At 66.9% G+C, this 115,343-nt stretch carries 97 protein-coding genes (2 of these 97 cut by a window edge); 46 read left to right on the top strand and 51 right to left on the bottom strand.

Going from position 1 to position 115,343, the window contains the following annotated elements; genetic code table 11:
* The 9 genes from murJ to trxA form a co-directional block, all read left to right on the top strand.
* Nucleotides 1–1,109 carry the 3' portion of a murein biosynthesis integral membrane protein MurJ gene (murJ, locus tag ACFQU1_RS01815; RefSeq protein WP_378128630.1) on the top strand. It extends 439 nt beyond the left edge of the window, so the window shows 1,109 of its 1,548 coding nt (coding positions 440–1,548); its start codon lies beyond the left edge, outside the window; the stop codon is at nucleotides 1,107–1,109.
* Nucleotides 1,110–1,239: 130 nt separating this feature from the next.
* Nucleotides 1,240–2,292, top strand: a complete 1,053-nt coding sequence (gene trpS / locus ACFQU1_RS01820; protein ID WP_378128632.1) for a tryptophan--tRNA ligase — start codon at nucleotides 1,240–1,242, stop codon at nucleotides 2,290–2,292.
* Between the two features lie 167 nt (nucleotides 2,293–2,459).
* The gene (gene ahcY / locus ACFQU1_RS01825; protein ID WP_378128634.1) at nucleotides 2,460–3,863 is read left to right on the top strand and encodes an adenosylhomocysteinase; all 1,404 of its coding nucleotides are present in this window, start codon (nucleotides 2,460–2,462) and stop codon (nucleotides 3,861–3,863) included.
* A 241-nt stretch (nucleotides 3,864–4,104) separates the two neighbouring features.
* Complete coding sequence (locus ACFQU1_RS01830) at nucleotides 4,105–6,627, top strand: PAS-domain containing protein (protein WP_378128636.1); 2,523 nt, start codon at nucleotides 4,105–4,107, stop codon at nucleotides 6,625–6,627.
* Between the two features lie 52 nt (nucleotides 6,628–6,679).
* Nucleotides 6,680–8,263, top strand: coding sequence for a tRNA (adenosine(37)-N6)-threonylcarbamoyltransferase complex ATPase subunit type 1 TsaE (tsaE, locus tag ACFQU1_RS01835; RefSeq protein WP_378129718.1), 1,584 nt, complete (start codon nucleotides 6,680–6,682; stop codon nucleotides 8,261–8,263).
* 65 nt (nucleotides 8,264–8,328) lie between these two features.
* Nucleotides 8,329–9,087, top strand: coding sequence for a nucleotidyltransferase family protein (locus tag ACFQU1_RS01840; RefSeq protein WP_378128638.1), 759 nt, complete (start codon nucleotides 8,329–8,331; stop codon nucleotides 9,085–9,087).
* Entirely contained in the window at nucleotides 9,084–12,230 is a 3,147-nt protein-coding gene (gene addB, locus ACFQU1_RS01845) for a double-strand break repair protein AddB (RefSeq protein WP_378128640.1), read from the top strand. Before ACFQU1_RS01840 ends, addB begins: the two co-directional genes overlap by 4 nt.
* Nucleotides 12,227–15,871, top strand: coding sequence for a double-strand break repair helicase AddA (gene addA / locus ACFQU1_RS01850; protein WP_378128642.1), 3,645 nt, complete (start codon nucleotides 12,227–12,229; stop codon nucleotides 15,869–15,871). The genes addB and addA overlap by 4 nt, the downstream gene beginning before the upstream one ends.
* Nucleotides 15,872–15,968: 97 nt before the next feature.
* Complete coding sequence (gene trxA, locus ACFQU1_RS01855) at nucleotides 15,969–16,289, top strand: thioredoxin (protein ID WP_378128644.1); 321 nt, start codon at nucleotides 15,969–15,971, stop codon at nucleotides 16,287–16,289.
* A gap of 197 nt (nucleotides 16,290–16,486) precedes the next feature.
* Here trxA and ACFQU1_RS01860 read toward each other — a convergent pair whose 3' ends face one another.
* From ACFQU1_RS01860 to ACFQU1_RS02005, 30 genes are all read right to left on the bottom strand, one after another.
* Nucleotides 16,487–17,806 (bottom strand): bifunctional folylpolyglutamate synthase/dihydrofolate synthase, encoded by a 1,320-nt coding sequence (locus ACFQU1_RS01860; RefSeq protein ID WP_378128646.1) that lies wholly within the window; start codon nucleotides 17,804–17,806, stop codon nucleotides 16,487–16,489.
* A gap of 31 nt (nucleotides 17,807–17,837) precedes the next feature.
* On the bottom strand, nucleotides 17,838–18,758 hold the full coding sequence (gene accD / locus ACFQU1_RS01865; RefSeq protein WP_378128648.1) for an acetyl-CoA carboxylase, carboxyltransferase subunit beta: 921 nt from the start codon (nucleotides 18,756–18,758) through the stop codon (nucleotides 17,838–17,840).
* A gap of 51 nt (nucleotides 18,759–18,809) precedes the next feature.
* Nucleotides 18,810–19,643, bottom strand: a complete 834-nt coding sequence (gene trpA / locus ACFQU1_RS01870) for a tryptophan synthase subunit alpha (protein WP_378128650.1) — start codon at nucleotides 19,641–19,643, stop codon at nucleotides 18,810–18,812.
* Nucleotides 19,640–20,887 carry a tryptophan synthase subunit beta gene (gene trpB, locus ACFQU1_RS01875; protein WP_378128652.1) on the bottom strand — a complete coding sequence of 416 codons (1,248 nt, stop codon included), beginning with the start codon at nucleotides 20,885–20,887 and terminating at the stop codon, nucleotides 19,640–19,642. Before trpB ends, trpA begins: the two co-directional genes overlap by 4 nt.
* 79 nt (nucleotides 20,888–20,966) lie before the next feature.
* Complete coding sequence (locus ACFQU1_RS01880; protein ID WP_378128654.1) at nucleotides 20,967–21,662, bottom strand: phosphoribosylanthranilate isomerase; 696 nt, start codon at nucleotides 21,660–21,662, stop codon at nucleotides 20,967–20,969.
* Between the two features lie 150 nt (nucleotides 21,663–21,812).
* Nucleotides 21,813–22,145 (bottom strand): lipopolysaccharide assembly protein LapA domain-containing protein, encoded by a 333-nt coding sequence (locus ACFQU1_RS01885; protein WP_378128656.1) that lies wholly within the window; start codon nucleotides 22,143–22,145, stop codon nucleotides 21,813–21,815.
* Between the two features lie 46 nt (nucleotides 22,146–22,191).
* Entirely contained in the window at nucleotides 22,192–22,515 is a 324-nt protein-coding gene (gene ihfB / locus ACFQU1_RS01890) for an integration host factor subunit beta (RefSeq protein WP_378128658.1), read from the bottom strand.
* A gap of 27 nt (nucleotides 22,516–22,542) precedes the next feature.
* The gene (gene sppA / locus ACFQU1_RS01895; RefSeq protein ID WP_378128660.1) at nucleotides 22,543–23,508 is read right to left on the bottom strand and encodes a signal peptide peptidase SppA; all 966 of its coding nucleotides are present in this window, start codon (nucleotides 23,506–23,508) and stop codon (nucleotides 22,543–22,545) included.
* Nucleotides 23,509–23,606: 98 nt separating this feature from the next.
* Nucleotides 23,607–24,917, bottom strand: a complete 1,311-nt coding sequence (locus tag ACFQU1_RS01900) for an Hsp70 family protein (RefSeq protein ID WP_378128663.1) — start codon at nucleotides 24,915–24,917, stop codon at nucleotides 23,607–23,609.
* A gap of 101 nt (nucleotides 24,918–25,018) precedes the next feature.
* On the bottom strand, nucleotides 25,019–26,722 hold the full coding sequence (gene rpsA, locus ACFQU1_RS01905; protein ID WP_378128665.1) for a 30S ribosomal protein S1: 1,704 nt from the start codon (nucleotides 26,720–26,722) through the stop codon (nucleotides 25,019–25,021).
* A gap of 356 nt (nucleotides 26,723–27,078) precedes the next feature.
* Nucleotides 27,079–27,480, bottom strand: coding sequence for a YkvA family protein (locus ACFQU1_RS01910; protein WP_378128667.1), 402 nt, complete (start codon nucleotides 27,478–27,480; stop codon nucleotides 27,079–27,081).
* Between the two features lie 39 nt (nucleotides 27,481–27,519).
* Complete coding sequence (gene trmB / locus ACFQU1_RS01915) at nucleotides 27,520–28,206, bottom strand: tRNA (guanosine(46)-N7)-methyltransferase TrmB (RefSeq protein ID WP_378128669.1); 687 nt, start codon at nucleotides 28,204–28,206, stop codon at nucleotides 27,520–27,522.
* A gap of 203 nt (nucleotides 28,207–28,409) precedes the next feature.
* Complete coding sequence (gene metK / locus ACFQU1_RS01920; RefSeq protein WP_378128671.1) at nucleotides 28,410–29,582, bottom strand: methionine adenosyltransferase; 1,173 nt, start codon at nucleotides 29,580–29,582, stop codon at nucleotides 28,410–28,412.
* Nucleotides 29,583–29,705: 123 nt separating this feature from the next.
* The gene (locus tag ACFQU1_RS01925) at nucleotides 29,706–30,116 is read right to left on the bottom strand and encodes a helix-turn-helix domain-containing protein (RefSeq protein WP_378128673.1); all 411 of its coding nucleotides are present in this window, start codon (nucleotides 30,114–30,116) and stop codon (nucleotides 29,706–29,708) included.
* 53 nt (nucleotides 30,117–30,169) lie between these two features.
* On the bottom strand, nucleotides 30,170–31,804 hold the full coding sequence (gene lnt, locus ACFQU1_RS01930) for an apolipoprotein N-acyltransferase (protein WP_378128675.1): 1,635 nt from the start codon (nucleotides 31,802–31,804) through the stop codon (nucleotides 30,170–30,172).
* Nucleotide 31,805: 1 nt separating this feature from the next.
* Complete coding sequence (locus ACFQU1_RS01935; RefSeq protein ID WP_378128677.1) at nucleotides 31,806–32,876, bottom strand: hemolysin family protein; 1,071 nt, start codon at nucleotides 32,874–32,876, stop codon at nucleotides 31,806–31,808.
* A 19-nt stretch (nucleotides 32,877–32,895) separates the two neighbouring features.
* Nucleotides 32,896–33,399: an rRNA maturation RNase YbeY gene (gene ybeY / locus ACFQU1_RS01940; protein ID WP_378128679.1), complete on the bottom strand. Its 504-nt coding sequence runs from the start codon at nucleotides 33,397–33,399 to the stop codon at nucleotides 32,896–32,898.
* Nucleotides 33,396–34,499: a PhoH family protein gene (locus ACFQU1_RS01945; protein WP_378128681.1), complete on the bottom strand. Its 1,104-nt coding sequence runs from the start codon at nucleotides 34,497–34,499 to the stop codon at nucleotides 33,396–33,398. The genes ybeY and ACFQU1_RS01945 overlap by 4 nt, the downstream gene beginning before the upstream one ends.
* A gap of 26 nt (nucleotides 34,500–34,525) precedes the next feature.
* Nucleotides 34,526–35,899 (bottom strand): tRNA (N6-isopentenyl adenosine(37)-C2)-methylthiotransferase MiaB, encoded by a 1,374-nt coding sequence (gene miaB / locus ACFQU1_RS01950; RefSeq protein WP_378128683.1) that lies wholly within the window; start codon nucleotides 35,897–35,899, stop codon nucleotides 34,526–34,528.
* 165 nt (nucleotides 35,900–36,064) lie between these two features.
* Nucleotides 36,065–36,883 (bottom strand): lysophospholipid acyltransferase family protein, encoded by an 819-nt coding sequence (locus ACFQU1_RS01955; protein WP_378128685.1) that lies wholly within the window; start codon nucleotides 36,881–36,883, stop codon nucleotides 36,065–36,067.
* A 19-nt stretch (nucleotides 36,884–36,902) separates the two neighbouring features.
* Nucleotides 36,903–37,391 (bottom strand): GNAT family N-acetyltransferase, encoded by a 489-nt coding sequence (locus ACFQU1_RS01960; RefSeq protein ID WP_378128687.1) that lies wholly within the window; start codon nucleotides 37,389–37,391, stop codon nucleotides 36,903–36,905.
* A gap of 13 nt (nucleotides 37,392–37,404) precedes the next feature.
* Nucleotides 37,405–38,088 carry a tRNA (adenosine(37)-N6)-threonylcarbamoyltransferase complex dimerization subunit type 1 TsaB gene (gene tsaB, locus ACFQU1_RS01965; protein WP_378128689.1) on the bottom strand — a complete coding sequence of 228 codons (684 nt, stop codon included), beginning with the start codon at nucleotides 38,086–38,088 and terminating at the stop codon, nucleotides 37,405–37,407.
* A gap of 28 nt (nucleotides 38,089–38,116) precedes the next feature.
* Entirely contained in the window at nucleotides 38,117–38,677 is a 561-nt protein-coding gene (locus ACFQU1_RS01970; protein ID WP_378128691.1) for a NifU family protein, read from the bottom strand.
* Nucleotides 38,678–38,844: 167 nt separating this feature from the next.
* Nucleotides 38,845–39,384: a GNAT family N-acetyltransferase gene (locus ACFQU1_RS01975; RefSeq protein ID WP_378128693.1), complete on the bottom strand. Its 540-nt coding sequence runs from the start codon at nucleotides 39,382–39,384 to the stop codon at nucleotides 38,845–38,847.
* 19 nt (nucleotides 39,385–39,403) lie between these two features.
* The gene (locus ACFQU1_RS01980) at nucleotides 39,404–39,898 is read right to left on the bottom strand and encodes a universal stress protein (protein WP_378128695.1); all 495 of its coding nucleotides are present in this window, start codon (nucleotides 39,896–39,898) and stop codon (nucleotides 39,404–39,406) included.
* A gap of 144 nt (nucleotides 39,899–40,042) precedes the next feature.
* The gene (locus ACFQU1_RS01985; protein ID WP_378128697.1) at nucleotides 40,043–40,375 is read right to left on the bottom strand and encodes an HPr family phosphocarrier protein; all 333 of its coding nucleotides are present in this window, start codon (nucleotides 40,373–40,375) and stop codon (nucleotides 40,043–40,045) included.
* 6 nt (nucleotides 40,376–40,381) lie between these two features.
* Nucleotides 40,382–40,783, bottom strand: a complete 402-nt coding sequence (locus ACFQU1_RS01990) for a PTS sugar transporter subunit IIA (RefSeq protein WP_378128699.1) — start codon at nucleotides 40,781–40,783, stop codon at nucleotides 40,382–40,384.
* A gap of 77 nt (nucleotides 40,784–40,860) precedes the next feature.
* The gene (locus ACFQU1_RS01995) at nucleotides 40,861–41,373 is read right to left on the bottom strand and encodes an HPr kinase/phosphorylase (protein WP_378128701.1); all 513 of its coding nucleotides are present in this window, start codon (nucleotides 41,371–41,373) and stop codon (nucleotides 40,861–40,863) included.
* A 4-nt stretch (nucleotides 41,374–41,377) separates the two neighbouring features.
* Complete coding sequence (locus ACFQU1_RS02000; protein WP_378128703.1) at nucleotides 41,378–43,198, bottom strand: stimulus-sensing domain-containing protein; 1,821 nt, start codon at nucleotides 43,196–43,198, stop codon at nucleotides 41,378–41,380.
* Between the two features lie 63 nt (nucleotides 43,199–43,261).
* On the bottom strand, nucleotides 43,262–43,960 hold the full coding sequence (locus ACFQU1_RS02005; RefSeq protein ID WP_378128705.1) for a response regulator transcription factor: 699 nt from the start codon (nucleotides 43,958–43,960) through the stop codon (nucleotides 43,262–43,264).
* Between the two features lie 284 nt (nucleotides 43,961–44,244).
* Here ACFQU1_RS02005 and ACFQU1_RS02010 point away from each other — a divergent pair, with 284 nt between their 5' ends.
* Both ACFQU1_RS02010 and ACFQU1_RS02015 read left to right on the top strand, forming a co-directional pair.
* Entirely contained in the window at nucleotides 44,245–45,048 is an 804-nt protein-coding gene (locus ACFQU1_RS02010) for a HugZ family protein (protein ID WP_378128707.1), read from the top strand.
* A 107-nt stretch (nucleotides 45,049–45,155) separates the two neighbouring features.
* Complete coding sequence (locus tag ACFQU1_RS02015; RefSeq protein ID WP_378128709.1) at nucleotides 45,156–46,766, top strand: phosphoenolpyruvate carboxykinase; 1,611 nt, start codon at nucleotides 45,156–45,158, stop codon at nucleotides 46,764–46,766.
* Between the two features lie 104 nt (nucleotides 46,767–46,870).
* Here the strand turns inward: ACFQU1_RS02015 and ACFQU1_RS02020 are convergent, their stop codons facing one another.
* Entirely contained in the window at nucleotides 46,871–47,656 is a 786-nt protein-coding gene (locus ACFQU1_RS02020) for an SDR family oxidoreductase (protein ID WP_378128711.1), read from the bottom strand.
* A gap of 86 nt (nucleotides 47,657–47,742) precedes the next feature.
* On the opposite strand from ACFQU1_RS02020, the gene ACFQU1_RS02025 reads away from it, so the two are divergent.
* Complete coding sequence (locus ACFQU1_RS02025; RefSeq protein WP_378128713.1) at nucleotides 47,743–47,994, top strand: hypothetical protein; 252 nt, start codon at nucleotides 47,743–47,745, stop codon at nucleotides 47,992–47,994.
* Nucleotides 47,995–48,220: 226 nt separating this feature from the next.
* Nucleotides 48,221–49,351, top strand: coding sequence for a glycosyltransferase family 4 protein (locus tag ACFQU1_RS02030; protein WP_378128715.1), 1,131 nt, complete (start codon nucleotides 48,221–48,223; stop codon nucleotides 49,349–49,351).
* A 26-nt stretch (nucleotides 49,352–49,377) separates the two neighbouring features.
* Here ACFQU1_RS02030 and ACFQU1_RS02035 read toward each other — a convergent pair whose 3' ends face one another.
* On the bottom strand, nucleotides 49,378–50,559 hold the full coding sequence (locus ACFQU1_RS02035) for an AAA family ATPase (protein ID WP_378128717.1): 1,182 nt from the start codon (nucleotides 50,557–50,559) through the stop codon (nucleotides 49,378–49,380).
* 135 nt (nucleotides 50,560–50,694) lie between these two features.
* Nucleotides 50,695–52,521, bottom strand: coding sequence for a translational GTPase TypA (gene typA, locus ACFQU1_RS02040; RefSeq protein ID WP_378128719.1), 1,827 nt, complete (start codon nucleotides 52,519–52,521; stop codon nucleotides 50,695–50,697).
* 402 nt (nucleotides 52,522–52,923) lie between these two features.
* Here typA and ACFQU1_RS02045 point away from each other — a divergent pair, with 402 nt between their 5' ends.
* Nucleotides 52,924–54,141, top strand: coding sequence for a multidrug effflux MFS transporter (locus ACFQU1_RS02045; protein ID WP_378128721.1), 1,218 nt, complete (start codon nucleotides 52,924–52,926; stop codon nucleotides 54,139–54,141).
* An 87-nt stretch (nucleotides 54,142–54,228) separates the two neighbouring features.
* Here the strand turns inward: ACFQU1_RS02045 and ACFQU1_RS02050 are convergent, their stop codons facing one another.
* Together ACFQU1_RS02050 and ACFQU1_RS02055 are read right to left on the bottom strand one after the other, a co-directional pair.
* Complete coding sequence (locus ACFQU1_RS02050) at nucleotides 54,229–55,332, bottom strand: site-2 protease family protein (protein ID WP_378128723.1); 1,104 nt, start codon at nucleotides 55,330–55,332, stop codon at nucleotides 54,229–54,231.
* Between the two features lie 129 nt (nucleotides 55,333–55,461).
* Nucleotides 55,462–56,709, bottom strand: a complete 1,248-nt coding sequence (locus ACFQU1_RS02055) for an argininosuccinate synthase (protein WP_378128725.1) — start codon at nucleotides 56,707–56,709, stop codon at nucleotides 55,462–55,464.
* A 228-nt stretch (nucleotides 56,710–56,937) separates the two neighbouring features.
* Between ACFQU1_RS02055 and ACFQU1_RS02060 the strand changes: the two genes are divergently transcribed.
* From ACFQU1_RS02060 to pnp, 9 genes are all read left to right on the top strand, one after another.
* Entirely contained in the window at nucleotides 56,938–57,558 is a 621-nt protein-coding gene (locus ACFQU1_RS02060; protein ID WP_378128727.1) for a 2-hydroxychromene-2-carboxylate isomerase, read from the top strand.
* Between the two features lie 345 nt (nucleotides 57,559–57,903).
* Nucleotides 57,904–58,623, top strand: coding sequence for a ribosome maturation factor RimP (gene rimP, locus ACFQU1_RS02065; RefSeq protein WP_378129720.1), 720 nt, complete (start codon nucleotides 57,904–57,906; stop codon nucleotides 58,621–58,623).
* A 4-nt stretch (nucleotides 58,624–58,627) separates the two neighbouring features.
* Nucleotides 58,628–60,277, top strand: coding sequence for a transcription termination factor NusA (nusA, locus tag ACFQU1_RS02070; RefSeq protein WP_378128729.1), 1,650 nt, complete (start codon nucleotides 58,628–58,630; stop codon nucleotides 60,275–60,277).
* Between the two features lie 49 nt (nucleotides 60,278–60,326).
* Nucleotides 60,327–61,052 carry an RNA-binding protein gene (locus ACFQU1_RS02075; protein WP_378129722.1) on the top strand — a complete coding sequence of 242 codons (726 nt, stop codon included), beginning with the start codon at nucleotides 60,327–60,329 and terminating at the stop codon, nucleotides 61,050–61,052.
* A complete protein-coding gene (gene infB, locus ACFQU1_RS02080) occupies nucleotides 61,045–63,750 on the top strand; it encodes a translation initiation factor IF-2 (protein ID WP_378128731.1) in 2,706 nt (901 codons plus the stop codon). Before ACFQU1_RS02075 ends, infB begins: the two co-directional genes overlap by 8 nt.
* 180 nt (nucleotides 63,751–63,930) lie before the next feature.
* Nucleotides 63,931–64,389, top strand: a complete 459-nt coding sequence (gene rbfA / locus ACFQU1_RS02085; protein WP_378128733.1) for a 30S ribosome-binding factor RbfA — start codon at nucleotides 63,931–63,933, stop codon at nucleotides 64,387–64,389.
* Nucleotides 64,370–65,407 carry a tRNA pseudouridine(55) synthase TruB gene (gene truB / locus ACFQU1_RS02090; protein ID WP_378129724.1) on the top strand — a complete coding sequence of 346 codons (1,038 nt, stop codon included), beginning with the start codon at nucleotides 64,370–64,372 and terminating at the stop codon, nucleotides 65,405–65,407. The genes rbfA and truB overlap by 20 nt, the downstream gene beginning before the upstream one ends.
* Nucleotides 65,408–65,436: 29 nt before the next feature.
* A complete protein-coding gene (gene rpsO / locus ACFQU1_RS02095) occupies nucleotides 65,437–65,706 on the top strand; it encodes a 30S ribosomal protein S15 (protein WP_378128735.1) in 270 nt (89 codons plus the stop codon).
* Nucleotides 65,707–66,095: 389 nt separating this feature from the next.
* A complete protein-coding gene (pnp, locus tag ACFQU1_RS02100) occupies nucleotides 66,096–68,234 on the top strand; it encodes a polyribonucleotide nucleotidyltransferase (RefSeq protein ID WP_378128737.1) in 2,139 nt (712 codons plus the stop codon).
* Nucleotides 68,235–68,366: 132 nt separating this feature from the next.
* On the opposite strand, the gene cysK is transcribed toward pnp, so the two are convergent.
* From cysK to ubiE, 6 genes are all read right to left on the bottom strand, one after another.
* Entirely contained in the window at nucleotides 68,367–69,350 is a 984-nt protein-coding gene (gene cysK, locus ACFQU1_RS02105; RefSeq protein ID WP_378128739.1) for a cysteine synthase A, read from the bottom strand.
* Nucleotides 69,351–69,441: 91 nt separating this feature from the next.
* Complete coding sequence (locus ACFQU1_RS02110; protein WP_378128741.1) at nucleotides 69,442–69,894, bottom strand: RrF2 family transcriptional regulator; 453 nt, start codon at nucleotides 69,892–69,894, stop codon at nucleotides 69,442–69,444.
* 30 nt (nucleotides 69,895–69,924) lie between these two features.
* Nucleotides 69,925–70,377: a dUTP diphosphatase gene (dut, locus tag ACFQU1_RS02115; protein ID WP_378128743.1), complete on the bottom strand. Its 453-nt coding sequence runs from the start codon at nucleotides 70,375–70,377 to the stop codon at nucleotides 69,925–69,927.
* A 34-nt stretch (nucleotides 70,378–70,411) separates the two neighbouring features.
* On the bottom strand, nucleotides 70,412–71,623 hold the full coding sequence (coaBC, locus tag ACFQU1_RS02120) for a bifunctional phosphopantothenoylcysteine decarboxylase/phosphopantothenate--cysteine ligase CoaBC (RefSeq protein WP_378128745.1): 1,212 nt from the start codon (nucleotides 71,621–71,623) through the stop codon (nucleotides 70,412–70,414).
* 95 nt (nucleotides 71,624–71,718) lie between these two features.
* The gene (gene ubiB / locus ACFQU1_RS02125; RefSeq protein ID WP_378129726.1) at nucleotides 71,719–73,287 is read right to left on the bottom strand and encodes a 2-polyprenylphenol 6-hydroxylase; all 1,569 of its coding nucleotides are present in this window, start codon (nucleotides 73,285–73,287) and stop codon (nucleotides 71,719–71,721) included.
* Nucleotides 73,288–73,333: 46 nt separating this feature from the next.
* Entirely contained in the window at nucleotides 73,334–74,089 is a 756-nt protein-coding gene (gene ubiE / locus ACFQU1_RS02130) for a bifunctional demethylmenaquinone methyltransferase/2-methoxy-6-polyprenyl-1,4-benzoquinol methylase UbiE (RefSeq protein ID WP_378128747.1), read from the bottom strand.
* 145 nt (nucleotides 74,090–74,234) lie between these two features.
* Here ubiE and mutM point away from each other — a divergent pair, with 145 nt between their 5' ends.
* From mutM to gyrB, 8 genes are all read left to right on the top strand, one after another.
* The gene (gene mutM, locus ACFQU1_RS02135; protein WP_378128749.1) at nucleotides 74,235–75,116 is read left to right on the top strand and encodes a bifunctional DNA-formamidopyrimidine glycosylase/DNA-(apurinic or apyrimidinic site) lyase; all 882 of its coding nucleotides are present in this window, start codon (nucleotides 74,235–74,237) and stop codon (nucleotides 75,114–75,116) included.
* A gap of 224 nt (nucleotides 75,117–75,340) precedes the next feature.
* Nucleotides 75,341–75,607 (top strand): 30S ribosomal protein S20, encoded by a 267-nt coding sequence (gene rpsT, locus ACFQU1_RS02140; protein WP_378128751.1) that lies wholly within the window; start codon nucleotides 75,341–75,343, stop codon nucleotides 75,605–75,607.
* An 852-nt stretch (nucleotides 75,608–76,459) separates the two neighbouring features.
* Complete coding sequence (dnaA, locus tag ACFQU1_RS02145; RefSeq protein ID WP_378128753.1) at nucleotides 76,460–78,022, top strand: chromosomal replication initiator protein DnaA; 1,563 nt, start codon at nucleotides 76,460–76,462, stop codon at nucleotides 78,020–78,022.
* A 254-nt stretch (nucleotides 78,023–78,276) separates the two neighbouring features.
* Nucleotides 78,277–79,398, top strand: a complete 1,122-nt coding sequence (gene dnaN, locus ACFQU1_RS02150; protein WP_378128755.1) for a DNA polymerase III subunit beta — start codon at nucleotides 78,277–78,279, stop codon at nucleotides 79,396–79,398.
* 81 nt (nucleotides 79,399–79,479) lie between these two features.
* Nucleotides 79,480–80,607 carry a DNA replication/repair protein RecF gene (gene recF, locus ACFQU1_RS02155; protein WP_378129728.1) on the top strand — a complete coding sequence of 376 codons (1,128 nt, stop codon included), beginning with the start codon at nucleotides 79,480–79,482 and terminating at the stop codon, nucleotides 80,605–80,607.
* Nucleotides 80,604–81,587 carry a DUF817 domain-containing protein gene (locus ACFQU1_RS02160; RefSeq protein WP_378128757.1) on the top strand — a complete coding sequence of 328 codons (984 nt, stop codon included), beginning with the start codon at nucleotides 80,604–80,606 and terminating at the stop codon, nucleotides 81,585–81,587. The genes recF and ACFQU1_RS02160 overlap by 4 nt, the downstream gene beginning before the upstream one ends.
* Nucleotides 81,588–81,629: 42 nt before the next feature.
* Complete coding sequence (locus ACFQU1_RS02165) at nucleotides 81,630–82,256, top strand: LysE family translocator (protein ID WP_378128759.1); 627 nt, start codon at nucleotides 81,630–81,632, stop codon at nucleotides 82,254–82,256.
* A 130-nt stretch (nucleotides 82,257–82,386) separates the two neighbouring features.
* Entirely contained in the window at nucleotides 82,387–84,813 is a 2,427-nt protein-coding gene (gene gyrB / locus ACFQU1_RS02170) for a DNA topoisomerase (ATP-hydrolyzing) subunit B (protein ID WP_378128761.1), read from the top strand.
* Nucleotides 84,814–84,854: 41 nt separating this feature from the next.
* On the opposite strand, the gene ACFQU1_RS02175 is transcribed toward gyrB, so the two are convergent.
* Nucleotides 84,855–86,294 carry a sodium:proton antiporter gene (locus tag ACFQU1_RS02175; RefSeq protein ID WP_378128763.1) on the bottom strand — a complete coding sequence of 480 codons (1,440 nt, stop codon included), beginning with the start codon at nucleotides 86,292–86,294 and terminating at the stop codon, nucleotides 84,855–84,857.
* Between the two features lie 105 nt (nucleotides 86,295–86,399).
* Between ACFQU1_RS02175 and ACFQU1_RS02180 the strand changes: the two genes are divergently transcribed.
* Complete coding sequence (locus ACFQU1_RS02180; protein ID WP_378128765.1) at nucleotides 86,400–87,200, top strand: class II glutamine amidotransferase; 801 nt, start codon at nucleotides 86,400–86,402, stop codon at nucleotides 87,198–87,200.
* A 4-nt stretch (nucleotides 87,201–87,204) separates the two neighbouring features.
* On the opposite strand, the gene ACFQU1_RS02185 is transcribed toward ACFQU1_RS02180, so the two are convergent.
* Complete coding sequence (locus tag ACFQU1_RS02185; RefSeq protein ID WP_378128767.1) at nucleotides 87,205–89,040, bottom strand: potassium/proton antiporter; 1,836 nt, start codon at nucleotides 89,038–89,040, stop codon at nucleotides 87,205–87,207.
* A 236-nt stretch (nucleotides 89,041–89,276) separates the two neighbouring features.
* On the opposite strand from ACFQU1_RS02185, the gene ACFQU1_RS02190 reads away from it, so the two are divergent.
* On the top strand, nucleotides 89,277–91,637 hold the full coding sequence (locus ACFQU1_RS02190) for a transglycosylase domain-containing protein (RefSeq protein ID WP_378128769.1): 2,361 nt from the start codon (nucleotides 89,277–89,279) through the stop codon (nucleotides 91,635–91,637).
* Nucleotides 91,638–91,686: 49 nt separating this feature from the next.
* On the opposite strand, the gene ACFQU1_RS02195 is transcribed toward ACFQU1_RS02190, so the two are convergent.
* On the bottom strand, nucleotides 91,687–92,418 hold the full coding sequence (locus ACFQU1_RS02195; protein WP_378128771.1) for a GntR family transcriptional regulator: 732 nt from the start codon (nucleotides 92,416–92,418) through the stop codon (nucleotides 91,687–91,689).
* Between the two features lie 349 nt (nucleotides 92,419–92,767).
* Between ACFQU1_RS02195 and ACFQU1_RS02200 the strand changes: the two genes are divergently transcribed.
* The 6 genes from ACFQU1_RS02200 to ACFQU1_RS02225 all read left to right on the top strand — a co-directional run bounded on the left by ACFQU1_RS02200 (nucleotide 92,768) and on the right by ACFQU1_RS02225 (nucleotide 99,418).
* Entirely contained in the window at nucleotides 92,768–93,574 is an 807-nt protein-coding gene (locus ACFQU1_RS02200; protein ID WP_378128773.1) for an ABC transporter permease, read from the top strand.
* Between the two features lie 137 nt (nucleotides 93,575–93,711).
* A complete protein-coding gene (locus tag ACFQU1_RS02205) occupies nucleotides 93,712–94,623 on the top strand; it encodes an ABC transporter substrate-binding protein (RefSeq protein ID WP_378129731.1) in 912 nt (303 codons plus the stop codon).
* Between the two features lie 53 nt (nucleotides 94,624–94,676).
* Complete coding sequence (locus ACFQU1_RS02210; protein WP_378128775.1) at nucleotides 94,677–95,492, top strand: ABC transporter ATP-binding protein; 816 nt, start codon at nucleotides 94,677–94,679, stop codon at nucleotides 95,490–95,492.
* On the top strand, nucleotides 95,492–96,880 hold the full coding sequence (locus ACFQU1_RS02215; protein WP_378128777.1) for an enolase: 1,389 nt from the start codon (nucleotides 95,492–95,494) through the stop codon (nucleotides 96,878–96,880). The genes ACFQU1_RS02210 and ACFQU1_RS02215 overlap by 1 nt, the downstream gene beginning before the upstream one ends.
* Nucleotides 96,870–97,541 carry a TetR/AcrR family transcriptional regulator gene (locus ACFQU1_RS02220; protein WP_378128779.1) on the top strand — a complete coding sequence of 224 codons (672 nt, stop codon included), beginning with the start codon at nucleotides 96,870–96,872 and terminating at the stop codon, nucleotides 97,539–97,541. Before ACFQU1_RS02215 ends, ACFQU1_RS02220 begins: the two co-directional genes overlap by 11 nt.
* Nucleotides 97,542–97,597: 56 nt before the next feature.
* A complete protein-coding gene (locus tag ACFQU1_RS02225; RefSeq protein ID WP_378128781.1) occupies nucleotides 97,598–99,418 on the top strand; it encodes a methylmalonyl-CoA mutase family protein in 1,821 nt (606 codons plus the stop codon).
* A 32-nt stretch (nucleotides 99,419–99,450) separates the two neighbouring features.
* On the opposite strand, the gene ACFQU1_RS02230 is transcribed toward ACFQU1_RS02225, so the two are convergent.
* Entirely contained in the window at nucleotides 99,451–100,137 is a 687-nt protein-coding gene (locus ACFQU1_RS02230; protein ID WP_378128784.1) for a TetR/AcrR family transcriptional regulator, read from the bottom strand.
* 215 nt (nucleotides 100,138–100,352) lie between these two features.
* Here ACFQU1_RS02230 and ACFQU1_RS02235 point away from each other — a divergent pair, with 215 nt between their 5' ends.
* Genes ACFQU1_RS02235 through ACFQU1_RS02245 form a run of 3 tightly spaced genes read left to right on the top strand, consistent with a single transcriptional unit; the run spans nucleotide 100,353 to nucleotide 102,691 of the window.
* Nucleotides 100,353–101,522: an MFS transporter gene (locus ACFQU1_RS02235; protein ID WP_378128786.1), complete on the top strand. Its 1,170-nt coding sequence runs from the start codon at nucleotides 100,353–100,355 to the stop codon at nucleotides 101,520–101,522.
* A gap of 26 nt (nucleotides 101,523–101,548) precedes the next feature.
* Nucleotides 101,549–102,166, top strand: coding sequence for a LysE family translocator (locus tag ACFQU1_RS02240; RefSeq protein ID WP_378129733.1), 618 nt, complete (start codon nucleotides 101,549–101,551; stop codon nucleotides 102,164–102,166).
* Nucleotides 102,167–102,181: 15 nt separating this feature from the next.
* Nucleotides 102,182–102,691: an MmcB family DNA repair protein gene (locus ACFQU1_RS02245; protein ID WP_378128788.1), complete on the top strand. Its 510-nt coding sequence runs from the start codon at nucleotides 102,182–102,184 to the stop codon at nucleotides 102,689–102,691.
* Nucleotides 102,692–102,703: 12 nt separating this feature from the next.
* Here the strand turns inward: ACFQU1_RS02245 and ACFQU1_RS02250 are convergent, their stop codons facing one another.
* A complete protein-coding gene (locus ACFQU1_RS02250) occupies nucleotides 102,704–103,249 on the bottom strand; it encodes an ActR/PrrA/RegA family redox response regulator transcription factor (RefSeq protein WP_378128790.1) in 546 nt (181 codons plus the stop codon).
* A 109-nt stretch (nucleotides 103,250–103,358) separates the two neighbouring features.
* Nucleotides 103,359–104,696, bottom strand: coding sequence for an ActS/PrrB/RegB family redox-sensitive histidine kinase (locus ACFQU1_RS02255; RefSeq protein ID WP_378128792.1), 1,338 nt, complete (start codon nucleotides 104,694–104,696; stop codon nucleotides 103,359–103,361).
* A gap of 286 nt (nucleotides 104,697–104,982) precedes the next feature.
* Between ACFQU1_RS02255 and ACFQU1_RS02260 the strand changes: the two genes are divergently transcribed.
* From ACFQU1_RS02260 to ACFQU1_RS02270, 3 genes are all read left to right on the top strand, one after another.
* Nucleotides 104,983–106,254, top strand: coding sequence for a polyhydroxyalkanoate depolymerase (locus tag ACFQU1_RS02260; RefSeq protein ID WP_378128794.1), 1,272 nt, complete (start codon nucleotides 104,983–104,985; stop codon nucleotides 106,252–106,254).
* Between the two features lie 125 nt (nucleotides 106,255–106,379).
* A complete protein-coding gene (locus ACFQU1_RS02265; RefSeq protein WP_378128796.1) occupies nucleotides 106,380–107,123 on the top strand; it encodes a M48 family metallopeptidase in 744 nt (247 codons plus the stop codon).
* A gap of 42 nt (nucleotides 107,124–107,165) precedes the next feature.
* Nucleotides 107,166–107,957 carry a 2-keto-4-pentenoate hydratase gene (locus ACFQU1_RS02270; RefSeq protein ID WP_378128798.1) on the top strand — a complete coding sequence of 264 codons (792 nt, stop codon included), beginning with the start codon at nucleotides 107,166–107,168 and terminating at the stop codon, nucleotides 107,955–107,957.
* A 42-nt stretch (nucleotides 107,958–107,999) separates the two neighbouring features.
* Here the strand turns inward: ACFQU1_RS02270 and ACFQU1_RS02275 are convergent, their stop codons facing one another.
* The 4 genes from ACFQU1_RS02275 to argH all read right to left on the bottom strand — a co-directional run bounded on the left by ACFQU1_RS02275 (nucleotide 108,000) and on the right by argH (nucleotide 113,902).
* Nucleotides 108,000–109,478, bottom strand: coding sequence for a mannitol dehydrogenase family protein (locus ACFQU1_RS02275; RefSeq protein WP_378128800.1), 1,479 nt, complete (start codon nucleotides 109,476–109,478; stop codon nucleotides 108,000–108,002).
* Nucleotides 109,475–110,884 (bottom strand): glucuronate isomerase, encoded by a 1,410-nt coding sequence (gene uxaC / locus ACFQU1_RS02280; protein ID WP_378128802.1) that lies wholly within the window; start codon nucleotides 110,882–110,884, stop codon nucleotides 109,475–109,477. The genes ACFQU1_RS02275 and uxaC overlap by 4 nt, the downstream gene beginning before the upstream one ends.
* Before the next feature lie 400 nt (nucleotides 110,885–111,284).
* Nucleotides 111,285–112,556 carry a TIGR03862 family flavoprotein gene (locus ACFQU1_RS02285; protein ID WP_378128804.1) on the bottom strand — a complete coding sequence of 424 codons (1,272 nt, stop codon included), beginning with the start codon at nucleotides 112,554–112,556 and terminating at the stop codon, nucleotides 111,285–111,287.
* Nucleotides 112,538–113,902: an argininosuccinate lyase gene (gene argH / locus ACFQU1_RS02290; protein WP_378129735.1), complete on the bottom strand. Its 1,365-nt coding sequence runs from the start codon at nucleotides 113,900–113,902 to the stop codon at nucleotides 112,538–112,540. The genes ACFQU1_RS02285 and argH overlap by 19 nt, the downstream gene beginning before the upstream one ends.
* A 634-nt stretch (nucleotides 113,903–114,536) precedes the next feature.
* On the opposite strand from argH, the gene ACFQU1_RS02295 reads away from it, so the two are divergent.
* On the top strand, nucleotides 114,537–115,343 hold the 5' portion of the coding sequence (locus ACFQU1_RS02295; protein ID WP_378128806.1) for a hypothetical protein. Its footprint extends 285 nt past the window's final position; only the first 807 of its 1,092 coding nucleotides appear in the window; its start codon is at nucleotides 114,537–114,539; its stop codon lies beyond the right edge, outside the window.

Genomic DNA, 115,343 nt, shown 5'->3' on the forward strand with positions numbered 1-115,343 from the left:
TCGGCGTGCTGCTCAACGCCGAGCGGCGGTTTGCGGCGGCCGCCATTGCGCCCGTTCTCGTCAATGTGCTCCTCATCGTCGTGCTCTTGATGCTCGGCACACCGGAGAAGGCCGCCGCGGCGCGTCAGGGCCTATGGCTCGCGCTCGCCGTCACGGCGTCCGGCCTCCTTCACCTCGTCATCGTCGCCCTCGCGCTGCTGCGGTCGCCTCACGGCTTCCGCCTTGCCCAGCCAAGGCTTTCGCCCGAGATCCGCCGCCTCGGCCGTCTCGTCCTGCCCGCTGCGGCGGCGAGCGGTGCCACCCAGCTCGCGGTGCTCGTCGCGACGGCGGTCGCCTCGCAGGAAGCCTCGGCGGTCTCCTGGCTCTATTATGCCGACCGGGTCGCCCAGCTGCCGCTGTCGCTCATCGGCGTCGCGATCGGCACCGTTTTCCTGTCGGAGGTCGCGGCGCGGCTCGCGGCGGGCGATCAGGCCGGCGCCGCGAAGGCGCAGAACCTCGCCCTGGAGGGCGCGCTGACGCTCGCCTTGCCGGCGGCGGTGGCGCTGATCATCCTCGCTGGACCGATCGCGAGCATCCTCTTCGAGCGCGGCGCCTTCGGCGCGGGCGATGCCGCGGGCACCGCCGCGCTCCTTGCCATGCTCGCGCTCGGCCTGCCGGCTGCGGCGGCCGCCAAGGTGTTGGCGCAACCCTTCTTCGCCCGCGAAGCCTTGACCGTGCCGCTCGTCGCCGGCGTCGCCGCCTTGCTGGTCACGGGCCTCGCCGCCATGGGTCTGCAACGGCTCATCGGCGTCGCCGGCATCGGCCTCGGCCTGACACTCGGCCTCGTCGTTCATGCGGCGGTGCTGCAGGTCGCCTCGCGGCGCACCTTCGGCTTCCGCCAGGGCGACGGGACACGGCGCCGGCTCGCGCTCCTCCTCCTCGCGGCACTCGTTATGGGGCTCGCGGTCTGGCTCGCCGCCCGCCTGCTCGCCCCCTGGCTCGCCGCCGAGGCGCTTCTTTCCCGGGCGGGCGCGTTGGCGCTCATCTGCCTCGGTGGTGTCGTCGTCTATGGCGCAGCCGCTTGGCTGCTCGGCGCCGTCGATCCGCGGCTCTGGCGTAAGCCCGCCTGACGCGACAGCACGCGGCCTTGCGCTCGCCGCAGGTCATTGCGATAACGCCGCTCCGACCGGAATGGTCGAATTTTGGTCCGGAGCCTTCCTCCGCACCTCCCTCTTATGCGAAGAGCCATACGGAGCCACCATGGCGGCCTTCAAGGAACGCGTCTTCTCGGGCGTCCAGCCGACGGGAAACCTGCATCTCGGCAATTATCTCGGCGCGATTGCGCGCTTCGTGCCGCTGCAGGAGAAATACGACTGCATTTATTGCGTCGTGGACATGCACGCGATCACGATGCCGCCGTCCGTTTGGGGTGGCCCCCAGGAGCTCAAGCGCCAGATCCGCGAAGTCACCGCCGCTTTTCTCGCCGCCGGCATCGATCCCAAGCGCCACATCGTCTTCAACCAGAGTCAGGTGTCGGAACATGCCGAGCTCGCCTGGATCTGCAACTGCATCGCGCGCATCGGCTGGCTCAACCGCATGACGCAGTTCAAGGAAAAGGCCGGCAAGGATCGCGAGAACGCCTCGGTGGGTTTATATTCCTATCCGACGCTGATGGCGGCCGACATTCTCGTCTATCGGGCAACCCATGTGCCCGTCGGCGAGGACCAGAAGCAGCATCTGGAGCTCACGCGCGACGTCGCCCAGAAGTTCAACAATGACTTCGCGGAATCGATCGCCGCCTGCGGTTTCGGCGAGGCCTTCTTCCCGCTCGCCGAGCCGCTGATTCAAGGGCCGGCCATGCGTATCATGAGCCTGCGCGACGGCACCAAGAAGATGTCGAAGTCGGATCCGTCCGACAATTCGCGCATCAATCTCACCGACGATGCCGACACCATCGCCCAGAAGATCCGTAAGGCGAAGACCGACCCCGAGCCCCTGCCCTCCGAGGAGAAGGGGCTGGAGGGCCGGCCCGAGGCCGACAATCTCGTCGGCATCTTCGCGGCGCTCAAAGGTGTGTCGCGGACCGACGTGCTGCGCGAATTCGGCGGCGGGCAGTTCTCGGTCTTCAAGGCAGCGCTCATCGATCTCGCCGTCGACCGGCTCGGGCCGCTCGGCGCCGAGATGAAGCGCCTGGTCGACGATCCCGCCCATATCGACGCCGTCCTGAGCGATGGCGCCGATCGCGCGCGCGCGATCGCCCGGCCGGTCATGGATGCGGTGAAGGACATCACCGGCTTCGTCAGGCGGGGGTGAAACGGCCGTTCCCTTGGAGACATCCCGGAAGCGGCGAAGCCGCTGTCCGGGATGACCAAAGTCGGACTCGTCAGTCTCACATAAAGACTTCTTTATATCTTTATTGCCCCTTCCGCCGCGCGCTGCTATAGAGGCGGCAATCACGCAGCACATCTGGAAGGCGCGTCATGTCCACACAGGATTTCATCGTCAAGGATCTCTCGCTCGCCGATTGGGGCCGTAAGGAGATTTCGATCGCCGAGAGCGAGATGCCCGGTCTCATGGCCGTGCGCGAGGAATATGCCGCGCAGCAGCCGCTGAAGGGCGCACGCATCGCGGGCTCCCTCCATATGACGATCCAGACGGCGGTGCTCATCGAGACGCTGAAGGCGCTCGGCGCCGATATCCGCTGGGTGTCCTGCAACATCTACTCGACGCAGGATCATGCCGCCGCGGCGATCGCCGCCGCCGGTATTCCCGTCTTCGCCGTGAAGGGCGAGAGCCTCACGGACTATTGGAACTACACCCGCAAGCTCTTCGAGTGGGGCGACGGCGGCGTGCCGAACATGATCCTCGATGACGGCGGCGATGCCACGCTCTTCGTCCATCTCGGGCTTCGCGCCGAGAACGGCGACACCGCTTTTCTCGAAGAGGCGGGCTCCGAAGAGGAGGAAATCCTCTTCGCGCTGCTGAAGAAGACGCTGGCGGAGAAGCCGAAGGGCTGGTTCGCCGAGGTCGCCGGCTCCATCCGCGGCGTATCGGAAGAGACGACCACCGGCGTCCATCGGCTCTACATCATGGAGAAGGAGGGGCGGCTCCTCTTCCCGGCTATCAACGTCAACGACAGCGTCACCAAGTCCAAGTTCGACAACCTCTACGGCTGCCGTGAATCGCTCGTCGACGGCATCCGCCGCGGCACCGACGTCATGATGGCCGGCAAGGTGGCCATGGTGTGCGGCTTCGGCGACGTCGGCAAAGGCTCGGCCGCCTCGCTGCGCAATGCCGGCTGCCGGGTGATGGTGTCGGAGGTCGATCCCATCTGCGCCCTGCAGGCGGCGATGGAGGGCTACGAGGTCACAACGATGGAGGATGCCGCGCCGCGCGCCGACATCTTCGTCACGGCGACCGGCAACAAGGACATCATCACCGTCGATCATATGCGGGCGATGAAGGACCGGGCGATCGTCTGCAACATCGGCCATTTCGACAATGAAATTCAGATCGCCGGCCTCAAGAACTTCAAGTGGCACAACGTCAAGCCGCAGGTCGACGAGATCGAGTTCCCGACCGGCCGGCGCATCATCCTCCTGTCGGAAGGACGGCTGGTGAATCTCGGCAATGCGACAGGCCACCCGTCCTTCGTGATGTCGGCGTCCTTTACCAACCAGACGCTGGCGCAGCTCGAGCTCTTCACCAAGCACGGCCAGTACGAGAAGAAGGTCTATACGCTCCCCAAGCATCTCGACGAGAAGGTGGCGCGGCTGCATCTCGCCAAGATCGGCGTGAAGCTGACCGAGCTGACGTCCGATCAGGCCGCCTATATTGGCGTGTCGCCGCAGGGCCCCTTCAAGCCCGAGCATTATCGGTACTAAGCCTTTCGTCTGAAGCTATCCCCAAAAGAGGCATCCGCGGCATCCCGCGGATGCCTTTTTTGCGTTCGTTAACCACTTCCTGACGGAGTCGCGCAAACGATACAGTGAAACTGATTCGGCTTGAGCGTGCTCTCCCGCGCGTGACGCCGGGCGGCTCTATGTGCCCGTGGCGCACTAGGGCTGCTCCGGCGGATCAGGCAGAATCACGCGGCGGGCGAATCGGACGGGGACTGTGGCGACGATGGCGCGTTTCAGAAGAGGGCAGCGCGGCATTTCATCGAAGCACGTCCTCGCTTCGGCCGCGGCCGCTGGTCTTCTTGCCGTCCCGGCCCTGTCTTCGCTGGCATCGCGCGCCTTCGCCGAAGGCGAGGGCGCATCCGCCCTTCCCTGGACGGCTGGCCCGGGCAGCCTTGGGTCCGATATCGCCGCGGCCGCTCCCTTCGCGGTGGTCGGCGGCCTCGCGCTCTTTGCGGCGGCGACGGCTTTCTTCCATCTGCGCGAGCGCCGCCGCGCGGCGCAGCGGGAAGCTGTGCTCGCCGGCGAACTTTCCGAACTCAGGCTGCGCTGCGATCGGGCGGAGGTCATCTTTGCGGCCGAGCGGCGCGTCATCGTCAGCTTCGGCCATCGCGACGCCGAGCCGGTGATCGAGGGCGACGTATCCATCGTCGGCGAGGGGGCCTCGCCCCGTCGTATTCTTGCTTTCGGCTCCTGGCTCACGGCATCGAGCGCCCAGGCGCTCGAATCGGCCCTCGATCGGCTGAAGCAGAACGGCGAAGCCTTCGCCATCGTCCTGCGCTCGGGCCTCGGCCGCTATTTCGAGGCGGAGGGCAGCGCCATCAGCGGCCATGCGGTGCTGCGCCTGCGCGAGATCACCGCCGAGCGTCTGGAACTCACCCGTATCCGCGAGACGCTGGCCACCACCCAGGGCGATCTCGAAGGCTTGCAGGCCTTGCTCGACGCCATTCCACAGCCGGTCTGGCTGCGCGACGCCGACGGCGAGATCCTCTGGGTCAATGCGGCTTACGCCCGTGCGGTGGAGGCGAGCGAGGCCAGCGAGGCGGTCGCCCGCCGGCTCGAGCTGCTCGACGAGCCGGCGCGGCTCACGTCCGAGGCACAGCGCGCCAAGGGCGAGCGCTATGCGGCGCGCGTGCCCGCCGTCGTCGCCGGCCAGCGCCGCACGCTCGATGTCGTCGAGACGCCGACGGGCGCCGGCAGCGCGGGCATCGCCACCGACGTCTCCGAGCTCGAGGCGATGCGCGCCGACCTGCAGCGCCAGATGCAGGCCCATGTCCGCACCCTCGACCAGCTCTCCACCGCCGTTGCCATCTTCGACGGCTCCGAGCGGCTGGTGTTCTACAATGCCGCCTATCGGCAGCTCTGGGACCTCGATGCGGCCTTCCTCGACAGCCGGCCGAAGGACGGCGAGATCCTGGAGCGGTTGCGGGCCGAGCGGCGCCTGCCCGAACAGGCAGATTTCCGGGTGTGGAAGAAAGAGATGCTCGCCGGCTATCAGGCGCTGGAGCCGCAGGAACATTGGTGGCACCTGCCGGACGGGCGCACGCTGCGCGTGATCGGCAATCCCGATCCCAAAGGCGGCGTCACCTATCTCTTCGACGACGTCACCGAGCGCTTCCATCTCGAATCCCGCTACAACGCGCTGATCCGGGCGCGGGGCGAGACGCTCGATTCGCTGCGCGAAGGCGTGGTCGTCTTCGGCGCGGACGGCAGGCTCACGCTGTTCAACCCGGCTTTCGCGAGCATCTGGAATCTGGAGCCCGATCTCCTCGCCGGTCGCCCGCATATGGACGAGATCGTCGGGCTGTGCGGCCACCTCTCCCAGGAGGGCGACTGGAGCGAGCTGCGCACCGCGGTCACCGGCCTGCACGACAGCCGCACTGGCCATTTCCAGCGCATCAGCCGACCCGACGGCTCGGTGGTCGACTGCGTCACGGCGCCTTTGCCGGATGGCTCGACCCTGATCACCTTCACCGATGTGACAGCGAGCGTGAATGTCGAGCGGGCGCTGACCGACCGCAACGACGCGCTCGAAAAGACGTCGCGCCTGCGCGACGATTTCGTCCACCACGTCTCCTATGAGCTGCGCTCGCCTTTGACCAACATCATCGGCTTCGCGCAGCTCCTCGGCGACGAGACGGTGGGGGCGCTGAACGACAAGCAGCGCGAATATACATCCCACATCACCAAGTCCTCGGCCGCGCTGCTCGCCATCATCAACGACATTCTCGACCTCGCCACCATCGACAACGGCACGATCGAGCTCGATCTCGGCCCGGTCAACGTCCGCGAGACCATCGCCGCCGCCGTCAGGGGCCTGGACGACCGGCTGTCGGAGCGCGATATCAAACTCGTGGTGGATGTGCCGGCGAGCGTCGGCTTCTTCGTGGCGGATGCCAAGCGCGTGCGTCAGGTGCTGTTCAATCTGCTGTCGAATGCGGTCGGCGTCTCCTCCGCCGGCCAGACGGTGACCGTCGCTGCACGCAAGCACGAGGATGCGGTCGTCTTCTCGGTGTCCGACGAAGGCCCGGGCATCCCGGCCGACATCCGCGCGCGCGTCTTCGATCGTTTCGAAAGCCATCCGACCGGGCAGCGTCATCGCGGCGTCGGCCTCGGCTTGTCGATCGTCCGTTCTTTCGTCGAGCTGCACGGAGGCCATGTCGAACTCGACTCGGCACCCGGCCGCGGCACGACGGTGTCGTGCCATTTCCCCGCCAAGGGCGGGCTGACCCGTGTCGCAGCCGAATAAGGGCCGCGAGACCAGCGTGACGGCGGTGACAGTGATCGCGTTCGAGGATTCCATAGAAGGCGCGGCGGTCCCTCCACCGCCCGACAAGCCGGCCGAAGCGCCGCCAGCCGAACCGGCCTGGGAGATCCCCATCGCCGACGAGGCGGGCACCGAGCGCCTCGCCGAAATCCTGGCCAAGGAGCTGAGGCCTGGCGACCTCGTCACGCTCTCGGGCGATCTCGGCGCCGGCAAGACGACCTTCGCCCGCGCCCTCATCCGGGTGCTTGCCCGCGATCCCGAGCTCGAAGTGCCGAGCCCGACCTTCACCCTCATGCAGCTCTATGAGACGCCGCGCGGTGCCGTCGTCCATGCCGACCTCTACCGCGTGTCGGATGCCGCGGAACTGGAGGATCTCGGCTGGGACGAGGCGAGCGAGGAGGCGATCGTGCTGGTCGAATGGCCGGAACGGGCCTCCGGCGTGCTCTCCGCCGATCGCCTCGATATCGCGCTGATGCTCATGCCCGGCGGCGATCCCGGGGCGCGCACGGCGCGGCTCACGGCCACGGGCGCCTTGCTGCCCCGTCTCAACCGCCTCAAGGCGCTCGAGCGGCTTCTGCGCGACACCGGCTGGGCCGGTGCCGAGCGCCAGCACATTCAAGGCGACGCTTCGGTTCGCCTCTACGAGCGACTGCAGCGCGCCGATGGCAAGACCGCCATTCTGATGATCGCGCCGCCACGGCTTGCAGGGCCGGCCGTGCGCGACGGCAGGCCTTATCACGAGCTCGCCAAGCTCGCCGAGCGGGTGGATGCCTTCGTGGCGGTGGCGCGGGGATTGCGCGAACGCGGCTTCAGTGCTCCGGAAATCTACGGCGCCGAGCTCGACCAGGGCCTCGTGCTCGCCGAGGACCTCGGCCCCCAGCCGGTGGTGGACGAAAACGGACCGATCGGCGAGCGCTATGCGGAAGCGGTCGCTGCGCTCGCCGCCCTCCATGGCATGGAGCTGCCCAGCGTTTTGCGGGTCAATGACAAGCGCGAGCATGTCCTGCCCCTCTATGACCTCGAAGCGCTCATGATCGAGGCCGAGCTCCTGCTCGACTGGTATGCGCCACATCGCGCCGGCGGCTCTCTTGGGCCGGCGGCCCGCACCGAATTCGCCGGCATCTGGGCGGGGCTGCTCTCCGATGTGGTCGCCGGTCCGCGAACCTGGACCTTGCGCGACATGCATTCGCCCAATCTGTTCTGGCTGCCGGAGCGTCAGGGGATAGCCCGCGTCGGGCTCATCGATCTGCAGGACACGGTGCTCGGCCATCCCGCCTATGATGTCGCCGCGCTCCTGCAGGACGCCCGCGTCACGGTGCCGCCGGCGCTCGAGCTCGAACTCCTCGCCCATTACGCCAAGCTCCGCCGAGCCCGCGACCCGAGCTTCGACACGGGTGAATTCGCCCGCGCCTATGCCGTCCTCGGCGCGCAACGCACCACCAAGCTCTTCGGCACCTTCACCCGTCTCGACAAGCGCGACGGCAAGCCGCAATATCTGGCGCATCTGCCGCGGCTTCAGGATTATCTCAACCGCAACCTCGCACATCCGGTGTTGTCGGCGCTGAAGCTCTGGTATGAGGCTCGTCTGCCGGGTCTCATCACCCGCCCCGCAGCGTGACCTCTCGCCGACTTCAATCGGACCCATCGACTTCGTCGGATCGCCTCTCGCATGATCGTCTCACCATGACCGACGGCTCGTCGACATCCCTGAGAGCATCGTCCGTTCCCAGAAGTGCCATGGTGCTGGCCGCCGGCCTTGGCAAGCGCATGCGGCCGATCACGGCGACGACGCCGAAGCCGCTTGTGCGCATCGCCGGCCGTTCCCTGCTCGACCATGCGCTCGATCGCCTGGCCGATGCCGGCGTCGAGCGGGCTGTGGTGAATGTCCATTATCTCGCTGATCTGGTGGAGCAGCATCTCAGGCGCCGCACCCGGCCCGAGATCGTCATTTCCGACGAGCGCGAAAAGCTTCTGGAGACCGGCGGCGGCATCAAGAAGGCGCTGCCCAAGCTCGGGCCCGACCCCTTCTTCGTCGTCAATACCGATTCGCTCTGGCTCGAGGGCCCTCGCGGCAATCTCCGCCGCATGGCGGAGATCTGGGACAGCGAGCGCATGGACCTGCTGCTGCTGCTCGCCTCCGGCGCCACCTCGGTCGGTGCCGAGGGCTTCGGCGATTTCACCATGGATCCGGCGGGACGGCTGCGCCGCCGCCAGGAGCGCGAGGTAGCGCCTTTCATCTATGCGGGCGTCGCGATCGTCAGGCCTCAGCTCTTCGCAGACACGCCCGGCGGTTCCTTCTCGCTCAATCTCTTGTTCGACCGGGCGATCGAGGCCGGGCGGCTGTTCGGCATGCGCCTCGACGGCCTGTGGCTGCATGTCGGCACCCCGGCCGCGGTGAAGGTGGCGGAAGAACGCTTCGCCGCCAGCGCGAGGGAGCGGTGAGCCGGACGGATACGCGCGTCTTCACCATCGCGCCCGGGGCGCCCTTTCTGCCGGCGCTCGTGGAAGCGCTCGCGAGCGGCGCCATCCTGCCCGACCTCTCGCTCGACGCTCCGCCGACCGGCGATCCGCTGGCGCTCGCGAGCGCCACGATCTTCCTGCCGACCCGCCGCGCCGCGCGGGCGCTCGCCGCCATGCTCGCCGCGCGTTGCGACGGCCGCCCGGTGCTCCTGCCGCGCATAGTGCCGCTCGGCGATGTCGACGATGCCGAGATCGCGCTCGCGGCCGATCTCGGCGGGCTCAGTGGTGAGCTCATTCCCGGATTGCCGCCGGCGATCGGCGAGACCGAGCGGCGCCTCATTCTCACGCGCCTCGTGCTCGCCTGGGCGAAGGCGGTCGATCGCGCCATGCTCCGTCTCGACGCGCACGAGCCGCTGCTCGTGCCCGCCTCGCCCGCCGATGCGCTCGGCCTTGCCGGCGATCTCGCCCGCCTCATGGACGGCCTCGCCACCGAGAGTATCTCCTGGGAAAGCCTGCACGGCCTCGTCGACGACCGGTATTCGCGCTACTACGGCATCACGCTCGACTTCCTGAAGATCGCCGCCGAGGCGTGGCCGCAGATTCTGGCGGCGCGCGGCGCGAGCGATCCCGTGCGACGCCGCAACGCCATCCTTCTCGCCGAGGCCGAGCGACTTGCGCGCGAGCGCCCTACCGCGCCGATGATCGTCGCGGGCTCCACCGGCTCCGTGCCGGCGACCGCCCATCTCATCGCCGCCATCGCCCGCCTGCCGAATGGCGCGGTGATCCTGCCGGGGCTCGATCAGGCGCTCGACGAGCCGACGTGGAAAGCCCTTGCCGAGACCCGCCACGGCCATCCGCAGGCCGCCCTGCAGAACCTTCTCGCCACCATCGGCATCGACCGCGAAGCGGTCGCGCCGCTCGGCACCCCCGCGGTCGAGACCCGGGCGCGCATGGCCTTTCTGAGCGAGGCGCTGCGGCCTGCCGAGACGACCCATCTCTGGGCGGATCGCCACCGTCCCGACCTCCACTTTGCCGAAACCGTCGAGGAGGCGCTCGCAGGGCTTGCTGTCGTCGAGGCGCCGGATGAACGCGGCGAAGCGCTCGCCGCGGCGCTCGCCATGCGCGAGGCTCTGGAAGAGCCCGGCGCGACGGTCGCCCTCGTCACGCCGGACCGCATGCTCGCCGAGCGCACGATCGCAGAGCTTGCCCGCTGGGACATCGCGGTCGAGGATTCGGCCGGTCTGCCGCTCGCCCGTACCCGCGCCGGGGCGCTCGCCCGGCTCGTTGCCGAAGCGGCGGTTGCCGACTTCGCCGCGCCCGAGCTGGTCGCGCTGCTGAGCCACCCCGATGCCACCTTCGGGCTGCCCTTCGCGACGGCCCGCCAGGCCGCGGCCGATCTCGAAATCGGACTGCTGCGCGGTCCCGCGCCGCCGCCGGGCCTCGCCGGCCTCAAGGCCATTCTGCCGGAGCGCCGGAGCGAGGCGGCGAGCCGCTTCAGCCCGCGGCCGCTCCGCCGGCTCGGCGAGGCCGCCTGGGCACGCATCGCCGCTCTGCTCGACCGGCTGGAAGAAGCCTTCGCCGATTTCAACACGGCGGTCGTGGGCGGCTCTGCCGATCTCGTCACGCTCGCCGGCCGCCATGGCGCGGCGCTGGCGAAGGTGACAGCCCGCGCTGCCGAGGAGGATGTCACGCCGCCGCGCGGCGAGGGCTGGGGCGATCTCGCCAGCCTCTTCGACGATCTCGCCGTCGCCGAGGCTGGCGGGCTCGAAGGCCGATTCGCCGATTATCCCGGTTTCTTCGCCGGCCTCCTCGCCGAGCGCGTGCTGCGCCGGGGCGAGGCCGCGCATCGCCGTGCCAAGGTTTTCGGCCTGCTCGAAGCGCGCCTGCTTTCCGCCGACCGCATCGTGCTCGGCGGCCTCGACGAGGGCATCTGGCCGCCGGCGACCCGCACCGACGCCTTCCTCAACCGCCCGATGCGCACGGCGCTCGGGATGAGCCCGCCGGAGCGGCGCATCGGCCAGACGGCGCATGATTTCGTCGAGGCGCTCGGCACGCGCGATGCGGTGATCACGCGGGCCTTGAAGCGGGAGGGCGCGCCGACCGTCTCCTCGCGCTTCCTGCAGCGCATGAAGGCGCTCGCCGGCGCCGAGGCTTGGGAGGCGGCCGTCAGGCGGGGCGCCCGCTTCCTCGGCTGGTCGGAGGCCCTGGAGCGGCCCGTGCCGGCGCCGGCGTTGCGTCGTCCCGCGCCGAAGCCGCCGCTCCACCTGCTGCCACGCTCGCTCAGCGTCACGGAAGTCGAGACGCTGCTGCGCGATCCCTATGCCGTCTATGCCCGCCATGTGCTGAAGCTCGATGCCTTGGACGCGCTCGCCGTGCCGCCGGGCGCCGCCGACCGCGGCACCCTGGTGCACGAGGCGATCGGCCGCTTCGCCGCCGCGCACCCCGAAGCCTTGCCGCCCGATGCCGCGGCGAAGCTCGAAGCCATCGGCCGCGAGGTCTTCGCGCCGCTCAGCGCCTATCCGGATGTCGCCGCGCTCTGGTGGCCGCGCTTTCTCAGGCTTGCCGCTGCCTATCTCGAATGGGAGGCGGGACGCCGCCCGCATATCGCGCGCCTTCATGTCGAGGTCTCCGGGGCGCTTGACCTCACCCTCGCCGACGGCAGCAGCTTCGCCCTGCGCGGCCGCGCCGATCGCATCGAGGAGCGGCCGGACGGCGCCGTCATCATCGATTTCAAGACGGGTCAGCCGCCGAGCCCGAAGCAGGTTTTCGCCGGCTTTTCGCCGCAGCTCACGCTGGAGGCCGCCATGCTCGGCGCAGGCGCTTTCAAGGGCCAGCCGGAGCTGCCGGCCGACCGGGTCGAGCTGCTTTACATGCATGCGAGCGGCGGCACGCGGCCGCTCGTGCCGCGCGAGGTACGGCCGCCCAAGGACGAGTCCCGCAGCGTCGCCGACCTCATCGCCGAACATCCGGCGCGGCTCGTGACCCTCCTTTCGCGCTATCTTGCCGGCGAGATCGGCTTCGCCTCGCGGCCTTTCGCCGAATATGCCAGGCGCGAGGGCGTCTATGACCATCTGGCGCGCGTGCGTGAATGGTCGGTCGCCGGCGACGAGGGAGAGGGCGAATGAGCGAGCTCGTCCGCGTTCCCCTGAAGACGCTCGACGATCAGCGCCGTGCGGCCAATCCCCGTGCTTCGGCCTGGGTCTCGGCCAATGCCGGGTCGGGCAAGACGACGGTGCTCGCCAATCGCGTGCTGCGCCTCTTGCTCGCCGGCTCCGATCCCGGCCGCATCCTTTGCCTCACCTTCACCAAGGCGGCGGCTGCCAATATGGCGAACCGCGTCTTCGACGAGCTCGGCCGTTGGGTGTCGCTCGACAGCCGCGCGCTGACCGAAGCGCTCGAGCGCCTGAGCGGCGAGAGGCCGTCTGCCGCCGAGCTCGACGCGGCGCGGCGGCTCTTCGCCCGCGCCATCGAGACGCCGGGCGGGCTGAAGATCGAGACTATCCACGCCTTCTGCGAACGGGTGCTGCATCTCTTCCCCTTCGAGGCGAATGTTCCAGCGCGCTTCGAGGTGCTGGACGACAACGACGCAGCCGACCTCCTGGCGCGCGCCCGCGCCGCCGTGATGACGGAGGCCGTCTCCGGCACGGCGCCGGCGCTCGCCGCGGCGCTCGCCCGCCTCACCGAGGAGGCAGCCGACCTCACCATCGACCGGGCGCTCTCGGAGGCCTTGCGCGCGAAAGATTTTCTGCGGGCTACGCGCGCGACCGAGAGCCTCGAGGCGCGGCTTGCCGCGGCGCTCGGGCTGCGCCCCGGTGAAAGTCGTGCCACCATCGAGCGCGAGATGCTCGAAGGCGGCATCCCGTCGGTCGAATGGGCGGGGATGAGGGCGGCGCTCGCCGCCGGTTCGAAGCTCGACCAGGACCTCGCTGCCTGTTTCAACAATGCTCTTTCCGCCGAGAACCCGTCGTCGCGCCTCGCCTGCTATCAGCGGATCTTCTTCACGCAGGACGGTAAGCCGCGTGCCGACCGGGGGCTCGGCACCAAGTCTGTCGACCCGGATCTCGCCGCGCGCCTGCGCGCCGAGCGCGACCGCCTCGTCGGCCTGTTGGAACGGCACAAGACGGCGCTCGCCGTCGAGCGTACGGTGGCGCTGGTGAGGCTCGCCTCCGCCGTCTTCGCGCGCGTCGAGGCGCTGAAGACCGCCCGCGGCGCGCTCGATTTCGACGATCTCATCGCCGCCACCGTCGCGCTTTTTGCCCGCCACGAGGCGGCCTGGGTGCTCTATAAGCTCGACGCCGGCATCGACCATATCCTCGTCGACGAGGCGCAGGACACGAGCCCGGCGCAGTGGCGGATCCTGAAGGCACTCGCCGAGGAATTCACGGCGGGCGAAGGCGCATCGCTCACGCGCCGCACGCTCTTTGCGGTCGGTGACCCCAAGCAGTCCATCTACGGCTTCCAGGGCGCGGCGCCGCGCGAATTCGACGGCAGCGGCCGCTATTTCCGCCAGCGGACCGAAGCGGCCGGCCTCACCTTCGAGGGCGTGGAGCTCACGGTCTCCTTTCGCTCGGCGCCGGAGATTCTGGCCGCCGTCGATGCCGTCTTTGCGGATCCCAAGCATTTCAAGGGCCTCTCCTTCGAGACGGGCGCCACCGGCACGGTTCACGAGAGCGCCCGGCCCGATACCGTCGGCCTTGTGGAGATCTGGGAACCGGAGCGCCCCGCCGATATGCCGGATGCCGAGGCCTGGGTGCTGCCGGTCGACACGCTGGAGGAGGGCTCGCCCGCCGTGCGGCTTGCCCGGCGCATTGCGCGTGCCGTCGCCGCATGGACGCGCGGCGAGGACGGTGGCCCCTATGCTCCCGGCGACATCCTCATTCTCGTGCGCAAGCGCGGCGGCTTCTATGAGGCGCTGATCCGGGCGCTCAAGGAAACCGGCGTGCCGGTCGCCGGTGCCGACCGCCTCAAGGTCACCGAACATATCGCCGTGCGCGATCTCGTCGCCGCCGGCCGCGCAGCGCTCCTGCCGGCCGATGATCTCAATCTGGCGGCGCTCCTCAAATCGCCGCTCGTCGGCCTCGACGACGACGATCTCATCCGCATCGCCGCCGAGCGGCCGGAAGGCCGGTCGCTTTATGGCGCGCTCGCTGCCGCGGCGGAGGCGGGCGACGCGCGCGCCGCCCATGCGGTTGCGCTCATTGCCGACTGGACGCAGCGCGCGCGGCGCGGACCCTTCGCCTTCTACGCCCATCTCGTCGGGCCGGGAGGCGGACGGCGCAGGCTGGTCGCGCGCCTCGGGGCCGAGGCGGGCGACGCAATCGACGAATTCGTGGCGGCGGCCCTGGCGCACGAGCGCCGACAGGCGCCCTCGCTCGCGGGCTTTCTTCTCGCTTTCGGCGAGGCACAGCGCGAAGTGAAACGCGATCTCGACACCGCCCATGACGAGGTCCGCGTCATGACCGTGCACGGCGCCAAGGGCTTGGAGGCGCGGCTCGTGGTGCTCGCCGACGGCTGCGACGTGCCCAACGGCCGCAACGATCCGAAATTATTCGCTATCCCCGCGGCACCGTCGGTAACTGTTGTTGCGTTCCCTCTTCCCGGCGAGGAGAGCGTCGGGATGAGGGCGGCGGATCTTTCCAATATCGGGACAGATCCCCCTCACCCGCCCGTTTCGCGGCCGACTTCTCCCCCAGGGGGAGAGGTCAAGGCAGGCACGCTGCTGCCCGTCTGGTCACCGAAAGGCGATCTCGACCCGCCCGCCGTGGCAAATGTGCGCGCTGCATTTCGCGAGGAGGCGCTGGAGGAGCACAACCGGCTGCTCTATGTGGCGATGACGCGCGCCAAGGAGCGCCTCGTCGTCGCCGCCCAGACCAATATCGGCCGGGACGCCAAGACCGGCGACTTCAAGCCGCTGCCGGAGATGTGCTGGCCCGCCATGGTACGCCGCAGCCTGGAAGCGGGGCGTTTCGGCCTCGTCGAAGAGAAGGTGCCGCACGGCTCGGGCACGGTCTGGCGCTGGCGCGATCCGTCGCGGGCACCGGCCGCGCCGCGCCCCGCGGCCGAGTCACCTTCTACGACCACACCGCTGCCGGCCTGGATCGATCGGCCGCTGCCGGCCGAACCGGAGGTCCGCCCGCCGCTCAGGCCATCGAGCGCGCTCGCCGCCGCCGACCAGCTGCCGGCCGAGGAGGACGCGGACAGGGTTCAGCAGCCGCGCCTCAGCGAAGAAGCCCGGCGGCAGGCGAGGCTCGGCGGTGAATTCCTCCACCGTCTTCTCCAGCATCTGCCGGAGCGGCTGGCGTCAGCCGAGGGCGGCATCGAGGAGATCAGCGCCATTCTCGCTGCACGCGCCGCCGGGCTCGACTCAGGACGCCGCGCGGCCATCGTCGCCGAGGCGCTTGCCGTGCTGCAACGGCCCGATCTCGCGCCGCTCTTTGGGCTAGGCAGCCTCGCCGAAGTGCCGATCGCCGGCCGCCTCATCATCGGTGGGGAAGAACTTCCGGTTTCGGGTCAGATCGACCGGCTCGCCGTCACGGACGAGGCGGTCCATGTCGCCGATTTCAAGACCACGCAGTGGCCCCCTACCGCTGTTGAGACGATCCCCCGGGACCATCTCGCGCAGCTCGCCGTCTATGCGGCATTGCTCCGGGCCCTCTACCCCGATCGTCCCCTTAAGGCGTTTTTGGTCTATACACGCGGGCCCCAGGTCTTCGCTGTGCCGGCGGCGGTGCTCGATGCCGCGCTTGCCGCAATCGGGCGCGTGTGATGTCGCACCCCGTGTCGCTTGACCCCATCGGCCGAGCTTCCTACCTTCCATTCCGACAGGCGGTCAGATTTGTGGCCGCGCAGAAAGGACTTCCATCATGGCGACCGCAAAGGTGACAGACGCGAGTTTCGAGACCGATGTGTTGAAGGCCGGCGAACCCGTGGTCGTGGATTTTTGGGCGGAATGGTGCGGCCCCTGCCGCATGATCGGCCCGGCGCTCGAAGAGATCGCCACCGAGATGGCCGGCAAGGTCAAGGTTGTGAAGGTCAATGTCGACGAGAACCCGGCGACCGCAGCCCAGTTCGGCATTCGCTCCATCCCGACGCTGCTCCTCTTCAAGGATGGCAAGCTCGCCGGCCAGAAGGTAGGCGCCGCGCCGAAGAGCGACCTGTCGCGCTGGATTTCGACCTCGGTCTGATTCGCTCAGCCCGTTCGGGCCATGAGACAAGCCCGGCTTCGAGAGATCGGAGCCGGGTTTTTTGTGTCTTCAGAACTCAGGCGGCCTCGTCCTGCCGGGTGATCGGCTCACTCACCCCACCCAGCTGGCGGATCGCCCGTGGGCTCTCCCCTCAAGAGAGGGTGCAGTGGCTAAAGTCAGCGGCAAGCCCGTTGGCGCTAGGTCGGCGGCGTGCCGTTGGCCGACAGGACCTCGCCGGCGAAATAGAGCGAGCCGGTGATGAGAATGCGCGGCGGCCGCTCCCAGAAGAAGCCCTTCAGCGAGCTCAGCGCCGTCTCGACGCTGGCGTGGGTGGAGGTGACCAGGCCGAGCTCCTGGCCGATCGAGGCGATCTCCTCTGCCGGGCGGGCGGCGAGCTGCTTCGTGATGGACACGGCGAGCAGTTCGCGCGCAAGCCCGGCAAAGGGGGCAAGGAAGCCGGACGTGTCCTTGCTGCCGAGCATGCCGACGATGAGCACGAGCGGCGCCGGGTTCGCCTCCTCCAGGTCCGCCATGGCTGCGGCGAGCGCCCGCCCGCCATCCGGATTGTGACCCCCGTCGAGCCAGATCTCGGAGCCCTCCGGCGCCTGCTCGACGAGATGGCCGCGGGTCAGCCGCTGCATGCGCCCCGGCCACTCCGTCCTGGCGAGGCCCGCATCATAGGCGGCAATCGGCAGGCGGTCGAAGCCGCCGGTGCGGAGCGCGGCGATCGCGGTCCCTGCATTGACATGCTGATGGCGGCCGGGAAGCCGCGGCAAGGGCAGATCGAGCAGCCCCCGCTGGTCCTGGTAGACGAGGCGGCCGTTCTCTTCATGGATCGTGAAATCCTGCCCGCCGATGACCAGTGGCGCGCCGATGCGCTCTGCATGGGCCTCCAGAACGGCGGCAGCTTCCGGCTCCTGCGGGGCGAGCACAGCGGGCGTGCCGTGCTTGAAGATGCCGGCCTTGGCCGCTGCGACCTGGGTGATGCGGTCGCCGAGATATTCGGGATGATCGAGCGAGACGGGCGTGACGACGGTCACCAGCGGTTCGTCGACCACATTGGTGGCATCGCCCTCGCCGCCGAGCCCGACTTCGAGGAGGAGAACGTCGGCCGGCGTCTCCGAGAAGAGAAGGAAGGCCGCCGCGGTCGTGATCTCGAAAAAGGTGATGGGCGCGCCGGCATTGGCCGCCTCACAGCGGCGGAAGGCCTCCAGCAGGCGCTGCTCGTCGACGAAGCGCCCGCCGCCCGGTCGCCCGAGCCGGATCCGCTCGTGGAAACGCACCAGATGCGGCGAGGTGTAGACATGCACGACCAGGCCCGCCGCCTCGAGAATGGCGCGCATGAAGGCGATGGTCGAGCCCTTGCCGTTGGTGCCGGCCACATGAATGACCGGCGGCAGGCGCTGCTCCGGATGGCCGAGCGCCGCCAGAAGGCGCTGAATCCGCCCGAGCGACAGGTCGATGACTTTGGGATGCAGCGCGAGAAAGCGCGCGAGCGCAGCGTCGGACGAGTCCATATCCCCTCCGCAGGAGAGCGCGGGTCGCCGACTACTCGGCCGCGGCTTCGAGGACCGGCGGGTCGTCGTTGGCAGCCTCGACGGGCTCCTTCGCCGCCGAAGGCGCCGGCGCCCGCATGAGCAGCCGGCAGAGCCGGGCGATGGTCGGCCTGAGCTCGTGCCGATGCACCACCATGTCGACCATGCCGTGCTCCCTGAGATATTCAGAGCGCTGGAAGCCGGCCGGCAGTTTCTCGCGAATGGTCTGCTCTATGACGCGCGGCCCGGCGAAGCCGATGAGCGCTCCCGGTTCGGCGATATGCACATCTCCGAGCATGGCATAGGAGGCGGTGACGCCGCCCGTGGTGGGATTGGTGAGCACGACGATATAGGGCAGCCGCGCCTCGCGCAGGCGCTGCACGCCGACCGTGGTGCGCGGCATCTGCATCAGCGAGAGAATGCCCTCCTGCATGCGCGCGCCGCCGGAGGAGACGAAGAGCACGAAGGGCGTGCCACGCTCCCGTGCCGTCTCCAGCCCGGTGACGATGGCCTCGCCAGCCGCCATGCCGAGCGAGCCGCCCATGAAGTCGAAATCCTGGACGGCGACGGTCGTCTCCAGGCCTTCGATCGCGCCGACCCCGACCATGACGGCATCCTGCATGCCGGTTTTGGTGCGGGCATCGCGCAGGCGGTCGACATAGCGCTTCTCGTCGCGAAATTTCAGCGGATCGAGCGGAACGTCGGGCGTTGGGATCGTCTCCCATGCGCCATCGTCGAAGGTCGCCTTCAGGCGGTTCGCCGCCGTCATCCTGAGGTGATAATTCGAGCCCGGAATGACGAAGAGATTGGCCTCGACATCCTTATGGAACACCATCTGCCCGGTGTCCGGGCATTTGATCCACAGGTTCTCGGGTACCTCGCGCTTGAAAAGCGTCTTGATCTTCGGCCGAACGACGTCGGAGATCCAGTTCATCGTAGTCCTATCCTTGCCGAGAGGCAGATGCCGGCCCACAGGAGATCGGCATCACGCGTTCACGCGCCCGCTCTCCCGCACACCATCCGCGAGCTCTTCGACGAGCTTGATGACGGCCGCGACCGTCTCGCCGGTTGCCCGGCTTTCAACATCGAGGGAGCTGCGCACCGCCTCGACGATTGCCGAGCCGACCACCACTCCGTCCGCGACCTTGGCCACCGCCGCAGCATGGGCTCGGGTCTTGACGCCGAAGCCCACCACTACCGGAAGGTGGGTATGGGCCTTGATCCGGTCAACCGCCGCCTCGACTTCGCTGAAGTCCGGGGTGGCGGAGCCGGTGATGCCGTTGATGGAGACGTAATAGACGAAACCGCTCGTATGCGCGAGCACTGCCGGCAGGCGTGCGGCATCGGTGGTCGGCGTCGCGAGGCGGATGAAGGACAGCCCGGCCGCAAGTGCCGGCAGGCAGAGTTCCTCGTCCTCTTCCGGCGGAAGGTCGACGACGATGAGGCCGTCCACACCGGCGGCGCGCGCATCGGCGAGAAAGCGCGGCACCCCATAGATGAAGATCGGGTTGTAATATCCCATCAGGATGATGGGCGTGTCCGCGTCCCGCTCGCGAAAGGCGGCGACCATGCGCAGCGTCTTGGCGAGCGTCTGCCCGGCCTTCAGCGCCCGCTGCGATGAGAGCTGGATGGCGGGGCCATCAGCCATCGGATCGGTGAAAGGCATGCCGATCTCGATCACGTCGGCGCCGGCTTCCGGCAGCGCCTCGAGAATGGCGAGCGAGGTCTCGGGATCGGGGTCTCCGGCCGTCACGAAGGTGACGAGCGCGGCGCGGCCCTCCTGGTTGACCGCCGCGAATTTGGCGTCGATGCGGCTCATGACATGTGGCTCCCGAGGGCGTCCGCGACCGTGAAGATATCCTTGTCGCCGCGACCCGAGAGATTGACCACCATGAGGTGATCCTGCGGCCGGTCGGCAGCGATCTCCACCGCCTTGGCGACGGCATGGGCCGATTCGAGCGCCGGAATGATGCCCTCGCATTTCGAGAGAAGCTGGAAGGCGTCGAGGGCTTCCCGGTCGGTCGCGCCGATATAAGTGACGCGGCCGGTATCATGCAGCCAGGAATGTTCCGGCCCGATGCCGGGATAATCGAGCCCGGCGGAGATCGAATGCGCCTCGGTGATCTGGCCGTCGTCGTCCATCAGGAGATAGGTGCGGTTGCCGTGCAGCACCCCCGGTCGTCCGCCGTTGATGGACGCTGCATGGGCATCGCTGGAGAGCCCATGGCCCGCCGCCTCGACGCCGAAGATTTCGATTCCGCGGTCGTCGAGGAAGGGGTGGAAGAGGCCGATGGCATTGGAGCCGCCGCCGACGCAGGCAACGAGCGAGTCGGGCAGCCGGCCCTCCGCCGCCAGTATCTGCTCGCGCACTTCCCCACCGATGATCGCCTGGAAATCCCGTACCATCCCCGGATAGGGATGAGGGCCGGCGACCGTGCCGATGCAGTAGAAGGTATCGGTGACATTCGTCACCCAGTCGCGCAGGGCGTCGTTCATGGCGTCCTTGAGCGTGCGCGAGCCGGACTGGACGGGCACGACCGTTGCGCCGAGCATCTCCATGCGGAAGACATTCGGCTTTTGCCGCTCCACGTCGACAGCGCCCATATAGACCACGCATGTGAGGCCGAAACGGGCGCAGAGGGTGGCGGTTGCCACGCCGTGCTGGCCGGCGCCGGTCTCGGCGATGATGCGCGTCTTGCCCATGCGGCGCGCGAGCAGGATCTGTCCGAGCACGTTGTTGACCTTGTGGGAGCCGGTGTGGTTCAGCTCTTCGCGCTTGAGGTAGATCTTCGCCCCGCCGGAGCGGCCATTGGCCGCAGCAAGGGCCCGCGCATGCTCGGTCAGGCGCTCGGCGAAGTAGAGTGGGCTCGGCCGGCCGACATAGTGGGTCTGATAGCCCGCCATCTCCTGCGCGAAGGCAGGGTCGGCCTTGGCCGCCACATAGGCCTTCTCCAGTTCGAGCAGGTTCGGCATCAGCGTTTCCGCGACGAAGCGCCCGCCGAACTGGCCGAAATGTCCGTGCTCGTCGGGGCCCGTCCGATAGGAATTCGGCTCGTTCGTCACGCCACCATGCCTCTTGCTGCGCGCCCGCCGCCGATCGTCGTGACCGGCATCATAAGCGCGACCGTTGTTTCAAAATCGTTTAGAGCGGGATTCCGGCGGAAACCCGAGCCTCGCTCGTGCCTGCCCCGTTCTGCCCGCCGGCGGCACGTGCTGCCGCGACGAAAGCTCTGATCCGCGCCGGGTCCTTCTCGCCCGGTGCGCCTTCGACGCCGGACGAGACATCGACGCCCCAGGGATGGAGAAGGCGGATAGCCTCGGCCACCGTCTCCGGGCCGAGCCCTCCTGACACCATGAAGGAGCGTCCAAGGTCAAGCCCGACAACGAGCCTGTGGTCAAAGGGCAGGCCGTTGCCGCCGGGCAGGACCGCTCCGCGCGGCGGCTTGGCATCGAGCAGGATATGGTCGGCGACGGCCGCATAGTTCCGGGCACGGGCGAGGTCCCCGGCTTCGGCAACCGCCACAGCCTTCATGACGGGCCGCCCGAAGCGGCGCTGGATCTCGGCCACGCGCTCCGGCGTCTCGCTGCCGTGGAGCTGCAAGATATCGGGCGAGATCGCGTCGACGATGGCTGCGAGTGCGGCATCGTCGAGGTCGACCGTCAGCGCGACGACTCCCGCGCGACCATGCGCCTGGGCGGCCAAGCCTCTGGCCGTCTCCAGGCTCACGAAGCGTGGGCTTTTCGGAAAGAACACGAGCCCGATAAGGTCCGCGCCGGCGTCAAGCGCCGCGGCCATCGTATCGGCTGTGCTCAATCCGCAGATTTTGACGGTCGTCACGGTCTCTTCCCAATCGGTCCCGCGCCTACACAGGATGCCAAGCCTATAGAGGATGCCAAGCCTACATATGGCATTCGCGCGTCCGCGCTTCAAATCGGCAGGCTTGAGTGCGACGGGGAGAAGCCATCGGCCGCTCACGGCAGCCGGATGTCAGGGGCGTATGGCCGAGGGCAGCGCGGGCGTCTGCGTCTGCGGCTGAGGCCGGCGCATCTCGGAACGCAGCCGCTCGAGATCGCGGCGGTTCTGTCGTGCAGCGCGCCGGTGCCTGCCCTGGGTGGTCCAGACCGCGATGCCGCCGATCAGAACCCCGATCATCACCGCGGCAAAGAACACCACGAAGAGGGGAAGCTCCAGGCCGAGCGCTGGCGGGCCCGCTGAAAAGGGGTCGAAGGATACCGTCACCGGGCCGCGATTGGCCACGGAGATGAGCACAACGATGAGGGCGACCGGCAACAGGACCAGTGCCTTGAGAAACCGCCTCACGGTCTTCCCACTTCCATTGGCTGACGCAACCACGGGTACCGGCGTTTCAGGCCTGGGCCCGCACCGGGCCACGGCTCCGGCTCGCCGGCGTATTGCCATTGAGGCGTTGCCGCATTTCCTTGCCGGTCTTGAACACCGGAATCATCTTTTCGGCCACCGACACCGTTTCGCCGGTGCGCGGGTTGCGCCCAGTCCGGGCGTCTCGCCGCTTCACCGAAAATGCGCCAAAGCCTCGCAATTCCACCCGGTCGCCGCGCGCCAAGGCACGCGTAATCTCGTCCAGGATGGCGTTGACGATATTTTCGACATCCCGCTGATAGAGATGCGGGTTTTGTTCTGCGATGCGCAGCACCAATTCGGATTTGATCATGGCCCCCGCTTAGTCCTTGAAAAATCACTATTTTTCCAGGGCAGGGTGCCAGAGGGCGAGAAGTCCGTCAAGGCGTTGTGCGGCTAATTGATTGTCGAGACGGTCAAAAATTGCCGCCACATCATGCCAGCCCAGGAATGTCGCACCCGTCCCCAATGCGCTCCACAGGCCCCATTCGCTGTCGCTCGAACGCCTCTTCCATTCGCGAACAGGCAGATCGGGGGTGATCTTCTTTTCCCGCTCGAGCCAGGCGATAGCCTCGCGCTCGCCGCCGATCTCGTCGACGAGCTTGAGGCCGAGCGCCTGATGGCCGGTAAAGACGCGTCCGTCGGCGACCGTATTGAGTTCGGCATCGGTATAGGAGCGGCGCTCGCGCACCAGGCGCTTGAACCAGGCGAAACTGTCGCTGACGAGCGAAGCGATCGCCGCCCGCGCCTCTGGCGAGGTCGGCTCGAAGCCGCTCGGAGCGGCCTTGAGCGGGCTCGACTTGATCGATTCGACCGAGATGCCGACGTGGTCGAGCAGGCTTGTGAAATTCGGATATTGAAACAGCACGCCGATCGAGCCGACGAGCGAAGTCTCGCGCGAGACGATGTGATCGGTGCCGATGGCCGCGATATAGCCGCCCGAAGCGGCCAGCGTATCGACCACCGTGACCGTCGGCTTCTTGGCCGAGAGGCGGCGCAGCGCATCGTAGAGCGCTTCGCTGCCGGCCGTCGTACCGCCGGGGCTCGACAGCTCGACGATCACCGCCGCGACGGAATTGCTCTCGCGCACGCGCTTGATGAGATCGAGCGTGCGGTCATCGCCGCTGATGAAACCCGAGATCTCGATCCTGGCGATCTGCTTTTCGCCCACGGAGACCCTGTCGCGCATGGCCCAGGCGCCACCCAGGATCACGGCGATGACGACGAGGAAGGCGAAGGCGCGCCACCAGGACAGCCGGCGACGCAGGCGCCTGCGGTCCGCGAGAAGATCGGCATCGAAGGACATCGGCGGCACTCCCGGACAAAGCCTGCGGTCCGCTGCTGCGGACAAGCGCTAACGTCTGTCCGGCAGATGTAGTCCGAGCACCCGGTCGGGGCAAGGCGTCAGGCCGCCGCTGCCGCCCGGTCGCGCGCAATGAGGGCAAGCCCGCTCGCCACCGAGCGGAAGGCATCGCCCACATGAATGCGCTGCGGCCCGAAGCGGCGGTCGAACAGCGCCCGCACGCCCGGAACGTGCGAGGTGCCTCCGGTCATGAAGACGGCCTCGATGTCGCCCGCCGGCAGGCCCGCCTTGGCCAGCGCCTCGTCGAGCGCCCCTTCGATAGCGGCGACATCGGCCGCGATCCAGCGCTCGAATTCCGCGCGCGTGATCCTCGCCTCGATCGAGACGTCCACCTGCCGGAAGCGAAGCACAGTCTCGTCGGACGACGAGAGCGCGATCTTCGCCGCCGATACAGCGCGGTAGAGCTCGTAACCCAAGTCGTATTCGATGACGGTGAGCAGATCTTCGAGGCGCTTCGGCTCGTCCGCGTCGCGGATCAGAGCTCTGAGTTCCGCCAGTGTTTCGCGCGTCTTCATCAGCGACAGCCGATGCCATTGGGCGAAGGCCGCGTGGTAGCGGGCCGGCACCGGCAACCATTTGCCGAAGGAATGGTAGCGTGCGTCCTTGCCGAGATGCGGGGAGACCGCATGCTCGATGATCCGGTAGTCGAATGTGTCGCCGGCCACGCCCACGCCGGCATGGGAGAGCGGGATGGCGTCGAGCCGTCCGCCAGCGCCGCCGGGCTCGAAACGCATCACGGAGAAGTCGCTGGTGCCGCCGCCGAAGTCGGCCACCAGCATGGTCTCGGCCCGCGTCAGATCGCGCGCATACCAATAGGCCGCCCCGAGCGGCTCATAGGCGAAGTCGATCTTCGCCATGCCGGCCTCTGCATAGGCTTGCCGCAAGCGGCCGAGGGCGAGCTCTTCGTCCGGACGGTCGCCGGCGAAGACGACCGGACGTCCGGAAACGAGCGGCAGGGCGGCGATCTCGTCCAGGCCGGCGACGAGATCTGCGAGAAAGGTGCCGATCAGGTCTTCGAGCCGGAACAGCAGGCCGAAGAGCCGCGTGTCCTGGAAGGCCCGGCTCGACAGATGCGTCTTGAGCGATTGCAGGAAGCGGTGCTCGGCCGTCATGCCGAGCGCCATGTCGAGCGCGTCCGGCCCACTCGCATGGCGGACGGTGGCCTGCGGCGGCCGACCCTCGCGCCAGAACATCAAAGCCGAACGATAGGCGTCGACATCGCCGCCCGCGGTAGGAAAGCGCCGGGTGGTGACCTGCCCGTTCGCATGCGCCAGGGCGACGACGCTGTTCGTCGTGCCGAAGTCGATGCCGACGGCAACGATATCGGTCGCTGCGGCTGCAGGGCTGCCCATGGAGGATCCTCGGAGAGACGGCAGGGGTGGAGACAGAAAAACCCGCGCGGATCGCTCCGCGCGGGTTGGATCTGAGACGGGCCGCGGCGCGGCCCGGGCGATTACTTCTTCTCGTTGGCGCGCTTCAGCGCGGCACCGAGAATGTCGCCGAGCGAGGCACCGGAGTCGGACGATCCGTACTGGGCGATCGCCTCCTTCTCCTCGGCCATTTCGAGAGCCTTGATGGAGAGCTGGATGCGACGCGCCTTGCGGTCGAACTGCACCACGCGGGCGTCCACCTTCTCACCGGCAGCGAAGCGTTCCGGCCGCTGGTCGGCGCGCTCGCGGGCGAGCTCGGCCCGGCGGATGAAGGAGGTAAGATCGGTATCGACGATCTTGACCTCGATGCCCGAGTCTTTGACCTCGACGACTTCGCAGGTGACGATGGCACCCTTCTTGATCTCGCCGGCATCGGCGAAGGGGTCGCCTTCGAGCTGCTTGATGCCGAGCGAGATGCGCTCCTTCTCGACATCGACGTCGAGAACGACGGCGCGCACCACGTCGCTTTTCTTGAACTCCTCGATGACCTGCTCGCCCGGACGGTTCCAGTCGAGGTCGGTGAGGTGGACCATGCCGTCCACATCGCCGTCGAGGCCGATGAACAGGCCGAACTCGGTCTTGTTCTTGACCTCGCCTTCGACGGTGGCACCCACCGGGTACTTCTCGGCGAAAGCCTCCCACGGGTTCTGCAGGGTCTGCTTGAGACCGAGCGAGATACGCCGCTTGACGGGATCGACTTCGAGGATCTGCACCTCGACCTCCTGGGAGGTCGACACGATCTTGCCGGGATGGACGTTCTTCTTCGTCCAGGACATCTCGGAGACGTGGATGAGGCCCTCGATGCCCGGCTCGAGCTCGACGAAGGCACCGTAGTCGGTGATGTTCGTCACGCGGCCCTTGAAGCGGGCGCCGAGCGGATAGCGGGCGGCGATGCCCTCCCACGGATCGGCGAGCAGCTGCTTGATGCCGAGCGAGATGCGGTGCGTCTCGTGGTTGATCTTGATGATCTTGACCTTGACCGACTGGCCGATCGAGACGACGTCGGTCGGATGATTGACGCGCCGCCATGCCATGTCGGTGACGTGGAGCAGGCCGTCGATGCCGCCGAGATCCACGAAGGCACCATATTCGGTGATGTTCTTGACCACGCCTTCGATGACCTGGCCTTCCTCGAGATTGGCGACGAGCTCGGAACGAGCCTCGGCGCGGGTCTCTTCGAGAACGGTACGGCGCGACACGACGATATTGCCGCGGCGGCGGTCCATCTTGAGGATCTGGAATGCCTGCGGCATGCCGATCAGCGGGCTCACGTCGCGCACCGGGCGAATATCGACCTGGCTGCGCGGCAGGAAGGCGACGGCGCCGTCGAGATCGACCGTATAGCCGCCCTTGACCTGGTTGAAGATCACGCCGGTGACCTTCTCATTATTTTCGAAGGCCTTCTCGAGCTTGACCCAGCTCTCCTCGCGGCGAGCCTTGTCGCGCGAGATCACGGCCTCGCCGAGCGCATTTTCGACGCGCTCGAGATAAACCTCGACCTCGTCGCCGACATTGATCGTCTGGTCGCGCCCGGGGCCCGTGAATTCCTTCAAGGCGACACGGCCTTCGGTCTTCAGGCCGATGTCGATGACGGCGACATCCTTTTCGATGGCGACGACCTTGCCCTTGACGACGCTGCCCTCGTGGGTCTCGTGCTCGGCAAAGGACTCTTCGAGAAGCGCCGCAAAATCTTCACGGGAAGGGGCGCGATTGACGGAAACGGACATTCGTTCTCCACTGCCAGTGCACCGGCGATAAGGTTGCGTTCCGCTCGCGACCCCGGTCTCGCAAGGCTTGGCAGGCCCTGCGACATCGTCGCGAAACACCCCATGTCGTCATCGACGCTGCAGCTTTGGCCTTGTCGGTCAGGCCGGTCGCTGGCGGGGTGATTTCGGACGAGCCGGCACATCGAACCGATGGTCGAGAACGTCTTAAAGTGTCCGGGAGGCGCGTGACAGCAACACAAAAGGGGCGCGATGACCGCACCCTATGCCGCGCTGCCTCGGGGCAGCGTCTCGCCAGACGGCAGTAGCTATATAGGAGGACGGCCTGCCTGCCAAGCGGTCGCGTGGTCCGCCGCGGGTCAGGACGGGAGCCAGGCGACGAATTTGATCAGGAAATGGCCGGCGAGGATGGCACCGGCGATCCAGAGGGCGACGATCACCGCCGCAGCGACCCGGCTGACAGGCCTTTCCGCGGCCGCGGCTGCCGCGGCGCGATGCTCGTCCATCACCTCTTCCGGAATGAGCCGCACGACGAGCAGAATGCCCATCGGGACGATCACGAGATCATCGAGATAGCCCAGCACGGGGATGAAGTCCGGGATCAGATCGATCGGTGAAAGCGCATAGGCGGCAACCGCGATCGCCAACAGCTTCACGAGCCGAGGCACACGCGGATCGCGCGCCGCCAGATAAAGGGCATGGACATCGCGCTTGATGGCGCGGCCCCAGTTCGTGAGCGTCCGGCGGCGGGCCGATCCCATGTCGCACCTCCCGAGCCCGAGTGTGCGTTGCGCCTCGCCTCACCGCCGCAGGAAGGTGAGGTAGCTCGGCACGCGGCCCTCACGCAGGGCCTTGGCCTCGTAGCGCGTTCCCGGCCAGCCGGCCCAGGGCTTGCGCCAGTCGTCCGCTGTTTGCGCAGTCCAGACGAAATCCGGCGAACGCAGGATGCGCGCGAGTGTCCAGGCGGCATAATCGTCGATATCAGTCGCGAAACGAAGCTCAGCGCCGGGCTTCAGCGCGCGCGCCAGGGCCGACAAGGTCTCCTCCGAGACGAAGCGCCGCTTGCGATGCCGGCGCTTCGGCCAGGGGTCGGGATAGAGAATGAAGGCGCGCCCGAGGCTGGCCTCCGGCAGGTGGGGCAGGAGCAGAGCCGCGTCCTGGTCGAAGACACGTAGATTGTCGAGCCCGCGCTGCTCGATGCCGGCGAGGAGCTTCGCCATGCCGTTGATGAAGGGCTCGCAGCCGATGAAGCCGGTGTTCGGGCTTTCAGCCATGCGTGCGAGCAGATGTTCGCCGCCGCCGAAGCCGATCTCCAGCCAGAGGTCCTCGACCGGCCGGCCGAACAATTCGGCCGCGTCGGGCAGAGGAGCTTCCGGCAGCAGCAGATGCGGCAGGAGCGCATCCATCAGCCCGGCCTGATGCGCGCGCAGCTTGTGGCCCTTGCGCCGCCCGTAGAAGGCGCCGCGCCGCTCCTCGATCTCACTCATGCTGGTTCCGCACCACGCGTCATCCCGGGGCCGAGCGCAGCGAGAAGCCCGGGATCCAGAACCGATGCCTCAGAACGCATGTGCGACAAGTGGCGGACAGATGCCAAAATCAATCCGCTCATCGTTTCTGGATCCCGGGCTCGTTGCTTTGCAACGTCCCGGGATGACCGGGTTCGGATCAGCGCAAAGCGATCGGACGATTGCTACGCGACCGCGCTGCCGATCGTCTCCGCCAGATCGGTGCGTTCCCAGGAAAAGCCGCCGTCCTCTTCCGCGGGCCGGCCGAAATGGCCGTAAGCTGCGGTGCGTGCATAGATCGGCCGATTGAGCCCGAGATGCTCGCGAATGCCGCGTGGCGACAGATCCATCACCTCGAGCAGCACCTTTTCGAGCCGCGCCTCGTCCACCTGGCCGGTCCCGTGCAGGTCGACATAGAGCGACAGCGGCTTCGAGACGCCGATGGCATAGGAGACCTGGATGGTGCAACGCTCGGCAATGCCGGAGGCGACCACATTCTTGGCGAGATAGCGCGCCGCATAGGCGGCGGAGCGGTCCACCTTGGTCGGATCCTTGCCCGAGAAGGCGCCACCACCATGCGGGGCGGCACCGCCGTAGGTGTCGACGATGATCTTGCGTCCGGTGAGGCCGCAGTCGCCGTCCGGTCCGCCGATGACGAATTTGCCGGTCGGATTGACGTGCCAGACCGTGTCGCGATCGATCCATTCGCGCGGCAGCGCGCTACGTACATAGGGTTCGATGATGGCGCGAACGTCGTGTGACGTGAGGCTCTCGTCGACATGCTGCGTCGAGAGCACGATCTGGGTGACGCCGACGGGCTTGCCGTCTTCGTAGCGGACGGTGACCTGGCTCTTCGCGTCGGGGCCGAGAGCACCGGTCTCGCCGGAGCGGCGCGCCTCGGAGATCAGCTTCAGGATGCGATGCGCATAATAGATCGGCGCGGGCATCAGTTCCGGCGTCTCGCGGCACGCATAGCCGAACATGATGCCCTGGTCGCCGGCGCCCTCGTCCTTGTTGCCGGCGGCATCCACGCCCGCCGCGATATCGATCGACTGGGCGTGGAGAAGAACGTCGACGGTCGCCTTCTCCCAGTGGAAGCCTTCCTGCTCATAGCCGATGTCACGGATGGCGAGGCGCGCGAGATGGGCGAGATAGTCGGTGGTAATGCTCTCCGGCCCCCGCACCTCGCCGGCGATGACGACCCGATTGGTGGTCGCCAGCGTCTCGCAGGCAACGCGCGCTTCCGGCAGGGCGGCGAGATAAGCATCGACGATCGTATCTGAAATTCGATCGCAGACCTTGTCCGGGTGGCCCTCGGAAACGGATTCGCTGGTGAAAAGATAGTTTTGGCGCGGCACGGTCCGACCTCTCTCGCAGCGCGAGCTTGCGCCGCTCGCAGTCGCGCGAGTTTTGACAGCCCTAATGGGCTGGGTCAAGACGGACGGCAGGAATCGTTCGATAAAACGAACGGAAGCGCTGGCTTATTCGGCTTCCGGTTCGCCTTCAGCAAGGGCGTTGACGAGATCGACGATGCGTTTGCGCACCTTCTGATCGCGGATGCGGATGAAGGCCTTGTTGAGTTGGACGCCTTCGCTGGTCGACAGGAAGTCGGCGACATAGCCGGTCGACGGCGATTCGGCGAAGCCGCCATCTTCACCCTCGGTGACGGGAGCTCCGTCGAAGAAGAAGCCGATGGGGACGCCGAGAACCTGCGAAATCTGCTTCAATCGACTGGCACCGATCCGGTTGGTACCTTTTTCGTATTTCTGAACCTGTTGAAACGTCAGCCCGAGCGCCTCGCCGAGCTTCTCCTGGCTCATTCCCATAAGCATTCGACGCATCCGCACACGGCTACCGACATGCTTGTCGATCGGGTTGGGAGTTTTCTTCACGCGCCTAGTCTCCATCGTCCCCGATTGATACGTAGACTGCGGGCCGCAAGCCTTCAGTTTCGGCCCGCAAAACGATGACCCCGCCGCTCCCCCAGCAAAAGGATCAAAATCGAGGCGCACCATATAATCGGGAAAACAACAAATACACTGCCGAATTGTGCATAAGGTGTCGAGGGAAGCGCGATCGGAAGCTTTGCGTCGATGACCCCCTCTTCGCCGAGCGGCAAAGACGCGACTATACGGCCGTAAGGATCGATAACGGCTGAGATGCCGGTGTTCGCCGCCCGGACCAGCGGGATGCCCTGTTCGATCGCACGCAGCCGCGCCTGTTCGAAATGCTGGTAGGGGCCTGCCGTCATGCCGAACCAGGCATCATTCGTCACGTTGAGGAAGAGCGCCGGGCGCTCGCCACGCGGCAGGACGTCGTCGGGGAAAATCGCCTCGTAGCAGATGAGTGGCGCCGTCTGGGGTAGGCCGGGCACAGCCAGGAGCTGGTGCTTGGCGCCGGCCATGAAAGTGCCGGGTACCTCGACGAATTGGCGCAGGCCGAAGCGTTCCAGCAGCCCGCCGAGCGGCAGATATTCCCCGAAGGGAACGAGGTGAACCTTGTCATAGGTGGAGCGGATGGTGCCCTGTTCGTCCACCACCTGGATGCTGTTGTAGATGCGGTAGTTCTCACCCGGCAGGCGGTCATCTGCCCGTGCCGCGCCGGTCAGGAGGATCGCTCCGGGGTGAAGCAGCGCCCCGATCTGCGCCAGTGCGCCAGGCTCCCGCTCGAGCAGGAAGGGAAAGGCCGATTCCGGCCAGATGATATGCGTGGCCGGCCCGAGATTGCCGGTCGCCGGTCGCCGGCTCACGTCGAAATAGTGATCCAGGATTTCCTGGGCACGGTCGGGGCGAAACTTTTCATCTTGCGGAACATTGGGTTGCATAATCCGCAAAACAACGCCTGGCACGTCGGCAACGGGGGCGCCGGGCAGGCGCCAGAGGCCGAAGCCTGCCAGGCCGGCGAGCACGAGCAGCGCCAGGACCGATGGAACAAACCGCGCGGTGCCCGTTCTGCCGGCGAGCGTCGCCGGTGCCGCGAAACAGGCAACGGCGATGAAGGTGAGGCCCCAGAGCCCGACGAGCGAGGCTGCCTGGCCGAGGACCGGCGTCGCCTGGATTTCCGGCCCTTGCGCCAGCGCCATGCCTAAGACGTTCCAGGGAAAGCCTGTGAAGAGATGGCCGCGCAGCCATTCGGCCAGGGTCATGGCTGCGGCGAAGGTGACGATGCGCTTGGCGTCCGACGTCCAGAGCCACCGCGCCAGCGCGAAGCCGAAGGCGGTGAAGAAGGCGAGCACCGCCGGCAGTCCGAGAACACCGAAGGGCAAGGCCCACAGGAACTGATCCGCCTCCACGAAGAAGGCGGCACCGAGCCACCACAAACCGGCGACGAAGAAGCCGAAACCGAACCACCAACCGTCGGCGGCGGCACCGCCGATGCTTCGCAGCCGCCGGCCCTCCACCATGGCGCGTCCGTCGATCAGCCAGACGGCTACGGGGAGGGAGACCGCGAGAACCAGCCAGAGGCCGAAGGGCGGCATGGCCAGCGCGCCGAGCGCGCCGGCGACGAAGGTGATAGCGCGACGGCGCCACCCCTGCGCCTTCGCGATGCTACGGAAGACCCGCTCTACCGCCAGCCGCATCTCAGGCGGCGGTATCGGATCGGGGCGGGTTGCTTTCCGCGTCCGTTGCGGCGTCCGAGGGCTCGACTGGATGCGCACGGCCGTTGGGCAGGGGCTCCTCGCCCGCGCGTCGACGAATGCGCAAGCGCTTCAAGCGTCGCGGATCGGCATCGAGCACGTCGAAGACGAGGTCCCCCGGCCCTATGATCGTCTCGCCATTCACCGGCACGCGCCCGGCGAGGGTGACGATCAAGCCGCCGATGGTATCGACGTCCTCGGCCGTATCGGCGGCTTCGAGATCGACGCCGATCGCGGCCGAGACCTCTTCGAGGCCGGCCCGCGCGTCGACGATGAAGACATCGCCCTTCGCCTCGATCTGCGGCTCATCCTCGACGTCATGCTCGTCGGCGATGTCGCCGACGATCATCTCGACGAGGTCTTCCATGGAGACGAGCCCGTCCGTGCCGCCATATTCGTCGATGACGAGCGCCATATGCGTGCGCGTCGCCTGCATTTTCACGAGGAGGTCCATGGCCGGCATGGATGGCGGTACATAGAGCACCGGGCGCAGGATCCGCGCGGAGGCGAGCGGCGCCGACAGATCGATGGCGAGCCGCGCTGCAGCGATCTTGCCGAGCCCGGACAATCCGGTGGCCTGGGCGCGCTGCGGGGCCTGCGCCTCGGTTCGGCTGGCGAGATAATCGACGAAGTCGCGGATGTGGACCATGCCGCGGGGATCGTCCAGCGTTTCGCCGTAGACGGGGATGCGCGAGTGGCCGGCGGTACGAAACAGGCCCAGCACCTCGCCGAGCGTGGCATCGGCATGAATGGCGACGATGTCGGAACGGGGCACCATGGCATCGTCGACGCGCATCTCGCGCAAGCCGAGCACATTTTTCAGGAGCGCGCGCTCCTGGGGGGAGAAGTCGCCGCTGGTGCCGTTGGACTCCAGGGCATCTGCGAGATCCTCACGGATCGACGGGGCTGCTTTCAGGCCGATCCCGGCAAGAAGCCGGTCTATCCAGCGTTCGCCGGGGGCATCCCGACTCTGCGCCGGACTATCGTCCTGTCCCGTACTTCGGTCGTCGCTCATGGCCTCTTTCATTGCTCCATCAAACATCAGGCGGTTCGCGATAGGGATCGGCGATGCCGAGCCTCGCGAGCGCCGCAATCTCCCGCGCCTCCATGGCGTCGGCTTCCTGGTCGCTCATATGGTCCTCGCCCAGAAGATGCAGTATACCGTGGATCACGAGATGGCACAGATGGTCGGCGACGGTTTTGCCGTCCGACTCCGCCTCCCGCGCGATCGTCTCATAGGCGAGAATAATGTCACCGAGATGAGCGCTCTCGCCGATTGTGTCAGCATCGGCGGCCGGGAAGGAGAGCACATTCGTCGGCTTGTCGAGCCCCCGCCATTGCCGATTGAGGGCCTGGACGCGTGCATCATCCGTCAGCACGATGCTGACTTCGGCACCGGCGGCGGGCTGTACGGTGGCTTCGGCCAGCGCCGCGGCCACGGCCTTATGGGCCAGCCCTTCGGCCGGCAGCCGATCCCAAGCCGCTGCCTCCGCGATGACGTCGACGACGACCGCCGCGGCAGGCGCTTCGCCCGTCATCGCCTGCGCTCCTCCAGCGTCTTGCGCTCCTCCTGGGTGGCGCGTTGCCGCGTCGTCTCCTCCTCATAGGCCTTGACGATTCGCTTCACGAGCTCGTGGCGCACCACGTCGCCCTCGCGGAACCGCACATGGCCGACGCCCTCCACCTTGGACAGCAGGCGCACGGCCTCGACCAGCCCGGAATGCTGGCCGGGCGGCAGATCGATCTGGCTCGGATCGCCGGTCACGATCATGCGCGAGCCCTCGCCGAGGCGCGTCAGGAACATCTTCATCTGCATCGCCGTGCAGTTCTGGGCTTCGTCGAGCAGAACCGCCGCATTGCTCAGCGTGCGGCCGCGCATGAAGGCGAGCGGCGCGATCTCGATGAGTCCCGTGGACAGCCCGCGCTCCACATGGCGTGCCTCCATGAAGTCATAGAGCGCGTCATAGACGGGCCGGAGATACGGGTCGACCTTCTCGCGCATGTCGCCGGGCAGGAAGCCGAGCCGTTCGCCCGCCTCGACTGCAGGCCGCGACAGGATGAGGCGCTCGACGAGCCCTTGTTCCAGCAGCGACACGGCATGGCCGACGGCGAGCCACGTCTTGCCCGTGCCGGCTGGCCCCTCGGCGAAGACGAGCTCGTGATGGCGCAAGGCCTTGAGATAAGTGTCCTGGGCGGCGTTGCGGGCCTTCACCGAGCCGCGTTTGCGCGTGACGATCTGCTCGAACGCGGTAAGCCGCTGCTCCGATGTCGTCTCCTCCCGCGGGAAGAGGAAATCGTGCTGCGCGCTCTCCTCGATCGCGCCGTCGATATCGCCGGGCCCGACCTGCGCACCCGCTCTCACCCGCTGAGCGAGGCTCTCCAGCACATGGCGAACCCGTTCGGCGACATCAGGCGGGCCCTTGATGACGACGTGGTTGCCATTGGCGGTGGCGAGCACCCCGAGCCGGCGCTCGATATGGGCAAGATTCTGGTCGTAATGGCCGAAAACGCCACTGGCGACATGGTTGTCCTCGAAGGTCACCATGACCTCGTCGGCATCGCCTGTCCGGCCGTTCGCCGGCTGAGCGTCGACTGACCGTCCTCGCGGCGCGCGTTGCGGCACGTGGTTCTCCCCCATTATGTCGGCTTCGCTTGATGTGCGGTTCAAAGGGCAGCCACCCCGTCCCGGACTGTGGCACCCGCAAGGGGCCGGCCGAACAGGCTGTTCGGGCCCGCTTCCATGATCTCGACGGCGACGATGTCGCCGATCGCCGCATCCTGCCCATCGAACTGCACGGCCTGGAGATAGGGCGACTTGCCGGCGAGCTGGCCGTCATGGCGGCCGTGCCGCTCCACCAGCACGTCGGTGACGATGCCGACGGTTGCCTGGTTGAAGGCGCGGCGGCTCGCGTCGAGTGCGGCCTGCAGTTCGGCGAGGCGTTCGGCCTTCACCATCTCCGGCACTTGCGCCTCGTGCTCGGCTGCCGGCGTGCCCGGTCGGGGGCTGTATTTGAAGGAATAGGCGCTTGCGAACCCGATCTCGCGCACCAGCCGCATGGTGTCGGCAAAGTCGGCATCGCTCTCGCCGGGAAAACCGACGATGAAATCGGACGACAGGGCGATATCGGGCCGTGCCGCCCGCGTCGCTTCGATGATGCGGCGATAGTCGTCGCCGGTGTGCTGCCGGTTCATGGCGGCGAGAATCCGGTCGGAGCCCGATTGCACCGGCAAGTGAAGATAGGGCATCAGCGTCGGCAGGTCGCGGTGGGCGGCGATCAGCGCCGCGTCCATGTCGCGCGGATGGCTCGTTGTATAGCGCAGGCGCGCGATGCCCGGCACGGTCGAGAGCCGTTCCAGCAGGCGGCCGAGCGTCCAGGCCGAGCCGTCCGGCCCTTCGCCGTGATAGGCATTGACGTTCTGGCCGATGAGCGTGATCTCGCGCACGCCGGCGTCGGCGAGGCGCTCGGCCTCGGCGAGGATCTTGGCGAACGGGCGCGATACCTCCGCGCCGCGCGTATAGGGCACGACGCAGAAGGTGCAGAACTTGTCGCAGCCCTCCTGCACGGTGAGGAAGGCGCTGACGCCCCGCGCCTTGGTGACGGCGCGCGGTGCGGCCGGCAGGTGGTCGAATTTGTCCTCGGCCGGGAATTCCGTGTCGACGACCTTGGCACCATTGCCGCTGCGGGCCAGCAGCGCGGGCAGGCGATGGTAGCTCTGCGGCCCGACGACGAGGTCGACGACCGGCGCGCGGCGGGTGATCTCGGCGCCTTCGGCCTGCGCCACACAGCCGGCGACGACGACCGATGTCGCCTTGCCCTCGGCAGCGCGCTCGCTCTTCAGCAGCCGCAGACGCCCGAGTTCGGAATAGACCTTCTCGGCGGCCTTCTCGCGGATATGGCAGGTGTTGAGGATGACGAGATCGGCATTGTCGGCCGTCGCAGTCTCGACATAGCCTTGCGGCGCCAGGACATCGGCCATGCGCTCGGCGTCATAGACGTTCATCTGGCAGCCGTAGGACTTGATAAAAACTTTCTTCACGTGGCTCATTCACTCGCATGGCGGCGTGAGGTTCGTCCCGCGGCGGTCTTCGCCATCCTGCCCCGCTTCGCCCAGCCTCTCACGTCTTGTTTAGAGCTTCGCGCTCCGCGAGAGAAGTGCAAGCCCAACGAATCGCGATTTCTCGTTCCAAGCGACAAAAACAGGCTATGCCTTGACTAGGCCCCGCCCGGCACGCGCTGCGCGCATCGCCTCACGCACCCGTTTCTCGGCAAGCCGCGTCGCCGCCTTGCGGTCGGTCGAAGCGTCGAAGAGGATAGCCTCGCCCCATGTCAGGCAGACGTCGATCGGTGCGCCGGTCATCACGCCCTTGAGATGCGGCGCGAGATCCATGTCGCCATACCAGGCGATCTCGGCCTGCTCGGCCTGGCTCAACGGCAGGCCACCCCGTCTTATATAGGTAATCGTCAGCGGTTGCAGCACGACGCGTGCATCTGCGCTGGCCGTGAGCGCGTCGCGCACCGCGCCGACAAGCGAGGAGCGGAAGGGCAGGACCCGGGTGCCGTCACCCGTGGTGCCCTCGGCGAAGAGCACGATGGCGTCGCCGCGGCCGAGGCGGGCGGCCACGGCCGCATTCGCCCTGGCGGTCGCCGAGCGGCGCGTGCGGTCGATGAAGACGCTGCGCTGCAGGCGGGCGAGCAGGCCGACCACGGGCCAGGTCCCGACCTCCGTCTTGGCGATGAAGGAGAGCGGGCCGAGCGTCGACATGACGGGAATGTCGAGCCAGGAAACATGGTTCGCAAGGATGAGCGCGGGAAGCTTTGCGTCGCGTTCGCCGCGCACGATGATGCGCACCCCCAGGACGCGGCAGAGAAAGCGGTGGTAGAGAACGGGGATGATGGCGGCGGCACGGAGATCGAACTTCACCGCGAGCCATTGCAGGGGAATGCCGACGAGCGTGACCGGCGTAATGACCGCCAGCCGCAGCCACAGCGGCAGGAGCCTGGTCGGGCCTTGAGCCTTCATCCGTCGAACTCCGGCCGTCTCAGGGGGAGACCCGCCGCATCAGATGGGCTGCCACGCGCCGCCCGTCCGGCTTCGCATAATAGCCTTCCCGGCGGCCGGTCGTGAGGAAGCCGAAGGTCTCATAAAGCGCGATTGCGGACTTGTTGCCGTCCTCCACCTCGAGCAGCAGGGTCTTGGCGCCTTGGGCGGCGAGCCGGGCGAGATGGGCGGCGAGAAGCGTTCGACCGAGCCCGCGGCCCTGCAGCCGGCGGGCGACGACCACGGTGAGAATCTCCGCCTCGTCGATTACCACCCGCGACAGGGCAAAGCCGCAGGGCTGCCGCGACCGGCCCAGAAAAATGCCGTCGCCGACCATCATGGGATCGATGATCATGAATTCGAGGTCGACCGCCTGCCATGGGCGCGCGAAGGCCTCGGCATGAAGGGCTGCCAGCGTATTGGCATGCGCGGGCTGGAGCGGCGCCACATGCACCGCCGCATGGCGATCGAAGAGGCGACGAAAGATCATGGCCGGGGCAGGCTCATTGCCGGGCAACCTGCCTCGCTTCCTGGGGCTTGGCGTCGGCAGGCCGCAGGTAGAACGGCCGCGGCAGGGCGACAGCCGGATCGGCGGCGATGCTGAGGCGCCCGACCCAGGCGACGTCGGGCGCGGCGGCGAGGCCTTTCACCATGACGTCGATACCGAGGCTCCGGGCTTCGGCGGCAACGAGCCCGGCGCCGGAGCCGGCGATAACGACGGGTCCCGACCCGATGACGCGGGCGGCTTCGCTCACCGATATGTGCCGTGCCGTCACAACCGTGCGGCCGCCCGGCGCCACCGCCTGGAAGAAGACATGGCCGTGACGGGCGTCGATGGCCGCCGCGACGAGCCCGGTTTCGCCGGCTGCCACCAGCGGCGCGGCGAAGGCCGTGAGAGTGGTCACGCCGACGACCGGGATCTTGGCGGCCAGGCCGATCGCCCGCGCCGCGGCGATGCCGACGCGAATGCCTGTGAAGCTGCCGGGCCCGATGGTGACGGCGACGCGGTTGAGCGCGGCAAAGCCGCCGCCGGCACGCGCCACGACTCGCTCGACGAGCGGCAGAAGCGCCTCCGCATGTCCGCGGGCCATCGCAACGCTCTCGGCGGCGAGCGGCCCGGCCGCGCGTTCGTCGAGAACGCAAGCCGCGCAGGCTCCAAGCGCCGTATCGATGGCTAGAACGCGCACCCGGTTTCGCCTTTCGCCCTGCTTCCCCTCAGACCGCCTGAACTTCGCGCACGTCGGGCAGGAAGTGGCGGAGCAAGTTCTGGATGCCGTGCCGGAGGGTCGCCGTCGAGGACGGGCAGCCGGCGCAGGAGCCTTTCATGGCGAGATAGACGACGCCGTCGCGGAAGCCGCGGAAGGTGATGTCGCCGCCATCATTCGCAACCGCCGGCCGCACGCGCGTCTCGATGAGCTCCTTGATCGTCTCCACGGTCTCGGTGTCTTCGTCCGCGAAGAACTCACCGGTCGTGTCGCCGACCATCTCGACGTCGGACCGCAGAAGCGACTCGCCGGACATGAAATGTTCCATGATCGCGCCGAGAATCGCCGGCTTCAGATGCTGCCATTCCCCCTCGCCTTTCGTCACCGTGACGAAATCGCTGCCGAAGAAGACGCCGGTGACGCCGTCGATGGCGAACAACCGCTCGGCGAGCGGCGAGATGGTCGCGTGGCTGGCGTCCGGCAGGTCGACGGGCTCGCCGTCCTTGACGGTGCGGCCGGGCAGGAACTTGAGGGTCGCCGGATTGGGCGTCGCCTCGGTCTGGATGAACATGGGTCTCTCCTCACGCAGCCGGTTCAAGGCCGGCGGTGGTTCGGGCCAGGGTTGCGCCGCAGCGCGTCTGCAGCTCTTCCGATAAATGATTTGTCTCGGCTCCGCGAGCAAGATGTGGCGACGCGGGGGCGGCGAATCAATTACTTCGGCAGCCTTTCGCCGGCATTTCACCCGGCGGCGGCTCGGCCGCGGAGATCGAGCATCATCAGCTCCTCGTCGCGGTAGTCGCCGGGCCCGAGTTTCAAGGAACGGCGTTTCAGACCATAGGGGACGAAACCGCGTGAGAGATAAAGCGCCCGTGCCGCATCGTTGCCGACGGTGACCGAGAGCTGGACGATCTCCAATTCGTCCGCGTCGTGGGCATGGGCGATGATCCGATCGAGGAGAGCGCTGGCGAGCCCCCGGCCGCGATGGGCTGCCGTGACATAGACGCCCCAGACCAGGGCCTTGTGGCGTTCCTTGAGATTCGCATAGGCCGCAAGCCCGGCAATGCCGACGAGGGAAGTGCCATCCGCGAAAGCGCCGAAGGTCCCGCCTGGCGCAGCCCCCTGCAGGCGCATGGCGATCTCGTCCTCGGAGAGCCCTTCCCACTCGCGGAGCGACATGCCGTAGGCTTCGGGGTTGAGGCGCAAGGCCTCGGTCCGCAGCGCGTGGAAGGCTTGGAGATCGGCGCGTGACAGGGCGCGGATCACGGCAGGTGCGGGCATCGGCTATCCTCGGCGGCGCTCACGCCAGCGCGTCGATGTCTTCGTCGCCGAGATGGCCGGGCACGATGGCAACCGGCACCGGGAAATTGGCGATCGTGCGGCCGACAAGGGCCGTGACGAGCGGGCCGGGACCTTCGTTGCCCGTGCCGGCGGCGAGAACGAGGAGGGCGATGTCTTCGTCCTCTTCGATGAAGCGCACGAGTTCGTCGGCCATGGCGCCGATGCGCAGCGCACATTCCGGCTCCAGCCCCACGATGCCGCGCACATAGGCGGCGGCCCTGTCGAGCGCGGCGGTCGCCTCCTCTTCCGCCTCGGCGCGCATCACCTCACCCACGCCGAGCCAGGCCTGCTGCTCGACCTCGGGCTTGATGCACAGGAGGATGAGCGACACCCCGGTGCGCACGGCGCGCCGGGCGGCGAAGTAAAGCGCTCGGTCGCATTCGGGCGTCTCATCGACAATGGCCAGGAACTTGGCCCGATGGCCGGCTTCGTAGGCGCGACGCGGCTTGCCCATGGACCCATTCTCCCGATCCGGGTGGATGGCCATGCTGGCAGGCGCCTCTGCCCCGGGCAAGTCGTATCGCGAGCTTCGTGAGGCTGGCGACGCCGCTCGGGAGAGTGTCGAGGCGTGCGGCAAGGCCTTGCCTGCGCAGTGAATCTATTCGTCCTCGCCGAATCGGGAGACGACGAGCTGCGAGATCGCCTCGAGGCAAGGCTCGGCGTCCGGGCCCTTTGCAGTCACGATGATGGTCGTGCCTTGAGCGGCAGCCAGGATGAGGAGCCCCATGATCGAGCGACCGCCGACCGTTTCACCGCAGCGTGTGACGGTCACCTCGGATTCGAAGGATTCGACGGTCTGGACGAATTTGGCGGACGCGCGGGCATGCAGCCCCTTCCGATTGACGATGACGAGCTCACGCGCGAGTACCCCCGGCGGAACCTCGAAAGGCGCGCAATCCTCCTCCCCGCCGTCGCTGCCGGAAAAACCCATCGTGGCCTATTTCCCTGCGAGGACGCGGCTGGCCACGTTGATATATTTCCGGCCGGCCTCCTGGGCCTGAAGCACGGCCTCGCCGAGAGACTTCTCGTCCCGGACACTCGCGAGCTTGATGAGCATCGGCAGATTGATGCCTGCGACGACCTCGATCTTGCGGCCGTTCATCACGGAAATGGCGAGATTCGACGGCGTTCCCCCGAACATGTCAGTGAGCACCACGACGCCTTCCCCGGTATCCACACGACCGACGGCCGAGACGATGTCGCGTCGTCGGCTCTCCATGTCGTCGTCCGGGCCTATCGTCACGGTCTCGATCTGCTTCTGAGGGCCGACGACATGCTCCAACGCCGCACGGAATTCCGTGGCGAGGCAGCCGTGCGTCACGAGCACTAAACCGATCATTCAGCAACCTGCGGCACCCCCATAGCCGGGGAGCGCTCATTTTGTGCATTGCGGCGCCAAGCGCAAGGGCATTGCGACTATTTGGTCATCATTTCGTCACAAGCGGTAACCGGAAAGGCCGGCTGAACGGCGATAAATTCCAGTACGTCCAACGCTTTTGCTGCACTGCCACACAAACGCAGCCGCGGCAGCACGATTCCGTGCACATCGACCCTCTGGTCGCCCTCCTCGCGCATCCTAGGAGGATACTCCTCCTCGCAGTCAACCACCAGCCGGATGACGGCCGCGGGCTCGAAATCCACTGTCACGATTCCAAGGCCGCGGATTTCGAGGAGGCCGGCGAGCGCTGCCGGCGTTTCCGCCACCAGCCGGCCGCCCTCTGCGCGCAGGATGGCGCGGTCGTCGGCAACCAGCGCCGCGAACCGTCCGGCGCGGCGCGCCTCCGTGATGATCTCCCGCGCAAGCCGCGATTTGCCGCTGCCCGAAGCTCCGCGGATGAGAACGCCGGCCTCGCCGACGAGCACGACGGAGGCATGCGTCGTCGGAATCGATTCGGGCGCCGAGGACGCAGGAGCGCGCTTGCCCGTCATGGGTTCAGTGGCCGGATTGGCCGGCGGCCGCAGGCAGGCGCACAATGAAGCGAGCCCCGAGGCGCTCCGTCTCGTCGGGACATTGTGCGCTGGCCGCCTTCACGGCGACGTTCGGTGCGATACGATTTTCCGCCCAGATACGGCCGCGATGGGCCTCGACGATCTGCCGCGAAATCGAGAGGCCGAGCCCGGAATTGAGCCCGAAGCCCTGGTCCGGCCGGTCCGTATAGAAGCGCTCGAAAATCCGTTCCAAGGCATGCGGTGGAATGCCCGGACCGTCGTCCTCGACGACGATCTCGACCTCCTGCGGCAGCCGCCGCAGCTCGACCCGCACCGTGCCCCCGGGCGGGGAGAAGGACAGCGCATTGTCGACCAGATTGGTGACCACCTGGCCGAGGCGGCCATCGTTGCCCACCACGAAGAAGGCGTTGTTGGCGAGCGAATTCTTGTTCACATGCACCATGACCGAGATGTCGCCGGTATCGCGAACCTCGTTGGTGACGCTGGCGACGGTCTTGACCAGGCGCTCGAGATCGACGGGCTCCGACTCCGCCCGTGCCAGTTCCGCATCGAGCCGCGAGGCATCGGAGATGTCGCTGATCAGCCGGTCGAGCCGTCCCACATCCTGCTGGATGACGGCAAGCAGCCGCTCCTGGGCCTCCTTGCGCTTGGCCAGCGGCAGCGTTTCCACCGCGCTGCGCAGCGAAGTCAGCGGGTTCTTCAGCTCGTGCGCGACATCGGCGGCGAAACTCTCGATGGCATCGATCCGGTTGTAGAGCGCCCGTGTCATGTCGCGGAGCGCGCCGGACAAGTGGCCGATCTCGTCGGCGCGGTCTGTGAAGTCGGGAATCTCCTGCCGCGACTTAATGCCGCGCCTGACGCGTTCCGCCGCATCGGCCAGCCGGCGCACGGGACCGGCGATGGTACCGGCCAGCAGCACGGAGAGCACGGTCATCACGCCCGCGGCCACGGCGAAGACACGCAGGATCGCCCAGCGTTCGGCGGAGATGATCGCGTCGATGTCGCCGCCGCGGGTCGACAGGAGAAGCGCGCCGCGAACGGTGCGGAAACGCTGGATCGGCACGGCCACGGAGACGATCGTCTGGCCATGCCCATTGACGCGCACGACGGTGCCGGGCGTTCCGAGCAGCGCCTGCTGCACTTCCGGCAGGCCCCGGCCGTTGCCCGGCGTCAGATCGTCCAGAAGGGGCGAGGTTTTTGGCTTGAAAAAGGCCCGGATCGATTCCCAGGCCCGCTCGATCAGCGGTGGCTTGGTCGGCGCGAGCGGTGGTAGATCGTAGCGGAGAATGTCGCCGCGCGAATAGAGCGAGCGCGAATCGAGCAGCACGATGCCGTCGTGGTCGTAGATGCGGGCGCGTGTCCGCGTCGGCGTGACCAGCCGCCGCAGCACCGGCGCGACCCGTTCGGGATTGATCGAGAATTCGAGCGGCGACAGGTCGTCGGCGAGGCCGGAACTCTCGCCGGCCTGCAGCTGCAGCAGCTTGTCGGGGTCGATCGTGATCGTGTCGGTCTCGACCGTGGCCGACGCGGCGATGGCGCCGGCGATGATCTCGCCCTGGGTGAGCAGGCTCTGCACGCGCGCATCGATGAGCCCGGCCCGGAACTGGTTGAGATAGAGGAATCCCAACAGCAGCGCGACGAGCCCGGCGAGATTGAGAACGACGATCCGGCGCGTCAGGCTGGACGACGTGCGCGCTGCGATCGCCTGCCCGATGCGTCGGCTGGCGCGCAGGAGAGCGCTCAAGGCCCTTGGCCTTGCTCGGCGCTGCACCGCGTCGGCGCGATCAATCGGCTGAACAGCCATCGTTCCCCAGAAGTATCACTGTTGTCCCGCTGCTGTGCGCGGACAGCTCCGCCGGCGCGGCGCCTACGCTTCCTTGAAGCGGTAGCCGACGCCATAGAGCGTCTCGATCATGTCGAAGGTCGAATCGACGGCCTTGAACTTCTTGCGCAGCCGTTTGATGTGACTGTCGATCGTGCGGTCGTCGACATAGACCTGGTCGTCATAGGCCGCATCCATCAGGGCGTTGCGGCTCTTCACGACGCCGGGCCGCTGGGCGAGCGCCTGAAGAATCAGGAATTCCGTCACGGTCAGCGTCACCGGGTCGTTGTGCCAGGTGCAGGTGTGGCGCTCCGGGTCCATCTTGAGGAGCCCGCGCTCGAGCACCTTGGCGTCGTTCTCGCGCGGCGCCGTCTGATCGCGCGGGCTGACGCGCCGCAGCACGGCCTTGACCCGTTCCACCAGCAGGCGCTGCGAGAACGGCTTCCGGATGAAATCGTCGGCGCCCATCTTGAGGCCGAACAATTCATCGATCTCCTCGTCCTTGGAGGTGAGGAAGATCACCGGAACGTCCGTCTTCTGGCGCAGCCGGCGCAGGAGCTCCATGCCGTCCATGCGCGGCATCTTGATATCCAGGATGGCGAGATCCGGCGGATTGGTCTTCAGACCGTCGAGCGCCGAGGCGCCGTCCGTGTAGGTCTGGATGCGATAACCTTCCGCCTCGAGCGCGATGGATACGGACGTGAGAATGTTGCGATCGTCATCGACGAGTGCGATTGTCGGCATGCGTCTCGCTCGTTAGATCCAAATGATCAGCCCATAGAGGCCGGCGAAGGAAAGCTCCACTCGCGTTGTAGCGCGGCCGAAATATGGCAGTCCGGCCGAAGACTTTACCCTGATCCGCGCCCCGACGCCAATTTGGTGGCCGAAAGGCTTTGTCACGGCCAGCCCGCCGGCGCCGCCCCGCCTTCGTTTGCCTCCGTCCTAGCTATCGGCAAGGACTTGTTTTTCCGGGCTGGGCTTGTTTTTCAGGCTGGCCTTGGCAAGAACAGGGCAGACCGGAGGACATGATGACGGCCGATCCGAACAGCCAAAGCCTCAATCCCCCCGACGCTACGCAAGAGGAGCCTGCACCGGCAAGCGCGCCCTTCGACCCATCCGGCACGGCGAAGGACCTGATTCGCCTCACCCGCTACGGCTCTCTCGGCACGCTCGACACGGACGGCGCGCCCTATGCCTCGCTCGTCAATGTCGCGACCGATGTCGATGGCCGGCCGATCTTGCTCGTCTCCCAGCTCGCGCTGCATACCAGAAATATCCTGCGGGATGCACGCGTTTCCTTGCTGCTGGCGCATGTGGGCGAGGGTGACCCATCGGCGCACCCACGCGTGACCATCAAGGGCCGCGCCGTCGCAACGACCGATCCGCGCATCCGGCAGCGCTTTCTCGCCCGCCACCCGGGCTCGGCCGCCTATGCGGATTTCGGCGATTTCGGATTCTACCGCATCGATCCGGAGCGGGCGCATCTCGTGGCCGGCTTCGGCCGCATTCACGACCTCGACCCCTCTCAGATCCTGACCGACGTCACGGGCGCCGAGAGCCTCCTGGCGGCCGAGGCGAGCGCGGTCGAGCATATGAACGAGGACCATGGCGAGGCGCTCGCCCTTTATGCGGTCCGGCTTCTCGGAGAGGAGCCCGGCCCTTGGCGGACCACGGGCCTCGATCCGGACGGCATCGATCTCATGGCCGGCGACCGGACAGCGAGGCTCGCCTTTCCGCAGCGGGTCACCGAGGGCGCAGGCTTGCGCCTCACCTTGAAGCTTCTGGCCGATCGGGCCCGCCAGAAGAGCGCAGGGGAAGCAGGCGCCGCCTGAGCGATCGCGCCTTATGCAACGACGCGCTTCCATTTTTGTTGCTGATCGCGCAGGTTGATGGCGGCGCTCAGGGGCGGGATGGCGTCACGTTTTCGAGGGAGAGAACTGTGCTGAATGCCGGATTGTTCAACGAGGCTCACGGCGCCGAGACTTTCGGCTTCCGGAAGCTCCGCGGCGTCAACTGGAACTTCCAGGCGCCACGCCTCTACGAGGAGGCCTTGAAGCGCGGCGAGGCCGAGATCGCCGCCGGCGGTGCCCTGACGGCCGATACCGGTGCGCATACCGGCCGCAGCCCCAAGGACAAGTTCATCGTCAAGAATGGCGACACCGCCGAGGCTGTCTGGTGGGACAACAACGGCGCCATCACGCCCGAGCAGTTCGACCTGCTGCTGGAGGATTTCCTCGCCCATGCCGAGGGCAAGGAGCTCTTCGCGCAGGATCTCTTCGGCGGCGCCGATCCGGCCTATCGCGCCAAGACGCGGGTCTTCACCGAATATGCCTGGCATTCCCTCTTCATTCGCAATCTCCTGATCCGTCCAGAGCCGGGCGAACTGCCCGGCTTCGTGCCGGAGCTCACGATCGTCGATCTGCCGTCGTTCAAGGCCGATCCCGCGCGCCACGGCGTGCGCAGCGAGACGGTGATCGCCTGCGATTTCACCCGCAGGATCGTGCTGATCGGCGGCACGTCCTATGCGGGCGAGATGAAGAAGTCGGTCTTCACCTATTTCAACTACATGCTGCCGCCGCGCGGTGTGATGCCCATGCATTGCTCCTCAAATGTCGGGACGCGCGGCGACGTGGCGATCTTCTTCGGCCTCTCCGGCACCGGCAAGACGACGCTCTCGTCGGACCCAGACCGCACGCTCATCGGCGACGACGAGCACGGCTGGAGCGAGCGCGGCGTGTTCAACTTCGAGGGCGGCTGTTACGCCAAGACGATCCGCCTCTCGCGCGAGGCCGAGCCCGACATCTATGCGGCGACTGAGCGCTTCGGCGCCGTGCTCGAGAATGTCGTGCTCGACGAGCTCACCCACGAGCCCGATTTCGACAACGCCTCGAAGACCGAGAATACGCGCTGCGCCTATCCGCTCGACTTCATCGCCAATGCGAGCCCGAGCGGACGCGCCGGCATCCCGAAGAACATCGTGATGCTGACCTGCGACGCCTTCGGCGTCATGCCGCCCATCGCCAAGCTCACGCCGGCCCAGGCGATGTATCATTTCCTGTCCGGCTACACCGCCAAGGTAGCGGGCACGGAAAAGGGCGTGAAGGATCCTGAAGCGACCTTCTCCACCTGCTTCGGCGCACCGTTCCTGCCGCGCCATCCGTCGGTCTACGGCAATCTCCTGCGCGATCTCATCGGCAAGCACGGGGTCGACTGCTGGCTCGTCAACACCGGCTGGACCGGTGGCAAGCATGGCGTTGGCCGGCGCATGCCGATCCGCGTCACGCGCCGGCTCCTGACGGCGGCGCTCGACGGGTCGCTCAACCGGGCCGACTTCCGGCAGGATCCCTATTTCGGCTTTGCCGTGCCGACCTCGGTGCCCGGCGTCGAGCCGCATATCCTCTATCCGGTGAAGACTTGGGCCAATAAGGCCGACTTCGCCGAAACGGCGAAACTGCTGGTCGGCATGTTCCAGAAGAATTTCACGAAATTCGAGGACCACGTCGATACCGACATCCGCCAGGCGGGACCGCACAGCTCGCTCGCGGCCTGAGGCCTCCGGCAGCCCTTGCGCGGGCGGCGCTTTCTCAAGAGGCGCCGGAGAAACAAAAAAGGCCGGCGTCTCCGCCGGCCTTTTCTTTTGGAGTGATGCTCCGGTCAGATCGACCGTGTCGCGCCACCGTCGATACGGATCTTGGCGCCGGTCACATAGGACGCCCGCTCGCTCGCCAGGAAGGTGACGACATCCGCGAATTCCTCGGGACGCCCGAGCCGCCCCGCAGGAATGGCGGCAATCGAGGCCTTGGCGACCTCCTCGACGCTCTGGCCGCTGCGGGCGGCATTGGCATTGTCGAGCTCGGCGATCCGTTCGGTGGCGATCCTCCCCGGCAGCACGACATTGACGGTGACGCCATTCGCGGCCACCTCGCTCGCGAGCGTCTTGGACCAGCCGACGATCGCCGAACGGATGCCGTTGGAAAGCGCAAGCCGCGGAATGGGCTGCTCGACACCGGACGAGGTGACGGTGATGATCCGTCCCCAACCCTTCTGCTGCATGGCCGGCAGAAGGCGCTGCGTGAGATGGATGAGATTGGCGGCCATGGCCTCGAAATGCTTGAGCCACAGGTCGCGCGCCGCGTCCTGAGCGCCCGCCGGCGGCGGCCCGCCGGAATTATTGACGAGGATGTCTACGCCGCCCTGGGCAAGAACCTCATCCGCCAACCGGTCGACGGAGGCGACGTCGAACAGGTCGACCGCGGTGGGGGTGACGCGGCCCTGCGCGGCGCCGGACAACTCGCCCGTCCAGGCAGCGATCTTATCGAGGCTCCGGGACGCGGCGACGACGGTGGCGCCCTCCTCGGCGAGCGCCCGGGCTATCGCTGCCCCAAGGCCGCGGCTCGCGCCGAGCACCAGTGCGCGCTTTCCTGTCAAACCAAGGTCCATTGATGCGTCTCCTTCACAATCGGCACGTCCCTTATCACGCTTTGCAGAGGATCTGGAACGCGAAGCTGTAGCCGAAGAAAAACCGTATGAGATCCCGCTGTTTAGCTGGATGCGCGGGACTTGCAACAGCAGGGGCGTCGGCTGCCTTTCGTCATTTTAAGTCTCAGATATATTATTCATTAATTCCTTCCAAGCTCATTCAAGAAGACGAGCGGCAGCAACCTGATTTACACCCGCACCTGCCGTTTGCAGAAAATAAAGTTATAAAACCTAAAATTACAAACGTGCTCGGGATCCAGCAGGATCCGCGCGTATTCCAGATTTATTTCTTAATTTGAATTCATTGCTCTGACGATTCCCAGTCATCTTCAGTAATTGCGCGGTACGAACATGTTTTCATCGATTTCTCCGTGGAGTGTCGGCCTCGCCGACTCCGTTTCCAGCCTGTTGTCCCGGTCGAGCTTCTTCAACCTGTGGCGACGTGTTCCCCATCGTGTTCGCCAGAGTGTCAGGCGCCACATTCTGCGGCCGCCCGAACGTCGTGGCGTGCGACCGGCTTCACCGGTGGCCCCCCTTTACATCTGCGGCATGCTGCCAAGCCCGACCGGCCTCGGATGGTCGGCCCGGCTGACCAAGGCGCTGGCGCGCGATGCAGGTCTTCAGACGTTTGAGCTCGACGTCGCCCATGCCTTTGCGGAAGGGCGCAAGCCGAAGGCCATGCCGAATGCGGCCGGTCCCGGCACGCTCATCATCCACCTCAATCCCCACCAATTCGCCTATGGTCTGTCTTTCCTGCCGCCGGAGGCACTCACCGATAAATATGTGATCGGCTACTGCGTCTGGGAACTGGAGCGGATCCCCGCCGACTGGATGGCATCGCTCGCTCTCCTCGACGAGATCTGGGTGCCGAGCCATTTCACACGCCGGGCCTTCCAGACGGCGGGAGTGAAGGTGCCGTTGCGGGTCGTGCCCTATATTCTCGATGCGCCGCAGGCGGTCCATTCCGACCGCAAGCATTTCGGCCTCGACGAGGACAGCTTCATCGTCGCGACGGTGGCGAACCTGCGCTCGGGCTTCGCGCGCAAGAACCCGCTGGGTGCTATATCGGCCTTTCAGCAGGCTTTCTCGCGCCACGAGGGGGTGGTCCTCGCGATCAAGGTCGGCGTCGCCGACATGGATACGCCGGGTTTCGCCAAGCTCAAGCGCATCGCCGCGCAGGATCCGCGCATCCGTCTGATCTGCCGGGATCTGAGCGACCACGAGATGTGGAGCTTCCTCGCCAGCGCCGATGTCGTCCTGTCGCTCCATCGCGCCGAAGGCTTCGGGCTGACCCTGGCGCAGGCGATGCTCGTCGGCCGTCCCGTCGTTGCGACCGCCTGGTCGGGCAATCTCGACTTCATGCCTCAGCATGCCGCTTGTCTCGTGCCCTCGCGGCTCGCGCCGGTCGAGGATCCCGATAGGGTCTATGAAGGCAAGGGGCTCACTTGGGCGACACCCGATATTGCGGCGGCGGCGGATCTGCTGCGGCGCTTGCATGCGGACCCCAATCTGCGCTTCCTCATCGGCGAGGCGGGCCGGCAATCGGCGCGCCGCTTCATGCACCACCATCGCTTCCGGCTCGTCGGAGAGCTGCGTGGCTGGGGGCGGCGGCCAACGGAGCTGCAACAGCTGCTGCAGGCGAGCTTTGCCTCCTGACTGGGGCTCGGGCGGACTGACGCCGGTCACGCGTCGTCGGCGAAATCGCCGATGAGGCGCAGTCCCTCGATCCAGGTAGCACCATCATGCCGCACGATGCTGCGCGGTTTGATGCCGCCATGCCGGGCAAGCGCCGCAGCAAGCGTCTCGGAATGGGTCACGAGCCAGATCTGCGCCTGGCGAGACGCGCGGACGATGAGCCGCGCCAAGGGCTCAAGCAGATCGGGATGGAGGCTCGTCTCCGGCTCGTTGAGGGCGATGAAGGCGGGCGGGCGGTAGGAGAGCAGCGCCCCCATGAGCGCGAGATAGCGCAGGGTGCCGTCCGACAGCTCGGAGACCTCGAAGACACGCTTTGGGTAATCCGGGAAGACGATCCCGAAGGAGGCGTGCCGCTCCGGCAAGGGACAGACCAGCCTCGCGCCGGGAAAGGCATCGTCGATGGCCGCATCGAGCTCGGTGGTGTCCTCGCGGATATGTACGAGAGTGGCGAAGACCGCCGCCAGATCGCTGCCATCCGACGATAAGGTCGGGGTGGCGACAGCGAGGCAGGGCTGGCGCAGCGGCGCGGCCATATCCGTGCGGAAGTCGTGGTAGAAGCGCCAGTCGAGCATCAGGCGCCGCGCCAGCGCGAGATCCGGAAAGTTGAGGGGATCGTCGAGGGAGCCGAGCGCGGTTTCCGAGGCCATGAGGCCGTCGCTGTGCCGTTGCCGGCGGCCGCTGCTGTCGACCGCGATGGTCAGCGGCCCGCGCCGCTCAAGAAGAATACGCGGCCGGCGGTCGCCGAGATCGGTCAAGGTCTCTTCCTTGACCTGCGGTTCGAGGGGAAAGGCCGCCCCTGCCGAGCGCCCGCCTGCGCCGGGCTGCGGCAGGCCGATCTCGATGGCATAGCGCTGGGCGCTCGCGGACCGCGTTTCCTCGTCGATCGGCTCCTCTGTGCCCATCGAAAATTCCACGCCGAGCTTGATGCGCGCCGGTTTCTTGGGATCGCGCTCACCGGCCCAAAGCGCCGAGGCCATGCCGCCTTCGCCGGCGAGCTCGCGCGCCAGATTGCCCGCCGCAGCCGCCCGGACGAGTTCCAGGGCCCGGTAGAGATTGGTCTTGCCGACCCCATTGGCGCCGACGAACACGTTGAGCTGGCGTAGAGGGAAGCGGATCGCCTTCACGGAGCGGTAGCCGGCGATCGCCACATCCCGGATGGCTATGGCCATGGTTCCTCCCCGTCGGACATCATGCGGCGGCTGGCATGACGCATAGGACAGGGACGAGCCCGAAAACAAGACCGGCGCGAGTCGCAAGGCCCACGCCGGTCATTGTCTAAGCCGCGTGACGACAAACGTGAAGGCTCAGCCGACGGCGGCTTCCTTCTGGCGCTCGGCGCGCTTGCGCTCGTTCGGGTCGAGCAACATCTTGCGCAGGCGGATCGACTTCGGTGTCACCTCGACGAGCTCGTCGTCCTGGATCCAGGCAAGCGCCCGCTCCAAGGTCATGCGGATCGGCGGGGTGAGCCTCACCGCCTCGTCTTTCGACGTCGTGCGGATATTGGTGAGCTTCTTGCCCTTCAGCACGTTCACTTCGAGGTCGTTGTCGCGCGTGTGGATGCCGACAATCATGCCCTGGTAGACCTTCCAGCCGGGCTCGATGACCATCGGGCCGCGGTCTTCGAGGTTCCAGAGCGCGTAGGCGACCGCTTCGCCCGCTTCATTGGCGATCAGCACGCCGTTGCTACGGCCGGCGATCTCGCCTTTGTAGGGCTCATAGGCGTGGAACAGCCGGTTCATGATGGCCGTACCGCGCGTATCGGTGAGCAGCTCCGACTGATAACCGATGAGGCCGCGGGTCGGCGCGTAGAACACGAGGCGCTGGCGATTGCCGCCCGAGGGGCGCATCTCGACCATCTCAGCGCGGCGTTCCGACATTTTCTGGACGACGGTGCCGGAATATTCCTCGTCGACGTCGATGACGACCTCCTCGACCGGCTCCAGCATCTCCCCGTCCGGCCCTTGCGAGAAGACGACGCGCGGCCGCGACACGGCGAGCTCGAAGCCCTCCCGGCGCATGGTCTCGATGAGGATAGCGAGCTGCAGTTCGCCGCGACCGGAGACGTAGAACGAATCCTTGTCGTTCGATTCCTCGATCTTCAGCGTGACATTGCCCTCCGCTTCGCGGAACAGGCGATCGCGGATCATGCGGCTCGTCACCTTGTCGCCCTCGGTGCCGGCGAGCGGCGAGTCGTTGACGATGAAGGACATGGTAACGGTCGGCGGATCGATCGGCTGGGCCTGGATCGGCGTCGTCACCTCCGGCGCGCAGAAGGTGTCGGCCACCGAACCCTTCACGAGCCCTGCGATCGAGACGATATCGCCGGCCTCCCCCACCTCGATCGGCTGGCGCTCGATGCCGCGGAAGGCGAGGATCTTGGACACGCGGCCGTTCTCGACGAGATTGCCGTCGCGGTCGATAACCTTGACGGTCTGGTTCGGCCGCACCGTACCGGACGAGATGCGGCCCGTGATGATGCGGCCGAGGAAGGGATTGGCCTCGAGCAGCGTGCCGAGCATGCGGAACGGGGCCTCGTCCACCTCGGCCGGCGGCACATGCTCGACGACGAGGTCGAAGAGCGCCGCAAGCCCCTGGTCCTTGGGGCCATCGGGGGAGGTTGCCATCCATCCGTCACGGCCGGAGCCGTAGAGGATGGGGAAGTCGAGCTGCTCGTCGGTCGCGTCGAGCGCGGCGAAGAGATCGAAAACCTCGTTGATCACTTCGCCTGCGCGTGCATCGGGGCGGTCGACCTTGTTGATGGCGACGATCGGCTTCAGGCCGATCTTGAGCGCCTTGCCGACCACGAATTTGGTCTGCGGCATCGGTCCTTCGGCCGCATCGACGAGCACGATGGCGCCGTCCACCATCGACAGAATGCGTTCGACCTCGCCGCCGAAATCGGCGTGGCCGGGCGTGTCGACGATATTGATGCGGATATCCTTCCAGACGACCGAAGTCGCCTTGGCGAGGATGGTGATGCCCCGCTCCTTTTCGAGATCGTTGGAATCCATGACGCGTTCGGCGACGCGTTGATTCTCGCGGAACGAGCCCGACTGCTGGAGCAACTTGTCGACGAGCGTGGTCTTGCCGTGGTCGACATGCGCGATGATAGCGATATTGCGCAACTTCATGACTTATCCTGGCCGCGACCGGGGAACCGAAAGGAACCTCGAGTCGGCTGTCGGCGGTTCGTGCTGATCTAGAGGGTTAGGCGCAGCGAAACGAGACGTGCCACGGCGCATGTTGCGCTGCATATAAGCGCAAATGGCCGCCACGGCAACGTGCAGCATGCATTTCGCATCCGGCATACCTCGAACATGACATTGACCTGATGACGGTGCCCCCGTAAGGAGGATCCCCATTATCGGCGTTGGGGCCTGGGGGAGGCATCGGCGGCGATCCGAAGCTGTGCCGTTCTGGCTGTCATCCTCGCGGTCGTGGGGAAAGGCTTGGCTTGCGCTTTGCGCCGGCCATACGGCGACGCGTAGGCATCCACCGTGTCAAGCACACGGTTCGGGGAGGATGAAGCACGCATGACAGCCGTCATGAGCGAGCGCCATACCGCTGTGGTCGGTGCGTTTCTCGTTGCGCTCGGCCCGGTCAGCCTTGCCCTTTACACGCCGGCCATGCCCGTGCTGGTCGAGCATTTCGGCAGCTCGTCGGCGGCCATCAAGCTGACCATCACCTTCTATTTCGTCGGCTATGCAGTTGCGCAGCTGATCTGCGGACCCTTGTCCGACGCCTACGGGCGAAGGCCCGTCGCCTTTGCGTTCTTCCTGCTGCATGTGGTCGGCAGTCTGCTCGCCCTCGCATCGCCGGACATCTCCTGGCTTCTTACCGGCCGGGTGCTGCAGGGCGTGGGCGCGGCTGCCGGCATTGCGATCGCCAGAGCCATGGTGCGCGACCAGTTCGTCGGTCAGAGCTCCGTGCGCATCATGAACCTGATCGGGCTCATGCTCGCCATAGGGCCGGCCATCGCGCCGGTACTCGGGGGCCTCACGCTTACGCTGTTCGACTGGCGGGCCCTGTTCATGATCATGGCTGCCTACGGCATCGCCGCTACGGCCGTGCTGGCCTTTGCCGTGAAGGAGACCAACCGTGCGCCTGATCGTACCATGGCGCGGCCCGCCAAGTTCCTGCGCGGTTATCGAACGATCTTCAGCGATCTGGTTTTTCTGCGCGCCGGCCTGGTTCTTGCCCTGATGACGGGCGGCATCTATACGCTTGCCGCGCTCCTGCCTTTCATCATGATCAATGAAGTCGGCCTCTCGCCGGCGGCCTTCGGCTTCGGCATGCTCGTGCAGTCCGGCTCCTATGCCTTCGGCTCGTTCCTCACCGGCCGACTTCTCTCCCGTTTCGGGCCCGACCACATCATCGGCATCGGCCTTTGCTTTGCGATTATATCGGCCGTGTGCTTTTCCCTCACCGGCCTCACCCATCCACATTTCCTGACGATCATGATCCCGGCCGGGATCTGGGCCATCGGGCTGGCGCTCATCATGCCCGGCGCGACCACCCGGGCCTTGGCGAATTTTCCGCATATGGCGGGCGCGGCGGCAGCCGTGATCGGCTTTCTTCAGATCGGTGGCGGGCTTGCCGGCTCGGCGGTCGCGGCGCTGTTCACCGATCCGGTCGACGCGGTCGTCGTGGTGCTGCCGGTGATGGGCGTCCTCGCCCTTGCGCTGCATGTGGGGCTTCACTTCGCCGAACGCGATACAGCCGATTCACCGGAGGCGGGCGACCGCGCTTAGCGCTGTGCGCGACGCGGATCCCGGTCGTGTTAAAAACGCGGTGTATCGGGAGCTCTTTTCGCGGTTCACGGAAACGCAAAAAAAGCTCTACAGGCTTTGCCGCCTGAAGCGCCAGTTCGGCTGGGCAGCGCGCACCATCATCATCTCGCCGATATTCTCGGCGGTGAGGAGGCCGACCAGGCGGCCCTCGCCGTCGGCGACCCCAAGCGCCGGCGCTTTCGAGCTGTTGAGCAGCAACAGGGCTCGGTCGAGCGGCTGGCGCGGATGCACGATCGGGATATCCACGCTCATGATGTCGATGACCGGCGATCCCGGGCCGTGATCGCGCAGCGCCCTGATGAGGTGGTCGCGCGTGACGATGCCGCGTAGCCGGCCGGCGCCGTCCACCACCGGCAGTTCCTTCTGCGAGGTGCGGATGAGAATTTCCACCGCATCGTTCAGGTCGGCCATCGGCGAGAGCGTCTCGAAGGCGGTGATCATTGCCTCGCCCGTCGGCAGGCCGCGCGTTCCCTCGTTGAAGGCGACATGCTGCGCCTCCGCCGAGGCGGCGAGATAGACGAAGATGGCGATGAAGATCAGCAGCGGATTGCCGAAAAGGCCGATGAAGCCGAGCACGAAGGCAAAGCCTTGACCGACGGTAGCGGCGATCTGCGTCGCCCGGCCGAAGCCGAGCCGCATCGCGAGCAGCGCCCTCAGAACCCGTCCTCCGTCCATCGGAAATGCGGGGATCAGATTGAACACGACCAGGATGATATTGGCGGTCGCAAGCCGCGCCACGAGATTGGCCTGCGTGTCTTCGAGCGGAGCGAGCGCCGTCGGATCGACGCTTGTGCTCAATCCCAGCAAAAGGATGGCGGCGATGACGACATTGACCGCCGGTCCCGCCAGCGCCACCAGCAATTCCTCCTGCGGCTTTTCCGGAATGCGCTCCAGGCTCGCCACCCCGCCGATGGGAAAGAGCGTCACGTCTGGCGTCCGCACCCCGAAGCGACGGGCCATAAAGATGTGGCCGAATTCATGCAGGAGAACGCAGAGGAACAGGAGCACAATGAAGAGCGTGCCGGCGATGGCCGCATCGGCACCGCCCCTCGACCACTGCAACGCGCCGATCCAGATGAGAAAGAGCACGAAGGTGACGTGAATGCGGACCGCCGTGCCCGCGATGGTACCGATACGAATGGACCAGAGCATGAAGCCCTCCGACGCGCCGCAGGACGCGGCCCGACAGCTTAAGTCGTGCCGCTCTCTATTGGTTGCGGAAAGGGCCGCGGTTAGGGCAGCCCGGCCGAGGCCTCGGCGCTTGTCGCCCTCTCCCCGGGATCAAAGGCCGAGTTTCTTCTTCCGCTGCGCCAGAGTCCTGAGCCGCAGGGCGTTCAGCTTGATGAAGCCGGCCGCGTCGCGGTGGTCGTAGGCGACGGCGCCTTCCTCGAAGGTCACGAGATCCTGGTCGTAGAGCGAATAGGGGCTCTCGCGGCCGATGACATGGACGCCGCCTTTGTAGAGCTTGAGGCGAACGGTGCCGGTAACGAATTCCTGGCTCTTGTCGATCAGCACCTGCAGCATCTCGCGCTCGGGCGAGAACCAGAAGCCGTTGTAGATGAGCTCGGCATATTTCGGCATGAGCTCGTCCTTGAGGTGCGCGGCGCCGCGGTCGAGCGTGATCGACTCGATCGCCCGATGCGCGTGGTAGAGGATCGTGCCGCCGGGCGTCTCGTACATGCCGCGGCTTTTCATGCCGACGAAGCGGTTCTCGACGAGGTCGAGGCGGCCGATGCCGTTCTCACGCCCGAGTGCGTTGAGCCTGGCGAGCAACGCGGCCGCCGAAAGCGCCTCACCATCGATGGAGACGGCATCGCCCGTCTCGAAGCCGATGGTGATGACGGTCGGCGTGTCCGGCGCGTTCTCCGGATCGACCGTGCGCGAATAGACGTAATCGGGCACTTCGAGGGAGGGATCCTCCAGCACCTTGCCCTCGGAAGAGGCATGCAGAAGGTTGGCGTCCACCGAGAAGGGCGCTTCGCCGCGCTTATCCTTGGCGATCGGGATCTGGTTCTGCTCGGCGAATTCGAGCAGCTTGGTGCGCGAGGCGAGGTCCCATTCGCGCCAGGGCGCGATGACGGTGACGTCCGGCTTCAGGGCATAATAGGCAAGCTCGAAGCGCACCTGGTCGTTGCCCTTCCCGGTTGCGCCATGGGCGACCGCGTCGGCGCCGACCTTTTCAGCGATCTCGATCTGCTTCTTGGCGATCAGCGGCCGGGCGATGGAGGTGCCGAGAAGATAGAGCCCCTCGTACTGCGCATTGGCGCGAAACATTGGAAAGACGTAGTCGCGCACGAATTCGTCGCGCAGGTCCTCGATGAAGATGTTCTCCGGCTTGATGCCGAGGAGAAGCGCCTTCTGGCGCGCCGGCTCGAGTTCCTCGCCCTGGCCGAGATCGGCGGTAAAGGTCACGACCTCGCAGCCATAGGTGGTCTGAAGCCACTTCAGGATGATCGAGGTGTCGAGACCGCCGGAATAGGCGAGCACGACTTTTTTCACGGACTTTGCGGGCGGGGCGCTGAGGGGCATGGGAAATCTCTGTCACGATCCTGCCGGCAGGCCTGGGGCCCGCTTTCGGCTGGGCGCGGACTATAGTGCGCGTGCGAAGCGGCGCAAGCCGCGTTCCGTTCGCCCCTGCAATCTGCCGCCTTGCGATCCACCGCCTGTGCAATCTGCGGCGCTAATCTTGCAGCGGGCGTCGCAATCACGCCATCTTCGCCCTATCCTCACTGTGGCCGGTAACAGTGGAGTTCCAGCGTGCACCGCCACAGTCTCGATTTCTGGTACGACTTCGCCTCGCCCTATTCCTATCTGACGGCGATGCGGATCGAAGCGCTGGCCGCGGCGGCCGACGTCGACTTGCGCTGGCGCCCATTCCTGCTCGGGCCCATCTTCGCCGCGCAGGGCTGGACGGATTCCCCCCTCAACCTCTTTCCCTGCAAGGGCCGCTATCTCTGGCGCGACCTTGCCCGGCAGAGCGCGCGGCTCGGCCTTGCCCTGGTGCGCCCGGCGCCTTTCCCGCAGAACAGCCTGACGGCGGCGCGGGTCGCCCTCGCGCTGCGCGACGCCGGCAAGACGGCGCTTTTCAGCCGGCGGGTCTTCGCGGCGAGCTTCGGCGAAGGCCGTGCGATATCCGAGCCCGAGGTTCTCACCTCCATCCTGCGGAGCCTCGAACTCGACGCGGGCCGGGTCCTGGCGCAGGCGCAAAGCACCGAGGTGAAGGCAAGGTTGCGCGCCGAGACCGAAGAGGCCCGCACGCGCGGCCTGTTCGGGGCGCCGAGCTTTCTTACCACCGATGGAGAATTGTTCTGGGGCAACGACCGCCTGGAGGAGGCCATCGCCTGGGCGGCGGGGGATCGTCCGGGCGCCATGCTCTGAGACCTTCCGAGCGGGGGCGGGGCGCCTGATCCAGTACCGCTCCGGTATAGGCGAGGACGGGCAGCGTTCGGCTTCCGAGCCGATGCCTCACGTCGACCGAGGGCCGTACAAATTTTGTTTCACATGAATCACATGTGGTGGCGCGCGCGGAAGAAATCGGCCCTCACGGAACGGAAGATGCACCGGCCGGCTTGCGCTGCCGGGATCGGGGGTCTATGTTGGAGCCATCCTGATCATCCAGAATGGTTCATATGAGCCGTGACGGAGAGTGGGCCCCCGCGGGTCCGCTCTTTTTCGTTCTGGGAACATGAGTGGGCTGATTTGACTGATACCGATCTGCAATCGATGGACCGTCGCGTGGTCGCCGAGAAGGGCGTCGCCGCCCGTGTGGCGGCGATCATCGAACCCGTGCTCGAGGATCTCGGCTTCCGTCTGGTCAGGGTCAAGATCACCGGCACGAATGGCTGCACGGTGCAGATCATGGCGGAGCGGCCCGACGGCACGATGAACGTCGAGGGCTGCGAGACCGTGAGCCGCGCCATCTCGCCGGTGCTCGACCTGGAAGATCCGATCGATCGTGCTTATTATTTGGAGGTGTCGTCGCCGGGCATCGACCGGCCGCTTGTCCGCCCCTCCGATTTCGCGCGCTGGGAAGGGCACGAGGCAAAGATCGAGACGGCTTTGCTGGTCGAGGGCCGCAAGCGCTTTCGCGGCATTCTGCGTGGCCTCGAAGGCGAGGGTGTGCGCATCGAGCGTCGCGACGCCAAGCCTGGCGAAACGGCCGAGGTGGTAGTGCCGTTAGCCGATATCGTCGAGGCGCGCCTCGTTCTGACGGACGACTTGATCAGGGACACCCTGCGTCGCGACAAGCAGGCGGCCGAGGCCGACGATGCGACGCTCGACATTGCGGGCGGACGGCTCGCACCGGGTCCCGACGCCGACAATGACAACGACAACCGGCCGGGCAAAAAGCCGAGCCGCAAGCCGGGCAAGAACGGCGGTCCACGCCAAGCCGGAAGGCCGGGTAAGCCTTCCAATCAACGACAGACAGAACAAGAGGATTGACGACATGGCGGTGAGCGCCAACAGGCTCGAGCTCCTGCAGATCGCCGACGCTGTCGCGCGTGAAAAGGTCATCGACCGCAGCATCGTTCTCGCGGCCATGGAGGATGCGATCGCCAAGGCGGCGCGTTCCCGCTATGGCGCGGAAACGGACATTCACGCCGAGATCAATTCTCGCACCGGCGAATTGCGCCTGGCCCGCCACCTGCTCGTGGTCGACGAGGTGGAAAATCCCTCGACCCAGATTGGCCTCGCCCAGGCGCGGCGGCACAATCCGGCCGCCCAGCTCGGTGACGTGATCGCGGATACGCTGCCGCCCTTCGATTTCGGCCGCATCGCCGCCCAGTCGGCGAAGCAGGTCATCGTGCAGAAGGTGCGCGAGGCCGAGCGTGACCGGCAGTACGACGAGTACAAGGATCGTATCGGCCAGATCGTCAATGGCGTCGTCAAGCGCGCCGAATACGGCAACGTCATCGTCGACCTGGGCCGTGGCGAGGCGATCGTGCGGCGTGACGAGCTCATCCCGCGCGAGACCTTCCGTCCCGGCGACCGCATCCGCGCCTATGTCTATGACGTGCGCCGCGAGACCCGCGGTCCGCAGATTTTCATGTCGCGCACGCATCCGCAGTTCATGGCGAAGCTCTTCGCCCAGGAAGTGCCGGAGATCTACGACGGCATCGTCGAAGTGAAGGCGGTCGCCCGCGATCCCGGCTCCCGCGCCAAGATCGCCGTGATCTCGCGCGATTCCTCCATCGATCCCGTCGGCGCCTGCGTCGGCATGCGCGGCTCGCGCGTCCAGGCGGTGGTCGGCGAACTCCAGGGCGAGAAGATCGACATCATCCCCTGGTCGGCGGACAATGCCACCTTCATCGTCAATGCGCTGCAGCCGGCGGAAGTCGTCAAGGTGGTGCTCGACGAGGATTCCGAGCGCATCGAGGTGGTGGTGCCGGACGAGCAGCTGTCGCTCGCCATCGGCCGTCGCGGCCAGAACGTCCGCCTCGCCTCGCAGCTCACGGGCTGGGATATCGACATCCTGACCGAGGCAGAGGAATCGGAGCGTCGCCAGAAAGAATTCGTCGAGCGGACGAATGTGTTCATGGAATCGCTCGACGTCGACGAGGTTGTCGGCCAGCTTCTCGCCTCAGAGGGGTTCCGCTCGGTTGAAGAGCTCGCCTTTGTCGATCTGTCGGAGCTTGCAACGATCGAGGGCTTCGACGAGGATACGGCGGCTGAAATCCAGACGCGCGCGACGGATTACCTGGCACGGGTGGAAGCCGAGCTCGACGCCAGGCGCCGGGAACTCGGGGTTGCCGATGAACTGCGAGAGATCGACGGCGTGACGACCGCGATGCTCGTGGCCTTCGGTGAGAATGGCATCAAGACCATTGAGGACCTCGCGGACTGCGCCACCGACGAACTCGCCGGCTGGACGGAACGCAAGGGTCAGGAAACGGTGCGGCACAAGGGTTTCCTCGAAGATCTCGAGGTCTCCAAGGCCGAGGCCGAAGCCATGATCATGGCAGCCCGGGTCAGGATGGGCTGGGTCGACGCTCAGGCGCTCGAGACGGCCGGCGAAGAGAGCGAAGACGAGATCGAGGTTGGCGAGGGTGCGGCTGGTCGGACAATCGAGCCGAACAGCGCAGCGGCTGGCCAGTAATGAGCCCGGGGGGACCGGCATGGCGCCGCGACGCAAGGACAAGGCGGATATGCGCCGGGACCCTGGTGGCGGCGATGGATCGCACGAGGAGCGGCTTTGCGTGGTCTCGCGCGAGGTCAAGGACCCCGACGAGCTGATCCGTTTCGTCGCTGGGCCCGACCGAAAGCTGGTGCCTGATCTCAGGCGGCGGCTGCCCGGCCGCGGCGTCTGGGTGACCGGCACGGCGGCGGCGGTCAAAGAGGCGGTCAAGCGGCGCGCCTTCGGGCGCAGCCTCAAGGCCGAGGTGGTGACCTCCACCGCGCTGGTGGAGGAGGTCGAGGCGCTGCTGCGGCGTGATGCCCTGCAGGCCTTGGCTCTGGCCAATAAGGCCGGAGCCGTTGTCACGGGTTTCGGGAAGGTGGAGGAAGCGGCAGCGAAGGGAAATGTCGTTGCCCTGCTTCACGCCAGGGAGGCGGCGCCGGACGGGCGCCGGAAGTTGGCGCAGGCTCTGCGCAGAGGACGGGGAGAGGCGGCGGCCGGTATCGTGATCACCGATCTCTTCCATGAAGCTGATTTGGATTTGGCATTGGGCCGCGCACATGTGATACATGCAGCCCTCATTGCAGGCCCTGGCAGCGACGGTTTTTTGGCGCGCTTGCGAAAGTTGGCGCGCTATGTGGCGAATGACGAGCCCGCGGCGGGGCAGCCGAACGATGCTCTGGACGGACGTGGGCAAGGGCCGCAAGGCCCTGAATTGATTGAACGCGAAGGCGCAGGATTCGAGCGGAATGAGTGATACGAAAAACCCGAGCGATAAGACGCTGGGTGTGACGTCCAAGACGTTGACGCTGAAGCGCCCTGTCGAGCAGGGCGTGGTGCGCCAGAGCTTTTCCCACGGTCGGAGCAAGGCCGTCGTGGTCGAGAAGGTGAAGCGTCGTGTCATCGGCCCGGGCGAGGCCAAGGAGAGTGCGCCTGCCGCTCCGCAGCAGCCCCAGGCGCCGCGGCCGGCTGCGCCGCAGGCCGCACCCGTGAACAGACAACCGATGCGGCAGTCGTCCGCCGGTGGCGGGCAGCAACGCTCGGCGCCGCAGCCGGGCTCGCGCCCGACGGGCGTGGTGCTGCGCACCCTGACCGAGGACGAGCGCGACGCACGCCTGCAGGCTCTCACCGAGGCCAAAAAGCGCGAAGGCGAAGAGCGTCGCCAGGCCGAGGAGGATGCGAAGCGCCGGGCCGAGCGCGAGGCGCAGGAGCGCATCGAGCGTGAAGCCGCCGAAGCGCGCAAGCGTGAAGAGGAAGAGCGCCGCCGCATCGAGGACGAGCGCAAGCGCAAGGCCGAGGAAGAGGCACGTCGCCGCTTGGGTACCGAGGCGCCGCAGGCACAGCCCCCGCGTTCCGAAGCGCCAGCCAGCCGCCGTCCGGCGGATGCCGCACCCGGCGCCACGTCTGCCGCGCCGCGTCGTGCGCCGCTGAACGCCAATGTTCCCGGCCGTGCGCGGCCGCTGGAGCCCGAAGGGGAGGCGCGGCCTGTCCGCCGTCCCGGTATTCCCGGCCGGCCGGCGCCTGCGCCGGTCAAGACGCCCAAAGCGCCGAGCAGCGACGATCGTCGCCGCGGTCGGCTCACCCTCACCACGGCGCTTTCCGCCGAGGACGAGCGCACGCATTCGGCCGCCGCCTATCGCCGCCGCCTGCAGCGCATGAAGGGCGGTGCCACCGAGCAGAAGGAAAAGCTCAGCCGCGAGGTGATCATCCCCGAGACGATCACCATCCAGGAGCTCGCCAACCGCATGGCCGAGCGTGGCGTCGACGTCATCCGCCTGCTGATGAAGCAGGGCGAGATGCACAAGATCACCGACGTGATCGACGCCGACACCGCGCAGCTGCTCGCCGAGGAACTCGGCCATACGGTCAAGCGCGTTGCCGAATCTGACGTGGAAGAAGGCCTCTTCGACGCGCCCGACGAGGAGAGCTCGCTCAAGTCGCGCCCGCCGGTCGTGACCATCATGGGCCACGTCGACCACGGCAAGACCTCGCTGCTCGATGCCATCCGGCATGCCAATGTGGTGTCGGGCGAGGCCGGTGGCATCACCCAGCACATCGGCGCCTATCAGGTGACCTCTCCGCTCGGCGGCAAGATCACCTTCATCGACACGCCCGGCCACGCCGCCTTCACGGCGATGCGTGCCCGCGGCGCCAAGGTGACGGATATCGTCGTGCTCGTGGTCGCCGCCGACGACGGCGTCATGCCGCAGACGGTCGAGGCGATCAATCACGCCAAGGCCGCCAAGGTGCCGCTGATCGTGGCGATCAACAAGATCGACAAGCCGGAGGCCAATCCGCAGCGCGTGCGCACGGAGCTCCTGCAGCACGAGATCGTGGTCGAATCCATGGGCGGCGATACCCTCGAATTCGAGGTCTCCGCCAAGGCCGGCACCAATCTCGACAAGCTGCTCGAGGGCCTGCAGCTCCAGTCCGAAATCCTGGAACTGAAGGCTAATCCGGAGCGGCCCGCCGAAGGCACGGTCATCGAGGCCAAGCTCGATCGCGGCCGCGGCCCCGTCGCGACCGTGCTCGTCCAGCGCGGTACGCTCAAGGTCGGCGACATCGTCGTCGCCGGTGCCGAATATGGCCGCGTGCGCGCGCTCATTGCCGACACGGGCGAGCAGCTCAAGGAGGCCGCCCCATCCGTCCCGGCGGAGGTGCTCGGCTTCAACGGCACACCGGAGGCCGGCGATCGCGTCGCGGTCGTCGAGAACGAGGCGCGGGCCCGCGAGATCACCGGCTACCGCGAGCGTCAGAAGCGCGATCGCGCCGCGGCGCGCGGCGTGACGGCCGCCCGCTCGCTCGCCGACATGATGCGCGACCTGAAAGAGGGCACGGGCCGCAAGGAATTCGCGCTCGTCGTCAAGGGCGATGTCCAAGGCTCCGTCGAAGCGATCGTCGGTGCGCTGGAGAAGCTCGGCAACGACGAAGTGGCGGCGCGCGTGCTTCACTCCGGCGTCGGCGGCATCACCGAGAGCGACGTCACGCTGGCGGAGGCTTTCAATGCCGTGATCCTCGGCTTCAACGTGCGCGCCAACAAGGAGACGCGCGAGGCAGCCGAGCGCAACGGCATCGAGATCCGCTACTACAACATCATCTACGATCTCGTGGACGATGTGAAAAAGGCCATGTCGGGGCTCCTGCCGCCGATGCTGCGCGAGCAGCGCCTGGGCGAAGCGCAGATCCTCGAGATCTTCGACGTGTCGAAGGTCGGCAAGGTCGCAGGCTGCCGTGTGCTCGACGGCACCGTGGAACGCGGCGCCAATGTGCGCCTCATCCGCGACAATGTCGTCATCCACGAAGGCAAGCTCTCGCAGCTCAAGCGCTTCAAGGACGACGCCAAGGAAGTGCTCTCCGGCCAGGAATGCGGCATGGCTTTCGAGAACTACCAGGACATGCGCGCCGGCGACGTGATCGAGTGCTATCGCGTCGAGGAGATCAAGCGCACGCTCTGAGCCCGTTCCCGCTCATGGCCGGGCGCGTCCCGGCCATTCCGCCCGGGGAATGTCGCGCCTGACGGTCATTCTCCGGGACGCTTTTCGTACGGGACGAGGTCTGTCGATCGAAATGGCCGGGACAAGCCCGGCCACGACGGCGATACAGCAAAAGCCCGGTTCGACCCCGGGAGAAGGACTATGCCGAAAAAACGCTTCGATACGGGTTCCGGCCCGAGCCAGCGCGCATTGCGCGTCGGCGAACTCGTCCGCCACGCCATGGCGGAGATCCTCACGCGCGGCGATCTCGTGGACGATGTGGTCACCTCCCATGTGATCACCGTGCCGGAAGTGCGCATGTCGCCGGATCTCAAGCTCGCGACCATCTTCGTCATGCCGCTCGGCGGAAAGGACGAGGAATTGGTCGTGGAGGCGCTGCAGCGCCACAGGCGCTTCGTCCGTGGCGAACTCGCGCGCCGGCTCACCCTCAAATTCGTGCCCGAGGTTCGCTTCCGACTCGACGAGAGCTTCGACGAGGCGGCGCGCATCGGCCGCCTGCTCAATTCCGAGAGAGTCCGGGCGGATCTCGCCGCCGCGCGTGCCGAGGACCGGGACGATGAGCTTTCCCCCCGCAAGACGGATGATGATGAAACCCCTTGAGCGCGCCACGATGAGCGACATCGCCGACGAGCCCCAAAGTCCCGCCCCACCGGAGCAGCCGCCGGCTCCGCGCGGCGCCTCGCCGCAGCGCCGCAAACGCGACGTGCACGGCTGGGTGGTGCTCGACAAGGGGGTGGGCATGACATCCACCCATGCCGTCGCGGTGGTGAAGCGGCTCACCCATGCCAAGAAGGCCGGCCATGCCGGCACGCTCGATCCGCTCGCTTCCGGTCTTCTGCCGATCGCGCTCGGCGAGGCCACGAAGACGGTGCCCTTCGTCATGGACGGCCGCAAGGCCTATCAATTCACCGTCGCCTGGGGCGCCCAGACCGATACCGACGACGCCGAAGGCAAGGTTACGGCGACGAGCGAAACACGGCCCGACGAGGCGGCCATCAATGCGGTGCTGCCCCGCTTCACCGGCGACATCATGCAGGTGCCGCCGCGCTATTCCGCCATCAAGATCGGCGGCGAGCGCGCCTACGATCTCGCCCGTGGCGGCGAGATCGTGGAACTCGAGGCCCGCCCCGTGCGCATCGACCGCCTGACGCTCGTGAACCATACCGGCGACCACAGCGTCTTCGAGGCCGAATGTGGCAAGGGCACCTATGTGCGGGCGCTGGCGCGTGATCTCGGCCTCATCCTCGGCTGTTACGGCCATGTTTCGGCACTTCGGCGCACCCGCGTCGGCCCATTCACGACCGCACATGCGATTTCGCTGGAACAGCTGGAGGAATTAAGGCATAACGCCGCCGGCGACGTCCCGAATGAGCGGAGCGTCGCTGAAGCTGTTCTGCCCATCGAGACCGCGCTGGACGACATCCCGGCGCTGGCCGTGAGCCGGGCGGACGCGGCGAGGCTCGCGCGAGGCCAGACCGTGCTGTTGCGTGGCCGGGACGCGCCGATCATCGAAGGCCCCCTATCCGTGACCTGCCAAGGGCGACTGGTTGCCGTGGCGGACGTCGATGGGGGAGAGATCGTTCCCCGGCGCGTGTTCAACCTCTCCGGTGCGCTCTGACGAACGCCCGTTTTTTGAAAGGATGACCGATGTCGATCGCTCCCGAGCGCAAGCAGGAACTCTTGAAGGAATTTGCCCGGGTCCCCAATGATACGGGATCGCCCGAAGTGCAGATCGCCATCCTGACGACGCGTATTTCCAATCTGACCGAGCATTTCAAGACCCATGCGAAGGACAACCATTCCCGTCGCGGTCTGTTGAAGCTCGTCTCGCAGCGCCGTTCGCTGCTGGATTATCTGAAGCGCAAGGACGAAGCGCGCTACAAGACGGTCATCGAGCGTCTCGGCATTCGCCGCTGACGCCACTCTGTCGCCGCCCCGGCGCGTCACGAGGCGCCGGTGGATGCGGGAGCGAGGGGAGAGAATGGTCCCCTCGCGGATCAAAGGGATGCCCGTGGGCATTTCTTTTCGGGAAGGGCGGCCCACGGATCGGGCGCGCCCGGGCGGAATGAGCGGAACGGTTCCGCGGGCATTTCGCTAAGACCAGGAACCGCGTTGCCGGCTTGGGATCCTATCGATCCGATGCCGCCCGCGGTCGAGGCCCGGCATGACGACCATGGCAGGATCGCCAGATGCTCTCCAACCCGTGTGAGCCTCTCGCCGTCTTGCTCATGGCGTCGCGTCGAGCGGCCGTCGCCATTTGGCCAAAGATCCGCCATTTGGCCAAAGACCATGAGAGATGAAGACCAATGTTCGATATTCAACGTGAAGAACTGACCTGGGGGGGCGCTACGCTCACCCTGGAGACTGGCCGCATGGCCCGTCAGGCCGATGGCGCCGTGCTCGCCACCTATGGCGAGACGACGGTGCTCGCCACCGTCGTGGCAGCCAAGGAGCCGAAGCCCGGCATCGACTTCCTGCCGCTGACCGTCAACTACCAGGAAAAGGCCTATGCGGCTGGCCGCATTCCCGGCGGCTATTTCAAGCGCGAAGGCCGGCCCACCGAAAAGGAGACCCTGGTCTCCCGCCTGATCGACCGGCCGATCCGGCCGTTGTTCATGGACGGCTGGCGCTGTGACACCCAGGTGATCGTGACCGTGCTGACGCACGATCTCGAAAACGATCCGGACATCGTCGCGATGGTCGCCGCCTCGGCGGCTCTCACGCTGTCCGGCGCTCCCTTCATGGGACCGATCGGCGCCGCTCGCGTCGGCTATATCAAGGGTGAGTACAAGCTCAACCCGTCGATCCCGGAAAAGGAAGCCTCCGATCTCGACCTCGTCGTCGCCGGCACGAACGACGCCGTGCTGATGGTGGAATCGGAAGCCAAGGAGCTTCCCGAGGACGTGATGCTCGGCGCCGTGATGTTCGGCCACAAGGCGTTCCAGCCGGTGATCGAGGCCATCATCCGCCTCGCCGAGCGCGCCGCCAAGGAGCCGCGCGATATCGCCGTGCCCGATTTCTCCGAGATCGAGAAGGCCGTCCTCGAGATCGCCGAAGACGATCTGCGCGCCGCCTACAAGATCGTCGAGAAGCAGGATCGCTACGCCGCGGTCGACGCTGCCAAGGCGAAGGTCATGGCCACTCTCGTGCCGGAGGAGGGCGAGGCCCGCTTCTCGACCGAGCAGGTCAAGGCGGTCTTCAAGGAAGTCCAGGCCAAGATCGTGCGCTGGAACATCCTCGATTCGGGCGTCCGCATCGACGGCCGTGATGTGAAGACGGTCCGCCCGATCGTCGCCGAGGTCGGTCTTCTGCCGCGCACGCACGGCTCGGCGCTGTTCACCCGCGGCGAGACGCAGGCCCTCGTGGTAGCGACCCTCGGCACCGGGGACGACGAGCAGTTCGTCGATTCGCTGGAAGGCACCTATAAGGAAACCTTCCTGCTGCATTACAACTTCCCGCCCTATTCCGTGGGCGAGACGGGTCGCATGGGCTCGCCCGGGCGCCGCGAGATCGGCCACGGCAAGCTCGCCTGGCGCTCTGTGCATCCGATGCTGCCGCCGCATCACGAGTTCCCCTACACCATCCGCGTGGTGTCGGAGATCACGGAATCGAACGGCTCGTCGTCGATGGCGACGGTCTGCGGTTCCTCGCTCGCTCTTATGGATGCGGGCGTGCCGCTTCGCCGGCCGGTTGCCGGCATCGCCATGGGCCTGATCCTGGAGGGCGAGCGCTATGCCGTCCTCTCCGACATCCTGGGCGACGAGGACCACCTCGGCGACATGGACTTCAAGGTGGCCGGCACCGAGCAGGGCATCACGGCCCTGCAGATGGACATCAAGATCGCCGGCATCACCGAGGAGATCATGCAGGTCGCCCTCGACCAGGCCAAGGGCGGCCGTCTGCATATCCTCGGCGAGATGGCCAAGGCGCTCACCTCGGCCCGCGCCGAGCTCGGCGAATATGCCCCGCGCATCGAGACCATCAAGATCCCGCAGGACAAGATCCGCGAGGTCATCGGCTCGGGCGGCAAGGTCATCCGCGAGATCGTCGAGAAGACGGGCGCCAAGGTCGACATCGCCGACGATGGCACCGTCAAGGTTGCCTCCTCGGACTTGAAGTCGATCACCGCCGCGATCAACTGGATCAAGGGTATTGCCGCCGAGCCGGAGCTGAATGCGATCTACGAGGGCACGGTGGTGAAGACCACCGATTTCGGCGCCTTCGTGAATTTCTTCGGCTCCCGCGACGGTCTCGTCCATATCTCCCAGCTCGCGCAGCAGCGCGTGCAGAAGGTCACGGACGTTGTCAAGGAAGGCCAGAAGGTCAAGGTGAAGCTGCTCGGCTTCGACGAGCGCGGCAAGGTTCGCCTGTCCATGAAGGCGGTGGACCAGGAGACCGGCGAGGATCTCGAGGCCAAGGAAAAGGCGGAGAGCGCGGCCGAATAAGGCTGCGATCCCTCCATTGAAGCGAAAAGGCCGGCTCACGCCGGCCTTTTTGTTGTTCGGGCACCTCCCGCCACCCCTATCCCTCCCCGCAAGGGGGAGGGCATGGGCGAGCGGAGCCTCAAGAGAATCGACTCACAATCCCTCGAAGAGTGCCGTCGAGAGATAGCGCTCGGCAAAATCCGGGATGACGATCACGATAGTCTTGCCGGCCGCATCGGGCCGGGCGCCGACCTCGAGAGCCGCAGCGACGGCCGCGCCCGAGGAGATGCCGACCGGAATGCCTTCGAGCCGCGCCAGAAGCCGGGCCGTGTCGAAGGCCGTCTGATTGCCGACCGTCACCACCTCGTCGATGATCGAGCGGTCGAGAACCTCCGGCACGAAGCCCGCGCCGATGCCCTGAATCTTGTGCGGACCGGGTTGTCCGCCCGAGAGCACGGGCGAATCTTCCGGCTCTACGGCGACCATGCGTAGCGACGGCTTGCGCGGCTTGAGCACCTGGCCGACGCCGGTGATGGTGCCGCCGGTGCCGATGCCCGAAACGACGATATCGACCGCGCCCTTCGTGTCGTTCCAGATCTCTTCCGCCGTCGTGCGGCGGTGAATTTCCGGATTGGCGGGATTGCGGAACTGCTGCGGGATGACCGAGCCGGGAATGGAGGCCTTGAGCTCCTCCGCGCGCCCCACCGCGCCGCGCATGCCCTGCGGGCCAGGCGTCAGTTCGAGTTCGGCCCCGAGCAGGGCGAGCATCTTGCGCCGCTCGATGGACATCGTTTCCGGCATGACGAGGATGAGCCGGTAGCCGCGCGCCGCCGCCACGAAGGCAAGCGCGATGCCGGTATTGCCGGAGGTGGGCTCGATCAGCGTCGTGCCCGGCTTGATCAGCCCTTCCGCTTCGAGCGCATCGATCATGCTGACGCCGATGCGGTCCTTCACGCTGGCGATCGGGTTGAAGAACTCCAGCTTGGCAAGGAGATTGGCCTGAATTCCCTTCTCTTCGGCGAGGCGTGTCAACCGGACCAGGGGCGTATCGCCGATGGTGTCGGTGATCGAGTCATAGACCCGCCCACGGCCGGGTGCTTTACCGGCTGGGGAGGTGGTTGGGGCTTCGTCCGCCATGGCGCTCTCCATCTGAAGGAACGAGGTATCAGCCCTCGTTATGATGTCCCAGATCTACATGTGGTGGTCGAGTTTATTATAAACCTACGGACTAGATCGTAAAATCTCCCACCATCGGCGCGGTGGCGAATACCGCCTCGTTTTCTGCCGTGCGGCAGAGGTCCTCGACGGTGATTTCGTCGAGTCTGGCGAGGAAGGCTTCGCCAGCGGCACGAACGGTTGGGCCGATCACCCGGTCGACGAGCACCGATTCCGGCGCCGGCATACCGTTTTCCTCCGCGTCGTCGGTCATTGCGGCGCGCACGATGTCGCCCGCCGTGATGCGCCGCCGCTCCTTGGCGAGCTCGTAGCCGCCGCGCGGGCCCCTTACGCCTTTCAGAATGCCGGCCCGCACGAGCTGCTGCAGGACGGTTTCGAGATGCCGTGGCGGCAGGCTGTGACGAGCGGCCAGGAATTTTGCGGCGACCGGTGCCGGGCGTGCGTGGATGGCGATATCGACAACCGCTGCAATGGCCAGGAGGCTGCGCCGGGACAGCAGAATCATGGCAGATTGTTCCTCCTTCGAAACTTTTTTTCAGGCACCGGTTGAGCCGAAGCCGCCGGCGCCGCGTGCTGTTTCATCGATCCTGTCGACTTCTTCCAGCGTGACCTGGACAACGGGCGCGACCACGAGCTGCGCGATGCGCATGCCGCGTGTCACCGTGACCGGCGCCTCGCCGAGATTGACGAGGATAACGCCGACCTCGCCGCGATAATCGGCATCGATCGTGCCGGGCGCATTGGCGACCGTGAGGCCGTGCTTGAGGGCAAGCCCGGAGCGCGGCCGCACCTGCCCTTCGTAGCCCTCCGGCAACTGCAGCACGAGCCCGGTCGGGATGAGCGCGCGCTTGCCCGGCCCCAGCGCAATCGGCGCGTCCTCGGGGTTTGCCGCGAGAAGGTCGACGCCGGCGGCATGCGCCGTCTCGTAGCGCGGCAGCGGCAGGTCCTGCGCATGGGGGAGCCGGAGGACAGCGACTGTAACGCTCATGGCAAGCCTCTTGTGGGGCGCCTGATGGGCCGCCTCATGGGGCGGCCTCCAGTGCCGCCGCGATCCGGGCCACGAGTTGGCGCGCAACCTCCGTCTTCGGCATCTGCGGCCAGTCCTCCACCGCATCGGCGGTGACGAGATGCACGCTGTTGTTCTCGCCGCCCATGATGCCGCTCGCGTGGCTGACGTCATTGGCGACGATCCAGTCGCAGCCCTTACGCAGGCGCTTCGCCTGGGCCTGCGCGACAACGTTTTCCGTTTCGGCTGCGAAACCAATGACGAGCCGCGGGCGTCCCTCGTGGCGGTGAGCGATTGTCGCCAGGATGTCCGGATTTTCGACCAAGGCAAGCTTCGGCGAGGCGCCGGCTTTCTTGATCTTCTGTCCGGCCTCGCTGGCGACCCGCCAATCGGCGACCGCGGCGGCGAAAATGCCGACGTCGGCGGGAAGGGCCGCCTCAACGGCCGCGAACATTTCGGCGGCGGTCTCGACATGGCGCGTGGTGACGCCGGGCGGGTCGGCAACAGCCGCGGGTCCGGAGACCAATATGACTTCGGCGCCGGCCTCCGCCGCGGCTGCGGCGATTGCATGGCCCTGGCGCCCGGAGGACCGATTGGCGATATAGCGTACGGGATCGATCGGCTCGTGGGTCGGGCCGGAGGTCACGACAACGCGCCTGCCGGCCAGCGGCCGATCATGGGAGATGCCGGCACCGAGCATGGCCTCGACGGCGGCGACGATCTCCAGCGGCTCGGCCATCCGGCCCTCGCCGGATTCGCCCCGCTCGGCCATGCTGCCGTTATTCGGGCCGACGACCCGCACCCCGTCCGCGGCGAGCAGCGCCATATTGCGGCGCGTCGCCGGATGGGACCACATGCGCGGATTCATGGCGGGCGCCACGAGCACGGGCTTGTCGGTGGCGATCAGTGCCGTGGTGGCAAGATCATCCGCATGGCCTTGGGCCATCTTGGCGAGGATATCGGCGGTCGCCGGTGCGACCACGAGGAGGTCGGCCTGCCGTGAGAGCGCGATATGGCCGATATCGGCTTCGTCGGTCAGCGAGAAGAGATCGGTGTAGGCCTTCTCGCCGGAAAGGCTCGCGACGGACAGCGGCGTAATGAATTCGGCGCCCGCCCGCGTGAGGATGGCGCGCACGGCATACCCGCGCTCCTTGAGGCGCCGGATGAGATCGAGCGCCTTATAGGCGGCAATGCCGCCAGCGATGATCAAAAGCACGCGCTTCTGCACGGAAAGCTCCCGCACTCGACAGATCAAGAGGAGTAGCACATTCAGCGCGCGGAATTAGCCCTGTTCCGCAATTGATTTCCGCTCAATGGGCGCAATCACAGTGAAAACCAGATCATAGCCAGAATGATGACGATCGCCCAGAGCGCAACCGCTGCCGTGCGCCCGCCGCGCGCCTCGGCCCGGCCGATCGCCTCGACGCTCGGCGCATCGAGCCGCACACCGTCCCTCGCCATCCGTTCGAGGTCGTCGACGAGCCGCTCCCCGCGCGTCAAGAGCCCCGGCAGATGACCGAAAAAGCCGCCCACCTCGCGGGCGCTGCGCCCGACATCTGCAACCCGGCCGAGGGGACCGAGATTTTCCTCGATCCAGCGCCGCACCACAGGGTCTGCAGTCGACCACATGTCGAGCTTGGGATCGAGATTGCGCGCCACGCCCTCCACCACCACCATGGTCTTCTGCAGCATCACGAGCTCGGTGCGCGTGTGCATGTCGAAGAGGGCCGTGATCTCGAAGAGCAGCGTCAGCAGCTTCGCCATGGAAATTTCGTCGGCGCGCCGGTCGTGGATCGGCTCGCCGATCGCCCGGATGGCCTGTGCGAAATCGTCCACGCTGTGGTGGTGCGGCACGTAGCCCGCCTCGAAATGCACCTCCGCCACGCGCCGGTAATCGCGCGTGATGAAGCCGTAGAGGATCTCCGCAAGGAAACGGCGTTCTCGCAGGCCGAGCCGGCCCATGATGCCGCAATCGACGGCGACCAGGCGACCATCGGGCGCGACGAACAGATTGCCCGGATGCATGTCGGCGTGAAAGAAGCCGTCGCGTAGCGCCTGGCGCAGGAAGGTCTGGATGACCGCCCGCCCGACGACGACCCGGTCGTGGCCGGCCGCCTCGATGCCGGCGAGATCCGAGAGCGCGAGGCCATGAACCCATTCGCTGACGAGCACGTCACGGCCCGTCAGGTCCCATTCCACCGCCGGCACGCGGAAATCGGGGTCATCCCGGGTATTCTCGGCAAGTTCCGACAAGGCGGCCGCCTCGAGGCGCAGGTCCATCTCCATAACGACGGAGCGGGCCAGCGTCTCCACCACCTCGACGGGCCGCAGGCGATGCATGTCCGGCAGAAAGCGCTGGGCGAGCCGCGCGCCGAAGCGCATGGCGGACAGATCGGCCATGAAGCGCTCGCGCACCCCGGGCCGGAGCACCTTGACGGCGACCTCGCGGCCGCCGCGCATTGGCACGAGCCGCGCCCGGTGCACCTGGGCGATGGAGGCGGCGGCGACCGGCTCGCTGAACTCTTCGAAGATCTCGCCGACCGGCATGCCGAAAGAGGCCTCGACGATGGCGACTGCCTCCTTGCGCGGAAAGGCCGGCATCCTGTCCTGCAGCGCCTCCAGATCCCGCGCCACCCGCACGCCGACAACATCGGGCCGCGTCGCCAGGAACTGGCCGAATTTGACGTAGGACGGGCCGAGGCGCGTAAGCGCCGCGGCGAGCCGTTCGGCCCCGTCGGCGCGTCCGCGCCGCTCGATGAGGCGCGCCAGCCGCACCCCGAGCCGCGCGGCAGGCGGCAGCAGCGACTGATCGAACAGGCCGAAAGCTCCCTCGCGCGCCAGCACGAAGCCGACGCGAGCGAAGGACAGCATGTGCCAGATGCCGGAGATCACCATCTTGCCGCACCTCGAGCGGCCGGGCCGTCCCAGAAAAGCCGCATCAAAGCTTCCATGCCGAATGAAGGGCGACGACCCCGAGCGTCATGGGGCGGTGGCTCACCGCCCCGAAGCCCGCGTCCTCCAGCATGGCGGAAAAGGCATGGGGCGTCGGAAACCGGCGGATGGACTCGACCAGATAGCGATAAGGCTCGGCTTCGCCCGTCACCACGCGGCCGAGCGCGGGAATAACATTAAAGGAATAGGCCTCGTAAAGCGCGTCGGCACCGGGCACGTCGACATGGCTGAATTCCAGGCAGAGAAACCGACCGCCACGCTTCAAGATGCGGAAGGCCTCGGCGAGGGCGGTCTCGATGCGCGGCACATTGCGGATGCCGAACACCACCGTATAGGCGTCGAAACTCGCATCCGGAAAAGGGAGCGCCTCGGCATTGCCGGCGGTGAAGGCAATGCGGTCGCCGTAGCGATCACCCGCCCGCGCGCGGCCGACCTCGAGCATGGCGTCGTTGATGTCGAGCACCGTCACCCGGGTTGCCGGCCCGCCGGCTTCCAGCACGCGGAAAGCGACGTCCGCGGTGCCGCCGGCGACGTCGAGATGGGCGAAGGGCCGGTCGCTCGGCGGCCTCAGCTGCGAGACGAGCGCATTCTTCCAGACGCGATGCAAGCCGCCCGACATCAGGTCGTTCATCAGGTCGTAGCGCCGTGCCACCTTGTGGAACACGTCGTTGACGAGCGTCTGCTTTTCGCCGAGCGGCACCTCCGAGAAGCCGAAATGCGTGGAGTCATTCGCCGGGGTCACGTGCTCTCGCGTCCTTCTGTCCGTCGCTATGGTCGCCGAAGCGCGCGACCATAGCGCGCGCTCCTGCGACTTGCTATCTCGGCGGCATCTGCGCTGATGGTCGCAGCTGCCCGATAGCATATAGATAAGGACTGTTTGGCGAGCGATGCCGGAACTGCCTGAAGTCGAAACCGTACGGCGCGGCCTCGAGCCCGTGATGCTGGGTGCGGCCCTCGTCAAAGTGGAGCAACGCCGGGCCGACCTGCGTTTTCCCTTTCCCGAGCGTTTCGCCGAGCGGCTGGCCGGCCGGGTGGTCGCCGGGCTCGGTCGCCGCGCCAAATATCTCCTGGTCGATCTCGACGATGGAGAGGTGCTCGTCATGCATCTCGGCATGAGCGGCCGCTTCCTGATCGAGATGAATGGCAGTGGGGTCACGCCAGGCAGCTACCATCAGGATGCCGGGCAGGACCGGCGGCATGACCATGTGGTCTTTCATCTCTCGAGCGGCGCGACGGTGACTTATAACGACACGCGTCGCTTCGGCTTCATGGTACTCGTGCCGCGCACCGAGCTTGGCGTGCATCCCCTCATGGCCAAGCTCGGCATCGAGCCGCTCGGCAACGAACTCGACGCGGATCGCCTCGCGCAGCTCATGGCCGGGCGTGCGGCGCCTCTGAAGGCGGCGCTGATGGACCAGCGCCTCATCGCCGGGCTTGGCAATATCTATGTCTGCGAGGCCCTGCACCGGGCGCGGCTGTCGCCGACGCGGCGAGCCGGCTCGCTCGCCACGGCCACCGGGCGCCCGACCGAAGGCGCGCGGCGCCTTGCGATCGCCATCCGTGAGGTTCTCGCGGAGGCCGTGGCGGCCGGAGGGTCGACGCTCCGCGACTATGCCCAGCCGAACGGTTCCCTCGGCTATTTCCAGCACGGCTTCCGCGTTTATGACCGCGAGCATGCGCCCTGTCCGACGCCGAACTGCCGCGGCACCATCACGCGCCTCGTCCAGGCGGGCCGGTCGACCTTCTACTGCCGGTCATGCCAACGCTGAGCCGGCCTGTAGGCCGTCATGCGCGCTCTTTCGGCGAGAAAAGCCGCTCGGCGCGAGAAGAATGCACGACGAGCGTTGACGCTTGCCGCGGGAGGACTTATAAGCCGGCGCTCAGGACGGGCGGTGCTTACGCACTGCCCCGATAACCCGTTCACCAGAAAGCCGATCCCGATCGCCCGGTCCTTACGGCCGTGCGGCGCTGATCGGGATGACGAGAGGATACCATGGCCAACACCACGTCGGCCAAAAAGGCGGTGCGCAAGATCGCGCGCCGCACGGCTGTGAATAAGGCGCGTAAAAGTCGCGTGCGCACCTTCGTCCGCAAGGTCGAAGAGGCCATTGGCAGCGGTGATAAGGCCGCCGCGGTCGCAGCACTTCATTCTGCTGAGCCCGAATTGATGCGGGCTGCGCAGAGTGGAGTCTTGCATAAGAATACCGCTTCACGGAAAGTGGCGCGTCTTGCTCACCGCATCAAGGCACTGTCTGCCTGAACGATGCTTGCAGATGTTTCAAAAGGCCCGGCTCTGCCGGGCTTTTTTTATGGCTCTTGGAAGGAATACGCTCGCGGCGGCGCAGCATGCTTGTCTTTTGCTCTTGACAAGCGCTTCGCTTCGAACCTTCGGCGGAGCCATTCGAGCCCCCCTCAACCGCGCAGACAAAACCACGTCAGAACAGATCCTTAGCGGGCAAAGGGTGTGAGCGGTCGCGAATCCCCCCTCGCCGGACTGTGGCGGACTTGCACATCGCATCGCAAAAAGCCTCGCGGCAGTCGCGGCCGAGCTTGGCCTGGAGCATATGAAAAACTGAGGGGGGACAAGCTCTTACTCTGCGTGCCAGAGATTGTGCGGCAGATGCAATTCGGTTGTGGGTGCGCTTTGCGGTGTCCACAACTGTTTGATGTGTTGCGCCGGCCCGACGGGGTGTCGTAGTGTCGGATCACCTTGGGGCTGTCGCCCCAAGCCTTCATCGGGAAATCGGAAGAATTCAACCTCTTTGTCAGGAGGGGGCGGTGCAATCTTGTCTGTTCAATAACACTTCGGCCACCTTATCCATTGTGGGGTGGCCCAGGTTTATTGGGCGCTTGGATAAGCACCGGTGCAGATCAAACGCGTTCAGTAATGCGTTCGTGTCGGTTAATTTATTTTATCTGCACATCAGTTCCCGTTGATCTAGTTTATCTCGTCAGAGTTCTCGCAGGCCTGTTGTTGCGTACCCTGTCGGGAGGCGGGCGCGGCTTAGGTTTGTTGTGTGTGCGTAGAAACGACGCAACGCTCGTTGCGGCGTCGGGATGGTTTTGCGCTCGGGGCGCGAGCGGATAGAAAAAGAAAGCGGAGCTGGAGCGGATGTATAAGGCGAACGAAGGCGCGAAACTCGCCGTTGAACGCGGAAGCCTCGACAAGGGCGCGATACCTCGTTCCTCGGATGGGCTGCCCGCCGCCATCGCCAAGACGGCGGCCGGAAGCGGCGCCGCGCCCTTCGGCGAGCCGTGGTCCCGCGTTCGGCGTCGCCTCCGGGTCGAGCTTGGCGAGGATGTCTTCACCAGCTGGTTCGGCCGTCTCGAGCTCGACAGCGTCTGCGAAGGCGTGGCGCGTCTCACCGTTCCCACGCGCTTTCTCAAGAGCTGGATCGAGTCCCACTATGCGGACCGTGTCCTCACCCTGTTCCGGGCCGAATGCGCGGATGTGACCCGGCTGGCGCTCTCCGTGCGCGGCGCCGTGCCGCGTGAGCAGGCCGTCCTGCAGCGGCCGGCAGAGCCGGCGCGACCCGCGCCGACCCGCGAGGGCTTCGCCGAGCTCAATGCATTGCCGCTCGCGCCGGAAAAGGCGCCGTCGCGGGCTGCCCAGACACGCGGCGAGGCCTCGGATCTGACCGGCAATCCCCTGGACAGCCGGCTCACCTTCGAAGCCTTCATCGTCGGCCGATCGAATGCGCTCGCCCATGCGGCGGCCGAGCGCGTCGCCCGTGATGACGGCGCGACCCCGCTCTATAATCCGCTCTACATCCATGCCGGCGTCGGGCTCGGCAAGACGCATCTGATCCAGGCCGTGGCGCATGACGCGCAGCGGCACGGCAAGCGCGTCATCTATCTCACCGCCGATCGCTTCATGTACGGCTTCGTCGCCGCCTTGAAGGCGCAGACGGCGCTCGCCTTCAAGGAGAAGCTGAGAGGCATCGATCTCCTCGTCATCGACGATGTGCAGTTCCTGCAGGGCAAGTCGATCCAGCAGGAGTTCGGCCATACCATCAACGCGCTTCTCGATGCCGGCCGGCAGATCGTGGTCGCGGCGGACCGGCCGCCGTCCGATCTCGAGTCGCTCGACGAGCGCGTCTGCTCGCGGCTGGCGGGCGGGCTCGTCGTCGAGATGGCCGCACTCGACGAGGAATTGCGCAGCCGCATTCTGATGGCGCGCATCAATGCCGTCCGCAACGTGCATCCGGCCTTCATGGTGCCGCCCGCCGTGGTCGCTTATGTGGCGCGTGTCATCACCACCAATGGCCGCGATCTCGACGGCGCCGTCAATCGCCTCCTCGCCCATTCCACCCTGTCCGGCTCCGAGATGTCGCTGGAGACGGCGGAGGCGGCGATCCGCGATCTCGTGCGCACCAAGGATCCGAAGCGCGTCAAGATCGAGGATATCCAGAAGCTGGTCGCCAGCCGCTACAATGTCTCGCGCAGCGACATCCTGTCCGAGCGGCGCACGGCCGCCGTGGTGAAGCCGCGCCAGATCGCCATGTATCTCTCGAAGATCCTGACGCTCCGCTCCCTGCCGGAGATCGGCCGACGCTTCGGCGGGCGCGACCACACCACCGTGCTGCACGCCGTCCGCAAGATCGAAAAGGCCGTGGGCGAGGACACGGTCCTGAACGAGGAAGTCGAACTCCTGAAGCGCATGCTCCAGGAATAATCGGCAACCGGAGTTAGCGGGGGCAGCGTAGCGATCCATCCGCTACCGCCCCGGCCGTTGGCCGTCGCAGGTCTCGTGGGCGTTGCGCGGCGGCCGGTCGGCAGAGCCTCCTCGCCCTCCGCTGCAATGCCGCCGCTTCAACGAAAAACCCGACTTGCGAAAGCGGTGACGAGGCGGCATTGTGCCTGCCCGATCTGCCGATGGGTTGGCGTGGTCGCCGCCCGGCGATCGTAACGAGAGAAGCGGAACGTTCGATGAAGGTCACCGTCGAACGGGCGACGCTGTTGAAGTCGCTCGGTCATGTTCATCGCGTCGTCGAACGGCGCACCACCATTCCCATTCTGTCCAACGTGCTGTTGCGCGGCACGGCTGGCGAGCTTGCGCTGAAGGCGACCGATCTCGACCTCGAGGTCACGGAAACGCTCGCCGCCGATGTCGAAGCCGAAGGCGCCACAACCGTCCCTGCCCATGTCATCTACGACATCGTGCGCAAGCTGCCCGACGGCGCCCAGGTATCGCTGGAAACGACCGGCGACGGCACGCAGATGCTGATCCGCTCCGGCCGTTCGCGTTTCAATCTGCAAGCCCTCCCGGAAAGCGATTTTCCGGATCTCGCCGCCGGCGAGCTGCCGCACCGCTTTTCCCTGCCCGCCGGGGAGCTCAAGCGCCTCATCGACAAGACGCAATTCGCCATCTCCACCGAGGAGACGCGCTACTATCTCAACGGCATCTTCATGCACGCCGCCGAGGGCGCGGCGGGCGAGATGGTGCTGAGAGCCGTCGCCACCGATGGCCACCGCCTCGCGCGCGTCGATGTGCCCGCGCCTAAGGGCTCCGCCGGCATGCCCGGCGTCATCCTGCCGCGCAAGGCCGTCGCGGAGATACAGAAGCTCGTCGATGGCCTCGATGCCGAGGTCATGGTGGAGCTCTCGCCGGCCAAGGTGAGGTTCGCCATCGGGCCGGTGGTGCTCACCTCCAAATTGATCGACGGCACCTTCCCCGATTACCAGCGGGTGATTCCGGCCGGCAACGACAAGCTGCTCGTCGTCGATCGCGACCTCTTCAGCGCGGCGGTGGACCGCGTGTCCACGATCTCTTCGGAGCGCGGCCGAGCCGTGAAGCTCGCCTTGAGCGATGGCCGCCTGGTGCTCTCCGTGACGAACCCGGACTCCGGCAGCGCGACGGAAGAGCTCGAGGTCGAGTATGACGCGCCTGCCCTCGACATCGGCTTCAATGCGCGCTACCTGCTCGACATCACCGGGCAGCTGGACGGCGATACGGCCCTGTTCAAGCTCGCCGATGCGGGCTCGCCCACGCTGGTGCAGGACCGCGAGGGGGCAACTGCCCTTTATGTGCTGATGCCCATGCGGGTCTAGTCGACGGCGCGCTCGGGCCCGGCGACGATTGCAAGGACGGCTCGTTTGGAGCGTGCGACGGCTCCGCGCGTCACGCGCCTGATGCTCACCGACTTCCGCAGCTATGCGGCGCTCGACCTCGCCCTGGGCGAGGCGCCGCTCGTGGCGTTGGTCGGAGACAACGGCGTCGGCAAGACCAATCTCATGGAAGCGCTGTCGCTGCTTGCGCCCGGCCGCGGCTTGCGGCGGGCCGAATTCGGCGAGCTCGCCCGCCAGGGCGGCAGCGGCGGTTTTGCGGTCGCGGCGACGCTGCAAGGCCTCAACGGCGAGACGCGCCTCGGCACCGGCTATGAGCCGGCTTCGCCCGAGGGCACCGGCGGCCGCAAATGCCGCATCGACGGCGTGACGGTGTCCTCCTCGTCCGCCTTTGCCGAATATCTGCGCGTGGTCTGGCTGACGCCGGCGCTCGACGGGCTCTTCGCCGGGCCGGCGGGCGACCGTCGTCGCTTTCTCGACCGGCTCGTGCTCGCGGTCGACGCGTCGCACGGCAGCCGGGTCAATGCCTTCGAGAAGGCGATGCGCGGGCGCAACCGCCTTCTGGCGGAAGATGCGCCCCATCGCGCCTGGCTCGATGCCATCGAACGGGAGCTCGCCGAGCTTGCCGTGGCGGTCGCCGCCGCGCGCGCCGAGACCGTGGCGCGCCTATCCGCCCTGATCGAGGCGACCCGCGACGATGCCTCGCCTTTTCCCTCCGCGGAGGTGAGGCTCGAGGGAGAGATCGAGGCCATGGTCGGCACGATGGCGGCGGTCGAAGTGGAGGACCGCTACCGCGCCATCCTGCGCGACGGGCGCGGGCGCGATCGGGCGGCCGGCCGCACGCTCATCGGACCGCAGGCGAGCGATCTCGTGGTTCGCCACCGCGCCAAGGATATCCCGGTGGACCAATGTTCCACCGGCGAGCAGAAGGCGCTGCTGATCGGACTCGTTCTCGCCCATGCCCGGCTTGTCGCCAGCATGAGTGGCATCGCGCCGATCGTTCTCATGGACGAGGTCGCCGCCCATCTCGATCCACGCCGTCGCGCCGCGCTCTACCAGGCGCTCGATGCCCTCGGCTGCCAAGTCTGGATGACGGGCGCCGATCCTGCTCTTTTCGCCGATCTGCCACGCGCTGCCGCCTGCTTTCTGGTAACGCCGGGACATGCGGTGCGGCATGGAGCGGCTGTGGCGTGAAACATCCCGATGAGCGGCCCGTCGGGCATCCCGACCATTATGCGCCATGGCTGGGCAGGGCTCACCAGCATCTGCGCCGGCTCCTGTCGGGCCTGCCGAGGGGGCTCAGCGAGTTCCTCATCTTCGGCTTCAAACAAGCCTGGGCGAGCCTCTTCGGCGGCATCCTGCTCGCCCTCATCATCGCCACCAAGCTCGTCTGGCAGGAGGATTGGCCGCTCCACCGCTATGATGGGTTGTTCGCCGCCGCCATCGCCGTGCAACTCGCCTTCATCGTCCTGAAGCTCGAGGCATGGGAGGAAGCCAAGATCATCTTCCTCTTCCACGTCGTCGGCACGGCGATGGAACTCTTCAAGACCCATGTGGGCAGCTGGACCTATCCGGAGGCGGCCTGGCTGCGCATCGGCCATGTCCCGCTTTTCACCGGCTTCATGTATGCGAGCGTCGGCAGCTACATGGTCCGCGTCATCCGCCTCTTCGACATGCGGTTCTCGCACTATCCGCCGTTCTGGACGACGGCCGTGCTGGCGGTTCTGATCTACGTGAATTTCTACGCCCATCATTATGTGATGGATCTGCGCTATGGCCTCTTCGCGGCGGCTTTCGGCCTTTATGGGCGCTGCCGGATCTATTTCACCGTCGATGACAGGCGCCGCTGGATGCCGCTCCTCCTCGCCTGCTTTCTGACATCCGTCTTCATCTGGGTCGGCGAGAATATCGGCACGGCTACCGGCACCTGGTCCTATCCGGGCCAACGACCGTGGCAATGGGTGTCCCTTGCGAAGATGGGATCGTGGTTCCTGCTCCTGATCATCAGCTTCGTGCTCGTCACCATCATCCATCCGCCGCAGCCGCCCGAGGCGATCGAGCCCGCCGGTGATGATCCGCAGCCGGCGCCCGCGTTGGGCGAGCCGCAGGCGCCCTTCGCGTCCGCGCCGCTCTCTGCTAGGAATGCCCGCGCGTGGACTGGTTTTGACGTTTAAGGCCGTCGACCAGCCCATCGGCCATTGAGGAGCCACGCATTCATGTCCGGACTCGATGCGGTGAACCTCGTCCTCTTCGCCGGCGTGCTCGCCGTCGCCGCTGCCTCGCCCGGTCCGGCGGTCGCGGCGATCCTCGCCCGCGTTCTGGCGCGCGGCGCGCGGGGGATCGGGCCGTTCCTCGCCGGCCTCATCCTGGGCGACGTGGTTTGGCTCGCCGCCGCGGTGCTCGGCCTGGCCGTCCTGGCAGAGGCCTTTCACGAGCTCTTTCTCGTCATCCGCTATGTGGGCGCGGCCTATCTCCTGTGGCTTGCGGTCAAGCTGTGGCGTGCGCCGGCCATCGTCGATCCGGCCGCTGCCTCGGCCGTGCCGCGCGATGCCGGCTGGCGTGGCTTTGCCGGCGGCTTGGCGCTGACCATGGGCAATCCGAAGACGATGATGTTCTACCTGGCGCTGCTCCCGAACATCCTCGACCTCGCGAGCGTGCATGCGCTCGCCTTCGCCGAGCTCGCGGCTGTGATCGTCGCGATTCTGACGGCCGTCTTCAGCGGCTATGTCCTTGTCGCGGCCCGCATTCGCCGACTCTTGTCGAGCCCGCGGGCGGTCAAGATCGTCAATCGCGGCTCCGGTATCGTGATGGCGGGTGCCGCTGTCGCCGTTGCAACGCGATAAAGCCGCATTCTCGGCGGAAAAGTGGGCCTGCGGGCGTGAAAAACGCGACCTGAGTGATTAAATTAATGCTGTCGAATCAATCTCTGCCGTCCGGCAGATATGAGTTCTTTTCCCGATTGGACCTGACCTGATGGCCGAACCCGCCCGCGACGTGACCGAAGACACCTATGGCGCCGATTCCATCAAGGTGCTCAAAGGGCTCGATGCCGTCCGCAAGCGCCCCGGCATGTATATCGGCGACACCGACGACGGCTCGGGCCTGCACCACATGGTCTATGAGGTCGTGGACAACGCCATCGACGAGGCGCTTGCCGGCCATGCCGATCTCGTCACGGTCACGCTGAATGCCGACGGCTCCGTCACCGTGACCGACAACGGGCGCGGCATCCCGACGGACATCCACCAGGGCGAGGGCATTTCCGCGGCCGAGGTCATCATGACCCAGCTGCATGCCGGCGGTAAGTTCGACCAGAATTCCTACAAGGTCTCCGGCGGTCTGCACGGCGTCGGCGTCTCCGTCGTGAATGCCCTGTCGACCTGGCTCAAGCTGAGGATCTGGCGCAGCGGCCGGGAGCACGCCATCGAATTCCGCAACGGCGTCGCCGTGGTGCCGTTGGCGGTGGTGGGCGAGGCGCGCGACAAGCGGGGCACGGAGGTCACCTTCCTGCCTTCGCCCGAGACCTTCACCATGATCGAGTTCGATTATGCGACGCTGGAGCACCGGCTGCGCGAGCTCGCCTTCCTGAATTCCGGCGTGCGGATCATCCTCACCGACAACCGCCATGCCGAGCGCAAGGTCGAGGAGCTGCATTACGAGGGCGGCGTCGAGGCCTTCGTGCGCTATCTCGACCGCACCAAGACGGCGCTTCTCTCCAAGCCCATCGTCATCCGCGGCGAGCGCGACGGCATCGGCGTCGAGGTGGCGCTGTGGTGGAACGACAGCTACCACGAGAATGTCCTGCCCTTCACCAACAACATTCCGCAGCGCGACGGCGGCCAGCATCTCGCCGGCTTCCGCGCGTCGCTGACCCGGCAGATCACGGGCTATGCGGAATCCTCGGGCGCGACCAAGCGCGAAAAGGTGGGCATCACCGGCGACGACTGCCGTGAGGGGCTGACCGCGATCATCTCCGTCAAGGTGCCGGATCCGAAGTTCTCGTCTCAGACCAAGGACAAGCTCGTCTCCTCCGAGGTTCGGCCGGTGGTCGAGAGCGTCATCAACGAGGCGCTGTCCACCTGGCTCGAGGAAAATCCCGCCGACGCCAAGACGGTCATCGGCAAGGTCGTCGAGGCCGCCGCCGCCCGCGAGGCGGCGCGCAAGGCGCGTGAGCTCACCCGCCGCAAGGGGGCGCTCGACATCGCCTCCCTGCCGGGCAAGCTCGCCGACTGCCAGGAGCGTGATCCCGCCAAGGCCGAGCTCTTCATCGTCGAGGGCGACTCGGCCGGCGGCTCCGCCAAGCAGGGCCGCAAGCGCGAATACCAGGCGGTGCTTCCGCTGCGCGGCAAGATCCTCAATGTCGAGCGCGCCCGCTTCGACAAGATGCTGTCGTCCGAGCAGATCGGCACGCTGATCACCGCGCTCGGCACCGGCATCGGCCGCGAAGACTTCAATATCGAGAAGCTGCGCTACCACAAGATCATCATCATGACTGACGCGGACGTGGACGGCAGCCACATCCGCACCCTGCTCCTGACCTTCTTCTTCCGGCAGATGCCGGAGCTCATCGAGCGCGGCCATCTCTTCATCGCCCAGCCGCCGCTCTACCGGGTCACGCGCGGCAAGTCGCAGCAGTATCTCAAGGACGAGCGCGCGCTTGAGGATTATCTCATCGAAGGCGGGCTCGACGGGGCGGTGCTGCGCTTGGCCGAGGGCGAGGAACGCGCAGGGCTCGATCTCAGGGCCATCGTCAACGAGGCTCGCATTGTCCGCCACGTCCTGAAGAACCTCCATACCCGCTACGACCGGTCGGTCGTGGAGCAGGCGGCGATCGCCGGCGCCTTGCGGCCGCAGACCGCCGAGGAGCCGGAACTTGCGGGCGAAGCCGCCGCCTATATCGCGCGCCGGCTCGACGCCATGGCCGAGGAGACGGAGCGCGGCTGGGAAGGGCGCGCCGAGGCCGGCGGCTTCGTGCTCACCCGCGTGGTGCGCGGCGTCAAGCAGGTGGCGAGCCTCGATGCGTCGCTGCTTGCTTCTTCGGAGGCGCGTCGGCTCGACGAGCGGGCCGCGAGCCTGCAGGAGGTCTATGCCAAGCCGTCCGTCTTCGTCCGCAAGGGCGAGGAAACGCCGGTCGACGGGCCGCTCACGCTTCTCGACGTCGTCATGGCGGCGGGCCGCAAGGGCATCCATCTCCAGCGCTATAAGGGCCTCGGCGAGATGAATGCCGAACAGCTCTGGGAAACCACCCTCGACCGCGACAACCGCACGCTGCTGCAGGTGAAGGTGAAGGAAGTGGCCGACGCCGACGACATCTTCGTCAAGCTGATGGGCGATGTGGTCGAGCCGCGCCGTGAATTCATCCAGGCGAATGCCTTGAACGTCGCCAATCTGGACGTGTAATCGGCGCCGTCCGACGAGGACGGCGCCGCTCGGCGGTTCACTTACAGATAGAACAGCACCGTCAGGATCGCGAAGAGCGGCAAAAGAATGCCGCCCGACCACAGCATATAGCCGAAGAAGCTCGGCATCTTGATGCCGCGGTGGCGGGCAATCGCATAGACCATGAAGTTCGGCGCATTGCCGATATAGCTGTTGGCGCCCATGAAGACGGCGCCGGCCGAAATCGCCGTGAGCGTGAGAAAGCCCTCGGTCATCAGATGCTGGGGATCGCCGCCGGCAAGCTCGAAGAACACGAGATAGGTCGGCGCATTGTCGAGAAACGACGACAGGATGCCGGTCATCCAGAAATAGGCGGCGGGGACGGGCTCGCCGGTCGGCGCGGTCACCAGTTGGACGAGCGGGGCGAAGGCGCCCTCCGGCCCGGCCTTCAGCATCGCCAGCACCGGGATCATGCAGGTGAAGATCGCGGCAAACAGCTTGGCGACCTCGGCGATCGGTCCCCAGTTGAAGCCGTTGGCGTTGCGAATGCCCGAGCCGGTGAGCGCCAGCGAAGCGCCCGCGACCGCGAAGAAGATGAGATCGCGCACGAGGTTCTGCAGCTCGATCGTTGCGCCCGGCAACGTGAAGGCGATGCCCGGCTTCCACGCCGCGCTCATGAGCACGGCGGCAATGACGACGCCGATCAGCGCGATATTCACGAGGCCCTTGATGCCGAGGCGGCTGTCCGGTGTGGGATCGTGCACCGGGCGTTTGGCGCCTTCGCGTTTGTAGAGGTAGCGATCCAGGCCATAGAAGAGCATGAGCAGGACGGCCGCCAGCAAGCAGGTCTCCGGCAAGAGATGCTCGGTCGTCCAGAAGAAGTCGACGCCGCGCAGGAAGCCGAGGAACAGTGGCGGATCGCCCAGCGGCGTCAGCGAGCCGCCGATGTTCGACACCAGGAAAATGAAGAAGACGACGATATGCACATTGTAGCGGCGGTCGTCATTGGCGCGCAGCAGCGGGCGGATGAGCACCATCGATGCGCCGGTCGTGCCGACGACGCTCGCCAGCAGCGTGCCGATGCCGAGGATCAGCGTATTCGTCTCCGGGCTGCCATGCAGGTTGCCGCGCACGAGAATGCCCCCGGCGCAGGTGAAGAGCGCCAGAAGCAGCGCGATGAAAGGCAGATATTCGATGAAGAAGGCGTGGAGCAGCGCCTGCAGCGCCACATCGCCGCCGAGCAGGATGGCGAGCGGCAGGGCCGTCAGGAGGCCCCAGCCGAATGCGATCTTGCCATAATGATGCTCCCAAAGCTGGTGAAAGAGGAGCGGCCCGAGCGCGATCGACAGGAGGATGCCGACAAAGGGCAGGGCCCAGGTGGGACTCAAGGTGGCGCCGTCGAGTTCGGCTGCGCTGGCGTGTGACGGCGCGAGCATGAGCGCGATGAGGAGGGCGGCGGCGATCGAGGCTCGTAGCAAGGCGGCTCCCTTCTGTTCGTTCATTGGGCCCAGTGGTGCGCAGCGTCACACCGGCGGGGCGCGGCTTTGGTTAAGGCTTTCGTGCCAGCGTGGCAACGGCGCGGGGGTTTATGCATCGACGAGGAGACCATGTGCCGCTTTCTCGCCTACCACGGTGAACCCATCTTGCTCGAAGAGCTGATCTGCGCCGGCGATCACTCGCTCATCCACCAGTCACTGCATGCGATCGAGTGCAAGACGGGCACGAATGGTGACGGCTTCGGCCTCGGCTGGTACGGCGAGCGCCAGACGCCCGGGCTCTTTCGGGATTTGCGGCCGGCCTGGGCCGACGAGAACCTGCGCTCCCTGTGCGAGCAGGTGCGCTCGCCTCTCTTCTTCGCCCATGTGCGGGCGGCGACCGGCACCGCGACCTCGCGGCCCAACTGCCATCCCTTCGCCCAAGACCGCTGGCTCTTCATGCACAACGGCCAGATCGGCGACTACGGGCGCGTCAAACGACAGCTCGAAAGTGCGTTGCCGGATGCGCTCTATGACGCGCGCCAAGGCACCACCGATTCGGAATTGCTGTTCCTTCTGACCCTCGCGCGCCTCACGGCGGGCATGGCGCCCGCCGAAGCCCTGGCCGATGTGCTGGGCGAGGTGAAGGCCCTGATGGTCGCGGCCGGCATCGCCGAACCGCTGCGCTTCACGGCGACACTCTCCGACGGCAGGACCTTGTGGGCGGTGCGCACCGCCTGCGACGGCCGGCCTGCCAGCCTCTATCTCCAGGAGAGGTCCCGCTCCGTCGTGATCGCATCTGAACCGCTCGAAATGCGGCGCGAGGGCTGGCACGCGGTCGCGCCCAATTCGCTCATCACCGTGTCGCGCAGGGGTGAGGTGGTCATCACGCCCTTCTTCATTCCGATGGCGGAGAGCCGCAGCGCAGCCTGAACTGCTATCGCCGCTTGAAGCTCCAGCGCCGGACGAGATCGGCGAACCGCGCGTCGGCACGGGCGAATATCGCCCTGATGCGGGCGACGATCAGGCGGCCGGATGTGAGCGCCTCCGGCGGGGTATCCTCGATGCCGTCGCCGACGATGAGCGCAATGGCGGTGACCTCGCCTTCCCGCACGCCGCTGGCGACGAGCGTGATGCCGCCGACGGCGATGCGGTCGCCCTCGCGCACGCCCTCCTCGAAGGTGTCGGCGAAGACGGCGCCAAGCGTCTGGCCCTTGAACTCCTCGTCGAGCTCGATGCCATAGGCTGCGGCGAGGTCGTCGAGCTTCACTTCCGGCGTGAAGGCGAAGACGGCCGATGTCGCCCTTTCGTGGTGACCCTCGAAGGCGGCGAACAGCCGGTCGAGACGGCGGATGCGCTCCGGCGGCACCAGGAAATAGCCATAGTCGCCGACGCTGAGCACGCCCGCTTCCTCGGGCGTCAGCACGGCATCGCCGCGCACGACGAGAACGGCGCGCGCCCAGGAAGGCAAGGTGCCACGCAGGATGATCGGGCTGTCGGCGAGAAGCGGATAGCCGACCATCTCGAGCTCGGGCTTGCCGGGAAGGTCGATCTCGACGCGGCTGACCTCGGGCGCCGGATCGGCGAGCGCCACGCCCGTCCGACGCGCTGCGAAGCCGACCGTCCAGCCCTGAACGAGCAGCGAGACGAGCACCACGAAGAAGGCGACGTTGAAGTAGAGCTCCGCCTCCGGAACCCCGGTGAGCTGCGGAATGGCGGCCAGAAAGATCGATACCGCGCCGCGCAGCCCGACCCAGGAAACGAAGGTCTTCTCGTGCCGTGTGAAGCGGAAGGGGGTGAGGCAGAGCCAAACGGCGACCGGCCGCCCGACGAGAATGAGGAAGAGCGCGATGGCGAGTGCCGGCAGGGCATGCGCCACGAGCCTCGCGGGCGAGGCGAGCAGCCCGAGCACCAGGAACATGACGATCTGGCAGAGCCAGGTCGCCGCATCATGGAAGCTCAAAATCGAGGCAAAGGCCCTGACCGGCCGGTTGCCGACCACGAGACCGGCGAGGTAGACGGCGAGAAAGCCCGAGCCGTCGAGCACGCCGGCAAGGCCGTAGATCAAGACGGCAAGCGCCACCACGAAGAGCGGATGCAAGCCTGAGGGCAAGGCGACGCGGTTGAGCAGCCAGGCGATGACGAAACCGCCGCCGATGCCGAGCCCGCCGCCGATGAAGAACTGCCGCATCAGATGCGCGAGGATGGGGCCGACACCGTCCTCGCCGGGGACGGTGATGAGGCTGACGAGCAGCAGCACGAGGAAGACTGCGACTGGATCGTTGGTGGCGGATTCCACCTCGACCGTCGCATTCACGCGGCGGCGCAACTGCAGGCCGCGCGCCCGCATCAGGAAGAAGACGGCCGCGGCGTCCGTCGAGGCGACGATGGCGCCGACGAGAAGTCCCTGCGTAATGCCGAGACCGAGCAGCAGCATGGCGACGAGCCCGGTCAGCCCGGCGGTGATCAGGACGCCGGCGCTGGCGAGCAGGAGGGCGGGGGCCGCCACGCCGCGCACGGTGGCGATGCGCGTTCTCAAGCCCCCATCGAACAGGATGACGGCGAGGGAGGCCGAGCCGATGAGATACATCGCCTGGTAGTCGTCGAATTGGATGCCGCCCGGCCCGGCCTCGCCGGCGAGCATGCCGATGAGGATGAAGACGAGGAGGAGTGGTGCGCCGAAGCGCGAGGCTACCAGGCTCGACATGATGCCGATGGCCACGAGCCCAGCCCCGCCGAGAAGCAAGGAATTGACGAAGGCGATCGTGCTCATGCCACTCTGGGACCGGTGATTCGGGGCGATGGGACGGGCGGCGGGTGTGTCTCATGCTGCGGCACGGCGGCACCGCGTGCAACCCATCGGCAACAGCGAGCCAGGGATAGCAAAGCCCGACTTTCGATATGAGTAACAGCCCCTTAATCCGCCACATTTAAAGTGCCATTCGTGGCCTGTCCCGCTGCCGGTGGAAAGTTGAACGGCACTACAGTGAGAAGGTCGGGTGAAGAGTTATGCGCCAGGAAAGAGGCGGTCGGCATGTCCATGATCTCGGCCTTGCAAGCGATATGCTGAGGCCGACCCCGACGCGCGGCGAAGGCCGTGGCGCCGTCAATGCCGCATCGTCCGGTCAGGGCCGGCCCCGCAGTCCGATCCATGATGAGATCGTGCTGACGCCGGATGACCGTCCCGGCGGACCGCTCAGGCCGCGTTCGTCCGCCGAGACGGGCGGGCGTGGCGCTCCGCGGCTCGGCCCAGGCGCCGATGTGGAACCCGCCGTGCCCAGCGACGGCCGGGTCGAGGGAGAGGTCATGTCAGCGTATCGGCGTAAGCGGGGTGGTTCCGGCGGAGGCGGCGGCAAGGGTGGCGGCCGCGGGCGCGGCAAAGGCGGCGGGCGCCGTCGGCGGCATCCCTTCCTGCGGCGCCTCGTCGGCCTCGCTTTCGTGCTCGCGGTATGGTGCATCGTCGGTGTCGCCGGCGTGGTCGCGTATAATTTCGCGCAGCTGCCGCCGATCGATCAGCTCACCGTCCCGAAGCGCCCGCCGAATATCGCGATCCTGGCGAACGACGGCTCGCTTCTCGCCAACCGCGGCGATACCGGCGGTCAGAATGTGGCGCTGCACGACCTGCCGCCCTATCTGCCGCTCGCCTTCCTGGCGATCGAAGACCGGCGCTTCTACAGCCATTTCGGCGTCGATCCGGTCGGCGTCGGCCGCGCCATCTTCCGCAACATCACGAGCCGCGGCGTTGCCGAGGGCGGCTCGACCTTGACCCAGCAGCTCGCCAAGAATCTGTTCCTCACCCAGGAGCGCACCCTGACCCGCAAGATCCAGGAAGCCATCCTGGCACTCTGGCTGGAGCAGACCTATACGAAGGACCAGATCCTCGCGCTCTATCTCAACCGCGTGTATTTCGGTGCCGGCGCCTATGGTGTGGAGGCGGCGGCGCTGCGCTATTTCGGCAAGCATGCGAGCGAGGTCACGCTGGCCGAGGCGGCGATGCTGGCCGGCCTCGTGCAGGCGCCTTCGCGACTCTCGCCGAACCGCAATCCCGCCGGCGCCCGCGCCCGCGCCAATGTTGTCCTTGGCACCATGGTCGAGGCCGGCTTCATCACCGATGCGGCGGCCAAATCGGCGACCCTCTCCCCCGCCACGGCGGTCAAGCCGAAGGGCGCAGGCTCGGCCAATTACGCGGCCGATTACGTGATGGACGTGCTCGACGATTTCGTCGGCAAGGTCGACAAGGACATTGTGGTCGAGACCACTATCGACAACCATCTCCAGGCGACGGCCGAGAAGGCGCTCGTGGACGAGCTCGACCAGAAGGGACAGAAATACAAGGCGAGCCAGGGCGCTCTCGTCAGCCTTGCGACCGACGGGGCCATCCGCGCGCTGGTCGGCGGCCGCAATTATGCCGATAGTCAGTTCAATCGCGCCACTGCCGCGCGCCGGCAGCCAGGCTCCTCCTTCAAGGCCTTCGTCTATCTCGCCGCCATCGAGAACAATCTGACGCCGGACACCGTCCGCGACGACTCGCCTGTCAATATCAAGGGCTGGCAGCCCAGCAATTCCTCGCGCCGCTATCATGGCCCGGTAACCTTGGCGAATGCGCTCGCCTATTCCATCAATACGGTCGCGGTGAAGCTTGCGGTGGAGATGGGCCCGCGCGCGGTGGTGCGCACGGCACAGCGCCTGGGCATCACCTCGTCGCTGCAACCAAATCCGTCTATTGCGCTCGGCACCTCGGAGGTGACGCCGCTCGAACTCGTCGCCGCCTATGACGCCTTCGCCAATGGCGGCATCGGCGTGATCCCCTATGCCATCCGCACCATCAAGACGACGGACGGAAAGGTGCTCTACCGCCGCACGCCGGTCGATCTCGGGCGGGTCATCGAGCCTGTTCATCTCGGCATGATGAACAGCATGATGCGCGAGGTCGTCGATATCGGCACCGGCAAGCGCGCGGCCATTCCCGGCTGGGAGGTCGGCGGCAAGACCGGCACGTCCCAGGACTACCGCGACGCCTGGTTCATCGGCTACACGGGCAAGCTCGTCACGGGCGTGTGGATCGGCAATGACGACAATTCGCCGACCCGGCGCGCGTCCGGAAGCAACCTGCCCGTGGAAGTCTGGAGCCGCTACATGAAGGTGGCGGTGCAGGGCGAAAAGCCCGTGCCGCTGCCGGGCACGCCCTACCAGCCGGCCGCCCCGACCGATCAGCCGATGGGCGAGACCGGCGACAGCATCGCGGCTGTCGACGAGCCGACCTTGCAGGCTCCGCCGACGGTCGCGGCACGTGACACCGACCGCGCCTGGGCGACGCCCCAGCAGCGGCCGCGCCAGCGCGGTCTGTTCGAGCAGCTCTTCGGGGGCTGAGGCGAGCGGACGTTTTCGCCCGCTCTCCACTCACGCCATCGAAAACGCTCTAGACGCCGCGTTCGAGCAGGTCCGCGAGCGCCTCGCGCAGGTCCGAGGCCGGCTTGTCCTCATAGTCGAGATCGGCCTCGATATGGCCGATGTGGCGCAGCATCAGGGCCATGGCCTGGTCCGGCCGGTTCTGGCGCAGCGCCTGCACGATCTTGGCGTGTTCGTCGCAGGTACAGCTCGAACGGCCGCTGCGGCCGAAGAGCGCGATGATCAAGGACGAGCGGGCGATCAGCTCCTTGAGGAATTTGAGCAGCACGGCATTGCCGGCGAGCGCGGCGAGTTCGAGGTGAAACTGGCCGGACAGCCGGATTTCCTCCCGGCGCGGACGCAAACCGGCCGTCGCCATGAGGCGCAGCTCCTGCTCGAGATGGCGGTCGAGCCGATCGAGCGCTTTCGTCGTGATGTTCTGTGCCGCCGAGGCGACGAGCTGCGGCTCGATCATCCTGCGCGCAACGAAAACCTGACGCGCCTCCTCCGGGGTCGGACGAGCGACGAAGGCGCCGCGGTTGCGCTCGATCGTCACCAGCCCTTCGAAGGCGAGCGACTGCAGAACCCCACGCGCCACCGTGCGGCTGACGCCGAACAGCTGGCCGACCTCGTCTTCGGCGAGCTTCGTGCCGGGCTTCAGGCGATGCTCGACGATTGCATCATAGAGGGACTGGCGTATGGCAGCCGAGCGATCACCCTGATTCTCGGCACTTGCGCGGGATTGGGCTGCGATATCGAGCATGCAGATCGTACCTTCGCGGTCTCTTCACGGACTGGCGCCGCCCGTCGGCAACTGCGCTCAGCTTCTGTATACAAAAGAAGAGCTTTTTGCACGCGCCTGCGGTTTGCCGATGTGAGCATGGCGGTCGCCGGCAGATCGTGCCGCGACCCTTGGCGGGGTGGGCTGCGGAATCGATTGAGACCCGCTCCGACGACAGGCCGTTGAGTGCCGCGGCCGACCCATCTACGACTTTGGTCCAGGGCGGGTCTTCGCCGCTTGACTCGCACGCGAGCGCCTGAGTAAATCACCAGTTAGTTACAACTGACGCGGAAAAGCGTCCGCTGGAAGCGCCACAGTGAAGGGTTACCGGATGACGTCGCCGTCGTTCCGCACGCTCGCGCGTGTCGTCGATTCGCCCTGGGTTCGCCCGGTGGGCCTCCTGATCTTGCTGATCGTCCTCTGGGACGTCGCCATCCGCATCTTCCAGATCCCGCCCTATCTCGTTCCTGCGCCGATCGACGTCGTCAAGGCGTTCCGCGACGAGGGCGGCATGCTATTGGCCGAGAGCGTGCCGACCACGCTGGCGACTATCGGCGGATTTGCGCTCTCCGCCCTCATCGGCATCCCCCTCGCCATGCTGATTGCCGGCTCGCGCACCGTCGAATCCTATTTCTATCCGCTGCTCGTCTTCTCGCAGTCGGTGCCGAAGGTGGCGGTTGCCCCGCTCTTCGTGGTGTGGTTCGGCTTCGGTATGACGCCGAAGGTCATTTCGGCCTTCCTGCTCGGGTTTTTCCCCGTGGTGGTGTCGGGCGTGCAGGGCTTCAAGTCGCTCGATCCCGACATGCGCGACCTCGCGCGCTCGATGAAGGCCTCGTGGCTGCAGACATTCATGATGGTCAAGCTGCCGCACGCCATGCCCGCCATCTTCGCGGGCCTCAAGGTCTCCGTCACCTTGGCCGTGGTGGGCGCCGTAGTCGGCGAATTCGTCGGTGCCAATTCGGGTCTCGGCTTCGTCCTGCAGCGCTCGATCGGCAATTTCGAACTGCCGACCATGTTCGCCGCCCTCGTCTTGCTCGCGCTGATCGGCGTCATCCTGTTCTGGATCGTCGACATCGTCGAACGCTTCGCCATTCCCTGGCACGCCAGCCAGCGCCAGGAGTTTTTCGCAACCGCCTGAACGAAAGGCGGACGTCCGCCGGAGGAACGCCCATGTTGAAGAGAACCCTATTGAAGTCGGCGCTCGTCTGCGCCACGGCTCTGGTCCTTGCCCCGTCCTTCGTCCAGCCGGCGGCTGCGGCGGACAAGGTCGTGCTGATGCTCAACTGGTACGTCTATGGTGAGCACGCGCCCTTCTACTACGGCAAGGAGAAGGGCTTTTACGCCGATCAGGGCATCGACCTCGACATTCAGGAAGGGCGCGGCTCGGCCGTGACCATTCAGGCCGTTGCCGCCAAGACCGCGACCTTCGGCTATGCCGACGTTCCCACCATGATCCGCGCCGCTGCCAAGGGCGCGCCCGTCACCTCGCCGGGCGTTCTCCTGCAGACGAGCCCCATGTCGGTGATGGGCTTCACCGACAAGAACATGCGCAAGCCCGAGGATCTCAAGGGCAAGACCATCGCCACGACGCCGGGCGATTCCATGTCGCAGATCTGGCCGCTCTTCCTCAAGAAGACCGGGCTCAAGGAAAGCGAGATGCGCATCCTGTCCGGTGATGCTCAGACGAAGCTCAACGCGGTCATCTCCGGCCAGGCGGACGCGCTGCTCGGCTATTCGATGGACCAGAGCATGAAGATCAAGGACGCCACCGGCAAAGACGTCTTTCCCATCATGTTCGCCGATTACGGCATCCATCTCGTCTCGTCGGGCATCATCGCCAACAGCGATTTCGTGAAAGACAATGCGGATCTCGTCCGACGCTTCATGGCCGCGACGACGAAAGCTGTCGAGGCCGCCGAGAAGGACCCTGACGCGGCAGCCGACTCGATCTTGAAGGCGCTGCCGAAGGCGGGCCAGCAGGCGACCCTGCGCGAGGGCTTCCGTCTGACCATCCCACTCTACCGGACGCCCGAGACGAAGGATCTGCCGCCCTTCTACGTGACGGATCAGAACATGGATGATTCGGTCGACCTGTTGATCGAGTACGGCGGCGTCGATGCCTCCGCCAAGGACAAGGTGAAGACCTTCTACAGCCGCGACTACCTGCCGAAGCCGGCGGGCGGCTGACCCAAGCTGAAGGAGCTGGACCGTTGACGCGTATCGCATCCGGAGGCAGGGCCATGTCGTCGCTGAGGGTGGTGGGCGAGACCCGTGAACCGGCGGCCGCCCGCCGGCTCATCACGATTGCGGGCCTCGAAAAAACCTATCGCACGCGCGACGGCGACGTGCCTTCCCTGAAGCCGATCGATCTCGACATTCACGAAGGCGAGTTCGTCGCCGTGGTCGGCCCCTCCGGCTGCGGCAAGTCCACCTTGCTGAAGCTGATGGCCGGACTGATCGAGCCGACCGCCGGTGAAATCCGCATCGACGGCACGCTCGTCAAGGACCCGCCGGACGATGTCGGCATCGTCTTCCAGAGCCCGGTGCTGCTCGCCTGGCGTACGGTGTTGCGCAATGTCATGATGCCGGTCGAGGTGCGCAAGCTTGACCGCGCCTCGCATCTCGAGCGCGCACGCAAGCTCATCGCGACCGCCGGCCTGGAAGGCTTCGAGAACAAGTTTCCCTGGCAGCTCTCGGGCGGCATGCAGCAGCGCACGGCCATCTGCCGGGCGCTGGTGCACGACCCCAAGATCGTGCTGATGGACGAGCCCTTCGGTGCCCTCGACGCCTTGACGCGGGAGCGCATGAATCTCGAACTGCAGCGCATCCACCAGGAGACGGGAAAGACCATCCTCCTCATCACGCACTCGATCCCGGAGGCCGTTTTCCTGGCCGACCGGGTCGTGGTGATGTCGGAGCGGCCGGGGACGATCGCCGCCACCTATAACGTCGAGCTGCCGCGGCCCCGCCGTCTCGACGTGATGGGCGATCCCCTCTTCTCGGCGCTTACCCAGACTATTCGCGGGCATTTCTATGCGCGCGGCCAGATCGACTGATGGCCCTGCGCGTCCGCCTCGACGAGATTGCGGCCTTCGAGCGTGCAACGACCTTTCGCCGCGCCTTCCGTTTCGGTGCGGTGACGGTGAGGGAGGCGCCACAGGCCTTCATCCGCATCGGGGCGAGCACCGAAGACGGCCGCAGCACGACCGGCGTCGCGGCGGAAATGATGATGCCGAAGTGGTTCGACAAGGACCCGGCCAAGACGCCCGCAGAGACCATCGCGGATCTGAAGTCGAGCCTCGCCGGGGCCGTGGAGCACTACCGCCGGGACGGCAGCCGCTTCGATACGGCCTTCGGCCATCACGCGCTGGTCTATCCGCGGCAGATGGACGAGGCGAGACGCGCCGGCCTGCCGCGCCTTGCCGCCGCCTTCGGCCCGGCGCTCCTCGACAAGGCGGTGGCCGATGCGGTCCTCAAGCTCGCCGGCCTCGATTTCGCAGCAGGGCTCAGGGCCAATCTGCTCGGGCTCGACAATCGCTTCGCCCCGGACCTTGCCCAGGGCGACCTCGCGCGCTTTCTCGGGGCGGTCGACCCGATGCCTGAGGTGGCGCTGCGCCACACCATCGGCTTCGTCGACGATCTCGACGAACTCGGATCCGAAGTCGCCGCCGCCCGGCTGCGCTATTTCAAGGTGAAGCTGAGCGGCGATGTCCAGGCCGATCGCGCGCGCCTGAGATCGGTGACGGTGCGGCTGACCGCGCTCGTCCCGGATTTCCGGGCGAGCCTCGACGCCAACGAGCAATATGATCCCGCGCGGCTCGCCCTCCTGCTCGCCGCCTTGGCCGACGATCCCGTGCTCAGCCGTCTCAAGGCGCGGCTTCTCCACATCGAGCAGCCGCTCGACCGCGCCGCGACCTTCGCCCACCCGCTCGGGGAGCTTGCAGACGAAGTTCCCTTCATCATCGACGAGGCCGACGACGGCTACGATGCCTTTCCGCGCGCTGTTGCGTTGGGCTATCGCGGCGTGTCCTCGAAAGCCTGCAAGGGCCTTTACAAGTCGCTCGTCAACGGCGCCCGAGCGGCTGCCTGGAACGCGCGCGACCGCCAGCCCGGCCATTTCTTCGTCACCGGCGAAGACCTGACCTGCCAGGCGGGGCTCGGCGTGCAGCAGGATACCGCACTCGTCGCCTGCCTCGGCATCACCCATGGCGAGCGCAACGGCCACCACTATGTCGACGGCTTCGGGCCGGCCCCGGCCGGCGAGGCCGAGGGCTTCATGGCGGCGGTGCCGGGCTTCTATGCGCGATATGGCGGTCGCGCCCAACTCGCGGTCGCCTCGGGTGTGCTGACCACCGCTTCCCTGTTCACGCCGGGCTTTGCGAGCGGCGCGGCGCCCGATTGGTCGAGCCTTGCGCCGTTGATGGGGGCTGTCCATGCCGGCTGAGCCGATCAAGCAGGAGGCCGAGCTTCCGCCGCGGCGCGCGGTCGGCAAGCCACGCGATCCGGAGGCGACCAAGGCGAAGATCCTGGCTGCGGCCACGGTCGAATTTGCGGCGAGCGGCTTTGCCGGGGCGTCCATCGACGCCATCGCCAGCCGGTCCGAAGCCAACCGGCGCATGATCTATCACTATTTCGGCTCCAAGCGCGGCCTGTGGCTCGCCGTGCTCGAGGCGGCCTATGAGCGCGCCCGTGTCGCCGAGCTGAAGCTCGACCTCGTCCGGCTCGCGCCGGATGAGGCGATGCGCCGGCTCATCACCTTCACCTTTGACGCTTTCGTCGGCGACCGTGTCTTCATCAATCTCCTCAACAGCGAGAATCTGCATCAGGCCCGCCATCTGAAGACCTCCGGGCGAGTGAAGGAGATGCATTCGCCGCTGATCGGCATGATCCGTGAGATCCTGCAGCGCGGCGTCGCCGCCGGCCTTTTCCGCGACGGCATAGATCCAGCCCAGTTGTGGATTTCGATCGCCGGCATTTCCTATTTCTACTTTTCGAACATCCACACGCTGTCGGTGATCCTCGACCGCAATTTCCAGAGCACGCGCGAGATCGCCGCTCGCCGCGAGCATGTCGCGGATCTCATCCTCGGCTCGCTGCGGGCGTGAGCTACCGCCGCCTCGCCCCGCCGGTTATAACCGGCGGTGGAGAGGGAGCGTGACTCATGGCCCAAAATGCCGATAGCGAAGACGATGCATTGCAACGCCAATGGCTCGGGCTGGTGCGCAAGCTCGTCGGCGAGGACGCGCTCGATCGGCTGAAGACGCGCACCCCGGACGGTCGGGTGATCGAGCCCCTTTATGCAAAGGCCGATCAGGCGACGCCCCTGCTGCGCGAGCCGGGCCGCTGGCGCATCGTGCAGCCCGTCGACCATCCCGATCCCTCGATCGCCAACGAGCTCGCCCGCGCCGATCGCGGCGGCGGCGCGGATGGCCTCACGCTGGTGGCGGCGGGGTCAGCCGCCGCGCGTGGCTTCGGCCTGGCGCTGCGGGATGCGGACGACATCGCCCGGGTTCTCGACGGCATTGCGTTCGACGGGCTGGCGCTGCGCATCGAGCCCGGCGCGCGCGGCTTGGCGCTTGCCGATTTGGTGATCGCTTTCGCCGAAAGCCGCGGCTTTCCGCCCGAGACGCTCGACCTCGACTGCGGCCTCGATCCCATCGGCCGGCTCACGACAACAGGGGCGATGGACGCGTCTTGGGACGAGACGGCCCGCAGCCTGGGGAAGCAAGTAAAAGATCTCCGGCAGCGCGGCTTCCAGGGAGCCGTTCTGCGCGCCGACGGCCGCCCCTATCACGAAGCGGGCGCCTCCGACGCGCAGGAACTCGCCGCGGTCGTGGCAACTGCGCTCGCCTATCTGCGCGCTACGGAGGCCGGCGGGCTCGATCTCGGGGACGCGAGCAAGGCTCTCTCCTTCCTGCTCGTCGCCGATGCCGACCAGTTCGCCACACTCGCCAAATTCCGGGCCCTGCGCCGGCTCTGGGCGCGGGTGGAAGAGGCCTGCGGGCTTGCCCCCGCACCGATCCGCCTGCATGGCGAGACGGCCTGGCGCATGACGACGCGCCGCGACCCTTGGGTCAACATGCTGCGGGCGGTGGCGGCCATCTTCGGCGCCGGGCTCGGCGGCGCCGACAGCCTGACAGTACTGCCCTTCACGGCGGCGCTCGGCCTCGCCGACCCCTTCGCGCGGCGCATCGCCCGCAACGCGCAGATCGTCCTGATGGAGGAGGCCCATCTCTGGCGCGTGGCCGATCCCGCCGCCGGCTCCGGTGCCATCGAGGCCCTGACAGAAGGCTTGTGCGAAGCCGCCTGGCCGATGCTCCAGTCGGTCGAGCGCGACGGTGGCATGGTCGCGGCCCTGGAGAAAGGTACGATCCAGCGCGACATCGTGGCGGTGCGCGCAACCCGCGAGAGGGCCCTCGCCACGCGCCAGGAGCTCTTGACCGGCACAAGCGCCTATCCCGATCTCGCCGAGCGGCCCGCAAATGTGCTGATGCCCGCCCCCACTCCCGCGGCAATGCCCGCCGCCAAAGGGGCGGTCTCGGCGGAGCCGCTGCCCTCGCGCCGTCTGGCCGAGCCCTTCGAGGCCCTGCGCGACTGGGCCGATGCCCATCGTGCCGAGACGGGCGAGGCGCCGAAGATCTGCCTCGTCACGCTCGGGCCGACAGCGGCCCATGCCAAGCGTGCCGCCTTCGCGCGCCAGCTCTTCGCAATCGGCGGCTTCGTCGCGGTCACGGCGGAAGACGTCGGCGCCTTCGCGGCATCAGGCGCCCACATCGCCTGCCTCTGCGCCTCCGATGAGATCCATGCCGCCGAGGCCGGGTCGGTGGCGCGGGCGCTGAAGGAGGCCGGTGCTGCCTTGGTCTTCATCGCCGGCCGGCCGCAAGCCCTGGAGGATGCGCTCCGCGCGGCCGGCGTCGCGGCCTTCCTCACCGACGAGGTCGACTGCCTCGCCATCCTGCGCGAGGCGGCGGCCGTGGTCTGAGGGGAGGTCGCCCCGCCGAGCCGTGCCCTATCTCAAGCCGGCCGGCGGATCGAGGCGAGCACGACATGGGTGATATGCTCGCACCAGGCGGTGAGCCGCTCCGGTGAAGCGAGGTCGCGCGAAAAAATCGTCGAGAGCGTATGGCGGTTTGAGAGATAGAAGGCGGCGAGCGAGGCGATGCTGATATAGACGTCGACCGGATCGAGCCCCTCGCGGAAGCGCCCCTGCGCGGCCCCCTTGGCGAGCACGTCGCGCAGGCGCTCGATGAAGGGCGAGTGGAGGCTGAGCACCTTGGCGGAGCGACGGAGGTTCTCCGCCTTGTGCAGGTTTTCGGTGGCGAGCAGGCTCAGGAATTCGGGGTGCTCGATGAAATAGCGCCAGGTGAAAGCCGTGAGCCGGCGGATGCCGTCCTCCGGCTCGACCTTTTCCAGGTCGAGATCCGCCTCGGCCGTACGGATCTGCAGATAGGCCTCCTCGAGAACCGCGAGATAGAGCCCCTGCTTGTCGCCGAAATAGTGATAGATCATGCGCTTGTTGACGCCGGCGCGTTCCGCCACGGCGTCGACCCGCGCCCCGCCGATGCCCTTCTCCGCGAATTCGAGCGTCGCCGCCTGGAGAATGGCCTGACTCGTCCGGTCGGGATCGCGTGAGGTGCCGGTATAGCCGCGCCGCCGCGGCTCCGGTCCGCTGCCGCGGTTGTTGCTCGTCGCACCGTCCACTATTCACACCCGCATCATTATCTGACGAGTCAAAGCCTTCGTTCAGTCGCAGAGGACAGGCTCCGCCGCAAGAGGGGCCAAAAGGCAGGCTGTCGGGACGCGGGCCAGCGGCGGGCGGGCAAAGTTGCTCACCGCGCCGCGCGACGGACGGGCTGCCTTGCCGCTTGCGACGACACCAAAAATCAGGCTCCCTGGAGTGAACGGAAAGAGCAGCCATGTTGCGTGTCGAATCGCCCGGCCTGCGCCGGGACCGCCTGGCCGTCGCCGTCCTGTTTCTGGTCAACGGGGCCGTCTTCGGGGCCTGGGCGACGCATATTCCCGTCGTCAAGGCAATTCACGGCCTGAGCCCGGCAGTGCTCGGGCTTGCGCTTCTGTCGCTCGCGACCGGCGCGCTCCTTTCCATGCCGCTATGCGGCACGGCCCTTGTGCGCTTCGGCGCGCGACGGGTGCTGGGCGCCACCGGCCTCGTTTTCAGCATCATGCTGGCCTTCCTGCCGATCGTGCCCGGCCAGGCCGGGCTCTTCACCGCGCTGTTCGTCTTCGGCGCGGCCGGCGGCGCCATGGACGTCGCCATGAATGCCCATGGCACGGCGGTCGAGCGGCAATATGGACGGCCGATCCTGTCGTCGCTGCACGGCATGTGGAGCCTCGGCGGGCTGACGGGTGCCGGCCTCGGCGGCTTGAGTCTCGCCTTCCTGCCGGCCGGCATCGAGGCGGCGGCCATTGCCCTCCTCTTTGCCGTCATCGTTGTCGTCGCCCTTCCCCATATCCGGCCGGATCCCGCGGCGGCGGCAGGCGAGGGGCCCCGCCTTGCCTGGCCGGACCGCTCGACGCTGCTCATCGGCTCACTCGCCATGCTCTCCTTCATGGCGGAGGGATCGCTGCTCGACTGGAGCGCCGTCTATCTGGCGGAGAGCCTGCAGGTGCCGGCGAGCTTTTCGGGCACCGGCTTTGCCGTCTTTTCCGGCGCCATGGCAACGTCGCGCTTTCTCGGCGACGGCATTCGCCGGCGGCTCGGGGCGCCCTTGCTGGTTGCGGGCGGCGGGCTTCTCGCCGCGGTCAGTCTCGGCGTCGGTCTCTGGTCGAGCCATCCGCTGGTGGCTGTGCTCGCCTTCGGCGTCGCCGGGCTCGGGCTCGCCAATGTGGCGCCGGTCGCCTTCAGCACGGCCAGCGCTCGCTCGCCGGACAATGCGGCCTCCGCCGTTGCGGCAGTTGCGACGCTCGGGTACGGCGGCGTCCTCATGGGCCCCGTGCTGCTCGGCTTCATCGCGCATATGACATCGCTCGGCGGCGCGCTGGCGGTCGCGATGCTGCTGTGTGTCATGATCGCCGCCGGCGCCGGTGCGGTACGAACCAAGTCGCTGCCGAGCCTGACGAGCGCTTGACGGAAAGGACGAGCATGCTCGACGTCATCAGCTTTCACGCCTGGGCGGCTTTCGCTGCCGCCTCCGCCGTCATCCTTCTTATTCCGGGGCCGACGATCCTGCTCGTCGTCTCCTATGCGCTCGGACAGGGCAGGCGCGCCGCCGTGCCGCTCGTCCTCGGCGTCGCGGTCGGCGACAGCATCGCCGTCATCTGTTCCATGGCCGGTCTCGGAGCGCTCCTGGCGGCCTCCGCCCTCCTGTTCACCGCGGTCAAATGGCTGGGCGCCGCCTATCTAATCTATCTCGGCGTCAAGCTCTGGCGGTCCGATCCCGCAGCGCTCGCGACAGCCGCGGCCGTGCCGGCGCGCTCCTTCGCGATGTTTTCACATGCGGCGCTCGTCACCGCGCTCAATCCGAAAAGCATCGTCTTCTTCGTCGCCTTCCTGCCGCAGTTTCTGGATAGCGGAAGACCCCTCCTGCCGCAGATGGCGGTGCTCGCAGCAACCTTCGTGACCCTCGCGCTGGTGAATGCTGCGGGCTATGCCTGCCTTGCCAGCTCGGCCCGGCGGCTGGTGCGCCGGCCGGCGGTTCTCAAGGCGGTCAACCGCACCGGCGGCGGGCTTCTCGTCGGCGCGGGCGTGGCGACGGTCGCCTGGCGGACGTAATTCGAGGAGGTCGAGATGGGCGAAGCGGCCATCAAGATGGAAGCGCAGCGCGCGATCGTCGATCCGCGGCTCGTCGATGGCCGTCAGTCGCCGGTGGCGGCGCGGCTGCAGCGCGGGGTTCGCCGGCTTCTGGCGAGCCTCGGCCACGTCTCGGTGACCGAACTGACGCTCGCCTCCGGCCGCCGCGCCGATGTGGTGGGGCTGGCGCCCGATGGCGAGATCACCATCATCGAGATCAAGTCGTGCCTCGCCGATTTTCGCACCGACGGTAAATGGCGTGAGTACCACGCCTATTGCGACCGGTTCTTCTTCGCGGTCGGCGACGATTTTCCCCTGGATGTCCTGCCGGAGGATGTCGGGCTCGTCATGGCCGATAGCTATGGCGCGGCGATCCTCAGACCGGCGGAGCGGCTCGCCTTGCCGGGCGCGCGGCGCAAGGCGGTGATGCTGCGCTTCGCGCAGGCCGCGGCATCGCGCCTGCACAGCCTGGCCGATCCGGAGGGCGCGCCGGGCGCCCTGATCTGACCGATCGAGGTCTCAGCGCGGCGCGCGCTTGGCGAGAATGCGCTGCAGGGTGCGCCGGTGCATGTTGAGGCGCCGCGCCGTTTCCGAGACATTGCGGTTGCAGAGCTCGTAGACCCGCTGAATATGCTCCCAGCGGACGCGATCGGCCGACATCGGGTTTTCCGGCAACTGGGCGCGGTTGCCCTGCTGCGCCATCAGCGCCGCATGGATCTCGTCGGCATCGGCGGGCTTGGCCAGATAGTCGAAGGCGCCGAGCTTCACTGCCGTTACAGCCGTTGCGATATTGCCGTAGCCGGTGAGCACGATGCCGCGCGCATCCGGCCGGCGCTCCTTGAGGTGGGTGATCACGTCGAGGCCGTTGCCGTCGGTCAGGCGCATGTCGATGACGGCGAAGGCCGGTGCCGCTTCGTTGATCGCCGCCATGCCGTCGGCCACCGTTTCGGCCGTGCGCACGGCATAGCCACGGGTTTCCATGGCACGGGCGAGACGCGTCAGAAAGGGCCGGTCGTCGTCGACGATCAGGAGGCTCCGGTCATCCTCGGCGCCGGGTTGTTCCATTGACATCATCACGTCACCTCATGCGGAGAGGCCCAGTGGCCGAAAAAGAGCCGCGAGCTCGCCGTCATATATCTCATTTCACCATCAAATAAGCATTATCCGGCCATTCTTAAAGCAGCCGGCCGGGATGGGAACCCGGATCGATATTCCGTTCGAAGGCCGCACGCGGCCAGGTGACCGTGGCAATGGCGCCGTGCCCCGGCGCGGCGGCATTGGCGAAGTCGATGCTGGCGCCCGTTCGTTCGATCAATGTCTTGGCGATGAACAGCCCGAGCCCGAGGCCGTCGCCCGGCTCGCCGGCGTTGCGCCGGTCCGATCCGCGCGTCGTCACGTAAGGCTCGCCGAGGCGCAGCAGCACCTCCGGCGCATAGCCCGGGCCATCGTCGCGGATGGCGACCGTCACCGTGTCCTTCGTCCATTCGGCGTCGATGACGACGCTCGTCTCGGCGAAGTCGACCGCATTGTCGACGAGATTGCCGAGGCCGTAGAGCAGGCCGGGGTTGCGCCGGCAGACCGGCTGTGGCCCCTCGCCCTTGGCATTCACCGTAATGGTGACGCCGAAGGAGCGCTGCGGGCTCGCCACCTCCTCGATGAGATGGCGCAAGGTCAGCCGCTCCAGAGGGCCGGCCTCCTGCGTGCCGAGCGAGGTCAGCGTGCCCAGGATCTTGCGGCAGCGCTCGACCTGCTCGCGCAGAAGGCTGATGTCCTCGGCCGTTGGACTGTCCGCCGGGGTGAGCTTGTCGAGCTCCTTCGCCACGAGGGCGATGGTCGCCAAGGGAGTGCCGAGTTCATGCGCGGCAGCGGCGGCGAGCCCGTCGAGTTGGGAGAGATGCTGCTCCCGCGCCAGCACGAATTCCGTCGCCGCCAGCGCTTCGGCGAGCTGACGGGCCTCTTCGGCGACGCGCCAAGCATAGACGCCGGTGAAGGCGAGCCCGAGCAGAATGGCACACCAGATGCCCATCACGTAAAGGAAGGGCAGGTTGAGCTGCTCGCCGGGCAGCCAGGGCAGCGGCTGGTGCACGAAGGCGATGGCCGTCACGCAGGCCATCGCGAGCAGGCCGAGCAGCAACGTGCGCCAGGGCGGTAGCGCCGTGGCCGAGATCATCACCGGCGCCTGGATGAGGAGCGCGAAAGGGTTCTCCAGCCCGCCCGTCAGATAGAGCAGGGCCGAAAGCTGCAGGATGTCGAAGCCGAGCAGCAGCGAGCCCGGCCCGTCGCCGAGGCGATGGCTGATCGGATAGCGGATCCGGAGCGCGATATTGAGCCAGGCCGAAACGGCGATGGCGAGGAAGCAGAGCCCGAAGGCGAAGGGAAAGCCGAGGCCGAAATGCACGCCCGCCACGGCCGTGCTTTGGCCGATGACGGCGAGCCAGCGCAAACGCACGAGCGTATCGACCCGGAGGCGCTGCGCGCTGCGGCCCAGTTCGAAGGCGGTACTCTCGGCCATCGCTTATACCCCCGGCTCGGCCCGTCGCTTGCGGCTATCCGCTTGAGGCATGCGGCGCAAGCGATAAGAGGAATTTTCGATCGAGACCGCCCGGCTCGATACCGCCGGCAATTCGGCGCTGCGCCTCCCTCATACCCATATTTGTGCAGCGCGCCGAACCGCGAGTTGTTTGAATGATTATAGAAAGAAGGTTAAGGTTGGCCGTTCTTGTGCAATGCAACAAGCCGAAGGGCGGGTTATGTGATGCCTCCGGGTTCCATGATCCTCTCCCAAGCGAGGGCAGAGAATGAATTTTGCTTATTATTGGTACGAAGCGGCGCACGCTCTCGTGACCCCGGCGCGAATGATGTCCGATGCAGCGCGTTTGACATTCAACAATCCCATCAATCCCCTCACCTACACGCCCTATGGCCGCACCGTGTCGGCGGCTTGCGAATTGTTCGAGCGAACGACCCGGCGCTACGGCAAGCCGGCTTTCGGCCTGACGTCGACGGTCGCCGAGGGCCGCGTCTGCCGCGTGCGTGAGGAGGTCGTGTGGCAGCGCCCCTTCTGCCGCCTTTTGCATTTCGACCGCGGCGGCGCTGCCAAGCGCCTCGGCCAGCCGAAGCTCCTCATCGTCGCGCCGATGTCCGGCCATTACGCCACGCTGCTCAGGGGCACCGTGGAGGCCTTCCTGCCGACCCACGACGTGTGGATCACCGACTGGGTCGATGCCCGCCTCATTCCGCTCTCGGAGGGCTCGTTCGGTCTCGAGGACTACATCGATTACGTCTGGGAGATCATGCAGGAGCTCGCGCCCAACCTGCATGTGCTCGCCGTCTGCCAGCCGGCGGTGCCGGTGATCGCCGCCGTGGCGCGCATGGAGGCGGAGAACGACCCGAATGTGCCGATCTCCATGATTCACATGGGCGGCCCCATCGATACCCGGCGGTCGCCGACGGCTGTCAATCTGCTTGCCCAGGAGCGCGGCACGGACTGGTTCCGACGCAACTGCATCGTCAAGGTGCCCTTCACCCAGCCCGGCTTCATGCGCGATGTCTATCCAGGCTTCCTGCAGCTCTCCGGCTTCATGGCCATGAACATCGACCGGCATCTCACCGCCCATTGGGAGATGTTCGAGCATCTCGTCGACGGCGACGGCGATTCCGCCGACAAGCAGCGCGAATTCTACGACGAATATCTCGCGGTCATGGACATGACGGCGGAGTTCTATCTGCAGACCGTCGACGAGGTTTTCGTGAAACACAGCCTGCCGAAGGGCGAAATGACCCATCGCGGCAAGCCGGTCGATCTCACGGCCGTCCGCCGGGTGGCGCTGATGACCGTGGAAGGCGAACGCGACGACATCTCCGGCGTCGGCCAGACGCGTGCCGCCCACGATCTATGTGTCAATATTCCAGCAGCGCTCAAGCTGCAGCATCTGCAGATGGGCGTCGGCCATTACGGTGTGTTCAACGGCTCGCGCTTCCGCCAGGAGATCGCGCCGAAGATCACGGCCTTCACCCATCACGTGGAAGAGCACGCGGGCGTGCGCAAGCCCGCCGAAGCCGTGGCCTGAGCGGCCGTGGTGCCGTCGGCTGCTCCGATGGCCCACGCCATATCGGCTTTCGGCCGCGATCATGGTCAAATGGATTGCGATTCGGCCCTGATTCGGCCGGAAACAGACGCTCGACTGTGATGGGCATGCGCGTCAGTCTCTTCAAACGGGCCGTGCCCGATCCGGAGCATATCGCCGTTCGGCACGGGACGGAGGTCTTCCGCATCTCCGTTCGCCGGCGCGCCGCTGCCCGCCGGTTCACGCTGCGCGTCTCCAATGCCACGGGCGAGGCCGTGCTGACCCTGCCGGAACGGGGCGACTTCGGCGCCGCCAAGCGCTTCGCCGAGGCGCATGGCGGCTGGCTGGCCGCACGCCTCAAGCGCCTGCCGGACCGCGTTGCCTTCACGCCGGGCTCGCTCGTGCCGCTGCGCGGCGTGCCGCACCGCATCGTGCACTGGTCCGTGCTGCGCGGCCTTCCCGAGGCAACGACGGACGCAGCCGGCGAGCCCATCATTGCCGTCACCGGCGAGGCGCCGCATGTGCCCCGCCGCGTCCTGGAGTTTCTCAAGCGCGAGGCGGCACGCGATCTCGGCGAAGCAGTGAAACGCTACACGCTGGCCCTCGGCGTTCCCGCCAAGAGTGTCGCCATCCGCGACACCAGAAGCCGCTGGGGATCGTGCTCGGCGCAGGGCCGGCTCAATTTCTCCTGGCGATTGATCCTCGCGCCGCCCTATGTGCTCGACTATCTCGCCGCCCACGAGGTGGCCCATCTCAAGGAAATGAACCATTCCGAGCGCTTCTGGCGGCTGACCCAGCGGCTCTGCGCCCGCACGGACGAGGCGGAGGCCTGGCTGAAACGTCACGGTTCGGGGCTGCATCGTTACGGCTGATAGGCTAGAGCAGCTTGGACAGTCCATGGGGAGCATCAATTCATGAGCGAGCAATCATCGGCGGCCTTGATCGCTGCGGTATTCGTGGCGGCGCGGCGCGAGGCGCGTGCCCTGCCGGATTATCCCGGCGCGCTGCCGGCCACGCTAGACGAGGCCTATGCCGTGCAGGAGGCCGAGCTTCGCTTGTCGGGGTCCGCACCGCGCGGCTGGAAGGTCGCCATGGTCAAGCCGGAGCTGCGCAGGGTCCTCGGCGCCGAGCGCATCGCCGGCCCGGCCTTCCATGTGGTGGAGGCCGCTGCCGACGCCCATGTCGCGATGCCGGTGGTTGCCGGCGGCTTTGCCGCCTTCGAGGCCGAGTTCATCGCGGTGATGGCCAAGGACCTGCCGCCGCGCACCGCGCCCTATACCGCTGATGAGGTGAAGGCGGCCGTCGGAAACCTTCATGTCGGTGTCGAGATTGCCGGCAGTCCGCTCGCAAGCCTCAACGATCTCGGCCCGACCGCCGTCGTCTCCGATTTCGGCAACAACGCCGGCCTTGTGCTCGGACCGGCCGTGCCGAACTGGCGTGAGCGCTCATGGGAGAGCATGACCTCCGCGACCACCATCGACGGCGCAGCCGTCGGGCAGGGCAGTGCCGCCAATGTTCCCGGCAGCCCGCTTGCCGCCATCGCCTTCCTCGCCGATCATCTCGGACGCTGTGGCCGCGGGCTGAAAGCCGGCGAACTCGTCTCGACGGGCATGACCACCGGCATCCATCTCGTGAAGCCCGGTGTCCGCGCCATCGTTGATTTCGGTGACTGCGGCCGCCTCACCGTGGATATCGTGGCGACGTAAGCCTCGGCTCAGCATCCCTCGGCGACGAGGCTGACTGGCCTTTCACCCGTAAGCCGCCACCGTCGCCTTCGCACCCTTGGCATAGAGGGCACTGAGCGCCTGCGTCACGGCTGCGCGGAACCGTTCGTCGGCGGCAAGCTCCTCGCCGAAGATGGCGCGCAGGCCCAAGAGGGCCGGCGCGAGCCGCTCCGCCACGGGCCCCGCGTCGCGCGCGATCGCTGCGAAGTCGCCCGCCAGGGGATCGCGGACGTCGATCGGATTGCCGCGCTCGTCGACGCCGGTGACGTAGCGCATCCAGGCGGCGACCGCGAGCGCATGCCGGGCGATGGGCATGCCCCTGTCGAGGCGGTCGCGGATGGTGCCGAGAAGCCGCTGCGGCAATTTCTGCGAGCCGTCCATGGCGATCTGCCAGGTGCGGTGCTTCAGCGCCCTGTTGCGGAAGCGTTCGATGAGCGAGGCCTTGTAGCCCGTAACGTCAGCGCCGGCCGGCAGGGTGAGCGTGACCGTCGTATCGTCCATGAGCGCTGCGACATAGGCCGCGATCGCCGGATCGGCCATGGCATCGGCCACCGTTTCATGGCTGGCGAGATAGCCGAGATAGGCGATGGCCGAATGGCTGCCGTTGAGGAGCCGGAGCTTCATCGCCTCATAAGGCGCGACGTCGCCGACGATGGTCGCGCCGACCGTCTCCCAGGCCGGGCGGCCGGCGACGAAATGATCCTCGATCACCCATTGCGTGAAGGGCTCGGTCATGATCGGCCATGCGTCGGCGAGGCCGAGCACGCGCCCGACATGAGTGCGGTCGATATCGGTGGTCGCCGGCACGATACGGTCGACCATGGTGTCGGGAAAGGCGATCGCCTCGGCCACATGCCGGCCGAGCTCCGGCGAGACGAGCGCGGCGAAACGCGTCAGGATGCGCCGCGCCGTGCGGCCGTTGGCCGGGAGATTGTCGCAGGACATCACCGTGAAGGGGCGGACGCCCGCGGCGCGCCGGCGGGCGATGGCGGCGGCGAGATAACCGAGCGCCGAACGCGGCGCCGCGGGATGGGCGAGGTCGTGCACCACGTCCGGGTGATTTTCGTCGAGCTGCCCGGTCGCCGGGTCGTGGCAATAGCCCTTCTCGGTGACGGTGAGACTGACGATGGCCACAGTGGGGTCGCTCATGCGGGCGATGAGCGCCTCCGGGTCTTCCGGGCCGACCATGACGTCGAGGATGCTTCCGACGACGCGCAGCCTCTCACGCTCCGAATCCCGCACGGCGATCGTGTAGAGGCTGTCCTGCGGCTTTAGCGCATCGCGCGTGTCGGGGCTGCGCAGGCTGGCGCCCAGGATGCCCCAACGGTGGTCGCCCGCGGCGAGCACATCCTCCGTATAGACCGCCTGATGGGCGCGGTGGAAGGCGCCGATGCCGAGATGCACGATGCCGCAGGTCACCGCCTCGCGATCGTAGCGCGGCCGCTCGACGGCGGTGGGAAGCGAGCCGAGCCGCTCGGCGTTGAGGCGGGGTGGCGCCGTCACAGTTTGTAGGCCTCCTTGGCCAGGCGGTAGGCGAGGTCGTGTGCCACTTCCACCGCCTCGTCCTCGTCGAGGCGATGCGTCACCACGAGTTCGGCGAGATAGCTGCAGTCGACCCGGCGCGCGACGTCGTGGCGGGCGGGGATCGAGGGGAAGGCGCGGGTGTCGTCGTTGAAGCCGACGGTGTTGTAGAAGCCCGCCGTCTCGGTGACGAGTTCGCGATAGCGGCGCATGCCCTCGGCGCTGTCGTAGAACCACCAGGCGGGGCCGAGCTTGAGGCAGGGATAGTGGCCTGCCAGCGGCGCGAGCTCGCGCGAATAGGTGCTCTCGTCGAGCGTAAAGAGAATGATGGTGAGGTTTCGCTCGTTGCCGAAGCGATCGAGGAGCGGCTTCAAGCCCTGCACGTAATTCGTCGGCGTCGGAATATCCGCACCCATGTCGCGGCCGAAGCGGGCGAAGAGGGCGGGGTTGTGGCTGCGCATGGAGCCCGGGTGGATCTGCATCACCAGCCCGTCTTCGAGGCTGAGCGCGGCCATTTCCGTCAGCATCTGGGCGCGGAAGAGCTCCGCATCCTCCGGCGTGACCGGGGCCTGCCCCATCACGCGGTTATAGAGCGTCTCCACCTCGACCAGCGAGAAGTCGGTCGTGCGTGCGCTCGGGTGGCCGTGGTCGGTCGAGGTCGCGCCGAAGCTCTTGAAATACTGCCGGCGCCTGCGATGCGCCTCGCGATAGCCGGCGAAGGTGGAGACGTCGCAGCCCGTGATCTCGCCGAAACGCTGCACATTCTCGCGGAAGCCCGGGAATTCGGGATCGACCACCGGATCGGGCCGATAGGCGGTGATCACGCGGCCCGACCAGCCGCTGTCGCGGATGGCGGCGTGATGGCGCAGATCATCCAGCGGGCTTTCGGTGGTGGCGATCGCCTCGATATTGAAGCGCTCATAGAGCGCGCGCGGCCGGAAGTCGGGCTCTTCGAGGCGCGCCGCGATCCGGTCGTAGATCGCATCCGCCGTGTCGCGCGACAGCCGCTCCTCGATACCGAAGAGGGTCGCGAAGGCGTGGTCGAGCCACATCCGGGTCGGCGTGCCGCGGAAGAGATGGTAATTCGCGGCAAAGCGCCGCCAGATCGCGCGCGGATCCTGCTCGACGGGCTCGCCCGTCTGCGTCGGGATGCCGAGGTCTTCGAGCCGCATGCCCTGGCTGTAGAGCATGCGGAAGATGTAGTGGTCCGGCACGACGAAGAGGCGGGCGGGATCGGGGAAAGCGCTGTTCTCTGCATACCAGCGCGGATCGGTATGCCCGTGCGGGCAAATGAGCGGCAGGTCCTTCACCTCCTGATAGAGGCGTCGTGCCACGGCGCGCGTGGCGGGATCGGCGGGAAAGAGACGGTCGTCGTGCAGAAGAGCCATTGGTGAATCCCTGGCTTGGTGGGCGCAGGCCGGCGACGGGGGCCGACATGCTCGACGTCTTGGCCGCTGATTAACCCGTTTCGGTGCCGGCGCAAACCGCCGCGCCATCAGCACTGCGCGAGTGGCAGCGGCGTCCCTGGCTTATATGCGGGCTCCAGCGGCGTCTTGATGACTGCAAACCAAGCCGGGAACCATGAGCCACAGAGGCTACAAAGGAACCATGCCGTCTTGATCCCTCCCTGAAGGGGAGGGTGGTTCGCGCGGAAGCCGGAGGCCGGGCAGGCTATTGCCTGATGTCCCTCTCCACCCCGCTGCGCGAGACACCTCCCAACGGCAGCCGGATCTATCCGACTGGCGCAAAGGGTGGGGCAACGAGGGTAGACCCGATGCGCGCGAAGGATCAGCCGTGCGTCGACCGGATATCGATCCCGGAGCGGTCGCGCCCGAGCCACTGCGCGATCCCCTCCGCTGCCGTCACGGCGGTGGAAAAAACCGCCTGCAGGAGATAGCCGCCGGTCGGCGCCTCCCAATCGAGCATTTCGCCGGCGACAAAGACGCCGGGGAGCCGGCGCAGCATGTAATGGTCGTCGATCTCGTCGAAGGCGATGCCGCCGGCGGTCGAGATGGCACGGGCGATCGACGCGGTGCCAGTGAGCTTCAGCGGCGCGGCCTTGATGTGCCGGGCGAGCGCTTCCGGATCGTTGGGCAGGTCGCGGCTCGATTCGCGCAGCACCGCGATCGCGGCGGGTGAAAGTCCCACGGCTTTGCGCAGATGATTGGAGAGGCTTGCCCGGCCGCGCGGGCGGGCAAGCCGCGCCGCCAGCACTTCGGCCGAGAGGTCCGGCCGCAGATCGAGACTGAGCGTCGCCGTGCCTGCTGCGGCGATGGTGTCGCGCAAGAAACCCGAAAGGGCATAGATCGCCCCGCCCTCGAGGCCGCTCGCGGTGATCATCGCCTCGCCGCGGACCGTTCGCCCGCCGGCCGCGAGCGCGATCCGCTTCAAAGGTTCGCCGGCAAAGCGACGGGCATGCTCCGACCAATCGACGAGGAAGCCACAATTGGCGGGCCTCAGCGGCTTGATCGTCACTCCCTGTGCCGCAAGCGGCGCCTGCCAGGTCCCGTCGCTGCCGAGCCGGGCCCAGCTCGCGCCACCGAGGGCGAGCAAGGCGGCGTCCGCCGCAACGGTGACCGTGTCACCACCGGGGCCGGCGAAGGTAAGCCCGCGGTCTTCGGCAAAGCCCGTCCAGCTGTGGCGTGCGGCGAGCGTCACGCCGAAGTCCCCGAGACGGGCGAGCCAGGCGCGCAGCAGGGGCGAGGCCTTGAGCGTCTTGGGAAACACCCGCCCGCTGGTGCCGACGAAGGTCTCGATGCCCAGCCCATGGCACCAGTCGCGCAAGGCCTCTGGCGGAAAGTTCTGGATGGCCGGAGCGAGCCGCGCCCCGGCCGTGCCGTAGCGCGTGAGAAAATGCTCGAGCGGTTCGCTGTGGGTGAGATTGAGGCCGCCCCGCCCGGCCATCAGGAATTTGCGGCCGGGGCTCGGCATGCGCTCGTAGATGGTGACCGCGTGCCCGCACCGGGCGAGCACCTCGGCCGCCATCAGCCCGCCCGGCCCGCCGCCGATGACGGCGATGCGGGCGGGCGCTGCGGTGGCGGTCAGAGCCGTGCCTTCCACCAGGCGATCTGCTCCTTGACGCGGTCCGGCGCGGTGCCGCCGAAGCTTTGCCGCGACTTCACGGAATTCTCGACGCCGAGCACGTCATAGACCGCCGCCGTGATGCGCGGCTCGACCGCGGTCAGGGCTTCGAGCGGCAGCTCTTCCAGCGCGACGCCGCGCCGTTCGGCCTCGGCCACCAGCCGGCCGGTGACATGGTGGGCATCGCGGAAGGGCATGTCGAGGGTGCGCACCAGCCAGTCGGCGAGGTCGGTTGCGGTGGCAAAGCCCGCACCGGCGGCTGCCGCCATGCGCTCGGGATTGACCGTCAGATCCTCGATCATGCCGGCCATCGCCGCGAGCGCCAGTTCGAGCGTGTCGACAGCGTCGAACAGCCGCTCCTTGTCCTCCTGCATATCCTTGGAATAGGAGAGGGGCAGGCCCTTCATGACGGTGAGCAGGCCGATGAGCGCGCCGAAGATGCGGCCCGTCTTGGCGCGCACGAGCTCGGCCGCATCCGGGTTCTTCTTCTGCGGCATGATGCTGGAGCCGGTCGTCCAGCGGTCGGAGAGCCGCACGAAACCGAATTGCGGCGTCATCCAGATCACGAGCTCCTCGGCGAGCCGCGACAGATGCACGGCGGCGATGGCCGCGGCCGCCATATATTCGAGAATGGAATCGCGGTCGGAGACGGAATCGATCGAATTACGCGTCGGGCCGTCGAAGTCGAGCGCTTTTGCCGTCATGTGGCGGTCGATGGGGAAGGACGTGCCGGCGAGGGCTGCGGCGCCGAGCGGGCACTCGTTGAGGCGGGCGCGCGAGTCCCGCATGCGGCTGCGGTCGCGGCCGAACATCTCGACATAGGCCATCAGGTGATGGCCGAAGGTCACCGGCTGCGCGCTCTGCAGATGCGTGAAGCCGGGCATCACGGTCGCTGCATGGTGCTCCGCCTGGGCAAGGAGAACACGCATCAGCTGCGTGAGGCCCGCGACCGCCCGGTCGTGGGCGGCGCGTACGAAGAGGCGCACGTCGGTCGCGACCTGGTCGTTGCGGCTGCGGGCGGTGTGCAGCCGGCCGGCTGCAGGCCCGGCGATCTCGCGCAGGTGCTGCTCGACATTCATATGGATGTCTTCGAGCGCCGTGGAGAAGGAAAAGCGCCCCTCCTCAATCTCCTGGCGAACGGCTTCGAGCCCGGTTCGGATCGCCTGATAATCGGCCTCGGCGATGATGCCGGTCTTGGCCAGCATGGCGCTATGGGCGAGCGAGCCGGCGATGTCTTCGGCGGCGAGCCGCTGGTCGAAGCCGATGGAGACATTGATGGCCTCCATGAGCGCGCTCGGCGAGGCACTGAATCGGCCGCCCCACATGGCGTTGCCGCTGCCGCTCCTGCCGGCTTCGCCCTCGCTGGGGGGCTGGCCGCCTGTCTGTCCGGTTTTCTCGCGAGTCACGATGGGAGCCTCGTTTCAGCACCCGCGCTGCGGAGAAGCCCGGCGGCGCGATGATGTCCGCCGCGACATAAGCCAGGTGGTCGGCGCGCGCAAGCGATGGGCAGCCTTTGCCGAGACGCCGAGGCCCTGCGCGAAACGCCATATCATCGGCGGCATTCACGCAATCGCGATGCGCATGATGAGGTATCTTGAAAAGGCTATGCCCGCGTGCTGCCCATCGTGCATGGCGCGAGCAGGCCGCGGCGCTGGAGGTCCGCCGGTGCTCGAGACAGGCTTTCAGGGCTCGCCGAGAAGAGGCGGCTGCGCAGACGGGGTCTTGCCGAACGAACACGGTGAAGCTCTTCGTCGTTATTTGTGCAACCATTCGATAATAAAATAACTGCTTCATCTATCGCAGTATTGATTCATCTTATTATGAATAGATTGTGTTGCGCTCAGAGTTAACGATCCATAAGATCATGGGATATTCAACGATATTGCTCGCTCGTTCGACCTATTGCGCTAGAGAGATTTTGCTGTGGCTATTCAAAGGGCTTCCTCGCGCCGGCGTGGCGTGACGGATTCATCCGAACAAGCCGATGAGCGGCCTCGCCCGCCCCGCAGCGGGCGCCGTTCCGGCGCTGGCCCGACGGCCCAGCGGCCGGAGGAAACAGCCGCAAGAACTCTCGAAGATCAGACGAGCGTAACCCAGCCGGCCATCTGCTGCCATGTCGTCGAGGGCGTCGGCGGCCGCATGATGAGCCGATATCTCGCCCAGGCGGTTCCGAAGGCGCAGGTCGTGTTCGATCTGTCCGTCCTGCCGGAAACCGATGAAGCGATGAAGCTTCTGGAGGCCTGCCTGCGCAACGGCGCAATGCCGCAAGTCGTCGTCGTGGACGGGCCATTGACGCGCCGCATCCTGGCGCCTCTCATGAACCGCCTGGGGCATGTCGGCGTGCGCTATGTGCTTCCGGCTGCTCTGCGCTGGCAGGCGGGGGACTGGGATGTGCTGCGCGGCCTCGTCGCTCTACAGCGCGAGCATACCGAGCGCCTCACCCTGCTCGCCATGGGCGGAGAGCTTTGCGGCGCCGTCGCCGCCTTGGGCGGCAGGGCGCTGCCCATCACCCTGACGCCGGTGCCCGCTCGACGCCGCCCACGCATGGGGCGGGTCGCGCTCCTGCTCGGCCGCGGTGCCGGCGCTGTCGCCTCCTATGGCCATGTCGCCGCTGCGGCGGCGCTCACGATTGCAGCTGCGGAGCAGCGCGTCGGCGCCATCCTGCATCCCGAGGAAGCCTCTCACCTCGTCGCCCTGCTCGAAGCATTCGGTCTCGCCAGCCGCCTCATTCCTTATCGAACCACGGAGGAGGCGCTCGCTCGCCTG

Origin of the sequence: Chelatococcus sp. GCM10030263 (genome assembly GCF_042666455.1) — a bacterium.
Taxonomy (GTDB): domain Bacteria; phylum Pseudomonadota; class Alphaproteobacteria; order Rhizobiales; family Beijerinckiaceae; genus Chelatococcus.

Coding starts and splice junctions, on each gene's coding strand:
- ACFQU1_RS01860 (WP_378128646.1), bottom strand. CDS start 17,806: ATGGACTCGTCCGACGCTGCGCTCGCGCGCTTTCTCGCGCTGCATCCC.
- ACFQU1_RS01970 (WP_378128691.1), bottom strand. CDS start 38,677: ATGTTCATCCAGACCGAGGCGACGCCCAATCCGGCGACCCTCAAGTTC.
- ACFQU1_RS02265 (WP_378128796.1), top strand. CDS start 106,380: ATGCGCGTCAGTCTCTTCAAACGGGCCGTGCCCGATCCGGAGCATATC.
- ACFQU1_RS02025 (WP_378128713.1), top strand. CDS start 47,743: ATGAGATCCCGCTGTTTAGCTGGATGCGCGGGACTTGCAACAGCAGGG.
- ACFQU1_RS01900 (WP_378128663.1), bottom strand. CDS start 24,917: ATGGGCAGCCCTGCAGCCGCAGCGACCGATATCGTTGCCGTCGGCATC.
- ACFQU1_RS02190 (WP_378128769.1), top strand. CDS start 89,277: ATGCGCCAGGAAAGAGGCGGTCGGCATGTCCATGATCTCGGCCTTGCA.
- trpA (WP_378128650.1), bottom strand. CDS start 19,643: ATGAGCCGCATCGACGCCAAATTCGCGGCGGTCAACCAGGAGGGCCGC.
- ACFQU1_RS01985 (WP_378128697.1), bottom strand. CDS start 40,375: ATGGGTTTTTCCGGCAGCGACGGCGGGGAGGAGGATTGCGCGCCTTTC.
- ACFQU1_RS01935 (WP_378128677.1), bottom strand. CDS start 32,876: ATGAGCGACGACCGAAGTACGGGACAGGACGATAGTCCGGCGCAGAGT.
- mutM (WP_378128749.1), top strand. CDS start 74,235: ATGCCGGAACTGCCTGAAGTCGAAACCGTACGGCGCGGCCTCGAGCCC.
- ACFQU1_RS02110 (WP_378128741.1), bottom strand. CDS start 69,894: ATGATTCTGCTGTCCCGGCGCAGCCTCCTGGCCATTGCAGCGGTTGTC.
- truB (WP_378129724.1), top strand. CDS start 64,370: ATGATGATGAAACCCCTTGAGCGCGCCACGATGAGCGACATCGCCGAC.
- ACFQU1_RS02260 (WP_378128794.1), top strand. CDS start 104,983: ATGAATTTTGCTTATTATTGGTACGAAGCGGCGCACGCTCTCGTGACC.
- ACFQU1_RS01990 (WP_378128699.1), bottom strand. CDS start 40,783: ATGATCGGTTTAGTGCTCGTGACGCACGGCTGCCTCGCCACGGAATTC.
- ACFQU1_RS02255 (WP_378128792.1), bottom strand. CDS start 104,696: ATGGCCGAGAGTACCGCCTTCGAACTGGGCCGCAGCGCGCAGCGCCTC.
- ACFQU1_RS01830 (WP_378128636.1), top strand. CDS start 4,105: ATGGCGCGTTTCAGAAGAGGGCAGCGCGGCATTTCATCGAAGCACGTC.
- typA (WP_378128719.1), bottom strand. CDS start 52,521: ATGAAGTTGCGCAATATCGCTATCATCGCGCATGTCGACCACGGCAAG.
- ACFQU1_RS02050 (WP_378128723.1), bottom strand. CDS start 55,332: ATGCTCTGGTCCATTCGTATCGGTACCATCGCGGGCACGGCGGTCCGC.
- rpsO (WP_378128735.1), top strand. CDS start 65,437: ATGTCGATCGCTCCCGAGCGCAAGCAGGAACTCTTGAAGGAATTTGCC.
- dnaN (WP_378128755.1), top strand. CDS start 78,277: ATGAAGGTCACCGTCGAACGGGCGACGCTGTTGAAGTCGCTCGGTCAT.
- addA (WP_378128642.1), top strand. CDS start 12,227: ATGAGCGAGCTCGTCCGCGTTCCCCTGAAGACGCTCGACGATCAGCGC.
- ahcY (WP_378128634.1), top strand. CDS start 2,460: ATGTCCACACAGGATTTCATCGTCAAGGATCTCTCGCTCGCCGATTGG.
- ACFQU1_RS01980 (WP_378128695.1), bottom strand. CDS start 39,898: ATGGGCAAGCCGCGTCGCGCCTACGAAGCCGGCCATCGGGCCAAGTTC.
- ACFQU1_RS02185 (WP_378128767.1), bottom strand. CDS start 89,040: ATGAGCACGATCGCCTTCGTCAATTCCTTGCTTCTCGGCGGGGCTGGG.
- pnp (WP_378128737.1), top strand. CDS start 66,096: ATGTTCGATATTCAACGTGAAGAACTGACCTGGGGGGGCGCTACGCTC.
- ACFQU1_RS02250 (WP_378128790.1), bottom strand. CDS start 103,249: ATGGAACAACCCGGCGCCGAGGATGACCGGAGCCTCCTGATCGTCGAC.
- ACFQU1_RS02055 (WP_378128725.1), bottom strand. CDS start 56,709: ATGCCCCTCAGCGCCCCGCCCGCAAAGTCCGTGAAAAAAGTCGTGCTC.
- trmB (WP_378128669.1), bottom strand. CDS start 28,206: ATGAGTGAGATCGAGGAGCGGCGCGGCGCCTTCTACGGGCGGCGCAAG.
- ACFQU1_RS02165 (WP_378128759.1), top strand. CDS start 81,630: ATGTCCGGACTCGATGCGGTGAACCTCGTCCTCTTCGCCGGCGTGCTC.
- ACFQU1_RS02020 (WP_378128711.1), bottom strand. CDS start 47,656: ATGGACCTTGGTTTGACAGGAAAGCGCGCACTGGTGCTCGGCGCGAGC.
- rpsT (WP_378128751.1), top strand. CDS start 75,341: ATGGCCAACACCACGTCGGCCAAAAAGGCGGTGCGCAAGATCGCGCGC.
- nusA (WP_378128729.1), top strand. CDS start 58,628: ATGGCGGTGAGCGCCAACAGGCTCGAGCTCCTGCAGATCGCCGACGCT.
- ACFQU1_RS02035 (WP_378128717.1), bottom strand. CDS start 50,559: ATGGCCATAGCCATCCGGGATGTGGCGATCGCCGGCTACCGCTCCGTG.
- ybeY (WP_378128679.1), bottom strand. CDS start 33,399: ATGACGGGCGAAGCGCCTGCCGCGGCGGTCGTCGTCGACGTCATCGCG.
- ACFQU1_RS02180 (WP_378128765.1), top strand. CDS start 86,400: ATGTGCCGCTTTCTCGCCTACCACGGTGAACCCATCTTGCTCGAAGAG.
- ACFQU1_RS02045 (WP_378128721.1), top strand. CDS start 52,924: ATGACAGCCGTCATGAGCGAGCGCCATACCGCTGTGGTCGGTGCGTTT.
- ACFQU1_RS02225 (WP_378128781.1), top strand. CDS start 97,598: ATGGCCCAAAATGCCGATAGCGAAGACGATGCATTGCAACGCCAATGG.
- ACFQU1_RS02175 (WP_378128763.1), bottom strand. CDS start 86,294: ATGAACGAACAGAAGGGAGCCGCCTTGCTACGAGCCTCGATCGCCGCC.
- infB (WP_378128731.1), top strand. CDS start 61,045: ATGAGTGATACGAAAAACCCGAGCGATAAGACGCTGGGTGTGACGTCC.
- ACFQU1_RS02210 (WP_378128775.1), top strand. CDS start 94,677: ATGTCGTCGCTGAGGGTGGTGGGCGAGACCCGTGAACCGGCGGCCGCC.
- lnt (WP_378128675.1), bottom strand. CDS start 31,804: ATGCGGCTGGCGGTAGAGCGGGTCTTCCGTAGCATCGCGAAGGCGCAG.
- accD (WP_378128648.1), bottom strand. CDS start 18,758: ATGAACTGGATCTCCGACGTCGTTCGGCCGAAGATCAAGACGCTTTTC.
- ACFQU1_RS02245 (WP_378128788.1), top strand. CDS start 102,182: ATGGGCGAAGCGGCCATCAAGATGGAAGCGCAGCGCGCGATCGTCGAT.
- ACFQU1_RS02010 (WP_378128707.1), top strand. CDS start 44,245: ATGACGGCCGATCCGAACAGCCAAAGCCTCAATCCCCCCGACGCTACG.
- ACFQU1_RS01960 (WP_378128687.1), bottom strand. CDS start 37,391: ATGATCTTTCGTCGCCTCTTCGATCGCCATGCGGCGGTGCATGTGGCG.
- dnaA (WP_378128753.1), top strand. CDS start 76,460: ATGTATAAGGCGAACGAAGGCGCGAAACTCGCCGTTGAACGCGGAAGC.
- ACFQU1_RS01945 (WP_378128681.1), bottom strand. CDS start 34,499: ATGGGGGAGAACCACGTGCCGCAACGCGCGCCGCGAGGACGGTCAGTC.
- recF (WP_378129728.1), top strand. CDS start 79,480: ATGCTCACCGACTTCCGCAGCTATGCGGCGCTCGACCTCGCCCTGGGC.
- argH (WP_378129735.1), bottom strand. CDS start 113,902: ATGTGGGGCGGCCGATTCAGTGCCTCGCCGAGCGCGCTCATGGAGGCC.
- ACFQU1_RS02220 (WP_378128779.1), top strand. CDS start 96,870: ATGCCGGCTGAGCCGATCAAGCAGGAGGCCGAGCTTCCGCCGCGGCGC.
- trpS (WP_378128632.1), top strand. CDS start 1,240: ATGGCGGCCTTCAAGGAACGCGTCTTCTCGGGCGTCCAGCCGACGGGA.
- ACFQU1_RS01975 (WP_378128693.1), bottom strand. CDS start 39,384: ATGCCCGCACCTGCCGTGATCCGCGCCCTGTCACGCGCCGATCTCCAA.
- ACFQU1_RS01910 (WP_378128667.1), bottom strand. CDS start 27,480: ATGGGATCGGCCCGCCGCCGGACGCTCACGAACTGGGGCCGCGCCATC.
- ACFQU1_RS02200 (WP_378128773.1), top strand. CDS start 92,768: ATGACGTCGCCGTCGTTCCGCACGCTCGCGCGTGTCGTCGATTCGCCC.
- dut (WP_378128743.1), bottom strand. CDS start 70,377: ATGAGCGTTACAGTCGCTGTCCTCCGGCTCCCCCATGCGCAGGACCTG.
- ACFQU1_RS02005 (WP_378128705.1), bottom strand. CDS start 43,960: ATGCCGACAATCGCACTCGTCGATGACGATCGCAACATTCTCACGTCC.
- rpsA (WP_378128665.1), bottom strand. CDS start 26,722: ATGTCCGTTTCCGTCAATCGCGCCCCTTCCCGTGAAGATTTTGCGGCG.
- ihfB (WP_378128658.1), bottom strand. CDS start 22,515: ATGATCAAATCCGAATTGGTGCTGCGCATCGCAGAACAAAACCCGCAT.
- uxaC (WP_378128802.1), bottom strand. CDS start 110,884: ATGGCTCTTCTGCACGACGACCGTCTCTTTCCCGCCGATCCCGCCACG.
- ACFQU1_RS01840 (WP_378128638.1), top strand. CDS start 8,329: ATGACCGACGGCTCGTCGACATCCCTGAGAGCATCGTCCGTTCCCAGA.
- ACFQU1_RS02215 (WP_378128777.1), top strand. CDS start 95,492: ATGGCCCTGCGCGTCCGCCTCGACGAGATTGCGGCCTTCGAGCGTGCA.
- ACFQU1_RS01955 (WP_378128685.1), bottom strand. CDS start 36,883: ATGAAGGCTCAAGGCCCGACCAGGCTCCTGCCGCTGTGGCTGCGGCTG.
- ACFQU1_RS02075 (WP_378129722.1), top strand. CDS start 60,327: ATGCGCCGGGACCCTGGTGGCGGCGATGGATCGCACGAGGAGCGGCTT.
- ACFQU1_RS02205 (WP_378129731.1), top strand. CDS start 93,712: ATGCTCAACTGGTACGTCTATGGTGAGCACGCGCCCTTCTACTACGGC.
- rbfA (WP_378128733.1), top strand. CDS start 63,931: ATGCCGAAAAAACGCTTCGATACGGGTTCCGGCCCGAGCCAGCGCGCA.
- ACFQU1_RS01995 (WP_378128701.1), bottom strand. CDS start 41,373: ATGACGGGCAAGCGCGCTCCTGCGTCCTCGGCGCCCGAATCGATTCCG.
- ACFQU1_RS02270 (WP_378128798.1), top strand. CDS start 107,166: ATGAGCGAGCAATCATCGGCGGCCTTGATCGCTGCGGTATTCGTGGCG.
- ACFQU1_RS02000 (WP_378128703.1), bottom strand. CDS start 43,198: ATGGCTGTTCAGCCGATTGATCGCGCCGACGCGGTGCAGCGCCGAGCA.
- rimP (WP_378129720.1), top strand. CDS start 57,904: ATGGACCGTCGCGTGGTCGCCGAGAAGGGCGTCGCCGCCCGTGTGGCG.
- cysK (WP_378128739.1), bottom strand. CDS start 69,350: ATGGCGGACGAAGCCCCAACCACCTCCCCAGCCGGTAAAGCACCCGGC.
- sppA (WP_378128660.1), bottom strand. CDS start 23,508: ATGTCCTTCGATGCCGATCTTCTCGCGGACCGCAGGCGCCTGCGTCGC.
- trxA (WP_378128644.1), top strand. CDS start 15,969: ATGGCGACCGCAAAGGTGACAGACGCGAGTTTCGAGACCGATGTGTTG.
- ACFQU1_RS02195 (WP_378128771.1), bottom strand. CDS start 92,418: ATGCTCGATATCGCAGCCCAATCCCGCGCAAGTGCCGAGAATCAGGGT.
- ACFQU1_RS02235 (WP_378128786.1), top strand. CDS start 100,353: ATGTTGCGTGTCGAATCGCCCGGCCTGCGCCGGGACCGCCTGGCCGTC.
- gyrB (WP_378128761.1), top strand. CDS start 82,387: ATGGCCGAACCCGCCCGCGACGTGACCGAAGACACCTATGGCGCCGAT.